Origin of the sequence: Flavobacterium faecale (assembly GCF_048320115.1) — a bacterium.
GTDB lineage: Bacteria > Bacteroidota > Bacteroidia > Flavobacteriales > Flavobacteriaceae > Flavobacterium > Flavobacterium faecale_A.
Window position 1 is genome coordinate 634,385 of record NZ_CP182943.1, and the last position, 115,343, is coordinate 749,727.

The 115,343-nt window shown below is 34.4% G+C and carries 117 protein-coding genes, 3 tRNA genes, 3 rRNA genes and 1 pseudogene (2 of these 124 running past the window's edge); 13 read left to right on the forward strand and 111 right to left on the reverse strand.

Features of this window, described 5'->3' with window-relative positions; all coding sequences use genetic code 11:
• From ACNH59_RS02560 to rpsL, 69 genes are all read right to left on the reverse strand, one after another.
• Positions 1-554, reverse strand: the 5' portion of a protein-coding gene (locus ACNH59_RS02560) for a GumC family protein (protein ID WP_418263888.1). 1,828 nt of this gene lie to the left of the window's left edge; only the first 554 of its 2,382 coding nucleotides appear in the window; it begins with the start codon at positions 552-554; its stop codon lies beyond the left edge, outside the window.
• A gap of 5 nt (positions 555-559) precedes the next feature.
• Positions 560-1,351: a polysaccharide biosynthesis/export family protein gene (locus tag ACNH59_RS02565; protein WP_418263889.1), complete on the reverse strand. Its 792-nt coding sequence runs from the start codon at positions 1,349-1,351 to the stop codon at positions 560-562.
• Between the two features lie 79 nt (positions 1,352-1,430).
• Positions 1,431-1,607, reverse strand: coding sequence for a hypothetical protein (locus ACNH59_RS02570; protein ID WP_418263890.1), 177 nt, complete (start codon positions 1,605-1,607; stop codon positions 1,431-1,433).
• 41 nt (positions 1,608-1,648) lie between these two features.
• Positions 1,649-3,385 (reverse strand): polysaccharide biosynthesis protein, encoded by a 1,737-nt coding sequence (locus ACNH59_RS02575; protein WP_418263891.1) that lies wholly within the window; start codon positions 3,383-3,385, stop codon positions 1,649-1,651.
• A gap of 159 nt (positions 3,386-3,544) precedes the next feature.
• Entirely contained in the window at positions 3,545-4,411 is an 867-nt protein-coding gene (gene rfbA, locus ACNH59_RS02580; RefSeq protein ID WP_418263892.1) for a glucose-1-phosphate thymidylyltransferase RfbA, read from the reverse strand.
• Positions 4,412-4,450: 39 nt separating this feature from the next.
• The gene (gene rfbD, locus ACNH59_RS02585) at positions 4,451-5,314 is read right to left on the reverse strand and encodes a dTDP-4-dehydrorhamnose reductase (RefSeq protein ID WP_418263893.1); all 864 of its coding nucleotides are present in this window, start codon (positions 5,312-5,314) and stop codon (positions 4,451-4,453) included.
• Complete coding sequence (gene rfbC, locus ACNH59_RS02590; RefSeq protein ID WP_418263894.1) at positions 5,314-5,862, reverse strand: dTDP-4-dehydrorhamnose 3,5-epimerase; 549 nt, start codon at positions 5,860-5,862, stop codon at positions 5,314-5,316. Before rfbC ends, rfbD begins: the two co-directional genes overlap by 1 nt.
• Before the next feature lie 40 nt (positions 5,863-5,902).
• Complete coding sequence (locus ACNH59_RS02595) at positions 5,903-7,045, reverse strand: hypothetical protein (protein WP_418263895.1); 1,143 nt, start codon at positions 7,043-7,045, stop codon at positions 5,903-5,905.
• An 11-nt stretch (positions 7,046-7,056) separates the two neighbouring features.
• Positions 7,057-8,304, reverse strand: a complete 1,248-nt coding sequence (locus ACNH59_RS02600) for an oligosaccharide flippase family protein (protein WP_418263896.1) — start codon at positions 8,302-8,304, stop codon at positions 7,057-7,059.
• Between the two features lie 36 nt (positions 8,305-8,340).
• Positions 8,341-9,489, reverse strand: coding sequence for a DegT/DnrJ/EryC1/StrS family aminotransferase (locus ACNH59_RS02605; protein WP_418263897.1), 1,149 nt, complete (start codon positions 9,487-9,489; stop codon positions 8,341-8,343).
• Positions 9,482-10,102, reverse strand: coding sequence for an acetyltransferase (locus ACNH59_RS02610; protein WP_418263898.1), 621 nt, complete (start codon positions 10,100-10,102; stop codon positions 9,482-9,484). Before ACNH59_RS02610 ends, ACNH59_RS02605 begins: the two co-directional genes overlap by 8 nt.
• A 1-nt stretch (position 10,103) precedes the next feature.
• Entirely contained in the window at positions 10,104-10,706 is a 603-nt protein-coding gene (locus ACNH59_RS02615; RefSeq protein WP_418263899.1) for a sugar transferase, read from the reverse strand.
• Positions 10,699-11,850, reverse strand: coding sequence for a glycosyltransferase family 4 protein (locus ACNH59_RS02620; protein ID WP_418263900.1), 1,152 nt, complete (start codon positions 11,848-11,850; stop codon positions 10,699-10,701). Before ACNH59_RS02620 ends, ACNH59_RS02615 begins: the two co-directional genes overlap by 8 nt.
• A 1-nt stretch (position 11,851) precedes the next feature.
• Complete coding sequence (locus ACNH59_RS02625; protein WP_418263901.1) at positions 11,852-12,685, reverse strand: glycosyltransferase family 2 protein; 834 nt, start codon at positions 12,683-12,685, stop codon at positions 11,852-11,854.
• Between the two features lie 29 nt (positions 12,686-12,714).
• Positions 12,715-13,584, reverse strand: a complete 870-nt coding sequence (locus ACNH59_RS02630; protein WP_418263902.1) for an alpha-1,2-fucosyltransferase — start codon at positions 13,582-13,584, stop codon at positions 12,715-12,717.
• A 200-nt stretch (positions 13,585-13,784) separates the two neighbouring features.
• The gene (locus tag ACNH59_RS02635) at positions 13,785-14,633 is read right to left on the reverse strand and encodes a beta-1,6-N-acetylglucosaminyltransferase (protein WP_418263903.1); all 849 of its coding nucleotides are present in this window, start codon (positions 14,631-14,633) and stop codon (positions 13,785-13,787) included.
• 1 nt (position 14,634) lies between these two features.
• On the reverse strand, positions 14,635-15,552 hold the full coding sequence (locus ACNH59_RS02640) for a glycosyltransferase family 2 protein (RefSeq protein WP_418263904.1): 918 nt from the start codon (positions 15,550-15,552) through the stop codon (positions 14,635-14,637).
• Entirely contained in the window at positions 15,542-16,735 is a 1,194-nt protein-coding gene (locus ACNH59_RS02645; protein WP_418263905.1) for an O-antigen polymerase, read from the reverse strand. Before ACNH59_RS02645 ends, ACNH59_RS02640 begins: the two co-directional genes overlap by 11 nt.
• A gap of 2 nt (positions 16,736-16,737) precedes the next feature.
• Positions 16,738-18,141 carry an oligosaccharide flippase family protein gene (locus ACNH59_RS02650; protein WP_418263906.1) on the reverse strand — a complete coding sequence of 468 codons (1,404 nt, stop codon included), beginning with the start codon at positions 18,139-18,141 and terminating at the stop codon, positions 16,738-16,740.
• A gap of 3 nt (positions 18,142-18,144) precedes the next feature.
• A complete protein-coding gene (gene gmd, locus ACNH59_RS02655) occupies positions 18,145-19,233 on the reverse strand; it encodes a GDP-mannose 4,6-dehydratase (protein ID WP_418263907.1) in 1,089 nt (362 codons plus the stop codon).
• Between the two features lie 275 nt (positions 19,234-19,508).
• Complete coding sequence (locus ACNH59_RS02660) at positions 19,509-19,850, reverse strand: four helix bundle protein (RefSeq protein WP_418263908.1); 342 nt, start codon at positions 19,848-19,850, stop codon at positions 19,509-19,511.
• A gap of 145 nt (positions 19,851-19,995) precedes the next feature.
• Positions 19,996-20,946, reverse strand: coding sequence for a GDP-L-fucose synthase family protein (locus tag ACNH59_RS02665; protein WP_418263909.1), 951 nt, complete (start codon positions 20,944-20,946; stop codon positions 19,996-19,998).
• A 286-nt stretch (positions 20,947-21,232) separates the two neighbouring features.
• On the reverse strand, positions 21,233-22,240 hold the full coding sequence (locus tag ACNH59_RS02670; RefSeq protein WP_418263910.1) for a mannose-1-phosphate guanylyltransferase: 1,008 nt from the start codon (positions 22,238-22,240) through the stop codon (positions 21,233-21,235).
• Positions 22,241-22,972: 732 nt separating this feature from the next.
• The gene (locus ACNH59_RS02675) at positions 22,973-24,277 is read right to left on the reverse strand and encodes a nucleotide sugar dehydrogenase (protein WP_418263911.1); all 1,305 of its coding nucleotides are present in this window, start codon (positions 24,275-24,277) and stop codon (positions 22,973-22,975) included.
• A 431-nt stretch (positions 24,278-24,708) separates the two neighbouring features.
• Complete coding sequence (gene rfbB / locus ACNH59_RS02680) at positions 24,709-25,767, reverse strand: dTDP-glucose 4,6-dehydratase (RefSeq protein ID WP_418263912.1); 1,059 nt, start codon at positions 25,765-25,767, stop codon at positions 24,709-24,711.
• Between the two features lie 36 nt (positions 25,768-25,803).
• A complete protein-coding gene (locus ACNH59_RS02685) occupies positions 25,804-26,274 on the reverse strand; it encodes a UpxY family transcription antiterminator (RefSeq protein ID WP_418263913.1) in 471 nt (156 codons plus the stop codon).
• Positions 26,275-26,927: 653 nt separating this feature from the next.
• Entirely contained in the window at positions 26,928-28,319 is a 1,392-nt protein-coding gene (locus ACNH59_RS02690; protein ID WP_418263914.1) for a UDP-glucose 6-dehydrogenase, read from the reverse strand.
• Between the two features lie 59 nt (positions 28,320-28,378).
• Positions 28,379-29,368, reverse strand: a complete 990-nt coding sequence (locus ACNH59_RS02695; RefSeq protein WP_418263915.1) for an SDR family oxidoreductase — start codon at positions 29,366-29,368, stop codon at positions 28,379-28,381.
• A gap of 3 nt (positions 29,369-29,371) precedes the next feature.
• Positions 29,372-31,846 (reverse strand): polysaccharide biosynthesis tyrosine autokinase, encoded by a 2,475-nt coding sequence (locus ACNH59_RS02700; protein WP_418263916.1) that lies wholly within the window; start codon positions 31,844-31,846, stop codon positions 29,372-29,374.
• Positions 31,847-31,861: 15 nt separating this feature from the next.
• Positions 31,862-32,647, reverse strand: a complete 786-nt coding sequence (locus ACNH59_RS02705; RefSeq protein ID WP_418263917.1) for a polysaccharide biosynthesis/export family protein — start codon at positions 32,645-32,647, stop codon at positions 31,862-31,864.
• A gap of 71 nt (positions 32,648-32,718) precedes the next feature.
• A complete protein-coding gene (gene recR / locus ACNH59_RS02710; RefSeq protein ID WP_418263918.1) occupies positions 32,719-33,339 on the reverse strand; it encodes a recombination mediator RecR in 621 nt (206 codons plus the stop codon).
• 61 nt (positions 33,340-33,400) lie between these two features.
• A complete protein-coding gene (locus ACNH59_RS02715; protein ID WP_418263919.1) occupies positions 33,401-33,766 on the reverse strand; it encodes a CoA-binding protein in 366 nt (121 codons plus the stop codon).
• Between the two features lie 85 nt (positions 33,767-33,851).
• A complete protein-coding gene (gene ctlX, locus ACNH59_RS02720) occupies positions 33,852-34,787 on the reverse strand; it encodes a citrulline utilization hydrolase CtlX (RefSeq protein WP_418263920.1) in 936 nt (311 codons plus the stop codon).
• Positions 34,788-34,797: 10 nt separating this feature from the next.
• On the reverse strand, positions 34,798-35,712 hold the full coding sequence (locus tag ACNH59_RS02725) for a dimethylarginine dimethylaminohydrolase family protein (protein ID WP_418263921.1): 915 nt from the start codon (positions 35,710-35,712) through the stop codon (positions 34,798-34,800).
• Positions 35,713-35,791: 79 nt separating this feature from the next.
• The gene (locus ACNH59_RS02730; protein ID WP_418263922.1) at positions 35,792-37,060 is read right to left on the reverse strand and encodes a citrate synthase; all 1,269 of its coding nucleotides are present in this window, start codon (positions 37,058-37,060) and stop codon (positions 35,792-35,794) included.
• 151 nt (positions 37,061-37,211) lie between these two features.
• The gene (gene eno / locus ACNH59_RS02735; RefSeq protein WP_418263923.1) at positions 37,212-38,504 is read right to left on the reverse strand and encodes a phosphopyruvate hydratase; all 1,293 of its coding nucleotides are present in this window, start codon (positions 38,502-38,504) and stop codon (positions 37,212-37,214) included.
• A 220-nt stretch (positions 38,505-38,724) separates the two neighbouring features.
• On the reverse strand, positions 38,725-39,825 hold the full coding sequence (carA, locus tag ACNH59_RS02740; RefSeq protein ID WP_418263924.1) for a glutamine-hydrolyzing carbamoyl-phosphate synthase small subunit: 1,101 nt from the start codon (positions 39,823-39,825) through the stop codon (positions 38,725-38,727).
• Between the two features lie 238 nt (positions 39,826-40,063).
• Complete coding sequence (gene rplQ, locus ACNH59_RS02745; protein ID WP_418263925.1) at positions 40,064-40,558, reverse strand: 50S ribosomal protein L17; 495 nt, start codon at positions 40,556-40,558, stop codon at positions 40,064-40,066.
• Positions 40,559-40,620: 62 nt separating this feature from the next.
• Positions 40,621-41,613 carry a DNA-directed RNA polymerase subunit alpha gene (locus ACNH59_RS02750; RefSeq protein ID WP_035659211.1) on the reverse strand — a complete coding sequence of 331 codons (993 nt, stop codon included), beginning with the start codon at positions 41,611-41,613 and terminating at the stop codon, positions 40,621-40,623.
• 21 nt (positions 41,614-41,634) lie between these two features.
• Complete coding sequence (gene rpsD, locus ACNH59_RS02755; protein WP_418263926.1) at positions 41,635-42,240, reverse strand: 30S ribosomal protein S4; 606 nt, start codon at positions 42,238-42,240, stop codon at positions 41,635-41,637.
• 90 nt (positions 42,241-42,330) lie between these two features.
• Complete coding sequence (gene rpsK / locus ACNH59_RS02760; protein WP_007803677.1) at positions 42,331-42,714, reverse strand: 30S ribosomal protein S11; 384 nt, start codon at positions 42,712-42,714, stop codon at positions 42,331-42,333.
• Between the two features lie 8 nt (positions 42,715-42,722).
• Complete coding sequence (gene rpsM / locus ACNH59_RS02765; protein ID WP_035659214.1) at positions 42,723-43,097, reverse strand: 30S ribosomal protein S13; 375 nt, start codon at positions 43,095-43,097, stop codon at positions 42,723-42,725.
• Between the two features lie 2 nt (positions 43,098-43,099).
• A complete protein-coding gene (gene ykgO / locus ACNH59_RS02770) occupies positions 43,100-43,216 on the reverse strand; it encodes a type B 50S ribosomal protein L36 (RefSeq protein ID WP_002987490.1) in 117 nt (38 codons plus the stop codon).
• 11 nt (positions 43,217-43,227) lie between these two features.
• Positions 43,228-43,443, reverse strand: coding sequence for a translation initiation factor IF-1 (infA, locus tag ACNH59_RS02775; protein ID WP_026714631.1), 216 nt, complete (start codon positions 43,441-43,443; stop codon positions 43,228-43,230).
• A gap of 4 nt (positions 43,444-43,447) precedes the next feature.
• Positions 43,448-44,794: a preprotein translocase subunit SecY gene (gene secY, locus ACNH59_RS02780; RefSeq protein WP_418263927.1), complete on the reverse strand. Its 1,347-nt coding sequence runs from the start codon at positions 44,792-44,794 to the stop codon at positions 43,448-43,450.
• A gap of 14 nt (positions 44,795-44,808) precedes the next feature.
• On the reverse strand, positions 44,809-45,261 hold the full coding sequence (rplO, locus tag ACNH59_RS02785; protein ID WP_418263928.1) for a 50S ribosomal protein L15: 453 nt from the start codon (positions 45,259-45,261) through the stop codon (positions 44,809-44,811).
• A gap of 11 nt (positions 45,262-45,272) precedes the next feature.
• Entirely contained in the window at positions 45,273-45,455 is a 183-nt protein-coding gene (gene rpmD / locus ACNH59_RS02790; protein WP_026706255.1) for a 50S ribosomal protein L30, read from the reverse strand.
• Positions 45,456-45,467: 12 nt separating this feature from the next.
• Positions 45,468-45,992, reverse strand: a complete 525-nt coding sequence (gene rpsE / locus ACNH59_RS02795; RefSeq protein ID WP_418263929.1) for a 30S ribosomal protein S5 — start codon at positions 45,990-45,992, stop codon at positions 45,468-45,470.
• A gap of 5 nt (positions 45,993-45,997) precedes the next feature.
• Positions 45,998-46,348 carry a 50S ribosomal protein L18 gene (rplR, locus tag ACNH59_RS02800; protein WP_418263930.1) on the reverse strand — a complete coding sequence of 117 codons (351 nt, stop codon included), beginning with the start codon at positions 46,346-46,348 and terminating at the stop codon, positions 45,998-46,000.
• Between the two features lie 11 nt (positions 46,349-46,359).
• Positions 46,360-46,902, reverse strand: a complete 543-nt coding sequence (gene rplF, locus ACNH59_RS02805) for a 50S ribosomal protein L6 (protein WP_418263931.1) — start codon at positions 46,900-46,902, stop codon at positions 46,360-46,362.
• A gap of 18 nt (positions 46,903-46,920) precedes the next feature.
• A complete protein-coding gene (rpsH, locus tag ACNH59_RS02810) occupies positions 46,921-47,319 on the reverse strand; it encodes a 30S ribosomal protein S8 (protein WP_264617545.1) in 399 nt (132 codons plus the stop codon).
• Between the two features lie 71 nt (positions 47,320-47,390).
• Complete coding sequence (rpsN, locus tag ACNH59_RS02815; RefSeq protein WP_024981518.1) at positions 47,391-47,660, reverse strand: 30S ribosomal protein S14; 270 nt, start codon at positions 47,658-47,660, stop codon at positions 47,391-47,393.
• Between the two features lie 3 nt (positions 47,661-47,663).
• Positions 47,664-48,215: a 50S ribosomal protein L5 gene (rplE, locus tag ACNH59_RS02820; RefSeq protein WP_418263932.1), complete on the reverse strand. Its 552-nt coding sequence runs from the start codon at positions 48,213-48,215 to the stop codon at positions 47,664-47,666.
• 2 nt (positions 48,216-48,217) lie between these two features.
• On the reverse strand, positions 48,218-48,532 hold the full coding sequence (rplX, locus tag ACNH59_RS02825) for a 50S ribosomal protein L24 (protein ID WP_418263933.1): 315 nt from the start codon (positions 48,530-48,532) through the stop codon (positions 48,218-48,220).
• Positions 48,533-48,543: 11 nt separating this feature from the next.
• Complete coding sequence (gene rplN / locus ACNH59_RS02830) at positions 48,544-48,912, reverse strand: 50S ribosomal protein L14 (protein ID WP_239868219.1); 369 nt, start codon at positions 48,910-48,912, stop codon at positions 48,544-48,546.
• Positions 48,913-48,914: 2 nt separating this feature from the next.
• On the reverse strand, positions 48,915-49,175 hold the full coding sequence (rpsQ, locus tag ACNH59_RS02835; RefSeq protein WP_026706247.1) for a 30S ribosomal protein S17: 261 nt from the start codon (positions 49,173-49,175) through the stop codon (positions 48,915-48,917).
• A 17-nt stretch (positions 49,176-49,192) separates the two neighbouring features.
• Complete coding sequence (gene rpmC, locus ACNH59_RS02840) at positions 49,193-49,384, reverse strand: 50S ribosomal protein L29 (RefSeq protein WP_418263934.1); 192 nt, start codon at positions 49,382-49,384, stop codon at positions 49,193-49,195.
• An 11-nt stretch (positions 49,385-49,395) separates the two neighbouring features.
• Positions 49,396-49,821 (reverse strand): 50S ribosomal protein L16, encoded by a 426-nt coding sequence (gene rplP / locus ACNH59_RS02845; RefSeq protein WP_007803637.1) that lies wholly within the window; start codon positions 49,819-49,821, stop codon positions 49,396-49,398.
• A gap of 18 nt (positions 49,822-49,839) precedes the next feature.
• Positions 49,840-50,589 (reverse strand): 30S ribosomal protein S3, encoded by a 750-nt coding sequence (gene rpsC / locus ACNH59_RS02850; RefSeq protein WP_418263935.1) that lies wholly within the window; start codon positions 50,587-50,589, stop codon positions 49,840-49,842.
• Positions 50,590-50,595: 6 nt separating this feature from the next.
• Positions 50,596-51,006: a 50S ribosomal protein L22 gene (gene rplV / locus ACNH59_RS02855; RefSeq protein ID WP_418263936.1), complete on the reverse strand. Its 411-nt coding sequence runs from the start codon at positions 51,004-51,006 to the stop codon at positions 50,596-50,598.
• 6 nt (positions 51,007-51,012) lie between these two features.
• The gene (gene rpsS / locus ACNH59_RS02860) at positions 51,013-51,291 is read right to left on the reverse strand and encodes a 30S ribosomal protein S19 (RefSeq protein ID WP_007136562.1); all 279 of its coding nucleotides are present in this window, start codon (positions 51,289-51,291) and stop codon (positions 51,013-51,015) included.
• Positions 51,292-51,297: 6 nt separating this feature from the next.
• The gene (gene rplB / locus ACNH59_RS02865) at positions 51,298-52,122 is read right to left on the reverse strand and encodes a 50S ribosomal protein L2 (protein ID WP_418263937.1); all 825 of its coding nucleotides are present in this window, start codon (positions 52,120-52,122) and stop codon (positions 51,298-51,300) included.
• Between the two features lie 9 nt (positions 52,123-52,131).
• Complete coding sequence (gene rplW / locus ACNH59_RS02870; RefSeq protein ID WP_418263938.1) at positions 52,132-52,422, reverse strand: 50S ribosomal protein L23; 291 nt, start codon at positions 52,420-52,422, stop codon at positions 52,132-52,134.
• A gap of 6 nt (positions 52,423-52,428) precedes the next feature.
• Positions 52,429-53,058: a 50S ribosomal protein L4 gene (gene rplD / locus ACNH59_RS02875; RefSeq protein ID WP_418263939.1), complete on the reverse strand. Its 630-nt coding sequence runs from the start codon at positions 53,056-53,058 to the stop codon at positions 52,429-52,431.
• A complete protein-coding gene (gene rplC / locus ACNH59_RS02880; protein ID WP_418263940.1) occupies positions 53,058-53,675 on the reverse strand; it encodes a 50S ribosomal protein L3 in 618 nt (205 codons plus the stop codon). The genes rplD and rplC overlap by 1 nt, the downstream gene beginning before the upstream one ends.
• A gap of 155 nt (positions 53,676-53,830) precedes the next feature.
• On the reverse strand, positions 53,831-54,136 hold the full coding sequence (gene rpsJ / locus ACNH59_RS02885) for a 30S ribosomal protein S10 (RefSeq protein WP_007803605.1): 306 nt from the start codon (positions 54,134-54,136) through the stop codon (positions 53,831-53,833).
• A gap of 10 nt (positions 54,137-54,146) precedes the next feature.
• Complete coding sequence (gene fusA, locus ACNH59_RS02890; protein WP_418263941.1) at positions 54,147-56,303, reverse strand: elongation factor G; 2,157 nt, start codon at positions 56,301-56,303, stop codon at positions 54,147-54,149.
• 11 nt (positions 56,304-56,314) lie between these two features.
• The gene (gene rpsG, locus ACNH59_RS02895) at positions 56,315-56,791 is read right to left on the reverse strand and encodes a 30S ribosomal protein S7 (RefSeq protein ID WP_366184918.1); all 477 of its coding nucleotides are present in this window, start codon (positions 56,789-56,791) and stop codon (positions 56,315-56,317) included.
• 96 nt (positions 56,792-56,887) lie between these two features.
• The gene (gene rpsL, locus ACNH59_RS02900; RefSeq protein WP_007136570.1) at positions 56,888-57,271 is read right to left on the reverse strand and encodes a 30S ribosomal protein S12; all 384 of its coding nucleotides are present in this window, start codon (positions 57,269-57,271) and stop codon (positions 56,888-56,890) included.
• A 176-nt stretch (positions 57,272-57,447) separates the two neighbouring features.
• Between rpsL and ACNH59_RS02905 the strand changes: the two genes are divergently transcribed.
• The 5 genes from ACNH59_RS02905 (at position 57,448) to rlmB (ending at position 65,818) form a co-directional block, all read left to right on the forward strand.
• On the forward strand, positions 57,448-59,154 hold the full coding sequence (locus ACNH59_RS02905; RefSeq protein WP_418263942.1) for a hypothetical protein: 1,707 nt from the start codon (positions 57,448-57,450) through the stop codon (positions 59,152-59,154).
• 80 nt (positions 59,155-59,234) lie between these two features.
• On the forward strand, positions 59,235-62,390 hold the full coding sequence (locus ACNH59_RS02910) for a SusC/RagA family TonB-linked outer membrane protein (RefSeq protein ID WP_418263943.1): 3,156 nt from the start codon (positions 59,235-59,237) through the stop codon (positions 62,388-62,390).
• 13 nt (positions 62,391-62,403) lie between these two features.
• Positions 62,404-64,110: a SusD/RagB family nutrient-binding outer membrane lipoprotein gene (locus ACNH59_RS02915; RefSeq protein WP_418263944.1), complete on the forward strand. Its 1,707-nt coding sequence runs from the start codon at positions 62,404-62,406 to the stop codon at positions 64,108-64,110.
• 11 nt (positions 64,111-64,121) lie between these two features.
• Positions 64,122-65,018: a hypothetical protein gene (locus ACNH59_RS02920; protein ID WP_418263945.1), complete on the forward strand. Its 897-nt coding sequence runs from the start codon at positions 64,122-64,124 to the stop codon at positions 65,016-65,018.
• A 65-nt stretch (positions 65,019-65,083) separates the two neighbouring features.
• A complete protein-coding gene (gene rlmB / locus ACNH59_RS02925; protein WP_418263946.1) occupies positions 65,084-65,818 on the forward strand; it encodes a 23S rRNA (guanosine(2251)-2'-O)-methyltransferase RlmB in 735 nt (244 codons plus the stop codon).
• Between the two features lie 66 nt (positions 65,819-65,884).
• On the opposite strand, the gene ACNH59_RS02930 is transcribed toward rlmB, so the two are convergent.
• A complete protein-coding gene (locus ACNH59_RS02930) occupies positions 65,885-66,646 on the reverse strand; it encodes a rhomboid family intramembrane serine protease (protein WP_418263947.1) in 762 nt (253 codons plus the stop codon).
• 352 nt (positions 66,647-66,998) lie between these two features.
• Between ACNH59_RS02930 and ACNH59_RS02935 the strand changes: the two genes are divergently transcribed.
• The gene (locus ACNH59_RS02935; protein WP_418263948.1) at positions 66,999-68,276 is read left to right on the forward strand and encodes a replication-associated recombination protein A; all 1,278 of its coding nucleotides are present in this window, start codon (positions 66,999-67,001) and stop codon (positions 68,274-68,276) included.
• A 126-nt stretch (positions 68,277-68,402) separates the two neighbouring features.
• Here the strand turns inward: ACNH59_RS02935 and ACNH59_RS02940 are convergent, their stop codons facing one another.
• The 18 genes from ACNH59_RS02940 to mraZ form a co-directional block, all read right to left on the reverse strand.
• Complete coding sequence (locus ACNH59_RS02940) at positions 68,403-68,741, reverse strand: zinc-dependent peptidase (protein WP_418263949.1); 339 nt, start codon at positions 68,739-68,741, stop codon at positions 68,403-68,405.
• Complete coding sequence (locus ACNH59_RS02945) at positions 68,663-69,226, reverse strand: zinc-dependent peptidase (RefSeq protein WP_418263950.1); 564 nt, start codon at positions 69,224-69,226, stop codon at positions 68,663-68,665. The genes ACNH59_RS02940 and ACNH59_RS02945 overlap by 79 nt, the downstream gene beginning before the upstream one ends.
• 122 nt (positions 69,227-69,348) lie before the next feature.
• Positions 69,349-69,777 carry a CBS domain-containing protein gene (locus ACNH59_RS02950; protein WP_418264869.1) on the reverse strand — a complete coding sequence of 143 codons (429 nt, stop codon included), beginning with the start codon at positions 69,775-69,777 and terminating at the stop codon, positions 69,349-69,351.
• 127 nt (positions 69,778-69,904) lie between these two features.
• Positions 69,905-69,978 (reverse strand) — tRNA-Arg (locus ACNH59_RS02955).
• Between the two features lie 89 nt (positions 69,979-70,067).
• Complete coding sequence (locus ACNH59_RS02960) at positions 70,068-70,517, reverse strand: GatB/YqeY domain-containing protein (protein WP_418263951.1); 450 nt, start codon at positions 70,515-70,517, stop codon at positions 70,068-70,070.
• 297 nt (positions 70,518-70,814) lie between these two features.
• The gene (gene ftsZ, locus ACNH59_RS02965; protein ID WP_418263952.1) at positions 70,815-72,800 is read right to left on the reverse strand and encodes a cell division protein FtsZ; all 1,986 of its coding nucleotides are present in this window, start codon (positions 72,798-72,800) and stop codon (positions 70,815-70,817) included.
• A gap of 53 nt (positions 72,801-72,853) precedes the next feature.
• Positions 72,854-74,242 (reverse strand): cell division protein FtsA, encoded by a 1,389-nt coding sequence (gene ftsA / locus ACNH59_RS02970; protein WP_418263953.1) that lies wholly within the window; start codon positions 74,240-74,242, stop codon positions 72,854-72,856.
• A gap of 7 nt (positions 74,243-74,249) precedes the next feature.
• Entirely contained in the window at positions 74,250-74,975 is a 726-nt protein-coding gene (locus ACNH59_RS02975; protein WP_418263954.1) for a cell division protein FtsQ/DivIB, read from the reverse strand.
• Positions 74,959-76,311, reverse strand: coding sequence for a UDP-N-acetylmuramate--L-alanine ligase (gene murC, locus ACNH59_RS02980; RefSeq protein WP_418263955.1), 1,353 nt, complete (start codon positions 76,309-76,311; stop codon positions 74,959-74,961). Before murC ends, ACNH59_RS02975 begins: the two co-directional genes overlap by 17 nt.
• A gap of 96 nt (positions 76,312-76,407) precedes the next feature.
• A complete protein-coding gene (gene murG, locus ACNH59_RS02985; RefSeq protein ID WP_418263956.1) occupies positions 76,408-77,496 on the reverse strand; it encodes an undecaprenyldiphospho-muramoylpentapeptide beta-N-acetylglucosaminyltransferase in 1,089 nt (362 codons plus the stop codon).
• Positions 77,497-77,513: 17 nt separating this feature from the next.
• Positions 77,514-78,812 (reverse strand): FtsW/RodA/SpoVE family cell cycle protein, encoded by a 1,299-nt coding sequence (locus ACNH59_RS02990; protein ID WP_418263957.1) that lies wholly within the window; start codon positions 78,810-78,812, stop codon positions 77,514-77,516.
• A 73-nt stretch (positions 78,813-78,885) separates the two neighbouring features.
• Positions 78,886-80,217, reverse strand: coding sequence for a UDP-N-acetylmuramoyl-L-alanine--D-glutamate ligase (murD, locus tag ACNH59_RS02995; RefSeq protein WP_418263958.1), 1,332 nt, complete (start codon positions 80,215-80,217; stop codon positions 78,886-78,888).
• Position 80,218: 1 nt separating this feature from the next.
• Positions 80,219-81,448 carry a phospho-N-acetylmuramoyl-pentapeptide-transferase gene (gene mraY / locus ACNH59_RS03000; RefSeq protein WP_418263959.1) on the reverse strand — a complete coding sequence of 410 codons (1,230 nt, stop codon included), beginning with the start codon at positions 81,446-81,448 and terminating at the stop codon, positions 80,219-80,221.
• Between the two features lie 51 nt (positions 81,449-81,499).
• Positions 81,500-82,966 (reverse strand): UDP-N-acetylmuramoyl-L-alanyl-D-glutamate--2,6-diaminopimelate ligase, encoded by a 1,467-nt coding sequence (locus ACNH59_RS03005; protein WP_418263960.1) that lies wholly within the window; start codon positions 82,964-82,966, stop codon positions 81,500-81,502.
• A gap of 40 nt (positions 82,967-83,006) precedes the next feature.
• Positions 83,007-85,010: a penicillin-binding protein gene (locus tag ACNH59_RS03010; protein ID WP_418263961.1), complete on the reverse strand. Its 2,004-nt coding sequence runs from the start codon at positions 85,008-85,010 to the stop codon at positions 83,007-83,009.
• A complete protein-coding gene (locus ACNH59_RS03015) occupies positions 85,001-85,348 on the reverse strand; it encodes an FtsL-like putative cell division protein (RefSeq protein WP_418263962.1) in 348 nt (115 codons plus the stop codon). Before ACNH59_RS03015 ends, ACNH59_RS03010 begins: the two co-directional genes overlap by 10 nt.
• Before the next feature lie 12 nt (positions 85,349-85,360).
• The gene (rsmH, locus tag ACNH59_RS03020; RefSeq protein ID WP_418263963.1) at positions 85,361-86,269 is read right to left on the reverse strand and encodes a 16S rRNA (cytosine(1402)-N(4))-methyltransferase RsmH; all 909 of its coding nucleotides are present in this window, start codon (positions 86,267-86,269) and stop codon (positions 85,361-85,363) included.
• Positions 86,244-86,717 (reverse strand): division/cell wall cluster transcriptional repressor MraZ, encoded by a 474-nt coding sequence (mraZ, locus tag ACNH59_RS03025; protein ID WP_418263964.1) that lies wholly within the window; start codon positions 86,715-86,717, stop codon positions 86,244-86,246. The genes rsmH and mraZ overlap by 26 nt, the downstream gene beginning before the upstream one ends.
• A gap of 378 nt (positions 86,718-87,095) precedes the next feature.
• Between mraZ and ACNH59_RS03030 the strand changes: the two genes are divergently transcribed.
• Positions 87,096-87,860: an alpha/beta fold hydrolase gene (locus ACNH59_RS03030; protein ID WP_418263965.1), complete on the forward strand. Its 765-nt coding sequence runs from the start codon at positions 87,096-87,098 to the stop codon at positions 87,858-87,860.
• Between the two features lie 147 nt (positions 87,861-88,007).
• A complete protein-coding gene (gene yihA, locus ACNH59_RS03035) occupies positions 88,008-88,631 on the forward strand; it encodes a ribosome biogenesis GTP-binding protein YihA/YsxC (RefSeq protein WP_418263966.1) in 624 nt (207 codons plus the stop codon).
• 145 nt (positions 88,632-88,776) lie between these two features.
• Here the strand turns inward: yihA and ACNH59_RS03040 are convergent, their stop codons facing one another.
• The 3 genes from ACNH59_RS03040 to gldB form a co-directional block, all read right to left on the reverse strand.
• Positions 88,777-89,145 carry a hypothetical protein gene (locus ACNH59_RS03040; RefSeq protein WP_418263967.1) on the reverse strand — a complete coding sequence of 123 codons (369 nt, stop codon included), beginning with the start codon at positions 89,143-89,145 and terminating at the stop codon, positions 88,777-88,779.
• 203 nt (positions 89,146-89,348) lie between these two features.
• Positions 89,349-89,690: a gliding motility protein GldC gene (gene gldC / locus ACNH59_RS03045; RefSeq protein WP_418263968.1), complete on the reverse strand. Its 342-nt coding sequence runs from the start codon at positions 89,688-89,690 to the stop codon at positions 89,349-89,351.
• Entirely contained in the window at positions 89,690-90,646 is a 957-nt protein-coding gene (gene gldB, locus ACNH59_RS03050) for a gliding motility lipoprotein GldB (RefSeq protein WP_418263969.1), read from the reverse strand. The genes gldC and gldB overlap by 1 nt, the downstream gene beginning before the upstream one ends.
• Before the next feature lie 102 nt (positions 90,647-90,748).
• On the opposite strand from gldB, the gene nadE reads away from it, so the two are divergent.
• Positions 90,749-91,549, forward strand: coding sequence for an NAD(+) synthase (gene nadE / locus ACNH59_RS03055; RefSeq protein ID WP_418263970.1), 801 nt, complete (start codon positions 90,749-90,751; stop codon positions 91,547-91,549).
• Positions 91,550-91,674: 125 nt separating this feature from the next.
• Positions 91,675-92,304 carry a LuxR C-terminal-related transcriptional regulator gene (locus tag ACNH59_RS03060; RefSeq protein ID WP_418263971.1) on the forward strand — a complete coding sequence of 210 codons (630 nt, stop codon included), beginning with the start codon at positions 91,675-91,677 and terminating at the stop codon, positions 92,302-92,304.
• On the opposite strand, the gene dnaG is transcribed toward ACNH59_RS03060, so the two are convergent.
• Positions 92,301-94,271, reverse strand: a complete 1,971-nt coding sequence (gene dnaG / locus ACNH59_RS03065) for a DNA primase (RefSeq protein WP_418263972.1) — start codon at positions 94,269-94,271, stop codon at positions 92,301-92,303. The genes ACNH59_RS03060 and dnaG overlap by 4 nt on opposite strands.
• 82 nt (positions 94,272-94,353) lie before the next feature.
• The gene (locus ACNH59_RS03070; RefSeq protein WP_418263973.1) at positions 94,354-95,331 is read right to left on the reverse strand and encodes a polyprenyl synthetase family protein; all 978 of its coding nucleotides are present in this window, start codon (positions 95,329-95,331) and stop codon (positions 94,354-94,356) included.
• Positions 95,332-95,545: 214 nt separating this feature from the next.
• Here ACNH59_RS03070 and ACNH59_RS03075 point away from each other — a divergent pair, with 214 nt between their 5' ends.
• On the forward strand, positions 95,546-96,397 hold the full coding sequence (locus tag ACNH59_RS03075) for a hypothetical protein (RefSeq protein WP_418263974.1): 852 nt from the start codon (positions 95,546-95,548) through the stop codon (positions 96,395-96,397).
• A gap of 62 nt (positions 96,398-96,459) precedes the next feature.
• Here the strand turns inward: ACNH59_RS03075 and rlmN are convergent, their stop codons facing one another.
• Positions 96,460-97,503, reverse strand: coding sequence for a 23S rRNA (adenine(2503)-C(2))-methyltransferase RlmN (gene rlmN / locus ACNH59_RS03080; protein ID WP_418263975.1), 1,044 nt, complete (start codon positions 97,501-97,503; stop codon positions 96,460-96,462).
• Between the two features lie 83 nt (positions 97,504-97,586).
• On the opposite strand from rlmN, the gene ACNH59_RS03085 reads away from it, so the two are divergent.
• Entirely contained in the window at positions 97,587-98,228 is a 642-nt protein-coding gene (locus ACNH59_RS03085) for an O-methyltransferase (protein WP_418263976.1), read from the forward strand.
• Positions 98,229-98,402: 174 nt separating this feature from the next.
• On the opposite strand, the gene ACNH59_RS03090 is transcribed toward ACNH59_RS03085, so the two are convergent.
• From ACNH59_RS03090 to ACNH59_RS03135, 10 genes are all read right to left on the reverse strand, one after another.
• On the reverse strand, positions 98,403-98,969 hold the full coding sequence (locus ACNH59_RS03090) for a phosphatase PAP2 family protein (RefSeq protein ID WP_418263977.1): 567 nt from the start codon (positions 98,967-98,969) through the stop codon (positions 98,403-98,405).
• Positions 98,969-99,295 (reverse strand): Sec-independent protein translocase subunit TatA/TatB, encoded by a 327-nt coding sequence (locus tag ACNH59_RS03095; RefSeq protein WP_418263978.1) that lies wholly within the window; start codon positions 99,293-99,295, stop codon positions 98,969-98,971. The genes ACNH59_RS03090 and ACNH59_RS03095 overlap by 1 nt, the downstream gene beginning before the upstream one ends.
• Before the next feature lie 86 nt (positions 99,296-99,381).
• A complete protein-coding gene (locus tag ACNH59_RS03100; protein ID WP_418263979.1) occupies positions 99,382-100,131 on the reverse strand; it encodes a hypothetical protein in 750 nt (249 codons plus the stop codon).
• A gap of 394 nt (positions 100,132-100,525) precedes the next feature.
• A 5S ribosomal RNA gene (gene rrf, locus ACNH59_RS03105) occupies positions 100,526-100,635 on the reverse strand.
• A gap of 129 nt (positions 100,636-100,764) precedes the next feature.
• Positions 100,765-103,647: ribosomal RNA gene (locus ACNH59_RS03110) — 23S ribosomal RNA — on the reverse strand.
• A 193-nt stretch (positions 103,648-103,840) separates the two neighbouring features.
• Positions 103,841-103,914: transfer RNA gene (locus ACNH59_RS03115), tRNA-Ala, on the reverse strand.
• A 101-nt stretch (positions 103,915-104,015) separates the two neighbouring features.
• A tRNA-Ile gene (locus ACNH59_RS03120) sits at positions 104,016-104,089 on the reverse strand.
• Positions 104,090-104,219: 130 nt separating this feature from the next.
• Positions 104,220-105,733 (reverse strand): 16S ribosomal RNA (locus ACNH59_RS03125).
• Together the 16S, 23S and 5S rRNA genes with 2 tRNA genes alongside form the textbook arrangement of a ribosomal RNA operon.
• 851 nt (positions 105,734-106,584) lie before the next feature.
• Complete coding sequence (locus tag ACNH59_RS03130; protein ID WP_418263980.1) at positions 106,585-107,820, reverse strand: ABC transporter permease; 1,236 nt, start codon at positions 107,818-107,820, stop codon at positions 106,585-106,587.
• A gap of 61 nt (positions 107,821-107,881) precedes the next feature.
• On the reverse strand, positions 107,882-108,376 hold the full coding sequence (locus ACNH59_RS03135) for a YkgJ family cysteine cluster protein (RefSeq protein WP_418263981.1): 495 nt from the start codon (positions 108,374-108,376) through the stop codon (positions 107,882-107,884).
• A 74-nt stretch (positions 108,377-108,450) separates the two neighbouring features.
• Here ACNH59_RS03135 and ACNH59_RS03140 point away from each other — a divergent pair, with 74 nt between their 5' ends.
• Positions 108,451-109,155: a class I SAM-dependent methyltransferase gene (locus ACNH59_RS03140; protein ID WP_418263982.1), complete on the forward strand. Its 705-nt coding sequence runs from the start codon at positions 108,451-108,453 to the stop codon at positions 109,153-109,155.
• Positions 109,156-109,221: 66 nt separating this feature from the next.
• Here ACNH59_RS03140 and ACNH59_RS03145 read toward each other — a convergent pair.
• The 7 genes and pseudogenes from ACNH59_RS03145 to ACNH59_RS03175 all read right to left on the reverse strand — a co-directional run.
• Positions 109,222-109,852: pseudogene (locus tag ACNH59_RS03145) on the reverse strand (7-carboxy-7-deazaguanine synthase QueE).
• Between the two features lie 133 nt (positions 109,853-109,985).
• A complete protein-coding gene (locus tag ACNH59_RS03150; protein WP_418263983.1) occupies positions 109,986-111,650 on the reverse strand; it encodes a tetratricopeptide repeat protein in 1,665 nt (554 codons plus the stop codon).
• Positions 111,651-111,676: 26 nt separating this feature from the next.
• Positions 111,677-112,582 carry a PstS family phosphate ABC transporter substrate-binding protein gene (locus tag ACNH59_RS03155; RefSeq protein ID WP_418263984.1) on the reverse strand — a complete coding sequence of 302 codons (906 nt, stop codon included), beginning with the start codon at positions 112,580-112,582 and terminating at the stop codon, positions 111,677-111,679.
• A 231-nt stretch (positions 112,583-112,813) separates the two neighbouring features.
• Positions 112,814-113,617, reverse strand: coding sequence for an energy transducer TonB (locus ACNH59_RS03160; protein WP_418263985.1), 804 nt, complete (start codon positions 113,615-113,617; stop codon positions 112,814-112,816).
• A gap of 34 nt (positions 113,618-113,651) precedes the next feature.
• Positions 113,652-114,212: an ExbD/TolR family protein gene (locus ACNH59_RS03165; RefSeq protein WP_418263986.1), complete on the reverse strand. Its 561-nt coding sequence runs from the start codon at positions 114,210-114,212 to the stop codon at positions 113,652-113,654.
• Positions 114,213-114,231: 19 nt separating this feature from the next.
• Entirely contained in the window at positions 114,232-114,843 is a 612-nt protein-coding gene (locus ACNH59_RS03170; protein ID WP_418263987.1) for an ExbD/TolR family protein, read from the reverse strand.
• Positions 114,844-114,888: 45 nt separating this feature from the next.
• A protein-coding gene (locus tag ACNH59_RS03175) for a MotA/TolQ/ExbB proton channel family protein (RefSeq protein ID WP_418263988.1) crosses the window boundary here: on the reverse strand, positions 114,889-115,343 show its 3' portion. The gene runs 373 nt beyond the window's last position; only the last 455 of its 828 coding nucleotides appear in the window; its start codon lies beyond the right edge, outside the window; its stop codon occupies positions 114,889-114,891.

A 115,343-nucleotide genomic window follows, 5' to 3' on the forward strand; every position in this document is an offset into this window, starting at 1 on the left:
ATGGTTTCACCAAATTGGTATTCATTTTTAGCGTTTTCTATTATCAAAGGACGCTCTTCAACTATTTTCTCTGTCAATGAAAAGCTATTACTTCCTTTATTTAATAGGATTAGCTCTGACTCAGACTCAAAATAACTAGGTTTTCTGTTAATGAAACTAACTTCTATCGGAGCTTTTGAATAAAGTTCTCTTGTAGTAAATTTATTTTTTACAAAAAGAGAAACGTTCAAATTCAATTGCTTAACTGTGCTTTCAACAAGAGTTCTGGAATGTAATATCTCAAGCTCATTATCGATATCATTTTTGATACCACCACCAAATCCCATATCGGAAAAAGCAGAAAGCTCAGAAAGCATGCTGTTTTTATCTTCCTTTACCAGAATAGTCATACTCGACTGGTATTGAGGTGTAGCTAATTTCAAATAAACAAACGCTATCGAAAGACAAAGGAATACACTTAATAAAAACCATTTCCAATGTGAAGCATATTGATCAATGAGGGCTCTTAATTGAAAATCATTTTCGTTATCCTCGTTTAATAAATTATTTTGCATGAAGATTATTTTGTAATAGAAATAATTAATGTGATCAAGGTCACAAAGATAGAAGCTGCTGATATAATAACACCGGTGTTGGCTCCAACTTTAGAACCATCAATTTTTGTCTTGTTAGGCTCGACGTATACGACATCATTTTGAGACAAATAATAAAAAGGGGAGTTAATAAAATCGACTTTAGTGATATCAACTCTATTAACCGACTTCTTACCATCGACTTCTCTAATAATAAGGATATTATCTCTTTTTCCGTAAATAGTTAAATCTTTAGCCATACTCAAAGCTTCAATCAACGTTAAACGTTCAGAGTTCACTGTGAATGTACCAGGACTAGTCACTTCTCCTTGAACTGAAACCTTAAAGTTCATCAAACGAAGATTTACAATAGGGTTTTTAATGTATGTAGCTACTTTTTGACTCAACATGGAAACTACCTCAGTTCTAGTTTTACCTATGACTTTCAACTTACCCAAAATAGGAAAATCAATCATCCCTTTAGAATCTACTAAATACAATTGTAATGATTGTTGCCCAATTAAATCTTGTCCAGTAGGACTTACAACACTAGTAGTTTTCAAATTAAATGGAGCTGCAATTTCAGGATCTTCAGCAGAAACAATGATCATCAACAAATCATCTGGTTGAATCTTTATTTCATAGGAATTGGCTGTATCAACATTTCCTAGACTATCACTGTTTTGATAATAAACGATATCTTGCTTAGAACCACAAGAAAAAAACAAACAAATAAAAAACAAGATTAGTTTGTTTTTTATTAGATATAAATATTTCATTTAATGTATTTTTAACGACTGCGAATATAAAAAAAAACAGAGAGAAAAGAAGATAAAACAAGCTTTTATGTACAAAAAATCAACAGCTTATTTTGTCCAATTGTGCATAACTGGAATTCATGCTTTTAAACTCAGGCACTATTTGCTTCATTTTAAACACTATTTCCTCTTTTGCAAAAGATTTTGAAATCTTAATTAATTCATTTACCTCCGCATGCAACACACAATACTCTTCCTGAATCTCTTCAGCAATCATTATTTTTTCATGGTGAGTGGGCAATGTCTTGGAAGTATCGTTTAGCAACTCTTCATACAATTTTTCTCCTGACGCAAACCGATTTCTTTAATCTCAATATCTTTTTCAGGAATAAAACCAGCTAATTTGATCATCTTATTGGCCAAATCAAATATTTTAACAGGCTTCCCCATATCAAAAATATAAATCTCACCTCCATTTCCCATGGCTCCTGCTTCTAACACCAACTGACAAGCTTCTGGAATGGTCATAAAATAACGAATGATATCTCTATGGGTAATAGTAATAGGACCTCCCTCCGAAATTTGTTTGGTAAACAAAGGCACTACTGAACCATTAGACCCCAATACATTCCCAAAACGAGTGGTAATAAATTTAGTGGTTTCAATACCTAATTGTTTGTTTTTTAAATACAAAGATTGAACATATTTTTCAGCAATCCTTTTACTAGCACCCATTACGTTACTAGGATTAACCGCTTTATCTGTCGAAATCATAACAAACTTACCTACTTGAAACTCACAAGAAAGATCCGCTAAATTTTTAGTTCCTTCTACATTGGTTTGTATCGCCTGAGATGGATTCTTCTCCATCAAAGGTACATGCTTGTACGCAGCAGCATGAAAAACTACTTCCGGCCTGTATTTCTCAAATACCTGTCTTAAAGAACTTTCGCATCGAATATCTGCAATGATAGTTTTTAACTTCGATTTCGATTTTATACATTCTATTTCTAAATTCAAATGATGCAAAGGCGTTTCAGCTTGATCTAATAAAACTAACTTCTTAGGATCAAACCCCAACACTTGGCGCGCAATTTCACTCCCTATAGAACCTGCAGCCCCAGTAATTAATACTCTTTTATCCTTTAATTGACTTGAAATTAATTTAGTATCTAAAACAATTGGATTTCTATTGAGTAAATCCTCGATTTGAATCTTTTTAACTTTTTGAGATATTTCTTTTTTATTTTCCCAATCAGAAATAACAGGAACCGTATAGACTTTGTAATTGTACTCTAAACATTGATCTACAATAATCAATTGCTCTTGTTTGGACAAACTTTTATCGGCTATAATCAAGCCTTGTGCTCCTTGACTACGCATGAGAGTCGGAATCTGTTTTTTCTGCGTCAATATCGGTAAATCAAGTATTCTCTTTGTTCCGTTTTGTTTGTTTTTATCTATAAAACCAACAATTTTAAATCGAGAAGGGGATTCTAATTTTAAGGCTTTGGCAACTGAAATAGCATTGGCATCAGCACCAAAAATCAACACCTTAATCAAGCCACTTTTATCCTGCTGAGAAAAATACAATTCAAATGTTTGCTTGACAACTACGCGATACAAAAACAAGCCCACATATGACAATAAAATATTAATAAACAAAGCCGTATTTAAGAATGCTTTAACTCCATAAATAAATTCATGTGTATAATTAAAACATACGAAAACAATCATTAAGGACAGTTGAGAAAACAAAAGCTTTAAAGCATCAATATAAGAAGAGTGCCTTATGATTCCCGAATAGGTTCGAAACAACCAAAAGAAAAACAAATTAACAACCATAAATGTCGCTACAAAAGTAATTTCAGACTCCATTATTATATAATTAAGTCCCATTCCTTTAAACAACAAATAGCTTATTAAAAACGCAGCTACCAGAACAGCAAAGTCAATAATTACAATAATCCACCTAGGCAAATAGCTGATATTATTAAAGCGCAGGCGCTGACTAAGTTTAGAAAAATGTTGATCCAAACTCGATTTCTTTTTCATCTTCATCTATTATTTATTTCTTTCTGAGTTTATGGCCATTAAAGTAACAAAAATACAAATTAAGTTGAGATTTCATTTACGAGACGAATTTAATTCGACCAACAGCAGTCTTTATATTAATTTGTGTTAAAAAATTGTCATTCTAAGGTTATATTTTTTTTAAAGCATCTTTAACAAACTTAAAAGATACTCCCCATAACCTGATTTTTTTAATGGCTCTGCCAAGAGTTTCAATTCCTTATCACTAATAAATCCTTGTCGCCAAGCAATTTCTTCAATACACCCCACTTTAAGTCCCTGACGTTCTTCAATAACCTGTACAAATTGCCCGGCTTGCATCAAGCTGTTAAAGGTTCCAGTATCCAACCAAGCAGTACCCCTACTTAATATCCCTACTTTTAACTTTCCTTGCTCTAGGTACGCTTTATTGACATCGGTAATTTCATATTCCCCACGAGCGGAAGGCTGAATGCTTTTAGCAATAGCCACCACCGAATTGTCGTAAAAATAAAGTCCCGGCACAGCAAAGTTGGACTTCGGTTTCACCGGTTTTTCTTCAATAGAAACAGCAGTTAAATCTTTATCAAACTCCACTACACCATAACGTTCTGGATCCGAAACATGATACGCAAAAACCACTCCTCCATCTGGATTCCTATTAGATTGTAACAATTCGTCCATATTTGATCCAAAGAAAATATTATCCCCTAATACCAAAGCCACACTATCGTCCCCTATAAAATCTTCTCCAATCACAAAAGCTTGTGCTAATCCATTGGGAATAGGCTGTTCAGCGTAACTAAATTGACAGCCTATAGCCGACCCATCTCCTAATAACTTTTTGAAATTAGGCAAATCGTGTGGAGTCGAAATAATCAATATCTCATTAATTCCCGCCGACATTAGCGTTGACAAAGGATAATAAATCATCGGTTTGTCATAAACCGGCATCATTTGTTTACTCATGGCCAATGTCAAAGGATGCAATCTTGTACCTGATCCTCCTGCTAATATAATTCCTTTCATATTTTTTTGTTTTTAAACTAAAATTAAAACGATTTTTATTTATGGAACAGTCCTTAACAGTTGCATGCATTTTTTCAAACTCTCTTTGTATTCTGGAACCATGACATCAAAAGTCCTTTTTATCTTAGTTTTATCTAACAAAGAGTAATTAGGTCTTCGCGCTGGTGTTGGATACTCCGAGGAGGATATACCATTAATTTCACAATCAAATCTTCCTATTTCTTGTATTGCCACTGCAAATTCATACCAACTGATCGCTCCTTCATTTGAAAAATTAAAGATTCCAGCTTGCCATTTATCTCCTACAATAATCGTCATAATCGCTTGTGCCAAATCGGCCGCATACGTTGGACTTCCTACTTGATCTTTCACAACGTTTAATTGCTCTCTTTCTTGCATTAATCGAGACATGGTTTTGACAAAATTATTCCCAAAACTAGAATACACCCATGAAGTTCTAATAATAATGGCGTCTGGATTATTTTTCAAACAGGCCTTTTCTCCCGCCAATTTAGTAACTCCATACACATTGATTGGATTAGTCACAGCTTCTTCATTCAATGGAATGGAGGAGTTTCCGTCAAACACATAGTCGGTAGACACATGAATTAGTTTGCAATGATGTTCAAAACTCCATTTTGCCATAATAGCAACTGCTTGATGATTCAATACATCTGACAATTCCATTTCTGACTCTGCTTTATCAACAGCGGTATGAGCGGCACAGTTGATAATTATTTGAGGGTTAATACTGCTTATGTGAGATTCAAGATTTTCCAAATCACACAAATCCAATTCTTGCCAGTCCGTAAAAACCCATTCAAATTGCGAATAAGTTTCAGACATCACTTTCAACTCCGACCCTAATTGCCCGTTTGCTCCTGTTATTAAAATCTTTTCCATTAAAATTGGCTGTTACAGTTTGTAAAATTAGGCAAAATTAAGTCTTTTTCAGACACTATCGCCTCCTTTAAATCCATTCCCCAATCGATATTCAACTCAGGATCATCATAACGAATACCTCCTTCACTCTCTTTATTATAAAACTGATCGCATTTATACAAGACCACAGCCGTTTCACTAATAACCGAAAAACCATGAGCAAATCCTTGTGGAACGAGCAATTGTTTTTTATTTTCAGCAGTTAATTTGATCCCAAAATGCTTTCCATAAGTAGGCGAATCTTTTCGCAAATCAACCGCTACATCGATAATTTCGCCTTCCAACACCCTTACCAATTTGGTTTGTGCATAAGGAGGGTTTTGGTAATGCAAGCCTCTTAAAGTTCCCTTTTTAGAAAAAGACTGATTGTCTTGAACAAAATCAATAGCAATTCCTAATTCTTTTAATTTTCTATCATTAAAAGACTCCATAAAATACCCCCGCTCATCTTCAAAAACAGTGGGAGTCAATACGACTAAATCTTTTATAAAAGTGGTTTCTATTTTCATTTCTAATTACTATATTAAATCTTTCTTTAAAATCAAACTATTATACTTTCGCATCTTCTTTAAAAACAACAGTAGATACAAAAAAGTAAAATATATAAGGTAAAAAAACAGCCCTCATTCTATTGCCTAAACCTAAATTATATAAATAAGAACCAAATAAAACAACCATTAACAAACCAGCCATTAAAGCATATTTAACTTCGGATTTTATCTTATAAAATTGTATTCTATTTTTAATAGAATAAAAAACCAAATAGAAAAATCCAGAGAGGAAAAGTACATTCTCAAAAGATGCAGCTAATTGAAATTTATTTTTGATAGGGTAAAAATAAGGTAAAGGCATAAAAAGCAGATACAGAATTCTTTCAAACACATTGGTATCAATTAAATCAATTCTACTTTGCCCATTTGTTTGTGTATAATATAAGAATCTATTAATATAATCATTAATACTTTTTACATCAAACTCTTCGACATTTAAAAAGAACATCAGGGCAAGTGGTAACAAAACTAACATACTACCAAAACTATATAAAAACGCTCTTAATTTTTTTATTCTCGAAATCTCATCATCTATTAAAATAAAAAATAAAAAAGCCAATCCTAACACAAAACAAAGATGTGGTCTAATTAAAAATATAAATCCATAGATGACCAAAAGATAAAAATCAAATGAACTTTGCTTCACTTTCACAAGCAATAGTGACATTAAATACATTAACAATGCCTCTTTCCCTAATAATCCTGTCCAATAATGTAAAGAAGGCATTAAAAAGCATATTAAAACCCAGCTATCTCTAGCTTTAATAGTATCTAATTTCAGTAAATCAAATAAAATTAAAAAACCTTTAAAACTAACCGTAGCAAAAAGAAAAAAAAGCACTTCAAAACTAACATTCAATTTGACAAAAGGATAAACTAGGAAAGAAATAAAATCACTTCCAAGATTAAACAAATACATCCAATCATCTGATTGCAATGCATTATGATGAAACCTTACAGCATCAATTGTTAGATCGTTTTTATTTAAAAAATAACACGAAGCAAAAGAAACTCCAAAATGAAGACATGTAAAAAGTACATAAAAAATGACCTTAATCCTTGAATTTGCTCTTTTTTTTAAAGCTATAAATAATTCATAGATAATATAAATCAACAAAGAAAGAATAACTATTATATTCATTTCACCTCTATTTAGTTAATTTTATGTAACCTTTCATTAGTAACGTAAAAAGCCATAAATAATAGGATTGCATAAAGTAACCTACCAAATAAAAATGCAATTCCTCCTCCAAAAAAGTGATACTTAGGCACTAAATAAGCGGCAAAACCAACCATTAATAAAGTTGTCGAAACTGTTATTTTACTATACAATTTATCTTTAAAATAAACTAAAATCCCATTGACACCGTAACTCGAAATCACTCCCATTAAAAAAGGGATTGGGCTTAATATCTTAATTAATTGAATAGTATATTTTAAATCCGTGGAACTTTCTAATTTTAACCAATTTACAATTAAAAAATGACTTCCGAAAAACATACAAATACTTAGTACAAAACCTAAGCATAATAAAACCAATCGAGTTGGTCGCATATTTTTTTTATCTCTATTTACCATCGGATAAAAAACGGTAGACATGATTGTATTGACAGTTGAAAAAGCACTAGTAAATTTCATGCCAATTTGAATAATCGTAACATCATAAGGAACCCCAAAAACTCCAACTAAAAAAATTGTTGTTAACCCATATGTAGAGGGTAAAAGAAGGTTTATAAAACTGCTGAAATTTGCTTTCAAATAAATTGTTATTTTCGAAAAAGGTAATAATTTAAATTTGATTTCATATTTATTTAAAACCCATAAAAAAGAGATAAAGGATACTAAAAACATCCCTATCGCCTCAGCTATTGGTATGTATATAAAATCACTTTGAAATTTAATAAGAAACAGCACAACTAAAACATAAATAATAGTTGATACAGTACTCATAATTGAAATAAATTTCATCTTTTCTAGGCCTAAAAAAAACCATCTAACGGAAAACAAATCACCCACCAATAGTAACGACGAGAAAACATACATAATCCTATTCTCAAAAAATATAGGCACCAATAATATTAACCCAATAATAATTACATAAATAATAATGATTAAACAAAATTTAACCGAAATAACCATATTAACTATTTCAGCAACTTTAGAAGGATCATCTTTGTGTATCGCTAATTCCCTAACTGCAGATAAATCAAAACCGTAATTTAAAACATTTACAAAAAACAACATTAACGACATCGCAAAGGCATAAATACCATAATTATGAATTCCTACCTTTACAATTAAAAAAGGAATCAAAAACAATGTGAGTACTAAATCGATTCCTTTAACAGCGAAAAGAGAGATTATATTTTGAGAAAGCCGGTATATGGTCCTTTTATTCAAGAAGTTTTTAAATGATGATTTAAAAAAAATTGTGATTTACTTTCCACTTAAAAAATATCTTTCAACTACAGTTGCTATTCGTAGACGTTCTTCCTCTTTTAAATTAGATCCAGAAGGTAAACACAATCCTTTTTGGAACAAATTTTCAGCAACTGAAGATCCATAATAAGGATATTGTTCAAAAACAGGTTGTAAATGCATTGGTTTCCACAAAGGACGAGATTCAATATTTTCTTCCTCGAAAGCTAGACGTAATCCTTCGGCACTTATCCCTTTGGACTCATCAGACTCAATAAGAATAGCACTTAACCAATAATTTGCATAATACTCTGAATTAGGAACTTCAAAGACGGTTACGGAAGGGATTTCCGCAAATAAACCTGCATAAAATTCATGCATTTTTCTACGTAGTGTTACATGAGCATCCAATACCTCCATCTGTCCACGTCCTATGCCAGCACATATATTAGACATTCTATAATTATACCCAATTTCGCTATGTTGGTAATGCGGTGCATTGTCACGAGACTGTGTGGCATAAAAAACAGCTTTTTCTTTTAGCTCTTTTGTTCTTGTAATAATAGCCCCTCCACCCGAAGTTGTAATGATTTTATTACCATTAAACGAAAGAACTCCTATATCTCCAAAAGTACCACAAGCTTGTCCTTTATAGCTACTTCCTAAAGCCTCTGCACTATCTTCCAAAATGGGTATTTCAAATTGATCAGCAATACTTCTTATAGCTTCTATTTGATAGGGTATTCCGTATAAATGAACAGCAATAATTGCCTTAGGTTTTTTTCCTTTTGCGATACGATCAACAATCGCTTTTTCCAAGGCAATAGGACATAAATTCCATGTCATTTCTTCACTATCTACAAAAACGGGAATAGCACCTTGGTATAAAATAGGATTTGCCGAAGCCGAAAAAGTCATACTTTGACAAATAACCTCATCACCTGCTTTGACTCCTAATAAAATCAATCCTAAATGTATGGCTGCAGTTCCTGAACTAAGTGCTCCTACATGCACTTCGTTTCCTAAATACGTCTCTAAATCTTGTTCAAGACCAGTAACATTTGGCCCCAAAGGTGCCACCCAATTGGACTCAAATGCCTCTTGCACAAATCGTTGCTCGTTACCTCCCATATGTGGAGAGGAAAGCCATATTTTTTGATTATTCATTTTCTATATTATATTTTATAACTTTAGCCGGATTCCCTACTACTACAGCATAATCAGGAACATCTCTTATAACAACTGCTCCCGCCCCGACGGTTGACCATTTACCTATTTTAATACCTTGAATAACCGAAGCACCAATTCCTATATGGGCTCCCTCTCTTACTGTAACTCCTCCTGCCAAGACTGCATTTGGAGAAACATGAACATAATCTTCCAAAAAACACTCATGTTCTATGATTGCTCCTGTATTAATAATAGCATGTTTACCTATAATGGCAGAAGTATTTACTATCGCTCCTGCCATTATAACTGTACCTTCATTTAAGATTACATCTTCAGCAATCACGGCTTTAGGATGAATTAAAATAAGAAACTTACTATCATATCTTATATATCTTAGTGCTATTTTTTTTCGTATCTGATTATTACCAATTGCAATAATTAAAGATTTATCAGTAAAAAAACTAACACTAGGTGTTTTAATAACAGGTATATTTAAAATTGAATCAGTTTTAGGTTCATCATCCAAAATTCCTTCAACTATAAACTGATTTGATTTTCTTAGTATATCAATAATAACCCTACAATGTCCGCTTCCTCCAAAAACATACATACTAATTCCCTTTAAATGCTTCTGTAGTAACCTGCCCCTCCATATTAACTCCTTCTCTAAGGAAAACTTTTTTTATAGTTAGGAAAAATATTTTTACATCTAACAAAAAGCTACAATGATTGACATACCAAACATCGTATTCAAATTTCTGATTCCAAGATATTGCATTACGTCCATTGACTTGCGCCCAACCTGTTATTCCTGGCCTTAAATTATGTCTTTGTTTTTGGCTTTCATTGTATAACGGTAAATATTCAGGCAAAAGTGGTCGAGGGCCTATCAAACTCATATCCCCTTTTAAAACATTTAATAACTGAGGAATTTCATCCAATGAAGTTTTACGAACAAAAGCCCCAATTTTAGTGAGTCTTTTTGAATCTGGCAATAAATTGCCTTGAAAATCCTTTTTATCATTCATAGTTTTGAACTTGATAATTTTAAAAAGCTTTCCATCTTTGCCCGGACGAACTTGAAAGAAAAAAGGTTTACCTCCATTGGAAAAAAACAAACTAATAATTGCAAATATTATAATAGGACTTAATAATACTAAGCCTAGGAAAGCAAAAATAAAATCAAATATTGGTTTTAATATTTTTTTATACATCGTTTTCCGCTTTAGAGTATTCATTTAAAATACCTTTCCATACTATATCCTGACTAAATCGGTTACTTATCATTTCTCTACTTTTTGAAATTAATTGCATTTTAAAATCTGGTTCCGAAATTATTTTTATCATCCCATTATAAAGTGATACTATATCTTTAGAAGGGATAATTATCCCATTAACTCCTTCTTTTATGATTTCATTACATCCATTAATATCTGTAACAATACATGGCAAACCCATTGCTCCTGCTTGCATTACTACATTAGGAAAACCCTCTCTATAACTTGGAAAAACAAAACAATGACTTATACAAAGATAGGGACGTATATCTTTCTGAAAACCAACTGAAATTATGTTTTCATTGGTAGTAATATCTTGGAGCGTTTCTGATTTTAATGGATCTAAAACCGATTCAAAAGGACCAACCAATAATAATTTAACATTTTTATTCTCTGAGCTTAATTGTTCAAAAGCTGAAATCAATTCATTAATACCTTTATCACCGACTAAACGTCCAACAAATATAAATACAAAATCGGTAGCTTTAATTCCTAATATTTGTTTAAGACTATCTCTTTCATTTTCTGAAATTAGTCTAGGATCAAAATATGATAAATCTATTCCATTGACATTACCATTAGCAATAACTTTTAATTTCTTTTTTGTTATGTGATATTTTTCCAAATCATTTTTCACTCCTTCTCCCTCAGGATAAATATGGGTAGCACAATAACAAAGAGTTTTATCCATAACTATTAAAAGATGCTTCATTATTCCTGTCCTAGAGGGAAATATCAAACCCGTAAAAGTATGCATTCGTATGGGTACACCAGCAAGTTTTGCTGCAACCATACTCAACAACCCAGCCTTAGGAGTTATTGAATGAACTATTGCTGGTTTTTCTTTTTTGAAAACAAGATACAATTTCCATAATGAAATCAAATCTTTGACGACACTAATACTTCTATGCATTTCAACAGGTAAAGTTTTAACACCTTCCCTAGCATGAACTTCTTGCAAATGACAATCATCACCAGAAATAGCTATAACATCATAATATCTATTCAAAAAAGACAATTGTCCTTTAAGCAAAAAATCTAATGATAGAGCAATAGTAGCTGTTCTGATTATTTTTTTCATTTTATATATCGTCTAAAATATTCTGAATAGGTAAATTCATAATTTTTACTTGATTCCTTCTTTGAATCAAAAAATTTTCAATTTTTAACTTGCTAAAGATATAATATACCATTCCTGTTAAGAAATATTTTGCTGAAGTTAACGATAAAGCGGGATTATAATTATATTTCTTCAACACATAAATCATCGCTTTAAAACCGTTAAAATACTTTCTATAATAATCTTCGCCAAATTCTCTGTAAAACAATAATGGCTCAACTAGGATTTGAAAATTATACTTCATTCGAGTTCGATACCATAATTCTGTATCCTCGATTCGTATTGCATTAGCATCGTATGGATTAGCTAAAAACCATGATGTTTTTGCCATAACAGTGGGATGAATAAAACCCTGTACTTTTCTAAGTCTTTCACAATTTGAATATTGCAACCTTATACCCGTTACTAAATTATTTTCATTAATCGAATACGCATTTGTCCCTAAAACATCGATCTCCGGAAAAAACTCCAATATTTTTACTTGCCTTACTATTCTTTCAGGATGCATAATGTCATCCGCATCCATTCTAGCATAATAAACTCCCCTAGCAATATTACTTAATTGATTCAAACGATAAACTAAACCTTTATTAGTACCATCACTAATAATTCTAATCCGAGAATCTTCAAAGGCATTAGCAATTACTAAGGAATCATCTGTACTACCATCATCTACCAAAATCAATTCCCAATTAGTATAAGATTGATTGATTACAGACTGTATAGTATCATGCAAATATTTTTCAGCATTATAAATGGGAATACCAATTGATACTAATATATTATCATTATTCATAAAAATCAACCATTATTATATTAAATTTATCAAATTCGTATCCAATCAGGTGGTATTAAATCCACAGTAGCCTCATTTCTTTTACCTATATACCATTTCTTGGGAGCAATTACTATTTTTTCCTTGAAAGGGTTTAACCAAGCACCCCACCAACTAAAAGTACTGTTAGCAATTATATTGTGTTTACAATGTGACATTAATAAAATATCGTCTATCGCAGAATTCCCTTTTATAAAATGAAATTTATCTCCTATAAAATTATCCTTTACCCATTGTTCGTCTTGTGAAAAAATAAAAAAATGCGGATTTTCTAAATTTTTAGATATAACAGTAATCGCCTCGTTGTAATAATCTAAATCACAAACTTCAAATAACAAAGCATTAACTTTAATATTGATATAATCATCCCTTCGGACGTGTATGGCAACAGAATTAGAATTTTGCATTTGACTCAAAAGATTTTGTTGCTTTTTATAAAAACTTTCAGGCGCTTTAATTTCTTGAAGTATCAAATCCCGAACCTCGTCAACATATTGATAACATTGCCAATAACCGTCATAGTAAGCATTATCTTTTATGGGAATATCTAATGAATGAGCGTTCTTTTGAACAAGATATTTGCTATTTAATCTCTGAAGAATTTGATTAAATTTTCTTTCGATCCGCCATAAAATGCCAGTTCTAAATTTTAAAAAAAAACTTACATCCCGATCACAAGCGATAGGTAAGATTACTTTAAATTTTTCAATATCGAGATTTCTTTTTGTAAAATTGGTAGCTTCCAGAATGGTTTGCATATCGTATTTCACATTGATATTTAATGATTTCTCAATGTATTTAGCAAACGCATATTGAAATAATTGATTTCCTAAACCACCCGTAACTTTAATTATAATCATATTTATTTAATAACTACTTATATTTCTCTACTATAATTAAAACTAATTTTATTACTGGTAAAACCCCTCAAGTTTTGTATCAATAATTAATATCAAGACTATAAGATTGAAATACAAAAATATATTTTAAGGTTAAATAAAAAATATTTAATTCTTACTATTAATTAATCTCCCTTGCTGAAATAATCCTAAGAGTTTGACTATTTTTTTATAAAATTGTTCAAAATCTTATTCTGTAAAGATAAATTAGTGCTACTTACTTTTCTCGCAAAAAATGCTTCAGAACATGTTAATAAATCATAATCTTTTAAATCTAAAGTTCTTGGGAAGTCTGGCCCAGAAACCCAGTCAGTATATCTAAGATCATTATTTATTACTTCTAAATGTTGTGACGTCTTTAAAATTGTTTGAATCCAAATCTCATCCATCTGAAAAGTATATTTTGTACTTTCCATAAAAGATGGATTAGTTTGTAGGTAATCTAATATATAAGCAACAGCCTCATGTGATAAATTACTCCAATTTGAACCTCCATAGTATTCGATAGGCAAAGATTTACGTTTGAAATTTATAGTTTTTTGAACAAACAATGTTATTTTACCTAATATACAGGTGATTTTCCTATTATTAAATTTTGTTAGCCAAAATTTTTCAAATCTGTCTTTTCCTCCTCCTACACTAGACCACTGCACTTTAGGTAAAGGAGAAATATCCAAGTAACTATTTTTATTATCTTTAAAAAAATCTAATATAAACTGATTTGACTTGATTGGGAAATCGGCTCCAGAAATAAATAAATAATGAGAATAATTAGTATTAAAACTTGACTCCAATAAGTTGTACATTGCTCTTATTTGACTAGAATCTGACCAATAAACCTTTATTCTATTTTTTATGAAAAAGACATTTTTCGGGAAATCTTTTTCATCTATTTCTCCATATTTAGAATCCATATGAACATAAATATCAAAATCTTTAGACAAATTACCCAACATCAATTTTAGATTTGGAGATAATTCATGGGCAATACATAGTATAGCAATTCTCATACTATTTAAATTTATTTATTAGTACTTTTATAAAAATTGTAATTTCACTCAAAAAACTATATAAAAAACAACTGATGGTATTCATATTTTCGTATTTCTTTAAATAGTATAAAGAACTTTTATATTTTAATCGTTCCATTTTTACACTTATATTGTTAGTCGAACTCTTTGTAGAAATACCCTGTAAATGATCGACAAATGTAAAACCATTGAGTAGACAAGTATTACCCGCATTTTTAATTTGCTTTCCCAAGATAATTTCCTCATAATAAAGAAATGTACCATCATCTAAATAATTATTACTTTTAATAAATTCTGATTCTATAATAAATGCGGCTCCATTTATACTATCACATTTCATGTATTTATTTAAAAATGGCATGTTCTTCTTATATAAAAACTTAGATTCTATATTTTTAGTAAAAAGTTTAAATAAAGGTATGTTAATTAAAAAAGTACTCCTTAAGGACAAAACTCTTCTAACTTGAATTTGATCTTCTAATGGAATCTTCGTTGATACTGTATTTACTATAGGTGATGAGGCCACGACATTGTCTCTTTCATAAGCAATCATGCCTTTAATAAGCTCCTCAATAAACTTTTCATCTTCAATAATTAAATCATTATTTAAAACCAAAAAATAATCGATTTCATTTATTCCAGAATATTTTAATCCCAAATTGTTTCCTTTTGCATATCCTAAGTTTTCTTCAGAAAATATAGCGAATACATCCGAAGGTAAATTTTCCTTCAAAAGTACAACTTGATCTTCACGACTACAATTATCTACTACTACAATTTCCCAATTCAGAAAGGTTTGATTCCTTAATTGATCAATTAAGGAGATTGTATATTTAGATTCATTGTAATTTAAAATAACAATCCTGATAAAGCATTCATTAAAATTCTTATTTTTCATATTTAATTTTAACCAAAAAGTTGTAAAAAATTAATGAGACAGCAGTTAACAATACTGGAAAACGAATAAATTCGTTATTGGCGAAGACAAAGCAATTAAAATAACATATATAACCGTAAAAAACTAATGCAAAAATATTTCTTCTACTATTATAAATACGATAGCTATAGTCTGAAAACAATCCCATAACAAAAGCACCAATAAGGGCACCAACTATTCCTAAATCATAAGTAAATGCATCAAGAAAAGTATAAATATTTGTAATGACAATAGGATTATTTGTATATTCTCGAACATAAGAAGGATAAGTATCAATAAAACCAACTTTCTTAAGAATATAATTAACAAAATCTAATGAGTAATTATTTATATCATACCTCATGTTATCAATATAACTACCATCAAAAAAATCTTGATAAGCAACCTGACCACCAAATAGATATAAATTAATATCATCTACTAGATTATATCCACTAGAATCCTTTGTTAAGATAAGCATGGAACCGCCAAATATTAAAAAAATGATCAAAACAGAAACCATTATTGAAAATAGTGGGAGTTTTTTTTTGTAAATATAAACGTAAGAAACTAAAAGAACTATGAATAAATTTAAAATGGGAGCCCTAGTAAATTTTAAAATAGAAAATATAAAACCTGAAAATATGAGAACTGATAAAAATATTTTAGAAATCTTTTGATTTTTAAATAAAAATATTCCTAGTGGAATAAAAACCAAGTAAACTCTTTGAAATAAAGTAAAGAAAATATTTGAATCTAAATCCTCAAAACCATTTTCCTTTCTTAGTGCTGCCCAAGCCAGTAAATTACCAATATTTAAAATTAGTGAAAGTAACTCCCAATTGGATATTATACAAAATAAGAATAAAAAAATTATTAAAATTTTTATTCTCGAGTATGTAGTGCTAGAAATTTCGATAACCTTAGAGAAGTTATGCTTAAACAAAGATGAGCCAAAGATGTAAGCAAACCAACAGATATAATAGAAAATTACTACCTCAATAGCAACTTGTTTTGGATAAGCCAATTGTGTTCCAACTGTTATAAAAGGCCAAACAAATCCAAAAATAGTAAAATGATTAACAAGCGATGAATATACTTTTTGCCTTCTAGTTATAAAAAAAAAACCAATTGATAAAAAAAGTAAGTTTATAAAAATTTCCATTGTTAAAAAAATAGTTTTACTTCTTTTCTAATTTGTTTGATACTATTCATGTTTGAAATCAAATAAAGACCGTATATAGCTAAATAAGAAAACCAAGCAACTTTACTTTCAAAAAAATTAAAAAATAAACCAAACAAAACCGTCATCGAAAAAACAACAATTAAAGATTCTGTGTTAGGCGCACCCATTTTTAAATTCAGAAAATACTCTAAAATAGAACCTCTTACTATGGAAGAAAATGTCATCGCAATAATAATAAAAACAATTGAGCTAAAGTAATATCCAACCCCACAAAGTAAAAAAGAAAAAAGCATAGAAACCACATTAATATACATCAATTCTTTCTCTTTTCGTTGTACTTTCATATAGGTAACAAGAATTATTTGTGTTTTACCTTCATAAATAACCAAAGGCAAAATAAATATAAAATAATTCAAACTATCCGAATATTTCGGCAACCACCCCAAGATAATAAAATTAATTAATGGTAGTAATAGCAAACAACCAAGAAGAATTATATTGAGAATATTAATACTTAAAGAAAAATATTTCTTCTGTAATTCAATATTTACTTTCTTTAGTAACGGAAAAATAACTAATCCAATTTGCCTTATAAAAAAAAGCAACAGGGTTGTTATTGTAAAACATAAAGAGATTACACCAAAAGTAACAACACCCCATTTTTTTTCAATTGCAAATCTTCCAACTCCTAAAATAAGTATACTTGAAATAGTTGAAATCATCAAAAAAAATCCAACCACAGTATTTAGTTTGCACTCAGATAAAAATGTTTTTCTATAACTCCAGTCTATTTTACTTAATAAAATATTTTTTGATTTATATAAAACATAAATTAGACCAAGAAAATAAGAAATAGTATAACTTAATGTTATGTAAAGTAAATTAAATTTATTAAAAAGAAATAATAAACCGATAAAAAGCAAGAATGTTGAACTCGTTATTATAGTTAAAATAGAAAAAAAATTCAACTTGTTGACCGCTTGAAAAACACTGGTCATAAAAGAAGTTAAATTACTAATAATCATAAATATAACTACAAAAACAATTATTTGATTTAAATCCTCCCGACCATAGAAATATTGATAAATAAAGAAACTAATTGCCAAAATAATTTGTAGAAAAAACAGAAATAAAAACTGTGCTTTTAAGAGACCACCATTTAAATGTTCTAAATTTTTACCTCCGTACCGAAGATAAATTCCATCATTAAGTCCGAAATGAAAAAAACCTACAAAAGAAGTGTAAAATAAAAATAATTGCCAATAGCCAAAAGTTTCCACATTCAGTAACTTCGGAATAACTATGCTCATTAATATATTTATCACTAAACTAATAGATTGTGAAAGAAACAAATATAAATATGATTTGAAAACTAAATTTTTCAATTTTTAAATTTTAATTCTCAAATCACTAGCCACCATTTCCTTCACCAATCCTGCCAAATCGTATTGGGGTTTCCAACCCAATTGCGTTTTAGACTTAGTAGGGTCTCCTATTAGCAAATCTACTTCGGTTGGGCGGTAATATTGTGGATCTACACGTACCACTACAGTACCTAATGCTAACTGATATTCTGGATTATTGCAAGCTACAACCTTAGCAATTTCATTTTCGTTTTCACCTTCAAAAGCCAATTCCATTCCTACCTCAGCAAAAGACAAACGCACAAAATCACGGATATAAGTCGTTACTCCAGTAGCAATTACATAATCTTCGGCCTTGTCTTGTTGTAAGATTCTCCACATGGCCTCTACATAGTCTTTGGCATGTCCCCAGTCTCTTTGTGAGTTTAAGTTCCCTAAGTACAAACAATCTTGTTTTCCTAATGCAATAGCAGCCGTTGCCATCGTGATTTTACGGGTCACAAAAGTCTCTCCTCTTCTTGGTGATTCGTGGTTGAATAAGATTCCATTACAAGCATACATATCATAAGCTTCACGGTAGTTTTTAGTAATCCAAAAACCATAAATTTTAGCCACACCATAAGGCGAACGAGGATAAAAGGGTGAGTTCTCATCATAGAAACCTGCAGCATTTTTATTTTCAGCCAATCCCCCATACAATTCAGAAGTAGAAGCTTGATAGATTCTGGTTTTCTTTTCAAGACCCAAAATACGAACTGCTTCTAATATCCTTAAGGTTCCCATTCCGTCCACATTAGCAACATATTCAGGAGAATCAAAAGAAACTTTCACATGAGACATCGCCCCCAGATTGTAAATTTCATCCGGTTGTACCTCTTGAATGATTCTAATAATATTAGTTGAATCCGTCAAATCACCATAATGCAATTTAAAATTCACATGATTCTCATGTTGATCCACATACAAATGGTCAATTCTCTGCGTATTGAAAGAGGAAGCACGGCGTTTCACACCATGAACCATATATCCTTTTTCTAATAATAATTCGGCTAAATACGATCCATCTTGACCTGTGATTCCTGTAACTAATGCTGTTTTTTGCTTGGTATTCATATTCGTTGTTCGATATTCGTTATTCGTTGTTCGATATTCGTTATTCGTTGTTCGATATTCGTTATTCGTTGTTCGATATTCGTTATTCGTTATTCGTTATTCGTTATTCGTTATTCGTTATTCGTTGTTCGTTATTCGTTGTTCGTTATTCGTTGTTCGTTATTCGCTATTCGTTGGACGATGAACGATGAACGACAGACTATAGACGTTGTTCGCTGTTCGTTATTCGCTGTTCGATGGACGAGCAACGATAGACGGTCAACGATTAACTTATCCTACAAGGATTTTATTAATTTATAAAGCATCATTTTTATTCTTGTACATAAATCCAAAAGAACGACATACTCACTTTCCGCTATATACCCCAAATCTTTAGACAAATACAAATGATAATTAGTTTCCTCTAAAGACCCTTTTGCAATATATAAGAATTGAATAAATTCTTTTTTATACTGTCTAGCCTGACCTTCAATTATATTTGTTGGTACACTACTAGCACTTCTTCTTACTTGACTAGTAAGCCCAAATTGTTCATTTTTAGGAAACGATTCAGTAGTACGATAAACCGCAATAGTTAATTGATGCGCTAATTTCCAAACTTCTAAATTCGATTCCATAAATATTACATTATCGTTGTTCGATTTCCGTTGTTCGATGTTCGATTTCCGTTGTTCGTTATTCGTTGTTCGTTAGACGTTGCTCGATGGACGTTGCTCGAAGGACGAAAGACGAAAGACGATGGACGAAAGACGGTAAACGATTTTACATCTTCACTTCTTTAAATTTATCCTGATTTTCTAAAAACCAAGTATACGTTTTCCTAATTCCTTCTTCCAATTCCACTTGATGCTTCCATCCTAAACTATGCATTTTGGAAATATCCATTAATTTTCTCGGTGTTCCATCTGGCTTAGTACTATCCCAGTCGATGGATCCTTCATGACCAATTACTCTTTGAATAGTTTCTGCTAGTTCTTTAATCGTTAAATCCTCTCCTGTACCTACATTATATAAGTGCTCTGGCAATCTATTTTCTAAAGCAAAAACCACCGCTTGAGCCATATCATCTACAAATAGAAATTCACGCATAGGAGTTCCGCTTCCCCAAAGACTAACAGGGGCATGATTATTTTCCTTGGCTTCATGAAATTTACGAACCATCGCTGGCAACACATGCGAACTGGTTAAATCAAAATTATCGTGAATACCATATAAATTAGTAGGCATCAAACTCACATAATCTTTATTGAATTGTTTGCGTATCGCTTCACAGGCTTTTACTCCTGAAATTTTAGCGATAGCATACCATTCATTGGTTGGTTCTAAAGAATCAGTCAATAAATAATCTTCCTTTAAGGGTTGAGGAGCTAATTTGGGATATATACAAGAACTTCCTAAGAAAATAAACTTCTCAATACCCGCTTGTAAAGCCGAATCAATTAAATTATTTTGGATTAACATATTTTCCATCAAAAATTGATACGGATAATTATTGTTGGCCAAAATACCTCCCACTTTGGCTGCGGCATCAATTACAACCTCAGGTTTTTCGGTAGCAATAAAGTCTTTGACCGCTTGCTGGTTTCTTAAATCCAATTCTTTACTAGAGGCTCCTATCAAATTTTGATATCCTTTGGCTGATAATGCTCTCCAAATTGCACTACCCACCATGCCTTTATGCCCAGCAATATAAATTTTAGTTTCTTTATTCATTGTTTTCTTACTCTTTTAATTATAAAAAAAAGCGCTGTTAAACCTCAAACATCTTGTGTAATCCCACGGCTTCGCCGTTCACACTCCCATTTTTAAGAGCTGAAACGGATATTTTTTTTGCGGCAAATATAGTTAGTTTATCTCGGTTAATCCCAAAAAAAACCAAACTCGTTTGAACAACTTGGTGATTTTCAAATCACCACCACCTTCATCTTGCTTTGAATCAAGACAAAGCAAAAAAAATATCACTAAACAAAGTGATATCTTAACGTTAAGTTTACATGAATTAATTCAATAGTACCGATTGCTCTTTTTCTAAAGCATTGTAAACATATTTTACATCTTGTGATGATTTCTTTTTCAAAATTAAATTGGCATCATCGGTAAAAACGAAAATAGTATCCTTGGTTCCAACAAAAGCAGTAAACTTATTGGTCCCAATAGCCATATTCCCATTTTCATCAACAGGATGTCCTTTTGATTTTAAATAATCATAAACAGATTCAAAAGAACCTAAATCAGACCAAATAAAAGAAGAAGCTACTACTTTAATCTTTTTACTGCGTTCCATTACCGCATAATCTACACTAATGGAGGGAATATTTAATGAAAGTTCTAAATCCAACGCACCTTCTTTATTATTTTCCCATGCTATTTTGGATTTTTCATATACTTCCGGCTGAAAAGCTTTTAGCTCATCCAAAAACACACTGGCTTTAAAACAGAACATGCCACTGTTCCATAAAAAATTACCTTTGGCGATAAAATTCATCGCTGTAATTTGGTTTGGTTTTTCTCTAAAAGAAATTACGGCATCTCCTTTGCGTTCAATATATCCATAACCCGTTTCAGGCTTAGTTGGACTAATTCCAAAAGTTACGATAAATCCATTGTCAGCTTTTTCAATAGCCTCTTGTATGGCTTCTTCATATTTATCCATTGCGTCGATAATATGATCCGAAGGAGTAACAATCAAAATATCATCGGGTTGCGAAGCAAAAGCGGCAAAGGCAATCGCTGCAGCCGTATTCCTTGGCGTTGATTCCACAATATTAACGTATGGAATAGCTGCTTTTTCCATCACTTTTTTACTCAAATGACAGTTATCAACATTCCCTACCACCATCACCTGGTCAGCGATCGTTCGATTGCGCTCTACGGTCAATTCAAACAAAGACTTCCCTTCAAACAAGGACAAATACTGTTTGGGTTGACTTTTACGGGATAAGGGCCACAATCGACTCCCTATTCCTCCTGTAAGGATTACATGCGTTACGGATTTTTTGTTTTCCATATTCTAATTTATATAATTTTAAATATCTTATTTTACTAAGATCTTACTTTTCTTAATTCATCTCGACTTGCTCATGATGTGCCTAACGTTGACAATTAATATTACACGCTTTGTCAGGTCGAGTAGTTTATACTGAGCGGAGCCGAAGTACAGTCGAGACCCATTCTCCTTAAAAGAATTTCAAATCCACTCGATTTGATAAACTTTCATCACAAACCTTACACGCTTTGTCAGGCTAAGCTAAGCCTGCCCTGAGCTTATCGAAGGGTCGAGACCCCCGTCAGTTCGAGTGAATTTTAAAATAGCGCTTCTCGATACATTTTGATTTATTGAACATCAACTTATTATTCAAAATCTCCCAAATCAAAACACTCGAAGTGACGAATATGTCGTATTATTTAGCACCGTCAGTTCGAGTGAATTTTCAGAAAATGCGAATAGCTTTTTCTGAAAATTTGTATCGAGAACCGAGAACCACCGTCAGTTCGAGTGATTTTTAATAGTATGCGACAGCTTTACTATTAAAAATTGTATCGAGAACCACCGTCAGTTCGAGTGAATTTTCAGAAAATGCGAATAGCTTTTTCTGAAAATTTGTATCGAGAACCGAGAACCTCGTTAACTCCAACCAGTACTTCTCGACAGTTTTAGTACATACGTAATAACGATAACATTGTCACCCTGAGCCTGTCGAAGGGCTACACAGTATAAAACATTATCAGTAGCACCAAATCACAACCTCCCGTCAACCCCTTCTTTCAATACGCCTTTCACATCATAAAGAATACTCATTTTATTTCTGAATTGCGATAATTCCATATTCAAAAATTCAGTATGCGCTACACCTAAAACAACAGCATCAAATTTTTGAGTTGGTGCTATAGCAATTGTTTCAATTTTATATTCTTTCATTACTCCTTCGGGATTAGCCAATGGATCAAAAACCGTTACTTTAACACCATAGTCTTTTAGCGCTAAAATCAAATCTACTATTTTAGTATTGCGAACATCAGGACAGTTTTCCTTGAAAGTAATCCCTAATAACAATAGACTAGCTTCATTGACGGTGATTCCTTTTTTAATCATCAATTTGACAATTTGCGAAGCAACATATTCCCCCATGCTATCATTCAAACGCCTTCCTCCTAAAATTATTTCAGGATGATAACCTATTTCTTGCGCTTTTTGTGCCAAATAATACGGGTCAACACCGATACAATGCCCACCAACTAATCCTGGTTTGAAAGGCAAAAAATTCCATTTGGTTCCGGCAGCAGCCAAAACTTCATGCGTATCAATATGCATCAAATTGAATATTTTAGCCAATTCATTGACAAAGGCAATATTAATATCGCGTTGCGAATTTTCAATCACCTTAGCGGCTTCGGCCACTTTGATACTTGGTGCCAAATAAGTTCCTGCGGTGATAACTGACAAGTACAATTCATTTACTTTTTGTCCTACTTCAGGAGTTGAACCTGAGGTCACTTTTAATATTTTATCTACCGTATGTTCTTTATCGCCTGGATTAATTCGCTCTGGTGAATAACCCGCAAAAAAATCAATATTGAATTTCAAACCTGATACTTTTTCTAAAACAGGAACACATTCTTCCTCAGTAACTCCCGGATAAACCGTAGATTCATAAATCACAACATCTCCTTTTTTCAACACCTTACCCACCGTTTCAGAAGATTTATACAAAGGAGTCAAATCAGGGCTATTATTCTTATCCACAGGGGTAGGAACAGTAACGATATAATAATTACAATCTTTAATGTCTGCTATATCCGAAGAACAATACAAACCTTTACTTTGAGAATCATTCTTTTTGGAAGAAGGATTCTCTTTCACTAGCACAGACTGCAATATTTCATTGCTAATTTCAAGTGTACTATCGAAACCAGAGTGCAATTCATCTATTCTATTTTGATTAATATCAAAACCAACCACAGCATATTTTGTAGCAAAAAGTCTCGCCAAAGGCAAACCTACATATCCTAAACCAATAACTGCAATCTTATTATCTGAATTCATCCTGTTTTTTATGGTCTTTAAATCAAATCTTTTATAAAAAAAGCGAAAATACTACTTTAACCCGTTAGGTGAAATTAATTTAATAGTTAATTTTTATACCTGTTGTCAAATTGTCCCGAAGTTTCGGGAGTCGAAATCTATCCTTTATGGGGTCTTAAACCCTTCGAAAAGCTCAGATCAGAATCAGCTCAGACTGACATTTTGGTTCTAAATAATTTTAAATTTATAGTAGAACTGTCTTTTTTTTTAGGTGAATCTGATTAATTTCACCCAACTGGTTACTTTATAATAATTACTATAAAATGATTGCTGATTTTTGATTAATGAATTTTTGATTTCAGATGTACTTAACCTTGTGAAATCAGCAGATTTACATCTAATAACACCCAATGTAAAACCAAAAATCCCTTCCAACTTCTAACGTCCCTCATCTAACCTCTAACCTCCTTATACTGTTTCTCATAATAAGAGGCATAAGCTCCTGAAGTTACATTTTTCAACCAAGCCGTATTAGCCAAATACCAATTGACCGTTTGTTCTAATCCTTCCTCAAAAGTAACCGAAGGAGACCAACCCAATTCGCTGTTTATTTTGGAAGCATCAATAGCATAACGCAAATCATGCCCAGGCCTGTCTTTTACATAAGTAATCAATTGCGCCGATTCCCCTGCCTCACGTCCTAATTTAGTATCCATAATACCACACAACAATCGAACTAGGTCAATGTTTTTCCATTCATTAAAACCACCAATATTGTATGTCTCATGATTCTTTCCCGAATGAAAAACCAAATCAATGGCTCTAGCATGATCCACTACAAACAACCAATCGCGTGTATAATTGCCATCGCCATATACCGGTAACGGCTTATTTTCTATAATATTATTGATAAACAAAGGGATTAATTTTTCCGGAAAATGATTCGGCCCGTAATTATTGGAACAATTAGTCAAGACATAGGGCAGACCATAGGTTTCTCCGTATGCTCGTACAAAATGGTCGGAACTAGCTTTAGATGCTGAATAAGGGGAATTGGGGTCGTAAGCCGTGGTTTCAGTAAACAAGCCTTCGGCTCCCAAACTTCCATACACCTCATCAGTACTGATGTGATAAAATCTTTTTCCCTCGTATTGATCTTCCCATATTTTTCTAGAAGCATTCAGTAAATTAACGGTTCCAATGACATTGGTTTTCACAAATGCCATAGGATCTACAATAGAACGATCCACATGAGACTCGGCTGCTAGATGAATCACTCCATCAAATTGATGCAATTGAAACAATTCTGAAACAAATTTTTCGTCAGCAATATCACCTTTAACGAATGTATAATTGGAAGCGTTTTCAATATCAGCTAAGTTTTCTAAATTCCCAGCATAAGTCAAGGCATCTAAATTATAGATATGATAATCGACGTATTTGGTAACAAACAAGCGTACAACATGTGAACCAATAAATCCTGCACCACCTGTAATAAGTATTTTCTTCATCTTTATTTAATTTACTTTAGTATTCAATTAAGCACTTTAATCTTTATTAATTTCCATTTTCAAAACACAGCCCAACGATTCCAAAATTAAAACACAATGGGTTTTATTGACTTCTTGAATGGTTGCTTCCTGATCCAAAAACGGCCCTGATTCTAATTTTATTTTATCTCCTACTTGATAAGGCAAAACACAAATATCCGTTGCATTGGGTTTTTCCAACCAATGCCTAATGGTATTGATCTCCTCCTCTCTCACAATGGCAGGTTTCCCCAACCAAAACAAATAACGTACTGCCCCCGCAGATTGAAAAACCAAATTCCTATCGGCTTCTTTTAACCGTACAAAAACATAGGAATTAAACAGCGGCACCTCAATCTTTTTCTTTCGATCAGACCATTGTCTTTCTTTAATCACTAATGGACAATAACACTCTATATTCAATTTCACTAATTGTTCCGCTACCTTCTTCTCCCATTTCGGTTTTGTATACACTACATACCAGTTCATCCTCTTTTTTGTTTTGAAAAATCAATCTATTACTAATTTTTGTTTTTATGTTGTTGTTGATACCTGTAAAAATCATTAATTCGACGCTTTACTTTTTTCACAAAACAACATATTAATAATCACTTATGATACCATCCTTAGACAATATTTATTCTAAAAAAAGCAACACATAACGGGGTTATATGCTTAGGTTATATTACAAATCAACTGTAATTACTTACTACAACCAACTGTCCTTAGCTTTCGCAGTCGAGTGTCAAATGTTTGAAAAATACGTAAAAGAAAAGCTGTTTAAACACAACGACTGCTGCCTCTTTTAGACTCGAGCCGAAGGCGAATAGAGCGAAGCTAATTCCAAAACTAATTTGACCGACGAGGAAGCACAAGGCTTGAAATCAAAGATTCACGGAATCAAAAATTTAAATATTAACCTGAGTATTTTTTTGTTTCTTTTTTGATCAAGCAAAAAAAATCAGTAAGTCTCTCTTCAATTTTAATAAAAACGGCTATGATAGTCTTTTTTAATGCAGTCACTATACCCGAACTTTGGGAGGACACCAAACCAAAAAAAGCCTATCTCCCGACAGGCAGGTATCGAGAACCGTTTTCAATAATTGCAACCAACAGTTTTAAATTACCTCACTTTTTACTATTTAAGAACCAACAGATTGATAAACAAATCCTATTTTCTCCATCTCAATACGATTCAACACATTGCGACCATCAAAAACAAAAGCCGGTTTTTGCATCGAAGCATATATCTTATTCCAATCGTAAGTAATAAACTCATCCCACTCAGTCAATACTGCAATAGCATGTGCATCAGCACAAGCGTCATACGGATTAACAACGACAGTTAACTTCTTTTTATTATCATCAGAACTTCTAGTTTCTAAATAATCCAAATCAGATTGTATTTTTGCAGCCTCGACTTTAGGGTCAAAAACAGCAATATTAGCCTGTTCGTTTATCAAATCATCAGCCACATAAATAGCCGCAGATTCTCTCGTATCATTAGTATCTTTCTTGAATGCCCAACCTAAAAAGGCAATTTTTTTATCGGCAACTGTATTATATAATGTTTGAACAATTTTACTAGAAAACCGCCTTTTTTGATGATCATTCATGATAATCACTTGCTCCCAATAATCGGCTACTTCTTTCAAACCATACGACTTGGCAATATAAACTAAATTCAAAATGTCTTTTTGAAAGCAAGAACCTCCAAAACCTACTGATGATTTCAAAAATTTAGGTCCAATTCGGCTATCCATTCCAATGGCCCTGGCTACTTCATTCACGTCAGCACCTGTTTTTTCACACAATTCAGACATGGCGTTGATTGACGAAATTCGCTGTGCTAAAAAGGCATTGGCAGTTAATTTTGACAATTCTGAAGACCAAACATTTGTCGTTAAAATTTTATCTTCCGCTACCCAATTTGCATACACATCTACCAAAGCTTGAATAGCGTCTTGTCCTTCTGCTGAACTATCGCCTCCAATCAGGATTCGGTCAGGAGCTAATAAATCGGTTACAGCTGTACCTTCAGCCAAAAATTCAGGATTAGACAAAATCTGAAATTGGACTCCATTTCCTGTATGATCCAAAATACTCTTTATAGCCTCAGCAGTTCGCACAGGCAAAGTTGATTTTTCTACTACAATTTTATTGTCTTTGGCTACCCTAGCAATTTGCCTAGCACACAACTCAATATACTTTAAATCAGCAGCCATTCCTTTTCCTTTTCCAAAGGTCTTAGTAGGCGTATTCACTGAAATAAAAATTAACTGTGCCTCATCTATGGCCTGATCTACATCAGTAGAAAAAAATAAATTTCTCCCCCTAGCCTCTCCGACAATTTCAGCAAGACCTGGTTCATATATCGGAATATTATTAACATCCTCATCATTCCAAGCCGCAATTCTGCTTTCATTCAAATCAACAACTGTTACTTGTATGTGTGGACATTTTTGAGCAATTATCGCCATCGTGGGCCCTCCAACATATCCTGCACCAATACAACAAATTTTAGTAACCTTCATTTTCTATCTTCTGTATTTATTATCTTTTTTTTATATAAAATGCTACTACCTAGAACTCGCTAACGCAAATTTTCCCAGTACCAAGCCACCGCTTCTTCCAGTCCTTCTTGTAAGGAATATTGAGGATGATACCCTAACAACTCTTTCGCCTTATCAATACTAGCCAACGAATGCGGAATATCACCCGCTCGGTTAGGACCGTACTCAATTGCAACATTGGCTATTTCAGGACGATACTTAGACAAAGATCCTTTTAAATAATTCACCAAGTCGTTTAACGTATTCCGATCCCCATAAGCGGTATTAAAAACCGTATTTATCGCCAATGGATTCTCTGTTAACATAGCCAACTCATTCATTTGAATCACATTATCGATATAGGTAAAATCGCGAGAGTAATTACCATCTCCATTTATCACCGGACTTTGCATTTGCATCAATTGCATCACAAATTTTGGAATAACCGCAGCATAAGCGCCATTAGGATCTTGCTTCCGACCAAAAACATTAAAATAGCGCAATCCAATGGTTTCCATACCATAACTTTTACTGAAAATTTCAGCATAAAGTTCGTTTACGTACTTAGTAATGGCATAGGGAGAAAGCGGTTTCCCTATAACTTCTTCCACTTTTGGCAAACCCTGAGAATCTCCATAGGTAGAAGAGCTGGCTGCATATATAAATCGTTTCACCTTAGCATCTCGTGCGGCTACCAGCATATTGATAAAACCCGTCACATTTACGTCATTAGTCGTAACAGGGTCCTTTATAGAACGAGGCACTGAGCCTAGCGCCGCTTGATGCAACACATAATCGACATCTAAAACAGCTGCTTCACAATCCTTGTGGTTTCTAATATCCCCTTCAATCAACCTGAAATTGGCATTATTCTCAAATGCTTTCAAATTACACCGATGACCAGTGGCAAAATTATCCAAACAAACTACTTGATACCCTTTTCCTAAAAAGTACTCGCATAAATTAGAGCCAATAAAACCAGCCCCTCCTGTAATCAATATCGTTGTATTATTCGTTTCTTGCTTACTCATTTTCTAACTTTTTTTGGACTTCCGAAATTGATTTGTGATGCGATTTATCCAACTTTTCGGTTTATCCCCCTCATGATATCCATTGGCATAAGAACCGTATCCATAGCCATAACCGTATCCATAACCATACCCATACGCAGAACCATACTTCGCTTTGTTTTCGAAACCATTAAAAATGATACTGGTATTCGATAATTCTTTCCTTTTTACCCTATTATTCAATAAGGTAATCATTTCTTTTTTAGTAAAATTTTGCCGCACAATATACAAAGTTACATCCACAAATTCGGATAACTCTAAAGCATCCGAAACCAAACCTACAGGTGGTGTGTCTAGGATAATATAATCATATTTTTCTTTTAGTTCATTCATCAAATCTCCCATTCGATCGCTCAAAATAAGCTCCGAAGGATTCGGCGGAATAGGTCCTGACAAAATAACATCTAAATACGGAATGTGCGTTGGAGTTACAATTTCATCAACACCCAATTGATGGATTAAATAATTCACAACTCCTACTTCATTTACTAAACGAAACTCTTCAGATAATTTAGGCTTGCGTAAATCTAACCCTAAAATAACGGTTTTCTTTTCGCTCAAGGCAAAAACTGTTGCGATATTAACGGAACAAAAAGTCTTTCCTTCACCACTAATTGAAGAGGTAATCATTAAAGTCTTAGCTCCATCAACGTTTTGTTGTTTGTACAAAAATTGCAATGAAGAGCGAATCGCTCTAAATGATTCTGACAATGCCGATTTCGGCTTATCAAAAACGGCTAAATCAGTACCTGCCTTATTGAGTCCAACAACACCTATCAGAGGAATTTGAGTCAGACTATTGATGTCATCCGTATTTTGAATCGAATTATTAATAAAGAAAATAGTGAAAACAAAAATCAACGGAAACAAAATACCCAGAAACAGTGCCAACACATAATTGACTGAGGTTTTCGGCCCTAAAAGCCCACCACCTATATCTTTAGCAGGATCGATAAAATGAATATCCGATAAGTTCGCCGCTTTGACAATATCTGCCTCACTTCTTTTTTGCAAAAAAGTATTGTAAATATTATCACTTAAATCATACTTTCTCTTAATTTTGATCAACTCTTGCTGATCTTCAGGAAGTTTTTTGATGGTATTCTCTGCTTGACTTATTTTATTATTTATAAGCGACAAGTCGTACTGTAAAGATGCTTTTGCAGTTGTGATATTCTCTAAAATCACATTTTTAATTGCATCCATTTGCATATCAAAATCTTTGAAAATCTTTTCACTTTTTACCGCGTAAGCCATCTCTGAACGTTGGGTAGAAAGTGCTATTAATTTTGATATATTGGTCGTAATATTAGGGTCATCAATTCCAGCTACAGAAGGTGCTGGAAGTTTAGAATAGTCAACACTGTTTTTTAGATAGTTTTTTAGGGAATTGTAATAGGCTAATTTACGAGCGATTTCGTCTTTTTGGACATCAAAATCAAATATTTTATCCGAAAATTTCTCGCCCCCCGCTTCAATATCATAAATATTTTTACTTTTTCTAAAAGACTTTAATTCGTCTCCGGTTTCTCTCAATTGAGATTCCATGGCAACAAGGGTACTATCGATAAAGCTGATTGTATTGGTTGCAAATTGATTTTTGTCATCTAATTGCCTTTTGATTAAGACATTTACAGTGGAATTCAAATACTCCACCATTCGTGCCTTATTTGTCCCTTGCATACCAAGAGTAATGATGGATCCTGCTCGATCATCAACCCGAACATTAACACCTTTGTACCTAGAAACTGTAGCGTCAAAATCGTTGAATTTCACAAAATATTCGTTGCCTATATAAAAACCCGGGTTGTCTTTTATTTGTAATTTCCAATTTAAGAAAGGCAATGTTACAGCCGACCCTACTTTATATCTTTTGACAAACTCCGTAGGAACTACAGCAGTATTGGAATATGAATTATCCACATAAGAAACTAGGTTAACATTATTTGTAGCAAAAGGAATGCGAATTTCGTATTCGTTCTCAGTCACAAATTTAATTCCAATCAGAGTGTTTACAAGCTGTCCTTTTGTCTTATCAATATTGACGTAAAAAGGTACGGCGCCATAGGCATCTACTAGCTTGTACTTTCCTTGAACTAAATAATCAATATAAAATTGTAATTTTTCAACTACTAACTCATTATGTGATCTCGATTGAAATATGGTTGAAATGGTACTTACTTGATCTGAGATTCCACCCCAGTTAAAAACCAAACTGGTATTGGAAGTAAAAAGTGGATTACTTTTTTCTTTAACAGAAATAAGCGTTTCCATACCGTAAATTTTTTCTTTTCGAATGTTGACTTGGTAAGCCACAGTGAAAGTAATAATCAAACTGATTAAAAACCACTTCCAATAGCTTCCTATTTTAATTAGAAAACCTTTAAAGTCGAAACTTGCTTGGTTTTCAAAAATTGAAAAATCTTTAATATCTAACATTCTTCTATCACGCTTTTAATTGGTTAGCAGAAAAAACATGGTAGTAGCTAATGAAAACAGGGATACAAAGGTACTTATTGACTCCAGTCCTGTTTTTCCAGTTCCCCAAGTTTTCTGTTTTAGTGGCTTTATAAAAATAAAGTCGTTTGGCTGCAAATAATAATATGGTGATTTCATCACATTAATATCTGTAAGATCCAGGTCATGCATCTCAACACCTGTTGGTGATTGCCTCATAACAGTAACGGCTTTCCTATTACCTGTAAGTGTAATATCACCTGAATTAGCAATCGCCTCCATAATAGTTACACGGTCTTGAAACAAGGTTTTACTACCTGTACTTCCTATTTCCCCTGTAATTGTATATTTAAAACCTGCCAATTTCACAGTTACAAAAAGGTTTGCTTCTTTTGTAAAATACTCGGCTAGTAATTGCTTCTCTATTTTCAATCGTATTTCGTCGACAGTATAACCAAGGACATTCATCTCTCCCAATACTGGAATTCTAATATTCCCATGATCGTCCACTGTAAATCCATCAAAATATAAAGCTGAAGCTGATTTCCCGGCCTCTCCTTCAACTGTACTGAAGATTGAAACCAATTTAGGATCAATTGCCTTTATACTCAAGCTCAACACATCATTAATTTGAACTCTATAAGGCTTAGATGGAACTGCTGATATATTTGAACCTGTATCCACTCCTCCTTTTTGTTGCAAATAAACCAAATCACGAGTTGAAATACATGAGGTAAATAACTGCGCTATGCATAAGAATAAGAAGAAAACGTATTTGTTCATTTTTTCATTTTAGACAACAAATATAGCTTTTTCATTTACTATATTAAAAGTTTGATTTTCTTAATCCCCAATTAATTGCTCTTAAAAGATTTTTCAAAAGGAATTCTATGCAATATGCTACGACCCAGGGTCACTTCATCAGCATATTCTAATTCATCACCCACGGCTATCCCCCTAGCAATAGTAGACATTTCAACTCCTGAATCTGCAATTTGCTTGTAAATATAAAAGTTTGTTGTATCTCCCTCCATTGTAGAGCTCAACGCAAATATAATTTCAGTCACATTGCCTGATTTTACTTTCTCAACCAATGAAGGAATCTTCAATTGACTCGGCCCAACTCCTTCAATTGGTGATATTTTACCACCCAGAACGTGATACACTCCTTTAAATTGCCCTGTTCCTTCGATAGCCATGACATCCCGAATATCTTCAACAACACAAATCAACTGTTTATTTCTATTGGGATTGGCGCATATTTCACAAACTTCACTATCCGAAATATTATGACAACTTTGACAATACTTTATATCGGTACGCATGTTTACCAATGCTTGCGACAAAAAATCCGTTTGCTCTTTGGGCTGTTTCAACAAATGAAGTACTAACCGCAAAGCTGAACGTTTGCCTATTCCTGGCAATTGTGCAATCTCATTAACTGCTTTTTCAATTAATTTTGAAGAAAACTCCATGGGAATAATGATAATTTATTTAAAAAGCACCAAATAAATGAAGCTCTTTCGAAATTATTAATTAGTATTGATCTGTCGCCAATAATACCAGCGTACAAGCGGATTCTGCTTTAATATTATTTAGCTCTAAGAGTTGCGAAAGCTCTGGGTTTTCACTACCTGGATTAAAAATTACACGCTTTGGGCTTGCCTCTACGATATAATTATAATAATCTCTTTGACGTGAAGCTTTCAAGTACAAACTTATTGTATCAATATTTTTTAACGGAATTGCCTTGGTTTGAATTTTTACCCCTGCCACTTCTCCTGCATTTTGACCAATCGCCAAAACAGAATACCCTCTGCTCACTAGATTATTAATTGCTTTATAAGACGCTCTTTCAGCTTTGGTAGAAGCTCCCAGAATTAATGTTTTTTTATTTTTCATTATATTTTTTGTGTTTTACAAAAGTAACGCTTTTCAGGCTTGAATAATTCAAACTTCTAATCTTTGATTAACAACTTCTCAGCAACTATTTCTTTTCTAAAAAAATTTCTGCCAACATGCATCGTGCACTTCCTCCTCCACATGCTTCAATAGTATCTAAATTAGAATGCAAAATAGCCGCATGCTTTTCCAATTGCTCTTTTTGTTTGACCGTCAAGGATTCAAAAGCAGCAGTACTCATCACCAAATATTTTTTATCATCAGCTCCTAAAACTTCCAGCATATTACCGGCAAAACTGCTCAATTGTTTTTCTGAGATCAAAATAATTTCTTTACCGTCTTTTTTAAGGTTTTCTAAAACCATTTTTCGTTCTTGCTTATCATCAATCGCATCTGCACATACCACTGCAAAAGTATCCCCTACACACATCATCACATTAGTATGATAAATGGACTTACGTTCTCCTTCAACTGTTTGAAAGGCTTCAAAAATTACAGGCGCATAATCAAAATCTTCGCAAAACTCAATAAACAATTCTTCATCAGCTCTTGGCGAAAGCGCACAATATGCCTTTTCATTGGCTCGATCTAAAACTATACTCCCTGTTCCTTCCAAGAATAATTCGTCTTCTTCAGCGGAAGAATAGTCGACAATATTATCAATCACAAATCCTTCCTCTTCTAATAAATCCAAAATATCTTCTCTTCGCTCCAAACGTCGATTCTCAGCAAACATAGGATAAAAAGCAACGTCTCCATTCTGATGAAAAGAAATCCAATTGTTTGGAAAAATACTGTCAGGTGTACTCGGATTTTCTGTATCATTAACCACAACAACATTTACTCCCACCTCTGTCAGTTTCCCTACCAAAGCATCAAATTCTTGTTGGGCCTTAACATTTACAGTAGCAGGTAGCAATCCATCAATAACTTTTTGATAATAATTATTGACGGCAGTTTGCTCATTCATTCGAAACGCCACAGGACGAATCATCAATACAGAATTGGTAATTTGTTTCATTATATTTTTTTTAATCTCTTATTAAAGGCAAAGTAGAACAACGCAATAAGCCTTCTTGCTTGGCTATTTCAGCATAAGGAACCTCCTCTACTACAAATCCATTTTCCCGTAACCAATTGTTAAGTCTTTTAAACTTTTTCTCAGAAACAACTACATTCGTATCAATCGAAAAAATATTAGAATTCATATTATACATCTCATTGCGTTTACAATGAAATAAATTATCCTTCCCAAAAAGATTCACTAAATACATATAATCAGCTTCTTCACGAAACCCTCTTTTATAAATAATTCCTTTGTCTTTACCCACAGGCTGAAAACAACAATCTAAATGTAATGCGTTATCTCTAGCTTCCAACTTAGATTTAATCAAGTCAAACTCCTTCACAATCTTATTAGGAAACAGGGATTGGATATAAGCAACTCCTTCCATATTAGTTCGAGCGGTGATATAGTTTTTGTAATCACTTCCTTTGTAAGTTCCTACAAAAATATGATTACCCCACAACATCACATCTCCTCCCTCAATATGCACTTCTTTTGGAGGCCGCACTACTTTCGACCGATTAATCTGATCAATGATATACTGAATGGCGTCCAACTCATTCTCTCTTTCCGGTAATATATTGGACTTTATAAAAACATCCTCTATTACAAACCCAATATCTCTGGTGAAAATTTGATTGTAATTTTTGATCAAATCAGGACGGTACACTTTTACATCATACTTGCGTAAAATTGCTTCGAAAGCATTCATTTCATAAACCATATCTTCTTCTACTGGATAGGTTCCAGCCAAGATATGTTCTAATGATTTTGGATCGTACGCTTCCTCTACTGTCGGGGTAGGACCATTGCTTTGCGCGGTACCTAAAACCACAGCTCTCAAGCGCGAAGTTTCGTTATGGATATTTAACTGTATCATGAAATTCAAATACTTTAAACAAAGGTAAAAAAAAAGCTCCACCTTTCAGTGAAGCTTTATAGGAATAGAATTTTGTATATTATTTAAACTCTCTTAATGGAGATCCTGTATAAATTTGTCTTGGTCTTCCAATAGGCTCTTTGTTTTCACGCATTTCTTTCCATTGCGCAATCCAACCTGGTAATCTACCAATTGCAAACATTACAGTAAACATATCTGTTGGAATTCCTAAAGCTCTGTAGATAATTCCAGAATAGAAATCTACATTAGGATATAAGTTTCTCGCTTTGAAATACTCATCTTCTAATGCTGCTGCTTCTAACTTTCTAGCAATATCTAAGATAGGATCTTCAACACCTAAAGTAGCTAATACTTCATTAGCTGCTTTTTTTATGATTTTAGCACGTGGATCAAAGTTTTTGTAAACTCTATGTCCAAAGCCCATCAATCTGAAAGGATCTGCTTTATCTTTAGCTTTAGCCAAATATTTTTCAGTATCACCACCGTTATTATGAATCTCTTCTAACATTTCAAGTACCGCTTGGTTAGCACCACCATGTAATGGTCCCCAAAGTGCAGATACACCTGCAGAAATAGAAGCAAACAAACCAGCATGAGAAGAACCTACCATTCTTACTGTTGAAGTAGAACAGTTTTGCTCGTGATCAGCATGAAGGATAAATAATTTATCTAATGCATCAATTACTGTTTGACTTACCTTATATGGCTCTGTTGGAATTTCAAACATCAATCGCATGAAATTTTCCACATATCCTTTTGTATTATCGTAATAATTCATTGGATACCCCATATTTTTCCTAAAAGTCCAAGTAGCTATCACTAAGAATTTACCCATAGTTTTACATACCGCACAATACAAATCTTTTTCATTCTCTACATCTACCGACTTAGGATTAAAAGAAGTTAATGCACTTGTCAAGGCTGCTAAAATCCCCATTGGGTGAGCTGATTTTGGAAAGCCATCCAAAATACTCTTCATTTCCTCGTTCACTAGAGTATATTTGCGAATATCATTCTCAAATTTCTCTAATTCTGCAGCCGTTGGTTTTTTACCAAAAATCAACAAATAAGAAACCTCTAAGAAATTAGCATTTTCTGCCAAATCTTCGATTGCATACCCTCTGTAACGTAAAATACCTAGTTCCCCATCCAAGAACGTAATTTCACTTGTACAAGAACCTGAATTTTTATACCCTGGATCAAGAGTAACCAATCCAGTTAAATCTCTTAATTTCTTAATATCAATAGCTTCTTCGTTTTCGCTTCCTTTAAAAATTGGAAACTCATACTTTTTGCCATCGATTTCTAATATAGCTGTTTTTGACATAATACTTTGGAAATAAATCTTATTTTTAATAAAGCCCAAATCTAAGGAATTTCGATTTAATTAAAAAATGAATAATCTAACGAAATTGTTAAAACTCAAAAAAAAAGCCATTTACTTTTGGTAAATGGCTTTAAAATAATTTCAAAAATAATTATTTCTGTTTGAATGCATTCTTTCCAGGGAAATATGCAGTATCTCCTAACTCTTCTTCAATTCTAATTAACTGATTGTATTTAGCCATACGATCAGAACGTGAAGCAGAACCTGTTTTAATTTGACCACAATTTAAAGCTACTGCTAAATCAGCAATAGTATTATCCTCAGTCTCTCCTGAACGGTGAGACATTACAGAAGTATACCCAGCATTTTTAGCCATATTTACAGCTGCAATCGTTTCAGTCAAAGTACCAATTTGGTTCACTTTTACAAGGATTGAGTTCGCAATACCTTTTTCGATACCAGTTGACAAACGTGTGACATTAGTAACAAACAAATCATCACCTACTAATTGAACTTTATCTCCAATTTTTTCAGTTAATAATTTCCAACCGTCCCAGTCATTCTCATCCATACCGTCTTCGATAGAGATAATAGGGTATTTAGTAGTTAATTCCGCTAAATACTCAGCTTGTTCAGCAGAAGTTCTTACTTTTCCAGTTGGCCCTTCAAATTTAGAGTAATCGTATTTACCGTTTACATAAAACTCAGCAGAAGCACAATCTAAAGCAATCATGATTTCGTCACCAAAAGTATATCCTGCATTTTCAACAGCCAATTTGATTGTATCTAAAGCATCTTCAGTACCACCAGCTAAATTTGGAGCAAAACCACCTTCGTCACCTACAGCAGTACTCAAATCTCTATCGTGCAATACTTTTTTCAAAGAATGAAAAATTTCAGAACCCATTTGCATTGCATGCGTAAACGATGTTGCCTTAACAGGGAAAATCATGAACTCTTGAAAAGCAATCGGTGCATCAGAATGCGAACCACCATTGATAATATTCATCATTGGAACTGGTAAAGTGTTTGCAGAAACACCACCAACATATCTATATAATGGCAAACCTAACTCATTAGCTGCTGCTTTTGCAACCGCAAGAGAAACACCTAAAATAGCATTTGCTCCTAATTTAGATTTATTTGGAGTACCATCTAAATCAATCATCATTTGATCGATTACATTTTGTTCAAAAACAGATGTTCCTACTAATTCTTCAGCAATAAGTGTATTTACATTTTTCACTGCATTCAAAACACCTTTTCCTAAATAGGCTTTTCCACCATCACGTAATTCTACTGCTTCGTGCTCTCCAGTAGAAGCTCCAGAAGGAACTGCTGCTCTTCCTAAAACACCACTATCAGTGATTACATCTACTTCAATAGTAGGATTCCCTCTAGAATCGAAAATTTGTCTTGCGTGAATTTTAATAATTATGCTCATACTTCTTTATTTTTTTAATTTTAAATACAAATATATTCTATCTCTTTTAATGATTATGCAAAAATTTTTGAATGTTATCAACGAAAACGATGTATTCTATTTTTTTAAACAAAACAACCTTAGTATTTTATAAAAATAAACCACCAAATACCCTAACATTCTAATTTGCAACTACGGAACAAAATCAAAACTAAACACTGTAGCTTTAATTGGTTCCATATTATCCTTTTAGATTGGCAACAAATTGATCAAATAAATAAGATGAATCGTGAGGCCCCGGACTAGCTTCTGGATGGTATTGTACTGAGAAACAGTTTTTATTTTTCAAACGCATACCTGCCACAGTTCCATCATTCAAATGTAAATGTGTAATTTCTAAATCTGGATTCGCTTCTAACTCTTCTTTATTCACGGCAAAACCATGGTTTTGAGAAGTTATCTCTCCTTTACCTGTAATCACATTTTTTACAGGATGATTAATCCCTCTATGTCCGTTGAACATTTTATAAGTTGAAACTCCGTTAGCCAAACCAATTACTTGATGACCTAAACAAATACCAAATAAAGGCTTGTTGTTTTCCAAAATTTCTTTAGCTACTCCTATCGCACTAGCTAATGGTTCTGGATCTCCAGGTCCGTTTGACAAGAAATAACCATCAGGATTAAAGGCGGCTAAATCAGCATAAGTGGCATCATAAGGAAACACTTTGATGTAACAATCTCTTTTAGCAAGATTACGAAGGATATTGGTTTTAATCCCTAAATCCAAAGCAGACACTTTATAAGTTGCATTTTCATCACCAAAAAAGTACGGCTCTTTCGTTGATACTTTAGAAGCCAATTCCAAACCTTTCATATCTGGAACCTTTGCCAAAGCAATTTTTAACTCTTCAACAGGAGTACCATCAGTACAAATAACAGCATTCATAGCTCCGTTTTCTCTGATATAACTCACCAATGCTCTGGTATCTACATCTGAAATACAGATTAAATTTTGTTTCACAAAATAATCTTCTAAACTTCCAGAAGCATCTTCACGAGAATAATTAAAACTGAAATTTTTACAAACCAAACCAGCAATCTTAATCCCCGCAGATTCAACTTCATTATCATTCACCCCGTAATTACCAATATGAGGATTCGTAGCTACCATGATTTGCCCAAAATAAGAAGGGTCAGTAAAAATTTCTTGGTAACCTGTCATACCTGTATTAAAACAAACTTCACCAAAGGTTGTTCCGCTAATACCAATAGATTTTCCGTGAAAAATTGTACCATCACTTAATAAAAGTATGGCGCTCTGTCTTGTTGTATATTTCATTCTTTGATTTATATTTTAATAGCTTAGTGAAATTCGCACAGCTACAGTAATTTGTAGATAAATATTGTGCAAATTTAATCCATAAATACAATGGAAACAAATTTTTAAAAGGGATTGTAAAAAATAACCATTCTAATTGTCGTTAGTATACTTTATAAAACTAACATCATTAGCCAAAAAAAAAGGATAAACTATAAATAGCTTATCCTTAATTATTATTGAATGATTATTTTCATAATTACTCAGTAGCTTCTGTTGTAGTTTCAGAATCATTTTCAGCAACTGGAGCTTCAGTAGCTTCATCTGCTTTTTTAGATTTTCCACCACGACGGCTTTTTGCTTTTTTAACTTCTTTTTTACCTCCGTTGTAAAGCTCATTGAAATCTACTAATTCGATCATTGCCATATCAGCATTATCTCCTAAACGATTTCCAACTTTAATGATACGAGTGTATCCACCTGGACGGTCACCAACTTTAGCAGCTACGTCTCTGAATAAATCAGTTACCGCATATTTACTACGTAAGTAAGCAAAAACAATACGACGATTGTGAGTAGTATCGTTTTTAGATTTTGTTATTAAAGGCTCAACAAATTGTTTAAGCGCTTTTGCTTTAGCAACAGTAGTATTAATACGTTTGTGCTCGATAAGAGAACAAGCCATATTAGCCAACATAGATTTTCTATGCGCAGTCTGTCTGCTTAAGTGATTGAATTTTTTTCCGTGTCTCATGACGTGTTTTTTTAAACCCTCATCTTGCTACTATCCTCTATGGAGAGCAAAATATGAGCAATTTATTCTTTATCTAGTTTGTATTTAGCCAAATCCATTCCGAAAGTTAAATTCTTCACAGCAACAAGTTCATCAAGTTCTGTTAAAGATTTTTTACCAAAATTACGGAATTTCATTAGGTCATTTTTATTGAACGATACTAAATCACCAAGTGTATCAACTTCAGCCGCTTTCAAGCAATTTAATGCTCTAACAGATAAATCCATATCAACAAGCTTAGTTTTAAGCAGTTGTCTCATATGCAATGACTCTTCATCATAAGATTCTGTTTGTGCGATTTCATCAGCCTCGAGTGTAATTCTTTCGTCAGAGAATAACATGAAATGGTGAATTAAAACTTTTGCAGCTTCAGTAAGAGCATCTTTAGGATTGATAGAACCATCAGTTTTAATTTCGAAAACTAATTTTTCATAATCTGTTTTTTGCTCCACACGGAAGTTTTCAATAGCGTATTTTACATTTTTTACAGGAGTAAAAATAGAATCCGTAAAAATAGTACCTATTGCAGCGTTTTGTTTTTTGTTCTCCTCAGCAGGAACGTATCCTCTACCTTTTTCGATTGTTAAATCTAGGTTTAATTTGATTTTACTATCTAAATTACAGATAACCAATTCTGGATTCAAAACTTGGAAACCTGAAATAAATTTTTGAAAATCACCAGCTGTTAATTGATCTTTACCAGTAACAGAAATACTAACTGATTCATTATCTATATCTTCAATCTGACGTTTAAAACGTACTTGTTTAAGATTAAGAATGATTTCGGTAACATCTTCAACAACTCCTGAGATAGTAGAAAACTCATGATCTACACCCTCTATGCGAACAGATGTAATTGCATATCCTTCCAATGCTGAAAGCAAAACTCTTCTAAGTGCATTACCAACAGTCAATCCGTAACCAGGTTCTAAAGGTCTAAATTCAAATTTACCTTCAAAATCGGTTGAATCGATCATGATAACTTTATCGGGCTTCTGAAAATTAAATATTGCCATAAATTTCGACTAAGTCAATTATTATTTGTTGTACAACTCTACGATTAATTGTTCTTTAATGTTTTCTGGAATTTGAAGTCTTGCAGGTACAGAAACAAAGGTACCTTCTTTAACATCATTGTTCCAAGTAATCCATTCATAAACATGACTTGAATTAGACAAAGAACGTTCGATAGCCTCTAAAGATTTAGATTTTTCACGAACTGCAACTTTATCACCAGGCTTTAAGTGGTAAGATGGAATATTTACAACCTCACCATTTACAGTGATATGTCTGTGAGAAACTAATTGTCTAGCACCTCTTCTAGATGGAGCAACGCCCATTCTGAAAACAACGTTATCCAATCTCGCCTCACATAATTGTAAAAGAACCTCACCTGTTACTCCTTTAGTAGCAGATGCTTTTTTAAATAAACCTCTGAATTGTTTTTCTAAAATTCCGTAAGAATATTTAGCTTTTTGCTTTTCCATCAATTGGACAGCATATTCAGATTTTTTACCTCTTTTTTTAGCCATCCCGTGTTGCCCAGGAGGGTAATTTCTTTTTTCGAAAGCCTTATCATCTCCGAAAATTGCCTCGCCAAATTTACGAGCAATTCTAGTTTTTGGACCAGTATATCTTGCCATTTCTATGAATTATTAAGGTAGAGATTATGAATTCAGGTCATATCCTTCGATAATCGTTAATTCTACCTAGTTATACTTAATTAAAATTTATTAAACTCTACGTCTTTTAGGAGGACGACATCCGTTGTGAGGCATTGGAGTAACATCAATAATTTCAGTTACTTCGATTCCACCGTTATGAATAGAACGGATAGCAGACTCACGTCCGTTTCCTGGTCCTTTTACATAAACTTTCACTTTTTTAAGTCCAGCCTCAAGAGCTACTTTACTACAATCTTCTGCTGCCATTTGGGCTGCGTATGGAGTATTCTTTTTAGAACCTCTAAAACCCATTTTACCAGCTGAAGACCAAGAAATAACTTCACCTTTTTTATTAGTCAAAGAAATGATGATGTTATTGAAGGTAGCAGAAATATGAGCTTCTCCCGTTGATTCAACGATAACTTTACGTTTTTTTGCAGTTGCTTTAGCCATATTACTTATTATTTAGTTGCTTTTTTCTTGTTAGCAACAGTTTTTCTTTTACCTTTTCTAGTTCTAGAGTTATTCTTAGTTCTTTGTCCTCTTAATGGAAGACCAGTTCTATGACGAATTCCTCTATAACAACCAATATCCATTAAACGTTTGATGTTTAAAGAAACTTCAGAACGTAATTCTCCTTCAATTTTGAATGCTCCAACAGCTTCACGAATTGCTCCGATCTCGTCGTCATTCCAATCTTGAACTTTTTTATCTTGGCTTACTTGAGCTTTTTCTAAAATCTCAATAGCTCTACTTTTTCCTAATCCGAAGATATAGGTAAGTGCTATAACACCTCTCTTGTTTTTTGGGATATCTACCCCTGCTATTCTTGCCATAATTATCCTTGTCTTTGTTTAAATCTAGGATTCTTTTTGTTTATTACGTATAATCTTCCTTTTCTACGTACGATAATGCACTCGGCACTTCTCTTTTTTACTGATGCTCTTACTTTCATTGTGAATTCTTTTAATATCTATAAGTAATTCTTGCTTTAGACAAATCGTAAGGACTCATTTCTAGTTTCACCTTATCACCTGGTAATAATTTGATATAATGCATACGCATCTTTCCTGAAATATGAGCAATTACAACATGTCCATTCTCTAATTCTACACGGAACATCGCATTTGATAATGCTTCGATGATGCTACCGTCTTGTTCGATTGCTGATTGTTTTGCCATAAAATTAAGCTACTGCTTTTCTGTTTTTACCAGTTTTCATTAAACCATCATAATGTTTATTTAACAAATATGAATTGATCTGCTGGATTGTATCAATCGCAACACCAACCATAATTATCAATGAGGTACCCCCAAAAAACATTGCCCAAGATTGTTGAACATCCATAAGACTTACAACAATGGCTGGGAACACAGCTATTAGAGCAAGAAATAAAGATCCTGGAAAAGTAATTAAAGACATCACTTTATCTAAAAACTCAGAAGTTTCAACTCCCGGTCTAACACCTGGAATAAAACCACCACTTCTCTTCAAATCATCAGACATCTTATTAGTAGGTACTGTAATGGCAGTGTAGAAGAAAGTAAAAACAACAATTAAAGTTGCAAAAACTAAATTATACCAAAAACCAAACATATTACTAAAAGCGCCAACAATTGACTGCGAAGTATCTGACTTAGACAATCCAGCAACAGCCGCAGGGACAAACATGATTGCTTGAGCAAAGATGATAGGCATTACTCCTGAAGCATTAAGCTTCAAAGGAATCCATTGTCTATTACCACCCAACATATCTTGTTCAAAATCACCTGAAGCAGTACGACGAGCGTACTGAACTGGTATTTTACGTATTGCCATAGTTAACAAAACACAAGCAATGATCACTAATAACCATATAATAATTTCGATAACCAATAACATTGGCCCACCGTTGTTATTAGTAACTCTGGTTGTAAATTCTTGAATAAATGCCTGAGGAAATCTCGCTAGAATACCCACCATAATTAATAGTGAAATACCATTTCCAATTCCTTTATCAGTTATTTTTTCTCCTAACCACATGGCAAAAATTGTACCTGTAACTAAAATAACAACTGAAGAAAATAAGAATTCAAAAGAATTAAACCCTAATAAAAATGCACTACTAGGTAAAGTTCTATAAAGATTATAGATGTAGGTTGGCCCTTGAACTAAAGTAATAACAATAGTTAACCAACGTGTAATCTGATTGATCTTTTTTCTACCACTCTCACCATCACTTTGTAGTTTTTGCAAATAAGGAATCGCAATTCCCATAAGTTGAACAACAATAGATGCTGAAATGTAAGGCATAATTCCTAAAGCAAAAACTGATGCTTGTGAAAATGCACCTCCAGTAAACATGTCAAGAATTGAACCAATCCCTTCCTTAGTTTGACCCGCTAAATTAGCTAATTGAGTCGCATCTATTCCAGGAAGTGTTACTTGAGCTCCAAAACGATAAACTAAAAGTAAACCTAATGTAATTAAGATTCTGTTCTTTAGTTCTTCGATTTTCCAAACATTACTAATTGATTCAATAAATTTCTTCATACTTAATTGAAAAATTATATTGTTACAGCTTCTCCACCAGCAGCTTCAATAGCAGCTTTTGCAGTAGCAGTAAATTTGTGAGCAGTTACTTTTAATTTTGCTTTCAATTCTCCTCTTCCTAAAATCTTAACGATTTCATTCTTAGTAGCCAAACGGTTTGCTACATAAGTTGTCATATCGACACTGTCTGTAATTGCACCATTATCTACTAATAATTGAAGAGTATCCAAATTAACACCTTCGTATTCTTTACGGTTGATGTTTGTGAAACCAAACTTAGGCACACGTCTTTGAAGTGGCATTTGCCCTCCTTCAAAACCAATCTTTTTAGAATATCCAGAACGAGATTTTGCTCCTTTGTGACCTCTTGCAGAAGTACCACCTTTTCCAGAACCTTCTCCTCTACCTAATCTTTTATTTTGATTGTGTGTTGACCCTTCAGCTGGTTGTAAGTTACTTAAATTCATAACAGTATTTGTTATTTAGCTTCTTCAACAGAAACTAAGTGTTTAACTTTGTTTATCATCCCAAGGATTGCAGGGTTTGAATCATGTTCTACAACCTGACCCATTTTACGTAGACCTAAAGCTTCTAATCCTCTTTTTTGAGTAAGTGGACAGTTGATTTTACTTCTAACTTGTTTTACTAATAATTTAGCCATAATTTCCTTGAATTAACCTTTAAAAACTTTTTCTAAAGAAACACCTCTCTGTTTTGCAACAGTATAAGCACTTCTCATTTGTAATAAAGCATCAAAAGTTGCTTTTACTACGTTATGAGGATTTGATGATCCTTGAGATTTAGACAATACGTCATGAATCCCAACTGATTCAAGAACTGAACGAACAGCTCCACCAGCAATAACTCCTGTACCATGAGAGGCAGGAATTAAAAACACACGTGCACCACCAAATTTTCCTTTTTGTTCGTGAGGTACTGATTGACCATTCAAAGGAATTTTTACTAAATTTTTCTTAGCATCTTCTACCGCTTTCGCGATTGCTTCAGAAACATCTTTAGACTTCCCTAATCCATGTCCTACAACACCGTTTTCATCACCTACAACTACAATAGCAGAAAAACCAAATGCTCTACCACCTTTTGTAACTTTAGTAACACGATTTACACTCACCAAACGATCTTTTAATTCAAGACCTCCTGGTTTTACTATCTCTATACTTTTGTATTTATTAGACATACTTATTAGAATTTAAGCCCAGCTGCTCTCGCACCTTCAGCTAATGATTTAATACGACCGTGATATAAATAACCTCCTCTATCGAAAGTAACATTTTCTATTCCAGCTTTTAACGCTTTTTCTGCAACTAGTTTTCCAACAGCAGCTGCAACTTCAACGTTCGTACCTTTTCCTATTTCTTTTTCTCTTGATGAAGCAGCTAATAAAGTAACACCATTTACGTCATCAATAAGTTGCGCGTAAATTTCTTTGTTACTTCTAAAAACAGATAGTCTCGGTTTAGTAGCAATACCACTAATCGTCTTTCTAATTCTGAATCTAATTCTCTGTCTTCTTTCAGGTTTTGTTAATGACATAATCTTATTTTTTAAGCTGATTTACCTGCTTTTCTTCTTAATACTTCACCTACAAATTTAACACCTTTTCCTTTGTATGGTTCAGGTTTACGGAAACCTCTAATTTTTGCCGCAACTTGACCTAAAAGTTGTTTATCTAATGATGTTAATTTCACAATTGGGTTTTTACCTTTTTCAGATATTGTTTCTAAAGAAACTTCAGGAGCAACTTCTAAAATAATATTGTGAGAAAATCCAAGAGCTAAATCTAATTTTTGTCCTTGATTAGAAGCTCTATAACCTACTCCTACCAACTCTAAAGATTTAGTAAAACCTTCTGTTACTCCAATAATCATATTATTGATTAATGATCTATACAAACCGTGTTTTGCTCTTTGGTCTTTATGATCAGATGATCTTTCAACTTGAACTTGATCACCTTCAACTGTTACAGTTACGTCCGAAAACTCCTGTGTAAGTTGACCGTTTTTTCCTTTTACTGTAATAATACCATCAGCAACTGAAACAGTTACTCCAGCAGGGATTACAATTGGACTTTTACCTATTCTTGACATCTTCTTATCGTCTTTTTATTAGTATACGTAACAAATTACTTCTCCACCAACGTTAAGTTGTTTTGCTTTTTTTCCAGTCATCAAACCTTTGGATGTAGAAACGATAGCAATTCCTAATCCGTTAAGGATTCTTGGAATAGAAGCTGAACTTGAATATTTACGTAAACCTGGTTTACTAATTCTTTGGATATCTTTAATCACAGGCTCTTTAGTATCTTTATCATACTTTAAAGCAATTTTGATTGAACCCTGAACAGAGTTGTCTTCAAATTTGTAACTTAAGATATAACCTTGATCAAATAAGATCTTAGTAATTTCTTTTTTTAGATTAGATGCAGGAATTTCGACAACTTTGTGGTTTGCAGCCACAGCGTTTCTAACCCTTGTTAAATAATCTGCAATAGGATCTGTATACATATGTATAAATTTGCGGTTATGGTTTTCTCCGGACTCTCCTTCGAACCTTTAACCAATTAAAATTCAATTTTTTACCAAGAAGCTTTTTTAACCCCTGGTATCAACCCATTGTTAGCCATTTCACGGAAAGTTACACGTGAAATACCGAATTGACGCATATACCCTCTTGGTCTACCTGTTAATTTACATCTATTGTGCAAACGAACAGGCGAAGCATTTTTCGGTAATTTTTGCAAACCTACGAAATCTCCAGCTTCTATCAAAGCTTTTCTTTTCTCAGCATATTTCGCTACCGTTTTTTCTCTCTTAACCTCACGGGCTTTCATTGATTCTTTAGCCATATCTTAATTCTTTTTAAAAGGTAATCCTAATTCAGCCAATAATGACTTTGCTTCCTTGTCTGTTTGAGCAGTTGTAACAAACGTAATATCCATACCAGATATTTTGTTTACTTTGTCAATATCAATTTCTGGGAAAATGATTTGCTCTAAAATTCCAAGGTTGTAGTTTCCTCTTCCGTCGAAACCAGTAGCTTTAATTCCACCGAAATCTCTAACACGTGGCAAAGCAGAAGTAATAAGTCTATCTAAAAACTCATACATTCTTTCTCCACGCAAAGTAACTTTAGCTCCAATTGGCATTCCTTTTCTCAATTTAAAAGACGCAACGTCTTTCTTAGAGATAGTAGCTACCGCTTTTTGTCCAGTTATCTTTGTCAACTCATCCACTGCATAGTCAATAAGTTTTTTGTCAGAAACAGCTGCTCCAACACCACGGCTTAAAACGATTTTTTCAAGTTTAGGAACTTGCATTACGTTTACATATCCGTACTCTTCTTTAAGAGCAGAGATAACTCTACTCTTATATTCTTCTTTTAGTCTAGGTATATATGCCATTACTATAGTACTTGATTAGATTTTTTTGAAAATCTTACTTTCTTATCTCCTTCAACTCTAATACCTACTCTTGTTGCTTCCTTAGATTTAGGATCAATTAGAGAGATGTTAGAAATTTGAATTGAAGCTTCTTTTTTTACAATTCCACCTTGAGGGTTTTTTGCACTTGGTTTCGTGTGTTTTGAAACCATGTTCACACCTTCTACGATAGCTTTGTTTTTCTCACGGTCCACACGTAATACTTTACCTTCTTCACCTTTATGGTCTCCAGCAATTACTCTTACGATGTCACCTGTTTTTATTTTTAGCTTTATCATCTTAAAACGAATTAAAGCACTTCTGGTGCTAATGATACAATTTTCATGAATTGTTTTTCACGAAGTTCTCTTGCTACCGGTCCAAAAACACGAGTTCCTCTCATTTCCCCTGCAGCGTTCAAAAGAACACATGCATTGTCATCGAAACGGATATAAGAACCATCGGCTCTTCTCACTTCTTTTCTGGTACGCACTACAACTGCAGTTGAAACAGCTCCTTTTTTCACGTTCCCGTTTGGAGTTGCATCTTTGATAGAAACTACAATCTTATCACCAACTGAAGCATACCTTCTTTTGGTACCTCCTAAAACACGGATAGTTAAAACTTCTTTAGCTCCTGTGTTATCTGCTACTTTTAGTCTTGATTCTTGTTGTACCATAATTATTTAGCTCTTTCTAGGATTTCAACTAATCTCCAACATTTTGATTTACTTAAAGGACGCGTTTCGCTAATTCTTACAGTATCTCCAATGTTACAGTCGTTTGTTTCGTCATGTGCTACAAATTTCTTTGTTTTCAACACGAACTTACCGTATAATGGGTGTTTTACTTTAGTAACTTGTGCAACAACAATAGATTTATCCATTTTGTTTGAAGTTACAACACCAATTCTTTCTTTTCTTAAATTTCTTTTTTCTTCCATCTTTCAGCAGATTACAATTATTGCAATTCTCTTTTAGTTAACTCAGTAGCTAATCTTGCAACTGTTTTTCTCATACTTCTAATTTGAAGCGGATTTTCAATTGGAGAGATTGCGTGAGCCATTTTTAGGTCAGCATATGTTTTCTTAGCCTGGCTAAGGTTTTCTTGCAACTGTGCTGCAGAAAGATCTTTTATTTCTGATTGTTTCATAATAATATAGATTATGCTTCGAAATCTCTAGCAACAACGAATTTAGTTTTTACTGGAAGTTTTTGAGCTGCAAGACGTAATGCCTCTTTTGCAACTGACAATGGAACTCCACCAACTTCAAACATAATTCTTCCGGGTTTAACAACGGCAGCCCAATACTCAACTGCACCTTTACCTTTACCCATACGTACCTCAAGAGGTTTCTTAGTAATTGGTTTGTCTGGAAATATTTTGATCCATAATTGTCCCTCTCTCTTCATAAAACGAGTTGCAGCGATACGTGCAGCTTCGATTTGACGAGAAGTTAAGAACATTCCATCTTCATGTACAGATTTAATACCAAACATTCCATTAGAAAGTTCATGCCCTCTTTGAGAGTTCCCTTTCATTTTACCTTTTTGTACCTTACGGTATTTTGTTCTTTTAGGCTGTAACATTTTTCTTTAATTTAAAAATTACTTTCTTTTACGAGCGTCTGGTTTTCCACCTTTATTGAAGTTAGATTTCCCACGAGGAGAATCTCCACCTTTGCCGCCAGCTTGTTTTTTATCCATTCCAGCAAGTGGAGAAAGATCTCTCTTTCCGTAAACCTCACCTTTCATGATCCACACTTTGATTCCCATTCTACCGTAAGTAGTATGCGCCTCAGCTAATGCATAATCAATATCGGCTCTGAAAGTTGATAGAGGAATTCTTCCTTCTTTGAAACCCTCTGAACGAGCCATCTCAGCACCATTCAAACGACCAGAAATCAAAACTTTGATACCTTCAGCGTTCATACGCATAGAAGCAGCAATAGCCATTTTGATTGCACGTCTGTAAGAAATACGGCTTTCGATTTGACGACAGATGCTTGTAGCAACTAGATACGCGTCAAGTTCAGGTCTTTTAATTTCAAAGATGTTGATTTGAACCTCTTTGTCAGTAATTTTCTTAAGTTCCTCTTTCAACTTGTCTACCTCTTGACCACCTTTTCCGATAATAATACCAGGTCTAGCAGTAGTGATAGTAACGGTTACAAGTTTTAAAGTTCTTTCGATAATTACTTTAGATACACTAGCTTTTGATAAACGAGCATGGATATACTTTCTGATTTTGTGATCTTCAGCGATTTTATCACCATAATCATTTCCACCATACCAGTTTGAGTCCCATCCTCTGATGATACCAAGTCTATTTCCAATTGGATTTGTCTTTTGTCCCATCTTGTATTAATTTGCTTGTGTGTTATTAATAGATCCAAGCACGATTGTTACGTGATTAGAACGTTTTCTAATTCTGTGTGCGCGACCTTGAGGAGCTGGACGAAGTCTTTTCAACATCATTCCACCATCTACTCTAATCTCCTTAACAAATAATCCTGCTTCTTCAATACTAGCTTCAGCGTTTTTTTGCTCCCAATTGTTGATTGCAGATAAAACTAACTTCTCTAATTTTCTTGAAGCTTCTTTAGAACTAAATCTTAAAATGTTAAGTGCTCTTTCTACCTTCTGACCTCTTACCAAGTCCGCTACTAAGCGCATTTTTCTAGGTGAAGTAGGGCAGTTATTCAATTTCGCGAAAGCAATAGACTTATTAGCCTCTTTTCTCGCATCTGCTGTTTCTCTTTTACGAACTCCCATTGCTTCTTATTTTTTACCTTTATTTTTTGCTCCAGCATGACCTCTAAAAGATCTAGTTGGTGAAAATTCTCCTAATTTGTGACCTACCATGTTCTCTGTTACGTAAACTGGTACAAATTGACGACCGTTATGAACTGCGATAGTCTGTCCAACGAAGTCAGGAGTAATCATAGAAGCTCTAGACCAAGTCTTTACTACCCCTTTATTTCCACCTGCTATGTTTTCTTGAACTTTCTTGTCTAACTTATAATGAACGAAAGGTCCTTTTTTTAATGAACGTGCCATATCTTATTATTTCTTTCTACGTTCTACGATATACTTGTTACTCGGGTTTTTCTTAGAACGTGTTCTATAACCTTTTGCTGGTAATCCATTTCTTGAACGTGGATGTCCACCAGAAGAACGTCCTTCTCCACCACCCATTGGGTGATCAACAGGGTTCATCGCTACAGGTCTTGTTCTAGGTCTTCTACCTAACCATCTAGTTCTACCTGCTTTACCAGATACTACTAATTGGTGGTCAGAATTAGAAACTGCTCCAATTGTTGCTGAACAAGTCAACAAGATTAATCTTGTTTCTCCTGAAGGCATTTTAATTGTAGCAAACTTTCCATCTCTTGCCATTAATTGAGCAAAAGTTCCAGCTGAACGAGCAATTACAGCTCCTTGACCTGGTCTTAACTCGATACAAGAGATTACAGTTCCTAATGGAATTCTGCTTAAAGGCAAAGTATTTCCAATTTCTGGTTGAGATTCAGGACCAGAAACTAATTTCTGACCAACTTTCAAACCATTTTGAGCAATTACATAAGTTTTCTCTCCATCAGCATACGCTAATAAAGCAATAAATGCAGTACGATTTGGATCGTATTCGATTGATTTCACTGTAGCCGGAATTCCGTCTTTAGTTCTTTTGAAATCAATAATACGATATCTCTGCTTGTGACCACCACCAACGTAGCGCATGGTCATCTTTCCTTGACTATTTCTACCTCCAGAGTTTTTTATCGGCGCTATCAAAGAGCGTTCCGGCTTATCAGTTGTAATGGCGTCATAACCATTCACAACTCTAAATCGCTGACCTGCGGTAATAGGTTTTAATTTTCTTACTGACATTGTTATATCTTAGATATTGTTGTAAAAATCAATTGTTTCTCCTTCTTGTACTTGTACAATTGCTTTTTTGATAGCATTTGTCTTTCCACTGATTAAACCACTTTTAGTGTATTTAGTAGTCCTATCCGGTCTAACATTCATTGTATTAACACTTAACACAGTTACACCATAAGCAGCCTCAACAGCTTTCTTAATTTCAACTTTGTTTGCTTTTTTGTTAACAACGAACCCAAAACGATTTAAAACTTCACTTTCTTTGGTTACTTTTTCCGTTACTATAGGTTTAATTATGATACTCATATCCTATTATTTACTTAAATTTTCTTCAATTACTTCCAAAGAACTCTCCAAAAGCACTAAATTATTAGCATTTAAAATAGCGTAAGTACTTAATTCTGAACTACTTACAACATTAGACGCTTTTAAATTGCGTGACGACAAATATACATTTTTATTCGACTCACCCAACACAAATAGTGATTTTTTATTTTCTAACTCTAAAGCTTTCAAAACGTTAATGAAATTTTTAGTGTTTGGCTTTTCAAAATTAAAGTCTTCAAGAACAATAATATTTGATTCTTTTGCTTTAATTGAGAAAGCAGATTTTCTAGCCAATCTCTTCAAGTTTTTATTCAATTTGAATGAATAACTTCTTGGTCTTGGACCGAAAACAGTTCCTCCTCCTTTAAACAATGGATTCTTAGCACTACCCGCACGAGCTGTACCAGTTCCTTTTTGTTTTTTAATCTTACGTGTACTTCCCGCAACTTCAGCTCTTTCTTTAGCTTTGTGCGTTCCTTGTCTTTGATTAGCTAAATATTGCTTAACATCAAGATATACAGCGTGATTATTTGGTTCAATTGCGAATACTGAATCAGAAAGTTGCACTTTTCTTCCAGTATCTTTTCCGTTGAAATCTAATACTTTTACTTCCATTACTTCTCGATGATTACATAAGAGTTATTATGCCCAGGAACACATCCTTTAACAACAAGTAGATTCTTTTCAGCAACTACTTTTAACACTCTAAGGTTTTGAACTTTAACATTGTCACTTCCCATTCTTCCAGCCATACGCATTCCTTTGAATACTCTAGATGGATAAGATGACGCTCCTACAGAACCTGGCGCTCTTAAACGGTTGTGTTGACCGTGAGTTGCTTGACCAACACCACCAAAACCGTGACGTTTTACAACCCCTTGAAAACCTTTACCTTTAGAGACACCTTGTACATCTACAAATTCTCCTTCTTCAAAAATAGAAACATCAATAAGATCTCCTAATTTTTGCTCAGTTGCAAACTCCTTGAATTCAACGACTTTTTTCTTAGCAACAGTTCCCGCTTTTTTAAAGTGACCTAAAGCCGCTTTTGTGGAATGCTTCTCGTTTTTGTCATCGAAACCAAGTTGCAACGCTTCATACCCGTCAACACCTTTGGTTCTGACTTGGGTAACAACACATGGTCCAGCCTCAATTACAGTACAAGGAATATTTTTCCCGTTCTCATCAAAAAGACTAGTCATGCCGATTTTTCTACCAATTAACCCAGACATAAATATTAATTATTAATTATTAAATATAAAAATAGAACACATCATTTAAGTGAACCCTTATTTTTAAAGTGGTGCAAAAGTATAACTTATTTACACACAATCCAAAAAAAGTTTTCACTTAAACAAAGTGCCCTTAATTTCCCTTAGTAAGAAACCTAAACTTTGATTTCTACTTCAACTCCACTAGGCAATTCTAATTTCATCAAAGCATCAATTGTTTTAGATGAAGAAGAGTAAATATCAATTAATCTCTTGTATGACATTACCTCGAATTGCTCTCTTGCTTTTTTATTAACGTGCGGAGAACGTAGAACAGTGAAAAGTTTTTTGTGAGTTGGCAATGGAATTGGACCTGTAACAACTGCACCTGTAGTTTTAACCGTTTTTACAATCTTTTCAGCAGACTTGTCTACCAACATGTGATCGTAAGATTTTAGTTTTATTCTGATTTTTTGACTCATTTTCTTAAAATTAAGCGTTTCCTTTTGCTTTTTTGATTACTGCCTCTGAAATATTAGCAGGCGTTTCAGTGTAGTGTGAAAATTCCATTGTAGAAGTTGCACGACCAGAAGACAATGTTCTTAATGTAGTTACATATCCAAACATTTCTGATAATGGCACATCAGCTTTGATAGTTTTAGCTCCATTTCTGTCACCCATATCATTCACTTGACCTCTACGACGGTTGATATCACCTACAATATCTCCCATGTTTTCTTCAGGAGTAATCACTTCCATTTTCATAATTGGCTCTAAAATAACTGCACCTGCAGCTTTAGCAACCTCTTTATAACCCATTCTTGCCGCTAATTCAAAAGAAAGAGCATCAGAATCCACAGGGTGGAAAGATCCGTCTAACAAAGTAACCTTCAAACTATCCACTTGGTATCCTGCAAGAGGACCAGCTTTCATAGCTTCACGGAAACCTTTCTCTACAGAAGGAATATATTCTTTAGGAACGTTACCTCCTTTTACTTCGTTCACAAATTGCAATCCTACAGGAACTTTACCATCAACTTCGTCAGCTGGCTCAACACGGAAAACGATATCTCCAAATTTACCACGACCTCCAGATTGTTTCTTGTAAGTTTCTCTGTGTTGTGCCGTTTTTGTAAAAGCTTCTTTGTACTCAACTTGAGGCTCACCTTGGTTCACTTCAACCTTGAATTCACGCTTCATACGATCTACAAGGATATCTAAGTGAAGCTCACCCATACCCGAGATAATAGTTTGCCCTGAAGCCTCATCAGTTCTAACAGTAAACGTTGGATCCTCTTCAGCCAATTTAGCCAAAGCCATACCCATTTTATCTACGTCAGCCTTAGTTTTAGGCTCAATAGCAATACCAATTACCGGAGCAGGGAATTTCATTGACTCAAGAATAATTGGGTGTTTTTCATCACACAAAGTATCTCCAGTTTTGATATCTTTAAATCCAACAGCAGCTCCAATATCCCCAGCCTCAATATATTCGATTGGGTTTTGCTTGTTAGCATGCATTTGGTAGATACGAGAAATTCTTTCTTTGTTCCCAGAACGAGTGTTTAAAACATAAGAACCTGCATCTAAACGTCCTGAATAAGCACGGAAGAAAGCCAAACGCCCTACGAATGGGTCAGTCGCAATTTTAAATGCCAAAGCCGCGAAAGGTTCTTTTACATCTGGACGACGTAAGATTTTAGTCTGATCCTCTTCTAACAATTCAGCATCGTCAGGGTGAATCCCTTGAATACCTTCTTTATCCAAAGGAGATGGCAAGTATTTACACACTGCATCTAACATAAATTGAACTCCTTTGTTTTTAAAAGAAGAACCAGCAATCATTGGGATGATTGCCATATCCATAGTTGCAGCTCTAAGCGCTACATTGATCTCCTCCTCAGTAATAGAGTCTGGATCTTCCATGTATTTATCAAGCAAGTTCTCATCGTAATCTGCAACAGCTTCAATAAGAATATCTCTATATTCTTTTACTTCATCAACCATATCCGCAGGGATATCAATAATATCAAAAGTAGCACCTTGAGTCGCATCATGCCATACAATAGCCTGATTTTTAACCAAATCAACAACACCTCTAAAGTCATTTTCTTCACCAATTGGCAAAGTAATGGCAACAGCGTTTGATTTCAACATATCTCTAACTTGTTGACATACGTTCAAAAAGTTAGACCCTTGACGGTCCATTTTATTAACGAATCCCATACGAGGAACTCTATATTGATCAGCAAGTCTCCAGTTAGTTTCTGATTGAGGCTCAACACCATCAACAGCACTAAACAAGAAAACCAACCCATCCAATACACGCAAAGAACGGTTTACCTCTACAGTAAAGTCAACGTGTCCAGGAGTATCAATAATATTAAAGTGGTATGGTAATGTTTCTGGCAAAGGTCTACCTTGCTCAGTTGGGAAATTCCACTCACAAGTGGTTGCAGCAGAAGTAATTGTAATACCTCTTTCTTGCTCTTGTGCCATCCAGTCCATTGTTGCAGCACCATCGTGCACTTCACCAATTTTATGTGATTTTCCAGTATAAAAAAGAATACGCTCCGTTGTTGTTGTTTTACCAGCATCAATATGAGCCGCAATTCCAATATTTCTTGTATATTTTAAGTCTCTAGCCATTTCTTTTTGAATTAAAATCTAAAGTGAGAGAAAGCTTTATTAGCTTCTGCCATTTTGTGAGTATCCATTCTTTTCTTAACAGCAGCCCCTTCTTCTTTAGCAGCAGCTAAACATTCTGAAGCTAATCTTTGAGCCATTGACTTTTCATTTCTTCTTCTTGCATAAAGAATCAACCATTTCATAGCCATAGAAATCTTTCTATCTGGTCTAATTTGCATTGGAATTTGGAATGTAGCTCCACCAACTCTACGGCTACGTACTTCTACGTGAGGCATAACATTAGTCAAAGCATCTTTCCATATTTCTAATGATGGTTTCTCTGCATCTTGCTTTTTAGCTTCGATGATGTCAATTGCATCATAAAACACTTTAAAAGCTGTTGATTTCTTACCGTCCCACATTAAGTTGTTTACAAAACGCGTTACCAATTGGTCATTAAACCTTGGATCTGGTAAAAGTGGTCTTTTCTTTGCCGCTCTTTTTCTCATTTCTTTGTTTTTAAAAAAAGTTTCAATTTAAAACAATAAAACACTCACCTATTTACACAGGCAATGCTTCAGAATCTTAAATCCCTAACTAATTAATTACTTTTTTGCTTCTTTTGGGCGTTTAGCACCGTACTTAGATCTTCTTTGCGTTCTACCTGCTACTCCTGACGTATCTAGAGCACCACGAACGATGTGATATCTAACACCTGGTAAATCTTTTACCCTTCCACCTCTAACTAATACTATCGAGTGCTCTTGTAAATTGTGTCCTTCTCCAGGGATGTAAGCATTTACCTCATTACCATTTGTCAAACGTACACGCGCTACTTTACGCATTGCAGAGTTTGGTTTTTTTGGTGTAGTAGTGTAAACACGCGTACAAACCCCTCTTCTTTGAGGACAAGAATCTAAAGCAACCGATTTACTCTTCTTAGTTATCTGAGTTCTTCCTGTTCTTACTAATTGTTGAATTGTTGGCATAATTAATACTAAAAATTATTATGATATTAAATTCCCGCTTTTTACGGGGTTGCAAATGTATAAATTATTTTTAACTCTACAAATGTTAATTCATTAATTTTCAACAAGATTATTTATACTTTTGATTTTATTGCCAATCCGATGATATTTGCATTAATTTTATAAAAATATTTTTTTTGAAGCGATTCCTACTCATCTTTTCTCTATCCCTTTTTGGTTTGACTTCGTCTGCCCAAAATTTCCATTTAATTATCAACGGAAATACTAATAGTCAAACTAAAATAATTGACTCGATTGGATACAATAACAAACACAAGGATGCAAAATCCGCCTATAACGAAGCCCTATCCATAACCAACAAGCTGTCGCAAATAGGCTACATAGAAAACAAACTTCTTAATTTTGACAAAAAAAACGACTCCACCTATATAAGTCTAGTCAATATTGGCGAACAAATAAAATTCGTACACCTATACATAGGGGCATATTCAAACTTAAAAAGCATCCTTGCCACCAATCAAAGTCAAGACAGCTTATTTATCCCTTTCATCGAAATTCAAGACTTCTTGAATCAAACCCTTCAAAAAGCAGAACAAAAAGGTTTTGCCTTAACCGAATTGAAACTAGAAAAACTCAAAAAAAAGGGACATACACTATTTGCTGAAATTTATTTCAACCTAGGAATCACAAGAACAATTGACGAAATTGTAACAAACTACTACAACCCAAACAACACAAAAGAAAAACTACCAAAGGGACATATTAAACAATTGAACAAAAAATACAATAAGCAAATCTTTAACAAAAATAGTGTTGAAAAAATTTACCGTGATTTTGAGAAATTTAGATTCGTTAGTCAAACTAAATATCCCGAAACACTACTATTAAATGACACTACCAAAGTTTATGTATATTTAGAAAAAAGAAAGTCTAATAATTTTGATGGCTATATTGGATTTAACACAGACGACAACAGCAAACTTACACTAAACGGTTACCTTGATTTAACATTAGAAAACACCATAAAAGCAGGAGAACAATTTTCTATCTACTGGAAAAGTGACGGAAACAACCAAAAGACTTTTAGGTCATTCCTAGAACTGCCTTATATCTTCAACAGTAACTTCGGTTTAAAAGCACTGATAAACATATTTAAACAGGATAGCATATTTCAAAATACCAAAACAGCGCTAGACTTAGGCTACCTAATCAGCTACGACAGCCGTATTTATTTAGGATATCAATCTACTGAATCCAGTAATATCCAAAACTCGAGCAGCAGTGCAGTTCCAGATTTCAACAGTGCTTTTTTTACCACTAATTTCGAATACAACAACATCGATTACGACCTTTCACTTTTTCCAGAAAAGACAAAATTTTCCATTACAACTGGCATCGGAAAAAGAACGAATAACAATCTTTCCGAAGAAACAGAAACAACCCAACAATACTATATTGACCTCAAAGCCTCCCATACCTTTGCCTTCAACAAAAAAAATTATCTAAATATCAACAGTCAAAATTTCTACTTAAAAAGCAGTAATTACCTTATCAATGAGCTCTACCGATTTGGTGGTATAAATTCCATCAGAGGATTTTCAGAAAACAGCTTTCAAGCTCAATCGTTTATTAGTATTTTAACCGAATACCGATATATAGTCTCTACCAATTTATACCTGCACTCCATTTTGGACTACTGTATCTACAAGGACCCTTTTTTAACTGAAAATAAACTTGACACATTAACTGGAGTTGGTTTTGGAATTGGACTACAAACAAAAAATGGATTATTAAAAATAACATTTGCAAATGGCATAGAAAAAAATCAAAAAACAGATTTTTACAACACTATTATCAGCTTAAATTACAATATTCGCTTCTAAACTGTAAAAAAAACAATTCTTAATTAGGATGCTTAACATTTTTTTAAGAATTTTGAACTACTAATTCAAATTTTTTTAAAATGAAACTAAAATTCAATGGAATCTTGGTTCTTTTTCTAATGTTTTTTACCCAAATCACATTTGCACAAGAAAGAATCGTAACTGGAATAGTTTTAGACGATGCTGGCATGCCTTTACCAGGTGCCAGTATACTTGTCAAAGAAACAAAATCCGGCACACAAACTGATTTTGACGGAAAGTTCGCTGTCAAGGCCTCCGCAAAACAAACGCTTATCATTACCTATATTGGCATGGAGACCATCGAAGTCAAAGCCTCCTCCTCCAATCTAAATGTAAAGCTAAAATCTACATCAACCGAACTTGAAGGCGTAGTGGTAACTGCCTTTGGAATTAAAAGAAACCCTAAAAACCTTGGATACTCTGTAAGTTCCATCAAATCAGATGAGATTACTGAAAATTCAGAACCCGATTTAGTACGTTCCCTTTCAGGTAAGGTGGCAGGTGTTAACGTAAATTTTTCGAACGGTACTGCAGGAGCGGCCAATCAGATTACCATTAGAGGTATCTCCACTTTTACAGGAAACACACAACCCTTAATCATTGTAGACGGAATCGCATATGACAACACTCAAATCAATACTTCATCAAAAGTAACTGGTGGCGGTGGTGGCGCATACGAATCTGCCTTATCAAGTTTAGACCCAAATAACATTGCTTCTGTCAATGTATTAAAAAGTACCACTGCATCAGCATTATACGGATCTAGAGCCGTAAATGGTGTTATCGTTATTACAACCAAATCAGGATCAACAAGTAGTAAAAGATCTGAAAAATTCAAAATCAATGTTGGAACTTCTACTTATTTTGAAAACATAGCCAACCTACCAGACTACCAAAATACTTATGGAGCAGGAACTCGATTTTCATATCAAAACTCAAACGGATCTTGGGGCCCTCGATTCGATTCTCTTGAAACAATCCCAACTTGGCCAACTCTATTAGAAGCATTTCCAGAAATAGGACCAACAGTTCCCTATGTTGCCAAACCTAATAACGTAAAAGATTTATTCCGAACAGGTAAGGTTATCGAAAATACCGTTGGCTTTAACTATACTGGAAACGAAGGGAATTTTTCTACTACTATTTCGGACTTAAGACAAGATGGTTATATTCCTTATAATAGTTTTGACAGAACATCTATTTCGATGGGTGGAAATTTCAAACTCTCCAAAAAACTAACCTTTGGAGGAAACATGAGCTATTCAACAACAGACCAAATAGGAGGTTTTACAGGAAATCAACAATTTGACGGTAACTCTTCTTCGTTTGCACGTTCTTTAATTTTAGCACGTAACTGGGACTTGAACCTACCTTTTGAAAACCCTACAACAGGAGTATCAATCACACCGAATGGTACTGTTTTTGATCACCCATTTTGGTCACTCAAGCACGACCAAATTATCACAAACACCAATAGAACGGTTTCAGGAATCAACATCAATTACGAATTCAATAAAAACATTTCTGCCTCCTATAGAGCTGGTATTAACAGATACAATTTAAAAAGAACAGAAATACGTGATTTAAATTCAAAAGCTGATAGCGGACTTGGTTCTTTAAAAACAGATGAATTCAATAATGAAGACATCGAAAGCACCCTTTTAATCAATTTAGATTATCAATTAACTGAAGATATCGGTTTAAAAACTATACTAGGACACAATATTTTACAGAACAAAAATTCAAGATTATCCAATTCAGGAAAACAATTTAAAGTTCCGGATGTCTTTAATCTCAGTAATGTACTGACGATTGCAAATCTAATTGATGATAATTATGAGAAAAGAAACATTGGTGTTTTTGCAGATGTAACCTTTTCCTTTAAAGACTATTTATTCATCAATGCAACAGGCAGAAATGACTGGAGTTCTACTTTACCAAAGGACAATAATTCCTACTTCTACCCTTCCATTAGCGCCTCATTTATTCTTACAGATGCTTTAAAAATAGAAAGTAATGTACTTACTTTTGCAAAAATTAGAGGTGGATACGCAAAAACTGCTAGAGACGCAGCCTCAGAATTTTTGAATACATCGTTCTTGTTAGATGACTCCTATAATTCCATTCCCACTATAGGAAATTCGGCATCACTTTCAGACCAAAACATTAAACCTGAATTTACGAATGAATTTGAAGTAGGTGCTGATTTAGAATTCTACAATAGAAGAATCGCTTTGGATGTCAGTTTATACAAAAAAACTACAACTAACTTAATTACTCCAATTACTGTTCCTGAATCAAGTGGGTACCAAAAATTCAATACCAATTTAGGCGAAATGCAAAATAAAGGAATTGAGATTGGACTGACCCTTGTCCCTATTCAAACTAATGAATTCAAATGGTCATTGTTTAGTACTTTTACTAAAAACAAAAACGAAGTAACACAATTAATCGAAGGCTTAGACCGTTTTGCACTTGACATTGATGAAGTTTCCTATGTAATTCCTGGACAGTCGTTTGGAGTTTTCTACGGTACTAAATTTGCTCGTGATAACGAAGGAAATTTTTTGATTAACAAACCTACAGGAGGAATTGTTCAAGCACAAGAAAATGGAATTATAGGGGACCCAAATGCTGATTTCAAAATGAGCTTCATCAACACCCTCACCTATAAAGGCTTTACTTTAAGATCACAATTTGACTGGAAACAAGGAGGAGATATCAAATCTACTACCATTACTGATTTATTAGGACGTGGGGTAACCAAAGACACCGAGGACAGAGAAGGCACCTTTATCATTCCTGGGTTTTATGGTGATAATCAAGGAAACCTAATCTTAGACAGTTCCAATAACAAAATCCCAAATACGACACAACTAAGCATGAATGAGCTTTACTTTTCTCCATCAGGATCCAATACATTCGGAATCAATAGTGTGGACGAAGCTTCAATTTATGATGGAACGGTATTTAGATTAAGAGAACTAAGCCTAACTTACGACATTCCAGCAAAATACCTAAAGAAAAGTCCATTTGGACAAATTTCATTAAGTGCGATAGGCAGTAACTTATGGTATTTTGCACCTAATGTACCAAAGTACACCAATTTTGATCCAGAAATCACAAGTTATGGTTCTTCAAATTTACAAGGTATCGAAGTAGCTTCTGCTCCAACAGCAAAAAGATACGGCTTTAAACTTAACCTAACTTTCTAATACACATAACATCATGAAACTTTTAATAAACAAAAAGAATCTATTTTATAAAATGATCGTGTTTTTAGGAACATTATTATTTACTGTAGGTTGCAGCGATTACTTAGATGTAAATACTGATACCGACAACCCTAAAACAGCTCCACTTGATCTTTTACTGACTAAAACCCAAGTCAACCTAAGTAAAGTAGGCGATTTTGATATTTACTCAGGAAGCGTCTTAGAAGTATATACCCATCAAATGACCACTAGGGAAGATCACGATCAGTACAACAACAAACCCGATAATATCTTCTTATCAAATGACTGGGGAACTGTTTACCTGACGTTAACTGATATTGAAACCCTGATTCAACAATCAGAGGCATCTGGAAATTTAGCATACCTAGGAATTGCACAAATGCAAAAAGCTTATTTAATCGCTTGTGCTGTTGATTTATGGGGAGATGTTCCTTACTCAGAAGCTACACAATTAAAAAACAATATCATTAGTCCAAAATTTGACAATCAAAAAGAAATTTATAAATCGGTTTTCAATTTAATAGAAACAGCCAAAACAAACCTTGGAAGTGCCCAAACAGCTAAAAAACCAGGTAAAGATGATTTATTCTACGGAGGTGACACTGCCAAATGGATTAGGTTTGCCAATACTTTTAAACTTAAATTATACAATCAAACTCGATTGACTAATGATTTTGATCAGCTAGGTTTTGATGCTCTTGTTTTAGAAAATAACTTTTTTACTTCTAATGCTGATGACTTCCAATTTACTCATACTGCAAATGTAGCCCCTAGTGACGAAAGAAACAGGTATTTTTATCAATCCTACAACAGTACTCAATTTGAAGCTTATCAAAGTCCATGGTTTTACGAAATATTAATGGGAATGAATCCTAACATTCATAATGGAAATCCTGACCCAAGAATTCCTTACTATTTTTTCAACCAATTAAAATCAGGCGTATTACCTCCTGATCAAGGTGACAAAGACACCAACAATCCAAAAGCAGATTATTGGGATAGCAAAACAGGCTTTTTCAGTATCCGTTTTGGAAGTGTAGGCCCATACAAAGACAGTAGTGCCGAAAACTCATATACTTACCCTGGAATCTTTCCTGCAGGGGGAAGATATGATGATGGCCAAGGCGGCATAATGAGTTCTACCACGGCCACAGGAATCGCTCCTCATCGCATACTAACCTACGATGAATTTCTATACATAGAAGCTGAATTGATGCATGCAACAAAACTTTCAGGAAATCCCGGTGCAAAATTAAAAGAAGCGATAGAAGCCAGTTTTGCTAAAGTTGATCAAGTTGTCAAAAACAACAAATCTACTCAAGTAATCCCTGTGCTTGTGGGTTCATCAGCCGTAAACACCTATATTGATAATATCATGACGGAATACAATTCGGCATCAGCATCCAAAAAACTGGAGATTATTATGACTCAAAAGTGGATAGCTACCTATGGAGACCCATTGGATCAATACAATGATTACAGAAGAACAGGATACCCAATTTTGGCTAATCCAAATTCAACAACTAGAGAATACCAACTAGACAATGGTGACGGTTTCCCATTAATTGACTCGCAAACAGTTCTGAACAGTCCGTACCAAGTATCCTTCTTTTGGCCACAAAGTGAGCTAAACGTTAATAGAAATTCACCTCAACAAAAGAATCCAGCAACCTACAAAATCTTTTGGGACGTTGACTAAAAAATAAAAACATGAAAAATATTATATATACATTCAAAATTATTATGTTCTCCATGCTATTGATAGCTTGCGAGAATGATGGTGGAGACTCAAAAATAGCTATTGATAGAGCAGCTATTCCTAATATCCAAAAAACAGCAACCTCTGACAGTTTTATCAATTTAGTAGATTTAAATAACAATCAACCTATAAATTTAGAACTAAGCGTTGCGGTTGCTTATGGAGACATTAGTTCTATGGATATCGTTGGTTTTTACACACAAGGAAATACTACTTATAAGAGTATTTTAAAAGCAAATCAGACTACGTTTCCTCTAACTTTGAGTTTTACCGCACAAGATATTATCAGTGCGTTCTCCGTACTCAATACAAAAGAAGATTTTAAAATTGGTGACAAGCTTATTATTTCTGCAAATGTCACATTGAAAAACGGAAAGGTTTACAAAATTTACGATGACAATGGTGAACCTAATTTTGGTTCAGACGTCTCGAACTCTGTACAATATAGTGTAGGTCAAACATTTTTGGTGTCTTGTCCTTCCTTTTTAGCAGGAACTTACTCCTATAGTACTACAAATATTGGAGATGGAGTCTTTTTCACAACCGACAATTATACTGGATCAGTTACTTTTACAGATAAATCTGGAGGTATCTATGAAATCTCAGATGGAACTTTTGGAGGATATGATTACTTGTATGGTGAAACAGCAACAGGAGTACAACTACAAGACATCTGTAACAAGATTTCTTTTAAAGGTACAAACCAATATGGTGACAGTTTTACTATGACGAATTTAGTAGTTAACGGAAACAAACTTTCTTTTCATTGGGAAACCTCCTATGGAGAATTTGGCGACACCACCTTAACAAGAACAGACAATACAAACTGGCCTGATTTAACTTTATAAAAACGAGCTATTTTTAAAAAAGTCCATCCTCCCAAAAAGGATGGATTTTTTTATATATTTGCGCCATGGAAAAAGAACATCAAATATTTGGGATTAGAGCAATCATCGAAGCGATTCAATCAGGAGCAACAGTAGATAAAGTATATATTCAGAAAGAAGCTTCAGGCGAATTGATGAAAGACTTGATGAAGGTGATGAAACGTGGAAACATTAATTTCTCCTACGTGCCAGTTGAAAAATTGAATCGATTAACCCCAAACAACCACCAAGGTGCTGTAGCGAGCATCTCTCCTATTTCTTTTTTTGATTTAGAAAATTTAATTGACACCGTTATTGAAAACGGAAAAACACCACTATTTTTAGTATTGGATCAAGTATCCGACGCTAGAAATTTTGGAGCAATTATCCGTACCGCTGAATGTACAGGTGTCAATGGAATTATCATTCAAAAATCAGGTTCTGCACCTGTTAATGGAGACACAGTAAAAACATCAGCTGGTGCTGTATTTAACATTCCGATTTGTAAAGTAGAACATATTAAAGATGCTATATTCTTACTACAGGCTAGCGGCATCAAAACGGTAGCTGCAACGGAGAAAACAGACCAAAATATATTTGATATTTCATTAAAAGAAGGAACCGCTATCATCATGGGTTCTGAAGATCGTGGAGTAAACCCTTCGGTACTTAAAATTGTAGATGAAAAAGCAAAGTTACCTATGTTTGGAACCATCGGCTCCTTGAACGTATCTGTAGCTTGTGGTGCTTTTTTATATGAAGCGGTGAGACAAAGACAATAAAAAATTGGGGATTTACGACTGAGGATTTAGGATTTAAAATTCTAGGTCTAAAAAATATAAAACGAATTAAGACTCCGGTTCTGATTCGTTTTTTTTGTTTTCGGTAATTTCATAGTTCACATTCCAATCTGAATAAAAATAATCTTCCGTTTCTGGTTCAGGAATTGGGAGGTTGACAAAATTTCCGTTTTCATCAAAACGTTGCATAAATTTATCTTCTGATGGATTGTAATCTGGATGCTCCCAATCATACTTAATAGGTTTTTGGTATTCGGATGATTTTTTAGAAAATGCCAATACTAAACCTGTAATGAAGCCAGCTAAATGACCTTCCCAAGACACAACTTCATCTACTTTTGGAAAAACATACCATACCATTCCACCATAAATTAAAATAACGGTTAGCGACAAAGCTACCAAACGATAATATTTGGTACGAATTCCTTTGAAAAAAATAAAACTAAACAACACATATATTAATCCGCTGGCTCCTATATGATAACTAGAGCGACCAATCATCCACGTTCCTAATCCTGAGAACAAGATTCCAAAAACTATAACTGAAAAGGATTCTTTGGCATAAAAAAATTGCAAAGCAGCTAATAACACTAACAATGGAAGTGAATTATTGTACAAATGACTCAAGTCTGAATGGACAAAAGGACTAAAAACCACACCTTGTAAACCCGAAAAGGTCCTTGGGTAAATTCCGTTTTCTATGAAGTCGAAATCAAAACGAATTTGGAGCCAATACACTACCCAAAGTGAAAGCACAAAAAAAAGTGGCAAGCCCCAGACCCTATTTGTATATTTAAAATGATTGTCCATATATGTGATTTTACAACACCAGACTCAATAATGTATCCAAAAGCAATTTAATGCAATTTTGTCATATCCTCTCAAGGAACAAATTATATTTTTCAATTGATTTATAATTGATATCACGATCTTCTTTTTAGCTCAGTTAATCCAAAAGCATCGGAAGCGTTCTTTTTCTTGTTTTATTATGGAGAAGATATAGCGCAGCGTTTCATATGAGGGCAACCGAACTGATAAAGGAAATAGCTCCTAATTAAAAATAGATTGATTATTTTTGTCGAAATGATTTCAGATTTTTGATTGCTTCACCAGTTCGAATGGAGCACTCAGGTACCGAATTCTGATTTTAGATTTAAAAACAATGGAAGCACCCTTAGCAGAACGCATACGTCCACAGTCACTAGAAGAGTACATCAGTCAAGCACACCTTGTGGGTCCGAATGGCTCTTTGACACAACAAATAGCGAGAGGAATTATCCCCTCATTACTTTTATGGGGACCTCCTGGTACAGGGAAAACAACTTTGGCCCAAATTATTGCTCAAGAATCTAAGCGTCCCTTTTATGTTTTAAGCGCCATTAATTCTGGCGTAAAAGATATTCGAGAGGTCATTGACAAAGCCAAGCAAAGTGGTGGTTTGTTCACAACCAAAAACCCGATTTTATTTATTGATGAAATTCACCGTTTTAGCAAATCACAGCAAGATTCCTTACTAGCGGCGGTAGAAAAAGGCTGGATTACATTGATAGGAGCAACTACTGAAAACCCTAGTTTTGAAGTCATTCCTGCTTTACTTTCACGTTGTCAGGTGTATATATTAAATCCGTTTACCAAGGAAGACTTAGAGTCCTTATTAGTGAGAGCGCTAAAAACTGATACTTATTTACAGACTAAAAAAATAGAATTAGCTGAAACAGAGGCCTTGATGCGACTTTCAGGCGGTGATGGACGCAAACTACTAAATATTTTTGAACTAGTCGTAAATGCCTCTGCTGGAGACCAAATTACAATCACAAACGACCGTGTTTTAGAATTAGTACAACAAAATACGGTTTTGTATGACAAAAGTGGCGAACAACACTATGACATTGTTTCTGCCTTTATTAAATCAATTCGCGGAAGCGATCCTAACGGAGCGGTTTATTGGTTGGCACGTATGATTGAAGGTGGTGAAGATGTAAAATTTATTGCTAGACGCATGCTCATTGCTGCTAGTGAAGATATAGGTAATGCTAACCCTACTGCACTGATTATGGCCAATAATACTTTTCAAGCTGTAACAACTATTGGTTACCCTGAAAGCCGCATTATATTAAGCCAATGCGCCGTTTATTTAGCAACTTCTCCTAAAAGTAACGCCAGTTATATGGCTATAAATCATGCACAGCAACTGGTAAAACAAACGGGGGATTTATCGGTTCCTATTCATTTGCGTAATGCACCTACCAAATTAATGAAAGAATTAGGCTATGGTGACGACTATAAATACTCACATGATTATGCCAATAATTTTGAACCGCAAGAATATTTACCAACTGAATTATCAGAAACCGTTTTATATAATCCTGGTCATAATTCTCGAGAAAATACAACTAGAGAATTTTTGAAAAACCGCTGGAAAGATAAGTATGGGTATTAGGCTTTTGTTTCAATTTCAAGTTTTGGAACGTATCTTTTTATTCATATTATCCTTTTATCTTCTAATCGTTATCCACTTCCTTTTAACCTCTAATTTTCGAAAAACTACAACATTAATCACACTCAATTAGCAACTCAAATCAATTGCTTCAAAGTTTAGCATCACAAGAACGCTATGATATAATTCAGGATGGGCTTTTTTAAATTTATCAGGTGTTTCAAAAAAATGTTCTAAAATCACAGCTAAAAACTCAAATTGATTTTGATATGCATACAAGCGAAAATATCCTTTTTGAACCAATTTAGCATTGAGTTGCTCTTCTTTAAAATATTTCATCACTTCTACAAATCCATCTTGAAAAGCAGCTGCACTTATTTCATCACTTCTTAAACAATGAAAATGTAAGACATGAGCAAATTCATGTAGACCCAGATTGATATTATCATTTTGAATACTATGTCCCAAAATAAAATCTTCCAGGAAAAAACAACTGATTTCATTTTAGGATTAAACTCCCCTTTATGATAACTACTATTCACTGAAGAATAATATGCTGAAGGATAAATGATAATTCTAGAAAACAGCCCCGTGAAGTATTTACGTAACCCAAAGGTCAACATGACATAAGTAGCTCCAATTAGGATTCTCATTTCATCGGTTATCTGGATATCTTTTCCTATAAATAGATATCTGTTTAAAAAGCCTTTCAACCTATGTTCAAAATATTTTTTCTTTTTTAAAGAAAGTCTATCATAAAACGGAAAATTATTTTCCAAAATCAATCGCTGTTTATTGGATATACTTTTAGGAAATGGATACCAATAGAGATACAGTGGTTTATTAAAAACAAACATATAAAATGGCTCTATTACTCTAAATAAAAGTGCTATCAAAAAAGGAGTGACACAGATTGCCAGTATAATAATTTGTAAAAGTTCGTTACTACCCATCCTTAGCTTTGCGTCAAATTACTTTAAAAAACACCTCAAATAGAATACTTTACTACCAAAAGCCAAGATAAAAAAATAGACGCTTCTTTAGCGCCCATTTATTCTAAATTTCATATTATTTTTCATTCTATTTCATATTGATCTAACAAGTACTTTATTACATCAGTAGTAGTAAGAATCCCTACTAAATTTTCTCCATCACAAACTGGTAATGCATGAAAATCATTTTGCACTAATATTGTAGCAGCATCTTTAATAGTGGTGTAATGTTTAATAGTCACTACATTTTTAGTCATTGCTTGTTTAATCGAAAACATATTATAAACCACTGATTCTAAATCCAAATCGGCTTCATCATCTGCTTCAGTACAAGAAACCCGCAACAAATCATTCAAACTTAACATTCCAACAATTTTGCAATTATTGACAACAGGAATATGTCTAATCTTATTACTTTTAAACAAGGTTTCAGCCTTAGACAAATCATCGGTTAGATTTAACTTTACAATATTTTTGGTCATTATAGAAGATACTGGAACTTGCTTTTTCATCATTTTTATTTTATTCTTAAAAAACTAATTACCAATTAGTTAAATATAAATTTACAAAACAAATTCCACAAAAAAAGGATAACAAAAAACTTTTAACTCTTTTTTGTTATCCTTACCTTATTTTTTGTGACTGCGGAGGGGTTCGAACCCCCAACCCTCAGAGCCGAAATCTGATATTCTATCCAGTTGAACTACGCAGCCAATAGATTGCTGATTACCGATTGGAAATTATTGATTTTTGATTTAAAAACCTTTGAACTCACAATCTAAATCACCAGCACTTTGTATCTTTAAACTAAAAGTTTCTTAACTATAGTAGAAATAGTTTTTCCTTCAGCAGTTCCTCCTAATTGTGCTGAAGCTAACCCCATTACTTTACCCATGGAAGCAATTCCTGAAGCACCTGAATCAGCTATGATTTTAGCAATGATTTCTTCAATTTCAGCCTCACTTAGTTGTGCTGGTAAAAATTTTTCAATTACGGCAACCTGTGCTAATTCTGGCTCTGCTAGGTCAGCGCGATTTTGCTCTGTATAAATTCTAGCACTTTCTTTTCTAGTTTTCACTAGACGTTGTAGTAATTTAATTTCCTCATCAGCTGAAATTTCTTCTTTGGAACCTGAAGCGGTTTGCGCTAATAATAACTCTGATTTGATTGCTCTTAATGCTTCTAAAGCAACGGTATCTTTGGCTCTCATGGCAGTTTTAATTTCGTCCATGATTTTGACTGCTAAACTCATATCTATTGATGTTTTTAAATGATGTATAAATGTTCTATTTTACCAAAAAGTTATGAGTGCCCCAGATGGAAGTGAAAAGCATTTTGAGAGCAAATGGATTTTTTTCTAGGATTTAAAAAGCGACCGAAGGAAGCTCTTTTAAAGACTAAGAAAAAACCATTTTGCGATAAAATCTTGTAACGAACAGCTGGATAAGGCCCTAAAATATTCTTCAGAAAAACAGTGGTGCGAAGATAAAAAAAATAACCCGAAAATTAAATTGAATTTTCGGGTTAGCTTTTATTTAGTATATGAAAGTTAATCTACGTTATCGTGTAAAAAAGAATTATTAGAACGCAATTGAACATCGTTATTACTATCCATGCCAACCGACATTCTTGAAGTAGCGTTGTTCGTTTGTTGATTAGAAATATCTATCCCTAGTCTTTTATACGCTGGTTCTTTCTCGTATTCTTCTACTTTGGAAACATTATTATGAAACTTATAGTTGAATTCTTTTAATTTTTTTCTTCTTTCATCAGCTCTCATTCTAAGCGTTTCCTCGATAGTCATTTCCATTGGAGAAATATCTTCGAATTTTGGCTCTTCTTTCTGAGAGAAATCCACTTGTTTCATAGTGATATTCAACTCTTCTGGAATTACTTCTTCTACTACTTTTGCAGCAGGCTTAGAATTTAACAATTCGTTTTCGGCCTCCATATATTCTTCTAGAGAATACTTAATAATTCCGTTCTCTGACAATTCTGTCACAGGCACGAACTGTACTGGCTGATTTACTTTAATATCACGAGTTTCATTAGTCAATTCAAAAACCGTGTTCTCTTCCACTTTTGCAACAGGTTCTACTTTTTTCTCTAATGGCAAATCAAAAGTAAAACTAGTTTGCTCTTGTTTTTCGATTGCTTTAGGCTCTTGAAAAGTTCTAGCTTGTTCAGCCTTAGTGGTAGAAAAATTATACTCAATATCTTTCATTGGCGAAACGATTTCAAAAGTCACATCTAAATTTTTAATAAATTCAGACATTACCACTAAGTCATCATTTTCTGCCGATGGAGTCACAACTGGAGCAGCAACAGGTTCAGCTACTGGCTCTAAAACCGCAATAGGCTTTGGAGTCACTTCGTCTTCAATTAATTCAAAGACAACTCTTTTTTCTTCTTCTTTATTTGCTACAGGAACATCTGTAGTTAAATCAAAACTAGCTACTGTATTTTGAGATAAATTGTACACACTTTTTTGTTCGTCTTCAAGTGTATGGATAATCTTTTTTGGTTCTGTATTTACAATTCCGTTTTGTTGTTCAATATCAAATCCCGTTGCGATAATAGTAACAGCAATGGCATCACCAAGTGTTTCATCTTCACCAACTCCCATAATAATATTAGCATTAAAACCAGCTTCAGTTTGGATATGGTCATTAATTTCACCAATTTCATCTAAAGTGATTTCATTAGAGCCAGAAACGATGAGCAACAATACGTTTTTGGCACCTGTAATTTTATTATCATTTAATAATGGAGAATCTAGAGCAGAAACAATCGCTTCCTTAGCTCTGTTTTGCCCTTCAGCAATAGCAGATCCCATGATAGCTGTTCCGCTATTTGACAATACCGTTTTAGCATCGCGTAAATCGATATTTTGAGTATAGTGATGCGTAATTACTTCGGCAATTCCTCTAGAAGCAGTAGCTAAGACTTCATCAGCCTTAGAGAATCCAGCTTTGAAACCAAGATTACCGTACACTTCTCTTAATTTGTTATTATTGATAACAATCAAAGAATCTACTTGCTTACGTAATTTCTCAATACCTATTAAAGCTTGTTCTTGACGCACTTTCCCTTCAAAAGAAAAAGGAAGTGTTACAATTCCAACAGTTAAAATTTCTCTTTCTTTGGCTAATTGAGCAATAACCGGCGCAGCACCTGTACCTGTACCTCCTCCCATACCAGCGGTGATAAAAACCATCTTAGTATTACGGTCTAACATTTTTTCGATATCAGCAATACTTTCAATTGCGGATTGCTGACCTACATCAGGATTTGCACCAGCACCAAGTCCTTCAGTCAGGTTTACACCTAATTGAATCTTGTTAGGAACTCCACTGTTTTGCAATGCCTGTGAATCAGTATTACAAACAATGAAATCTACACCTTTGATTCCTTGTTTAAACATGTGATTAATGGCATTACTACCACCTCCACCTACACCTATAACTTTTATCACATTTGATTGATTTTTTGGTAAATCAAATGAAATACTTCCAAATTCTGAGTTGCTCATCATTTTATTTGGTTTTTGATATTAATACTATTTCGTTATTTTTTTTAGACAAAAAATTATTCTGCATTATCTAAAAAATCTTTAATCTTGTCTACATATCGATCAAAAAACGTTCTCTTGATCTTGTCACCTGTAGACTCTTCTTTCTTTGGACTGGCAATCACACGCTCCTCCACTTCATTCTCTACAGCTACTTTCTCATACTGATCTTTAACAGGAGCCGGTTCCCGATGAAATACTGTTTTTGGCGCTACCAACTCTTCAACTCGAACTGCACTTTGCGTTTTATTCTCAATACTATTCATCACCAATCCAACTGCTGTTGCATATAAAGGACTAGAAAATTCTTGGTCAGAATCACCAGCTAAATGTTCATTAGGGTAACCTATCCTAGTATCCATTCCGGTGATGTATTCCACCAATTGTTTGATGTGTTTCAATTGTGCTCCACCACCTGTAAGTACAATTCCCGCAATTAATTTTTTGCGAGGATCTTCATGACCATAGGCTTTGATTTCAGTAAACACTTGCTCAATAATTTCCACTACTCTCGCGTGAATAATTTTTGACAAATTCTTCAGCGAAATTTCTTTAGGCTCCCTACCTCTTAATCCAGGAATCGAAACAATCTCGTTGTCTTTATTCTCACCTGGCCAAGCGGAACCAAATTTCACTTTTAATAACTCGGCTTGTTTTTCAATAATTGAACAACCTTCTTTGATATCATCAGAAATCACATTTCCACCAAACGGTATAACCGCTGTGTGGCGAATAATCCCATCCTTGAAAATAGCTAAATCTGTTGTTCCTCCACCGATATCAATTAAAGCTACTCCTGCTTCTTTTTCCTCTTGACTCAATACTGCATCTGAAGATGCTAGAGGTTCTAGAGTCAAACCAGATAATTCTATACCAGAACTTTGAATACAACGGCCTACATTACGAATAGAAGAAGCTTGTCCTACTACCACGTGAAAACTAGATTCTAGTCTTCCACCGTACATTCCTATAGGTTCTTTGATTTCAGATTGCCCATCAATCTTAAATTCTTGTGGCAATACGTGAATAATCTCTTCTCCTGGCAACATTGCCAATTTATTCACCTGATCAATCAACATTTGGATATCGGCACCGCCAATTACCTCTTCAGGATTGTTTCTACTGATATAATCAGTATGTTGAATACTACGGATGTGTTGTCCTGCAATACCCACAACTACATCTTTAATCTTGTACCCTGAACTATCTTCAGCGTCTTGTACTGCTTGTTGTATAGACTGTATGGTTTGTGTAATGTTATTCACCACACCGCGCGCTACACCTAAACTTTTAGATTTTCCTACTCCTAAAATTTCGAGTTTTCCATACTCGTTCTTTTTACCTATCATGGCAACAATCTTGGTCGTCCCAATATCTAGACCTACTGCAATGTTCTCTTTTTCCATTAATCTATTATTTAGTGCAAACTACTTGTTGTGTAAATCGAAGATCTATCCTCTTGTAATGATACAAAGAACTATCTAAAATGGCTTTTTGATAAAAAGCCTTATAATTCCTAAATTTATCTTCAACTTTTATGATACTACCAAAATCTATTTGATAATTAAAATCTCTATTGTGCATTTTTAAGCTTCCGTTCGGCATTATTTGAATCGCAGTGATGTTTTTTTTCAAAAAATCATCATCATAAATAATGCGACATAAGTCGGTTAATTTCTCCCTATTTCTTTCGTTGAATGAACCAGAAACAAGTGGAACTCTAGCTGTAAAATTATCCGACAGAGGCATTTTACTTCCCTCATACCCAATATAAAAAGAACTATCCCCCACGAAAACCCTTGCAATTGGGGTCTTTTGTTTGACCACTGCTTTTAACACACCATCGATGCTCACAAACACATCTGACTTTTCAATCATCTCATTTGAATCTAGGGTGTTTTCTAGCTTATTCAAATCTAATTTATCTTTTTCAATGCTTGAAGCATTAGTCTTATTTTCTATTAACAATTTATTAACCGTTTCTCTTTTCACAAAAAGAGAGTTATCTCCCATAAAAACAACCACAGATTTCTTTAATTTTCGATTACTATTTCGATTAGAAGTAAAAGAAAAAAGAGAAATAAGGATTACAAAAATCAGAATCAATCTAATATTTGCCCAGTTAATTATTTTTTTCATTTAATACTTGTTTTATCGTTCCTACTAATTCTCCAATATCACCTGCACCAATAGTTACAATAATAGGCGCATCACTTTCTAAAATAGAATCAATCAAATTTTCTTTTGAAACCAGTTTTTTATTTTTGGATTCCATTTTACTCATCAACCAAGTTGAAGTTACACCCTGCATCGGCAGTTCTCGTGCTGGATAAATTTCCATTAAAATAGTTTCATCAAAAGCAGACAAACTTTTAGCAAAATCATCTACAAAATCATTTGTTCTGCTAAACAAATGAGGTTGAAAAATAGCCAATACTTTCTTCCCAGGATACAATTCCCTTACCGCTTGATGCACCGCATTAATTTCTGTAGGATGATGTGCATAATCATCAATATACACCAAATCATCAGTTTTAATTTGGTATGAAAATCTCCTTCTGATTCCTTTAAATGATGCCAAGGCCATTGCAATTGCGTCGGTTGGGGTGCCATATATATCCGCCATAGCAACAGCCATTAAAGCATTCATTAAATTATGCCTTCCAGGTAATCCAAAACGAAAATTACTCATCACTCCTTTTGGACTTTGGATATCAAATACGTAACTACTATTTTCAATTCGTACATTAATTGCACTGTATACTGCCTCTTCGTCTACTGCAACCGTTACCCCCTCTAAAGGCAATTCCTTCGTAACAATCAAACGACTTTTATCTTCAATTTTATCTGCAAACTCAACAAACGACTTTTCTATTTCATCACTTGTTCCATAAATATCCAAATGATCTGCATCCATTGAAGTTACACAAGCAATATTAGGATGCAAATGCAAGAAGGAACGATCAAACTCATCTGCTTCAACAACAGTTACCGTTTTTCCACTTCCTATTAAGTTAGAATTATAATTCTCTACAATCCCACCTATAAAAGCCGTAACATCAGCACCACTATCATGTAAAATATGACCTAAAATACTTGAAGTTGTAGTCTTACCATGTGTTCCTGCAACTGCAAAACAAAAGGTATCTTTAGTAATAATACCTAAAACTTCTGCTCTTTTTCTAACATGATATTTTCGTTCCAAGAAATAATTCCATTGTGAATGTGCTTTTGGCACTGCTGGAGTAATGATTACCAAGGTGTTTTCCACAAAATAATCCTCGGGGATTAAATCAATTCGGTCTTCAAAATGAATTTCAATTCCATTTTCAATCAACTCCGAAGTTAATTGAGTAGGTGTCTTATCATAACCCGAAACATTCTTACCGATATACTTAAAATAACGAGCCAAAGCACTCATCCCGATGCCGCCAATACCAATAAAAAAGACGTTATGTATTTGATTTAAATTCATATCCTGTTTCAATTTCAAAACTCAATTACAAAATTCAAATTTCAATTGCCTTTCATTTTTGACTTTTGAAATTGATTTTTGACTTTTGATTTTTTGTTACTTTATTAATGTTTCTATTTTATCTACAATCATTTTCGTAGCATTTGGCATTGCCAATTCTTTTATATTTTCACTTAGTTGTGCTCTTTTACCTTCATCTTTTAATAGAGATTCAAAAACAACTGCAAAAAGTTCGTCTAATTCATACTCTTTCAACATCAAAGCACCTTTTTTATCCACTATTGCTTTGGCATTTTTAGTTTGATGGTCCTCTGCAACATTAGGAGACGGAATAAAAATTACTGGTTTGCCCACAATACATAATTCAGATACCGATGATGCACCAGCTCTAGAAATAATAACATCTGCTGCTGCATAAACCAAATCCATCCTCTCAATAAACGCCACTACTTGTACAAGTTTAGAGTTGTACTTTTTATAATCTTCAAAATATAATTTTCCACATTGCCAGATGACCTGAACATTTTGAGATACAATTGCCTCTAGTTCTTTTTCAATTAACTGATTTACTCTTCTAGCTCCTAAACTACCGCCAAGAATTAGTAATGTTTTTTTATTGGGGTCTAATTGAAAATACTGAACAGCCTCTTCTCTCTTGTTGTCAATAGCAATCAAATCTTGTCGAACAGGGTTCCCTGTTAATAGCATTTTTTCTTTTGGAAAAAATCGCTCTAAATTTTCATATGCTACACAAATGACATCTGCCTTTTTACTTAAAATTTTATTTGTAATCCCCGGAAAAGAATTTTGTTCTTGTATTACTGTTGGAATCCCCAACATGTTTGCCATTTGTAATAACGGCCCGCTAGCAAAGCCACCTGTCCCAATCACCACATCTGGTTTAAACTTTTTAATTATTTTTCTAGATTTAAGTAAACTATCTACCAACTTAAACGGAAACATCAAATTTTGTAAAGTCAATTTTCTTTGTAAACCAGCAATCCACAAACCTTCAATAGCGTAGCCCGCTTGCGGAACTTTTTGCATCTCCATTTTGTCTTGAGCACCTACAAATAGAAACTCTGCATCAGGAAATCGAGACTTCAATTCATTAGCAATAGCAATCGCTGGATAGATATGTCCTCCAGTTCCACCCCCACTTAGTATGAATTTTTTTGGCTTCATTTTATTAAAATTTGATCTTATTTATTTAAAACAGCATGCATCGGATTTGAAACTTTATCCTCTATTGAATAACCACCACTAGCTGCATCAAACTTTTCGTCAGCTAACAATTGTTCATCAATTAACTTTTGCAAAGCTTCCTCTCTTCTAGCAGCTTCTTTTTGTTCTTGCTCAATTTCTTCTTCTTTTTTAGTCACTCCAATTATAATACCCAAGGCAATACAAGTCATCCATATAGAAGTACCCCCGCTACTTATTAATGGTAAAGTTTGCCCCGTTACAGGTAATAACTCTACCGCTACAGCCATATTGATCATTGCTTGAAAAATCATTGGAAACCCTAATCCTATCACTACTAATTTTCCAAAAGTTGTATTGGCTTTATGAGAAGCTACTATAAATCTAAAAAGCAACAAGAGATATAAAATAAGCACTCCAAAACCTCCAACTAGTCCATACTCTTCAACAATAATGGCATAAATAAAATCAGAGGAAGATTGCGGCAAAAAGTTCTTTTGCACACTTTTCCCAGGACCTAAACCATAAATTTTTCCAGATGCAATGGCTATTTTGGCTTTCTCTATTTGATAATCATCTTCATCAGGTTTATCTGTAGCAAAACTTTCAATTCTACTCTCCCAAGTATTCACACGGCTAAAGAACTTTGAATCAGGAAATGCTTTTGACAAAGTCCAAAAGAATGCCAAAGAAACAATACCCATCCCGATGATATAACTCAAATATTTCAAAGGATATTTCCCCACGAAAACTAACATAACTATCATGGAAAAAATCAATGCAGTTGTAGAGAAATTAGATGGTAAAATAAACATTAAGGTTATAAATACTGGCAACCATAGTTCCTTAAACGACTCTACAAAAACAATTGGATTTTCTCTAGTTTTTGACAAATAACGTGCTACATAAATATACAACACCAATGCAGCTAAAGCGGAAGGCTGGAATGAAATACCGATAAAAGGGATTTGCAACCATCTACTAGCATTGGCACCGCCAATAACAGTTCCTTTAATCATAGTAATTGCCAAAACTACCCAAATAACAGGAAGTAACAATCTAGAAAATGACCTGAAATATTGATAAGGTATTCTATGAATAGCATAAATAATCCAAAACCCACATATTACATGCCCCAAATGCTTCAATAAATAACTCAAAGTATTTCCAGTACCATGACCTAGATAAGCCAAGTTGCTACTAGCGCTAAAAACTGGCATAAATGAAAACAAAGCCAATAAAGCCACAAAGGACCAAATTCCTTTATCTCCCTTTAATTTACTTATCAGTTGTTTCATTTTTAATTTATGATTTTGGATTTTGGATCTAGGATTCTTGCGTTAAAACCTAATTCCTTAATCCTGATTTTTTTTACAAATTCTGAACAGCTTGCTTGAACTGATTTCCTCGGTCTTCATAACTTTCGAACAAATCAAAACTTGCACAAGCAGGTGATAATAATACAGTATCTCCTTTTTCACTCAAACGTTGCGCCATAATAACGGCTTCTCTCATAGAAGTAACTTCTACCATCATATCCACCACATTTCCAAATGCATCAATAATTTTTTTATTATCAACACCCAAACAGATGATTGCTTTTACTTTTTCACGCACTAAAGACATCAACTCATTATAGTCATTCCCTTTGTCAACACCTCCTACAATCCAAACCGTTGGAGTATTCATACTGTCCAAAGCAAAAAAAGCTGCATTTACATTTGTCGCTTTCGAGTCATTAATGTACTGTACATTTTGAATCTTCAACACTTTTTCTAAACGGTGTTCAACCCCTTGAAAATTTGACAAACTCTCACGAATTGTAGCTTTTCTTACTTGCATCAATTTAGCTACAGAAGTCGCTGCCATTACATTCTTCATGTTATGTTTACCTTCTAAAGCAATAGTTTCAGTTTCCATTTTAAATTCGTCTTGGTTGATTGTTATTTCCATAATGTTGTTTTGTATAAAGGCTCCTTCTTCAAATGTTTGTGACAACGAGAAAGGAATTAGTTTTGCTTTTGTTTTATTGTTTTGTAACCAGTTTGCTATTGCTTCATCATCTGCATCATAAATCAAATAATCCTCTTCGGTTTGATTCATCGTAATTCTAAACTTAGCAGCTATATAATTTTCATATTTATAATCATACCGATCTAAATGATCTGGACTGATGTTGGTTATAATTGCGATATGTGGCTTATAATTAATAATTCCATCCAATTGAAAACTACTTAACTCCAAGACGTAGGAATCATAGTTTTCGTCAGCCACTTGCCATGCAAAACTCTTTCCAATATTCCCACCTAATCCTACGTTCAGACCAGCTGATTTTAGCAAATGATAGGTTAACATCGTAGTTGTGGTCTTCCCATTACTACCCGTAATCCCAATTGTAACGGCATCTGTAAATTGGTCTGTAAACTCTATTTCTGAAATTACCGAAATCCCTTTGGCAATCATTTTCTTAACAATGGGTGCTTTATCTGGAATCCCAGGACTCTTCATCACCACATCAGCATTGAGTACTAAATCCTCCGTATGCTTTTCATCTTCCCATTCAATTTCATTATCATTAAGAACTTGCTTATACTTTTCTTTTATTTTTCCAAAATCAGAAACAAAAACATCGTATCCTTTTTTCTTTCCTAAAATAGCGGTTCCTACACCACTTTCTCCTCCTCCTAAAACTACTAACCTCATCTTATCTCAGTTTTAATGTAACAATAGAAAGAATCGCTAATAAGATGGCAACAACCCAAAAACGAGTGACAATTTTACTCTCGTGGTAACCTTTCTTTTGATAATGATGATGCAAAGGCGACATCAAAAATATTCTTCGGCCTTCGCCAAATCGCTTCTTAGTATACTTAAAGTAACTCACTTGTAAAACCACTGATAAATTTTCAACTAAGAAAATCCCACACAATAAAGGAATTAGCATTTCTTTACGAACAGCAATTGCCAAAACAGCAATAATTCCACCTATAGTTAAACTACCAGTATCTCCCATAAATACCGAAGCTGGATAAGAGTTGTACCAAAGAAATCCAATTAAAGCACCCACAAATGCTGAAATAAAAACCGTCATTTCCCCCGAGTTAGGGATGTACATAATGTTCAAATAATTAGAAAAAATAATATTTCCTGAAAGAAAAGTAAATATCCCTAAAGCGAGAACTGAAATGGCAGATGTTCCCGCGGCAAGACCATCAATTCCATCGGTTAAATTGGCTCCATTAGAAACGGCAGTAATGATAAAAATGACCACTGGAATAAAAACCAACCAGGCCCATTTTTCATAACCTTCTCCTGTCCAAGCCAAAACTTCAGCATAGTCAAATTCATTATTTTTAAAAAAAGGAATTGTGGTTGCTGTTGATTTTTCCTCCACTCCAGCTGGATAAATTGTAGCTTCAGTAGTTAATTTAAATACATCGCGTTTACTAGTATCCGTACGTACAGTGACATCGGGACTAAAATATAAAACATAACCTACTATTAGTCCTAAACCAACTTGTCCAAAAACTTTGAAAATACCTTTTAAACCTTCTTTATCTTTTTTGAAAATTTTGATATAATCGTCAATAAAACCAATTGTCCCCATCCATAACGTAGTTACTATTAATAGAATAACATAGATATTATGAAGTTTCGCAAACAACAATACAGGCAGCAAGGTTGCAAAAATGATAATCAGACCTCCCATAGTAGGAGTCCCTGCTTTTTCATTTTGTCCGGCCAATCCTAGCTCACGTACGGTTTCACCTACTTGTTGCCTTTGTAAAAAAAGTATAATTCTTTTACCATAAATTGTAGACAACAAAAGCGATACTATGAACGCGAGTGCTGATCGAAAACTGATGTACTGAAAAACTCCAGTTCCAGAAACATCTTGTATCTTGTTTAAATAATCAAATAAATAGTATAGCATAGTCTAGATCGTTGAATGGTTCATTATAATTTCAAAACTCCTTTTTGAATATTATTTACCTAATTGTTCTAATATTTCTTTTACTGTTTTCATATCATCAAAATCATGACGGACACCATTAATCTCTTGATACGTTTCATGCCCCTTTCCTGCAATCAATATAATATCATTCGCAACTGCTAATTGACAGGCTGTTTTAATCGCTTGTTTTCTATCGGTAATCGCTAAAACCTTTTTATAATTTTGAGCCGCGACTCCTTTTTCCATTTCATGGATGATTGTTTCGGGATCCTCATTTCTTGGATTATCTGAAGTCAAAACAACTTTATCACACATCTCAGTAGCGATACCAGCCATAATAGGACGTTTTGCTTTATCACGATTTCCACCACAACCTACAACGGTAATCAATTGTTCATTTTTCGTTCTTATGTCATTGATGGTTTTCAATACATTTTCTAAAGCATCAGGTGTATGAGCATAGTCGACTATCGCTGTAATATTCCCTTTAGAAACAATAAATTGAAAACGCCCCGAAACACTTTCTAAATCAGATAATAGTCGCAATGCCTCCAAGCTATCCATTCCTAATTCAATGGCGGTTCCATAAATTGCTAATAAATTATATGCATTGAAAGTCCCAATTAGTTTTACCCAAACCTCATTGTCGTTTATTTTCAATAATAAACCTGACAACTGATTTTCTAGAATTTGTGCTCTATAATCTGCATAGGATTTCAAAGCATAAGTACATTTTTTGGAAGCCGTATTTTGTAACATTACTGCTCCATTCTTATCATCAATATTGGTAATCGAAAAGGCCGTAGCAGGCAAATGATCAAAAAACGCTTTTTTAACATCTCTATATTCTGCAAAAGTTGCGTGATAATCCAAATGATCGTGAGAAAGATTTGTAAATACACCTCCAGTAAAATGCAATGCTTCGGTTCTTTTCTGATGAATTCCATGAGAACTTACCTCCATAAAACAATATTGAACTCCCACCGTTCTCATTTCTTCTAAATAATGATTGATTGTGATAGAATCTGGAGTTGTGTGCGTTGCTTTATATTCTACTTCATCTACTACAATTTTAACAGTAGAAATCAATCCCACTTTAAAACCTGCTTTTTGAAACAACTGAAACAACAAAGAGGCAATTGTAGTTTTTCCATTTGTTCCGGTAATCCCAACCAACTTCAAATCTCTAGAAGGGTTATCGAAATAATTAGCAGCCATAAATGCCAAGGCTTTATTGGTATCCTCTACTTGTATATAGGTAATCCCAGACTTTACATTCTCTGGTAAGGTATCGCAAACAATAGCGATAGCACCTAAATCAATTGCTTTCTGAATAAAATCATGACCATCAGCTATAGTTCCTCGAATAGCAACAAAAACATCGTTAGGTTCTAATTTTCTGGAATCAAATTCTAACTTATTGACAGTAATATCCGTAGAACCTTTTATAGATTCAATGGCTACCTTATATAATATGTCTTTTAAAAGTTTACTCATTTTAGTTTCATTTATTCCAAAACCTTGGAAGGTCTACAATCTACATTAATTCTAGGGTGATGGCTGTATTTTTAATTATATCTTGTCCTGCTTGCAGCGACTGGGTTTTGACCTTTCCTAAACCTTTAGCCTTAACTTTAAGTCCTAAATTCTCTAACAATGCAATAGCATCCATACCTGGCATTCCTTTTACATTTGGAATTCTAACTTGTTGTTTTTGAAGCATTGCAAAATATTTATTATAACTATTCTCCTGTTTTTCGATTTTCTTATTGATGTTTTTAATTTCATTTGTGGAAGGCACATCAGTAAAAATTTTCTGTGCTATTCTCTTAAAAACAGGACCTGCAACATCAGCACCGTAATAATTATTATTCACTGTACTAGGTTTATGCACTACTACTATACAAGAATACTTGGGCTGATCCACAGGAAAGAAACCCACAAATGAGGAAGCATAATACTTTCCTGCTCCGCCATCTTTACTATAATTTACTTGAGCAGTTCCTGTTTTTCCGGCCATCGAAAACTCTTTGGTGTACAACTTAGAACCTGTTCCTTTTTTGACCACATTTTTCAAAACTTCTTTTAGTTTTAAAATTGTTTCCTGTGAACATATCTTCGGATTAATGACTTCAGTCTCCACTTTTTTAATGGTTTTATTCCACTCTTTGATTTCTGAAACGAAATGTGGCTTGACCATCACTCCATTATTTGCAACCGCATTATAATAAGCCAAAGTTTGCATTGGTGTCACCGAAACTCCATAACCAAAAGCCATCCAAGGCAAAGAAATATTAGACCATCGTTTACTTGAAGGCTGTGGAATGTATGGCCTTCCTTCCCCTTTAAAATCCATATTCAATTTCTTATTCAATCCATAAGAATTCACATGATTTACAAAACGTGATGGATTGTCTTTATAACCTTCATAAACAGCCTGCACCATTACTGTATTTGAGGAAAGCTCAAATCCTCTAGCTAATGAAATCTTACCATACCCTCCTTTGTGTGAATCTCTTACCGCTTTACCAGAATACCTGATTTCACCACCTTTACTATCATATACAGAACTTGTATCGGCAATCTTATCTTCTAGCAAAGCCATCAAATCAACCAATTTAAACGTCGATCCAGGCTCATGAGATTCAGCCACAGCATAATTAGTTGTTTCATAATAAGTACCATCCGTTGCTCGCCCTAGATTAGAAATGGCTCGTACAGCACCTGTTTTGGTTTCCATCACAACAACACAACCATGATCTGCTTCATATTCTTGGAGTTGTTTCAACAAAGCATGATGTGCAATATCCTGAATGTAAACATCAATTGTTGAAATTACATCATAACCATCTTGTGGATCCACTTCATTGACATCGCGAATGGGTTTCCACTGTCCTTTTGCTATTTTTTGCTTTAAGATCTTCCCGTCTTTCCCATTTAGATAATCTCTATAAGCCCATTCAATCCCTTTACCGTCATAAGTTCCCTCACCTATTTTTCTTTCATAACCAATGGTGCGTTCGGCTATTTTCCCAATAGGATGCTCTCTAACAGTTTTTTGCTCCACAATGATCCCGCCTTTATAAGCACCCAACTTAAATAGTGGGAAATTCTTAATTTGAATATATTGTGTATAACTCAAATCACGTGAAATCAAATAATACCTGTTATTTGTGGCTCTAGCTCTTCGAAGTTCATTTTGAAAATAACCACTTGGTTTCCCTAAAACGGAAGCTAACGAATCAGACAAGGCCGCTACATTCTTTTCAAAAACCTCTGCTTTTGGTGCCAATGCATCAAAACGAATTTCATAATTGGGAATAGAGGTCGCTAGTAAACTTCCATCAGATGAATAGATATTTCCTTTATTGGCTGGAATAACAAAATTTCGAACAGTTCTCTCTTTAGCCAAGCTTCGATAATATTCCCCCTCTACCCACTGAATATTGGTTAATTTCACAGCAATAGCAATCGCCATCAAAAAGATAACAAATGCCACTAGGTACATTCTATAGGATATGTATTTTTCCTCTATTGCCATATTCTTTTGAAAAAACTTTTTTCTTCTTCTTTTTTAACCTTAATTTTTACTGGAGGCACCGTTGAAGGATAAATAGCTCTATCCATCATTTTAGCAGAAACAGTTGACTCCATTCTTAGTTTCATCAATTGAGAACGTCTGTCTACAAACTCAGAACGTAATTCCTTAACTTCACTTGTAAGAGCAGCAATTCTGAATACTTTTTGCTCATAACGCTGCGTGTTTGCAATCATTATAATACCCAACACAATCAAAAAAACGATAAAACGCCAATTTTTTATCGCATCATCATCGATAAGAAATTTAGCCTTTAATAAACTGTAGATTCCGTTTTTCATCTTTAGACGAGATTACTTTTTTTCAGCGATTCTTAATTTAGCAGAGCGCGCTCTATTGTTTTCTTTTATCTCAGCGGCATCGGGAATAATTAATTTCCCAACTGACTTGAACGGAACCGAGAAATTGCCAAAGAAATCACGTTCAGGCTCCCCTTCAAACAATCCATTTTTCATAAAACGTTTTACCAATCGATCTTCTAAGGAATGATACGAAATCACACTCAACCTTCCACCTGGCTTCAACACTTCTAATGATTGCTCTAAAAACTCTTTTAAAACATCCATTTCTTGATTTACCTCAATACGTATAGCTTGATAAATTTGAGCCAAAACTTTATTTCGAACCTTTTCAGGTAAATATTTAGCCAAAACTTCTTTTAACTCATCAGTAGTTTTTATAGGGCGATTTGTTCTTGCTTCTATAATAGTTCTAGACAAAGCAGGAGCATTTTTTAATTCGCCATAATCATAAAAAACTCTTCTCAAATTAGCGTCATCGTATTCATTGACCACCTTATAAGCACTCAAATCATTTTTTTGACTCATTCTCATATCCAAATCCGCATCAAAACGTGTAGAAAAACCTCTTTCTGCTACATCAAATTGATGAGAAGAAACACCTAGGTCTCCTAAAATGCCATCAACAGACTTTGCTCCATAAAAACGCAAAAACCGTTTTATAAAACGGAAATTTTCATTAATCAAAACAAAACGACTGTCGTCTATTGCATTTGCCAATGCATCTTCATCTTGATCGAACGCAAACAATTTTCCGTTTGGTCCTAACCTTCTCAGAATCTCTCTTGAATGTCCACCACCACCAAAAGTCACATCTACATAAACCCCGTCAGGTTTTATATCTAGGCCGTCCACTGATTCGTGCAATAAAACTGGATTATGATATTCCATTGTCGTCGTCATTTAAATTTCCCATTACATCTTCTGCTAAATCTGCAAAATCAATATCTTCCCCATTGATTGATTGCTCATACAAATCCTTGTCCCAAATCTCCACAATATTCACTGCTGATGAAAAAACAACATCTTTAGAAATATTAGCAAAAACAACCAAATCTTTTGGAACTAATAATCGTCCAAGTGAATCTACCTCGACCATCTTAACACCTGCTGTAAAACGTCTGATAAAGTCATTATTCTTCTTTACAAAACGATTCAGCTTATTGATTTTTGCCATCATCAAATTCCATTCTTCCATTGGATACAACTCCAAACAAGATTGAAACACAGAGCGCTTCAAAACAAAACCGTCTTGAAGAGAGCTAGTTAGCTGCTTTTTCAAAGGAGCTGGCATCATTACCCGCCCTTTAGCATCAACTTTACACTCATATGTCCCTACAATTGTATTCAAGTCTTTTTATTTAATGAAATGATTTAAGCAAAAATATAAAAAATTTTACCACAATTTACCACATAATACCACTTTGTTGATAAGTTTAACCACTTTCAACTACAAGAGCTTAATTTTTGGAGGGTCAACTCATTAGCCTATCATTTATGAGGTAGTAAGAATATTCATCAGCCTCAAAAAAAGGTTTAAACAATTTGTAAAATTTTAACTATTACACTTCATTTTCATCAATAACACACAAAACTAAATCCGCTTCAAAAAGTTTATTTTAGCAAATAAAATCCTTCAATAAATATTACACCCAAAAAAGAGTACCAAAAATTCATATTTACTTATTAAATCCTATATTTGTCAAAATTGAAATCTGGAATAAATAACATGGAAAAGCACTACAAGAAAGAAGGTAGATATAGCTATTATGAAGCTGGGGAGGGCACTCCTATTGTAATTTTACACGGTCTTATGGGAGGACTAAGTAACTTTGACGCAGTCGCTAGCCACTTCTCAGAAAAAGGATATAAAATTGTCATTCCAGACTTGCCTATTTACACACAAAGCATACTTAAAACAAACGTAAAAAGTTTTGCGAAATACGTCAAAGACTTTATCACATTTAAAGGATTTGACCGCGTTATATTACTAGGAAATTCTCTTGGAGGACACATTGCTTTGTACCATACCAAAATGTATCCTGAAAAAGTTGCAGGACTTGTGATTACAGGTAGCTCAGGGCTTTACGAAAGCGCTATGGGAGATAGCTACCCTAAAAGAGGTGATTACGAATACATCAAAAAGAAAGCTGAAGATGTATTTTACGACCCTAAAGTAGCAACACCTGAATTGATAGACGAAGTATACGCCTCTGTCAATGACCGCATCAAACTCATCAAAACATTAACAATTGCCAAAAGTGCGATTCGTCACAATATGGCAAAAGATTTACCAAAAATGCATGTACAAACCTGTATTATTTGGGGAAAAAATGACAAGGTTACCCCTCCTGATGTTGCGTTAGAATTCAACAGCTTACTCCCTAATTCAAGCTTGTACTGGATAGACAAATGCGGACATGCCGCAATGATGGAACAACCAGAAGAATTCAACCAATTACTGGAAGAATGGCTTACTAAAACCAACTTATAGCCTCTTTTTTTTAAACAAAAGAAACAAATCAACATTTTAACCATTAGGATTTTTTAGCCCTTGAACCTTTTAAAGCTAAAATTCTTAATGGTTATTTTTTGGACTAAATTTAAAAATCGTTTCTTTGCTCTTTAATATGATCATAGTATGAAAATCAATACCGCCGAATTTATAGTCAGCAATTCTGACGCTTCAAAATGTCCAAAAGATTTTTTACCAGAATACGCTTTTATTGGTAGGTCAAACGTAGGAAAGTCTTCTTTAATCAATATGTTAACCAATCAAAAAAAACTGGCCAAAACATCTGGAAGACCTGGAAAGACTCAGTTAATCAATCACTTTTTAATAAACAAAAACTGGTTTTTAGTTGATTTACCAGGTTATGGTTATGCTAAAGTTTCTAAGAAAACAAAATCCGTTTTTCAACAGTTCATCACGGATTATTTTGAAAACAGACAACAATTGGTATGTGCTTTTGTGCTTATTGATATTCGCCATGAGGCACAAGCTATAGACATTGAATTCATGTCCTATATGGGAGAAAGCGAAATTCCGTTTTGCATTATATTTACCAAAGCCGATAAAATCAGTAAAACCAAAATCGATTCCCATATCGCCGCCTATAAGAAAAATATGTTTGCAAATAACTGGGCCGAAATGCCTCAATATTTTGTAACCTCTTCCACAGAAAACACTGGAAAGGAAGAATTATTACAATTTATAGATGATGTCAATCAAGACGTATTTAAGAATAACAATAGTCCATTTTAGATATACAAAAATAAAGAAACCCCAAAAGCAAATGATTTGTTTTTGGGGTTTCTTTATTAATGCGATGTAGATCAAACAATCATTGCTTACGATAATACAATCTCGCTTGTGTACACAAAAAAACTCAAAGCAAGTACTCTGAAGTTTAATTTTTCAAAAGCGTAATTTTAAATTCCTCATCCTCTAAAATCATTTTATCGCTTTCAATTATACTTTCGTAGGTAAAAGGAGTCCCTGTTTCATCCTTAATTGTCAAACTTCTGCCTTTTTTGGTCAATATATATAGCCCATCAACAAAATCTCTTTCTAGATGACCACTTACATAACCATCATCTGTAAAAGTTAATACTCCTCTTGCTAAAATATCATCTTTAATAGAATCTGAAACTGGTACTTTGGCTACAACTTCTGTTACTTTCCACGAATCAACCAGTTTTTTTCTTTTTTTATTACATGAAACCATTAATACGGTTAACAGTACAACACCGAATAAAAATAATATAGATTTTTTCATAATTTAAGATTATTAGATTAAACACTAACAAGTTACGATAAAAAATTAAATTTAAAAACACTATTCGTAATTTAATTCCTTACCATCAGTCAATTTCTAATAAAGTATTATGATGTAAAAACCTACTAATCTAAAAAATGTCCAAGTACAACACAACTAAAAAAAAATTCCCACACACAAAGAAGTGTACTACTTCCCGAACATTACTTCTCCCCTGTTAATTCTAATTTTTCTGCAAAATACTCACAGAAATCTTTCATTGTAGCCGACATTTTTTCATCTCCAGTTGCACGATGAAAAGTATCCGTCATTGCAACTAAGGTTTGATGAAAGAAAACCTTCATTTCATCCACAGGCATGTCTTTTGTCCATAAGTCAATACGCATGCTTTCTTTAGCTTTACTATCCCAGATCGACAGCATTATCGCTTTAGCTTCCTCTAGTTCAACTCCACCGTCTTTAGCAGACCACATTAGCTTTTCGGGAATGCGGTTTTCGTCTAATTCAACTAGAAAATTTATTTCAGATCTATTTTTATTTGCCATTATTTCTTTGGTTTATATTTTGATTTTTCAAATAATTCTTTTGCATCTACAGCAAAAAGCTGCTCTAAAGTCACTTCGTTATTTTCCATATAGGAACGCACCATTTGCCACCCTAACCACGCTCCTACTTGACCTGGACTTTCATTATCAATTTCCAAATAGAATTTAGAAAACGGAGCCGGATTTACAAATCTTGATGCCAATTTAGCATCATCACTATATAACAATTGTTTTTCAATAAAATATTGCCACATATATTGTTCGTTTTCTTGGCACCACATCAACTGCTCTGGAGTATACCCTATTTTATCTGCATCACTCACATCAGACAATAGCATATCTTTTAAATATAATTCTTTACCTGCATAAATCATTTTAGAAAGCAAGCTTTTTTCTAAATTTGGCTTCACCTTATACCTAAAATAACTAGAAACTACATCAGGCATCATTTGTTTTTTTTCAAAATTTTGTTTTATATATTTCGGAAATTCATAGAAACGATGTTCTTTACCTAAATACATTTCAAGAGCCACAATCACCAAACTATCTGCATATATAACCTTATTATTATAATCCATTTCAGCAATTACAGTAACTACTTTAGGTGTTTTAGTTTCAGGAAAATAATATTTTATGTATTTGAACAAAGATTCAAAATTAGAAGTTTCAGCATCAAAATCAGGAAATTTCTTTTGCACTTCTTGATACAATTCTCTCCACAATGGATTTTGCATTTTTTCTATCCAAACTGCATCATCATTTCCTTGTGGAAAAAACAAAGGATATTCCTTTTTTATTTTATCTAAATTTTGAGGTTCTGTTTCAAAAAAGGCCTGATCAAATCGTTCTACCTTAATTTCTAATGGGATTTCATCAACTTGCGCTTCAATTTTTGTTTTTTTATCACAAGAAATCAAAAAGAGCCCTAGAAGAAACGGAATAAAACATATTTTCATTTTATTTTCTTTAAATTTGTCGCGAATAAACTACTATTTACAATCTAAATAAGCAATAGGTTGCAAATATACATATTCCTGCTTTTTAAAACTGAAACAAATATGACTAAAAAAAGTACTATACTAGTTGAAAAAGTAAACACACACATTGTCAACTGGTTAAAAAAATATGCTGAAATTGCAAAAGTAAATGGATTTGTTGTTGGAATTTCAGGAGGAGTTGACTCCGCCTTAACCTCGACTTTATGTGCACAGACAGGTCTAAAGGTATTATGCGTCGAAATGCCAATTCACCAACACAAAGACCATGTCAGTCGAGGACAAGAACATATAGAACAACTGAAAGCAAGATACCCAAATGTTTCCAGCATCGCTACCGATTTGACACCTGTTTTTGAAACCTTCAAAAATCAAGTACCAAATGATTTTGAAGACAAACAATTACAATTAACATTAGCAAATACAAGAGCAAGGCTAAGAATGACCACTTTGTATTATCATGCAGGTGTTCATGGCTTACTTGTTGCTGGAACCGGAAATAAAGTGGAAGATTTTGGAGTAGGATTCTATACAAAATATGGAGATGGCGGAGTTGATATTAGTCCAATAGCAGATTTAATGAAATCGGATGTGTTTGCACTAGCTGCTCATTTACAAGTTCCAGATTCTATTTTAAGAGCCAAACCTTCGGATGGACTATTTGGAGATGAAAAAACAGATGAAGAACAACTAGGAGCTAGTTACGATGAATTGGAATGGGCAATGCTAGCAGACGAACATAAACTAGCAGACACAAACTTCTCTGAAAGAGAAAAAATTGTTTTTGCTATCTATCAGCGCTTAAACAAAGCCAACCAACACAAAATGAACCCAATACCAGTATGCAAAATCAACAATATTTGATTTTTTGTCCGAAAAATTTGTAATGTTGTATTTTTTTAACTAACTTTATTTAATCATTCAACAACCTCATTACGAAACAGATAACTATAAATTATAAATTAAATACCACAAATAAATTAAATACCATGATAAAAGTTTGTTTAGCTGATAGCTTACCCGTAGTACATTTTGGAGTAAAATCATACTTCAAAGATCATTCAGATATATCAATTGTTGCCAATGTAGGTAGCTTTTTAATGATTCGAGACATTCTGCTTACTAAAGAAATTGATGTTCTTATTTTAGATCTTGAGTTAGAAGGACTTGCGAGTATATTTGAAATAAAATCAATTTTGAAGAATTTCCCAAAAACAAAAATCATCATTTTTAGTGGACTTTCAGAACAGATTTATGCACCAAACGCAATAAAAGCAGGGGTTTCTGGATATGTTCATAAGAAAGAAAAACTAGAAACCTTAGGTCAATCGATTGTAAAAGTACACCAGGGAAAAATCATTATGAACGAAACCGTTAAGAAAAACTTAGCTTTGATTGCTAAGCAAAGTAAAAGCGAACGTTTATACAGAAAACTTTCAAACCGTGAGGTGGAAGTGTTGCGTTATTTGAGTGGAGGTAAAAAGAACCACGAAATTGCTGAAATTCTTGGATTAAACGAAAAAACAATTAGTACTTACAAATTAAGATTACTAACCAAGTTAAACGTAACCAACTTAGTTGACTTAGTTGAAAAAGCTAAAAAACTAGAAATTGTCTAACTAAAACGAGACATAACCCTTCCTAATTTTTTAGAAAAAGCGTTAATAAGGGTATTATAATCCATAATCATTGAAATAGACTCCGTATTATCTGCATCAGATGATATGGAGTTTTTTAATTCTTCAATAATACTTCCTACTAAATACCATCGCATAGTTAAAATAGTTTCGTTTACATTTTGAGCTATTGTTTCATTCTTTAATTTAGGAAAGATGTTTTGCCCTTCCCAGTTGTGCATCACTAATTTCTCATCCTCCATTAAGATATCTGTTACTTCTTGAGCAAACTCTGGTGGCAAATGCATTAAATACTGTTCTAGACTAAAACTCTCATTTTGCAAATAATGATTAATTAAGTCATTAAAAATCCCCCTAAACAAAGGATTAGCCAACTCTACTTCATCTTCCTGAAGACTGAGATAAATCCGCTGAAAAACTTTTAACTCTTTCTTTTCAGTCACGTTAACCACCTCACCTTCTTCATTAGCTTTCATAAAAGTATCCTCAAACTCTTCCACTTTATCGCCGTAGAGCAATAAAATTTCTATAATTTTGCGTTCGAGACGATACAAGACATCTACTTTCTCTAATGCCTGAAGGTTTTCATTTTTAACTACTTCAAAAGATTTTTGCTCCTTTTTTCCTTTCTTTTCAATCTCAGCAACATCTTTTTGAGTTAACTGTGCCAAAGTACTCACCAAGACTTGTTCCGAAATATCCATAATACGGGAACACTCCTGAATGTAAATTTCACGTTGAATACGGTCTGGAATTTTAGAGATACTATGGACCATATCTCGAATTAGGTCGGCTTTTTTTATCGGGTCATCCTTAGCCTCATCCATCAACAATGATGCTTTGAATTGAATAAAATCCTTAGCATTGTGTTCCAAATAGGCAACCAAATCATCATAAGAAGATTTTCGTGCAAAGCTATCTGGATCATCACCATCTGGAAAAGTACAGACTTTCACATTCATTCCTTCTTCAAGAATCAAATCGATTCCCCGAATGGAAGCACGCAATCCTGCAGCGTCACCATCAAAAAGCACAGTGATGTTTTTTGTTAATCTATTAATCAGTCGGATTTGATCAGGAGTCAAAGCGGTACCTGAAGAAGCCACCACATTTTCGATTCCCGATTGATTGAACTGAATTACATCTGTATATCCCTCCACCAAAAAACAATTATTCAGCTTAGCAATTGATTGTTTAGCCTGAAAAATTCCATATAAAACTTTACTCTTATGGTAGATATCACTCTCAGGTGAATTCAGGTATTTTGCTGCCTTTTTATCGTTAGTTAAAATTCGTCCACCAAAACCAAGCGTTCTTCCTGACATACTTTGAATAGGGAACATCACACGACCTTTAAAACGGTCAAAAGGACGATCTTCTTTAGGAATAGTTAAACCCGTACTTTCAAGAAATTCCAATTTGTAACCCTTACCTAAGGCTTCTTTGGTAAAAGCGTCCCAAGTTTCAGGTGAATATCCTAAGCTGAATTTCTCAATCGTTTCGTTGGTAAAACCTCTTTCTTTAAAATAAGACAACCCAATTGCTTTTCCCTCTTCCGTTTTTAACAATGTCGAATGAAAATAATTTTTAGCAAATTCAGAAACCAAATACATACTCTCACGAGCATCCATATTGGCTTTTTCCTCATTGGACTGTTCCGTTTCTTCTATTTCAATATTGTATTTTTTAGCTAAATACCGAATGGCTTCTGGATAAGTAAAATGTTCATGTTCCATCACAAATGCAATAGCATTTCCCCCTTTTCCAGAACTAAAATCTTTCCAAATTCCCTTAGCTGGCGAAACCATAAAAGACGGAGAGCGTTCGTCAGAAAAAGGACTTAATCCCTTAAAATTACTTCCCGCACGTTTTAATTGTACAAAATCGCCAATTACCTCCTCAACACGAGCAGTTTCAAATACAGTATCTATAGTAGCTTTTGAAATCAAAATAAATTAGGCTAAAAGTTGCAAGAAGCAAAGTTACGATATGAATCGCAATTGCAAAATCAAAAATGAATTGTAACCGTTATTATTTTTTCCTTTCAATAACGTAGTTCACCATTAAAATCAAGGAATTTTTATAATCAGTTTCTGGGTAGTTTTCTATTAAAGACAGTGCTTCTTGTTGAAATGCAATCATTTTATTTTCAGCATAAACCAAACCGTTATTGGCTTTTACAAAGGCAATAACTTCTTTAACTCTTTTCTTGTCTTTATTATGATTTTTAATCGAATTGATAAGCCATGATTTCTCTTTTTTTGAACATGTATTCAAAACATGAATTAGCGGGAGAGTCATTTTTTGTTCCTTTATATCAATTCCCGTAGGTTTTCCAATTGCTTCCTCGGAATAGTCAAACAAATCGTCTTTAATTTGAAATGCCATCCCAATGAGCTCTCCAAATTTTCGAATATTCTCAACCGCTACAACATCATCAATTACTGATTTAGCTCCTAATGCACAGCAAGCGGCAATAAGTGTTGCTGTTTTTTTTCGAATTATTTCATAATAAATTTCCTCTGTAATATCAAGTCGGCGTGCTTTTTCAATTTGAAGTAATTCCCCTTCACTCATTTCGCGCACGGCAACAGAAATAATTTGCAGTAAATCAAAATCACCATTATCAATTGAAAGTAACAATCCTTTTGAAAGTAAATAATCACCCACTAAAACGGCAATTTTATTTTTCCAAAGCGCGTTAATGGAGAAAAATCCACGACGGCGATTACTGTCATCCACTACATCATCATGAACCAAGGTAGCAGTATGAATCAATTCTATGACACTAGCACCCCTATAGGTACGTTCGTTTACAATTCCTCCAGAAACCATTTTGGCACATAAGAAAACAAACATTGGACGCATTTGTTTCCCCTTGCGATTAACAATATAATAGGTAATCCTATTGAGCAATGCCACTTGTGAAGTCATCGAATCGTGAAACTTTTTTTCAAAAAGTTCCATTTCATCAAAGATCGGTTGTTTTATTTGGGAGGTAACATTCATTTCGATTTCAAATATACTGTTTTTAATAAAAAAATAACTAATTAATTTACTCAGTCTAACAATAGCTAATAACTTGAGAATAAGAATCCTTTTATGACCATAATTATTTCATTACTATTTTTTGTATATTGTAGAATTATTTGCGCCCCTTAATTAAACCATTTATTGTTCTTATAATCAAATCTATATCATTAACCTAAAACCTCCAATTATCATGAAAACAAGAAAATTAATACTGGCTAGCTCCCTAGCCCTAGGACTTTGCATCAGTTGTGACTCTAACGACAAAGCAGTTGACAATTCGCCACTAACCATAGAAGATGCACAAACCGAATCTAAAATTGATGCAGCCATTGAAGATGTATCCAATATTGTGGAAGATCAATATGCTACTCAACAAGCATCTACTGCAAAACCAAGCGTAGCAAACCCTAGAAACTTACCTGAATGCGCAGTTGTAAGTTTTGAATTAATTAACAACACCTACACCAGAACTGTTGATTTCGGAACTACAGGTTGTACTCTTGCAAACGGAAATACAATCAAAGGAAAAATAATTATTAGTTTTTCTAAAGATTTAAGCGCTCCTTCAAAAACACTTTCCTATACTTTAGAAAATTTCTATCACAACGGAAGGCTTATTCAAGGAAACAGAACTATAGAATTGACAAAGAAAGCGACCACCCATCTAAACGAAGTCCATCCAGTATCAACTTTAAATATTGATATGACTGTTACTTTTGAAAATGGAAAAATCTACACTCGTAAAGGGACTAGAACTAGAGAAATAATCGAGGGATACAACACACCGCAATTGACTGACAATGTACTTATCGTTACTGGCAACCACACAACCAGTTATCCAAACGGTACAACGATTACGAGCACAATTGACCCAAGATTACGTTTTCTAGGGAATTGCGTCTATCATTTTCCTGTTAGTGGAAAAATAACTATTGTTAAAAACAATAATCAAGGAGTTATCGACTTTGGTGATGGAACTTGTGACAATAAAGCCACGATAACAATTCAAGGAATAACAGTTGAATATACGTTGACTAAATAAAAGATACAAACACAAACAAGAATCCCTTTTATGACACTGTCGTAAAAGGGATTTTATATATATTATACTTCTTTGTTAGCGAGTTGACCACAAGCTGCATCAATATCTTTTCCTCGGCTTCGGCGTACTTTTACAACGACTCCTATATTTTGCAACCCTTTAATGTAAGCATTGATTGCTTCTTCTGAAGCTTGTTGAAATTCTCCATCGTCAATAGGATTGTATTCAATTAAATTTACTTTACAGGGTACGTACTTACAAAATTTCACCAAGGCATCTACTGATTCTTTATTATCATTGATTCCTTTCCAAACTACATATTCATAAGAGATTTTACTTTTTGTTTTTCGGTACCAATATTCCAAGGATTCTCTTAATTCCGCCAAAGAGAAATTAGTACTAAAAGGCATAATCCGGGCTCTTATTTCGTCAATTGCTGAATGTAGTGAAACAGCTAACTTAAATTTCACTTCGTCATCTGCTAGTTTTTTAATCATTTTAGGAATTCCCGAAGTCGAAACCATAATTCGCTTAGGAGACATCCCAAGTCCTTCCTCCGAAGTAATCATTTCAATTGCCTTCAATACATTATTGTAATTCATCAAAGGCTCTCCCATTCCCATAAAAACGATATTGGAAAGTGGATGATTGTAATACAATTTACTTTCTCTATCGATAGCTACTACTTGATCATAAATTTCTGCAGGTTCTAGGTTACGCATTCTTTTTAATCGGGCCGTAGCACAAAAATTACAATCCAAACTACAACCTACTTGACTAGAAACACAAGCTGTAGTCCTTGTTTGAGTTGGAATCAAAACCGATTCTACAACTAATCCATCATGTAAGCGAACGGCGTTTTTGACCGTGCCGTCCTCAGAACGCTGCATGGTATCAACCTTAATGTGATTGATTACAAAATTAGCTTCAAGCATAGCTCTAGTTCCTTTAGAAACATTTGTCATATCCTCAAAACTATGAGCTCCTTTACTCCACAACCATTCATATACTTGATTACCACGGAATGATTTATCACCATTGGCTACAAAAAAATCACGTAATTGATCTTTGCTTAAAGCTCGTATGTCTTTTTTCTCTATTTGCATATTGCAAATTTAATGACTATTTATCGAATTCTTGTTTTGATAATTTAATAACTTTGGAGCAAATTGACATAAAATAACTCTACATGCATTTTCTCTCCCAAGATTTAGAAGACTATATCGAACAACATTCCGAAAAAGAGCCGCCTTTGTTAGCTGCCTTAAACAAGGAAACATACCAAAAAATTTTGCTTCCCAGAATGCTCAGCGGACATTTTCAAGGACGCGTTTTAAGTATGCTTTCTAAACTGGTACGTCCTGTAAATATTCTGGAAATAGGCACTTATACAGGCTACTCAGCCTTATGTTTGTGTGAAGGAATGCAAGAAAATGGTGTTTTGCACACAATTGATATTAAGGAAGAACTTATTGATTTTCAACGGAAGCATTTTGACAAGTCTCCGTGGGGACCTCAAATAATACAGCACCTTGGAGAGGCAATAGAAATCATTCCGACGCTAGAGATAAAATTTGATTTGGTTTTTATAGACGCTGACAAGGAAAATTACATCAATTATTTTGAGATGATAGTTCCTAAAATGAATAAAGGAGGCATTATCTTGTCTGATAACGTATTGTGGAGCGGAAAAGTTTTAGAAGAAATACACCCAAATGATTTAAGCACACAGATACTAGTCACATACAACAACTTACTGAGGGACGACCCTAGAGTGGAAACTGTTTTATTGCCAATCCGTGACGGACTGACTGTTAGTAGAGTTTTATAATTTTTTACGTTTGCACCAATAGCCCAGATTGAAATGAAAATCCTTGCACTCAAAAATGGACTTTTTTCTTGACGGAAAAGAGCGACCGAAGGAAGCTCCTTTTTCGGCTTAGAAAAAACCGTTTTTTTGAGTGCAAGATTGTAATGGAAAGCTGGAAATAGCTCCTCCTCAAATTTACTTTATGGGGAAATATTTTGATTGCGCTATTACATAAACCTTATAAAATCCGCATCCAGATAAAAGTCCAAATAAAAAGCCACATAAAATATCTATTGGATAATGTAAGCCTAGATAAATTCTGCTATAAGCAAAGATGAAGGACCATAAAAAAATCAAATAGGCATGCTGGTAATGTTTTCTTAATATTTGAAAAAGAAACATCATTGTTGCCATACTATTAGCAGCGTGTCCCGAAAAAAAACTAAATGATTGACTGGATTTCACAACACGTATAGTTGTATTAATTTCTGGATTACTGCAGGGACGCAACCTTTCAAAACTGTACTTGAATAGATTCGTTATTTGGTCTGTCCAAGTGATTAAAAGCGTAACAAATAACAGCACGTACAAGAGCTGTTTTGTTCCTATCTTTTTATAAAGAAGGTATAAAAAGAACAAAAACAAAGGCGTCCAATGCGTTTGTTTGGTAATAAACAGCCAGAACCCATCATAGTTTTCAGATCCTAAACCATTCAAAAAAATCAACAATTGAGTATCTAGCGCTAATAATTTATCAATCATTACATTTGGCGTTTAATAGGACCGACAGCCTCTTCAATATCTTCTTTGATTTTGTTGGTATTTGTAACTGTATCACCTAAAATATCTTCGGTTGCTTTGTTAATCTTAGTATTGATACTCCCTGTCATTTCAGACAATGACTTAGCATCTATCCCTTGATTTTCGGCTCCTTTCTGAATTTCACTTTTGATATCATTAGTTGCATTTTTTACTTGTGCAATTGTTTTCCCAAGAGTACGTGCAATTTCTGGGACCTTATCAGCACCAAAAAGCATTAACACTATGAACATGATAAAAATTAGTTCTCCTCCGCCTATGCCAAACATAATTATTCTTTTTTTATTTGACAAAGATATCATTTTTTGATTCCTTCTCTTTTAATTTTTTCATAAAAAAAAGAATGCAAAACGCTTTAATTCGCCGTAATTCGCTTAAATTCTTTATTTTTATTAGTTAAAAAATCCAACAATTGAAACTCTAAATCAGGTTTCATTAATGCTCTAGATTTAGAATCATTCTCACAAAATACTAGAAACAATTTTATTTCATCATCTCGTAATTGCAAGGTATTAGCAAAAAAAGAATAATTTACATGAGCAATCACATAATCAGAAAAAGTAGTATCTTTATAAAAATCAAGCTTACCCGGATTGTCTTTTCGCAATGTTTTTAAAACATCTTTATAAATCCTAACAAAATCCATTCCCTTATCTATAGTGCCATCAGGAGGCATAGCCGTGTTTTTAGGTGAAGATTTTGCATCGTCAAAGAATTGTAAATCGACAATTTTTTGCGTACTACCTGATATTGGATTCACCTCCTTTTTAGACAATATAATCACCTCTGCCAATTCATTTGTAAAAACCTCTAACGGAACAACAACTTGTCTTGTGATAAAATCTTTTTCATTTAAAACGATTCTTTTAGACTTAAAAACCAAACTAGAAAACACTAATGTATCATTAACACTAGCCATAATTTCAAAAGAGCCATAAGCATTTACAGCAGTACCTGAATTATCTTTGGTATTAAACACAATTACATCTTCAACGGGAATCAAGTTGTTTCTTACCTGCCCCTTGATGAGTTTTGCATTACCATTTTGCCCCATACTAACCTGCGAAAAAAAAGCAATTATTAAAATTATGATTTTTGTTTTCATCTGTAAATTTTATATTTTAATAGATTTCAGAACATCCCTAAAGCAAAAAAATTATTCTCAATAATGAATTTCTATAAAGTTACGCGTTTTATTAGTCATATAAAACAAAAAAACCTGTCTTTTCAGACAGGTTTTTAAAAGATTCTAAAATAAATTCAGAATAAAGAAATGTGACGGATCGAGCGTAGCGACACCTCGCACCTACAAAAAAAGCCTGTCTTAAAAAAGACAGGCTTCAGCTAAAAAAAAGGCGACGAAATACTCTCCCACATAACTGCAGTACTCCCGATGTTTCCTATCGTGTGGACACAAATATATTTATAGCTTTGTATCGATATGTTAGCACGAGAATATAAAACAAAAAACCCTGTTTCGTTAGAAACAGGGTTTTAAAGAAAGGCGACGACATACTCTCCCACATAACTGCAGTACCATCTGCGCAGGCGGGCTTAACTACTCTGTTCGGGATGGGAAGAGGTGAGCCCCGCCGCAATAACCACCTTAAGGTCGTTTTGCAATGGGTCCCGATTACTATCGGGAACAATTACACAATATCTTAACATACTGAGATAAAGAAAATAATAATTCATTACTAGAAAGTTTCCCCAGTCCGCCGTGGCGGACTGGAAAGGTGTACATAAGCTTACAGGTTATTAGTACTACTCGACTATGACATTACTGCCTTTACATCTATAGCCTATCAACGTGGTCATCTCCCACGACCTTTAAAAGAAATCTCATCTTGTGGTGGGTTTCGCGCTTATATGCTTTCAGCGCTTATCCCTTCCAAACGTAGCTACTCTGCAGTGCCACTGGCGTGACAACAGATACACTAGAGGTTTGTCCAATTCGGTCCTCTCGTACTAGAATCAGATCCACTCAAATTTCTTGCGCCCACAGTAGATAGAGACCGAACTGTCTCACGACGTTCTGAACCCAGCTCGCGTGCCACTTTAATGGGCGAACAGCCCAACCCTTGGGACCTTCTCCAGCCCCAGGATGTGACGAGCCGACATCGAGGTGCCAAACCCCCCCGTCGATATGAGCTCTTGGGGGAGATCAGCCTGTTATCCCCGGCGTACCTTTTATCCTTTGAGCGATGGCCCTTCCATGCGGAACCACCGGATCACTATGCTCTACTTTCGTACCTGATCGACCTGTATGTCTCTCAGTCAAGCTCCCTTATGCCATTGCACTCTTCGCACGGTTACCAAGCGTACTGAGGGAACCTTTAGAAGCCTCCGTTACTCTTTTGGAGGCGACCACCCCAGTCAAACTACCCACCAAGCAATGTCCTCCGCAACGCGGAGTTAGGCCTCAGATAAACAAAGGGTTGTATTTCAACAATGACTCCACAACGCCTAGCGACGCCACTTCACAGTCTCCAACCTATCCTACACATCATTTATCCAAGGTCAATACTAAGCTATAGTAAAGGTGCACAGGGTCTTTTCGTCCCACTGCGGGTAAACGGCATCTTCACCGTTACTACAATTTCACCGAGCTCATGGCTGAGACAGTGTCCAGATCGTTACACCATTCGTGCAGGTCGGAACTTACCCGACAAGGAATTTCGCTACCTTAGGACCGTTATAGTTACGGCCGCCGTTTACTGGGGCTTCAATTCAATGCTTCTCCGAAGATAACATCTCCTCTTAACCTTCCAGCACCGGGCAGGTGTCAGGCCCTATACTTCATCTTACGATTTTGCAGAGCCCTGTGTTTTTGATAAACAGTCGCCTGGACCTCTTCACTGCGGCCAGCATTGCTGCTGGCGACCCTTCTCCCGAAGTTACGGGTCTATTTTGCCTAATTCCTTAGCCATGAATCTCTCGAGCACCTTAGAATTCTCATCTCGACTACCTGTGTCGGTTTGCGGTACGGGTACTAATTACCTGAAGTTTAGAGGTTTTTCTTGGAAGCCCTTAGGCGCACTATCTCTTTGTCCGAAGACTCCGAGTACTATCGTATTTCCCCAAAAACCGTGGATTTGCCTGCGGTTCTTATAGGTAGGTACTTCAACGAACTATTCCGTCAGTTCGCGGCGCTTTCATCACTCCGTCACCCCATCACAGTAATTAGTAGTACGGGAATATTAACCCGTGGTCCATCGACTGTCCCTTTCGGGTTCGCCTTAGGTCCCGACTAACCCACAGCTGATTAGCATAGCTGTGGAAACCTTAGTCTTTCGGTGTGCGGGTTTCTCGCCCGCATTATCGTTACTTATGCCTACATTTTCTTTTCTAACCAGTCCAGCTCTCCTTACGAAAAACCTTCAACCCTGTTAGAATGCTCCCCTACCACTTTGTATTGCTACAAAATCCATAGCTTCGGTAATATACTTATGCCCGATTATTATCCATGCTCGTCCGCTCGACTAGTGAGCTGTTACGCACTCTTTAAATGAATGGCTGCTTCCAAGCCAACATCCTAGCTGTCTGGGCAGACAAACCGCGTTCTTTCAACTTAGTATATATTTGGGGACCTTAGCTGATGGTCTGGGTTCTTTCCCTCTCGGACTTGGACCTTAGCACCCAAGCCCTCACTGCTGGTAAACATTATATAGCATTCGGAGTTTGTCAGGAATTGGTAGGCGGTGAAGCCCCCGCATCCAATCAGTAGCTCTACCTCTATATAACTTATAACCAGCGCTGCACCTAAATGCATTTCGGGGAGTACGAGCTATTTCCGAGTTTGATTGGCCTTTCACCCCTACCCACAGATCATCCCAAGACTTTTCAACGTCAACGGGTTCGGTCCTCCACTTTGGGTTAACAAAGCTTCAACCTGTCCATGGGTAGATCACACGGTTTCGCGTCTAACACTACTGACTAAAGCGCCCTATTCAGACTCGCTTTCGCTACGGATCCGTGGCTTAACCACTTATCCTTGCCAGCAACGTTAACTCGTAGGCTCATTATGCAAAAGGCACGCCGTCACCCCACCAAAGGGCTCCGACCGCTTGTAAGCGTATGGTTTCAGGATCTATTTCACTCCGTTATTCACGGTTCTTTTCACCTTTCCCTCACGGTACTGGTTCACTATCGGTCTCTCAGGAGTATTTAGCCTTAGCGGATGGTCCCGCCAAATTCAGACAGGGTTTCACGTGCCCCGCCCTACTCAGGATACCACTATTTATTATACTCGTTACCCATACGGGGCTATCACCCTCTATGGCGTCACTTTCCAGTAACTTCCGGTTCCTTGTACATAAAATCTCGTGGTCCTACAACCCCAACATTGCCTTAACAACATTGGTTTGGGCTAATCCGCGTTCGCTCGCCACTACTTACGGAATCACTTTTGTTTTCTTCTCCTCCGCCTACTTAGATGTTTCAGTTCAGCGGGTTTGCCCACCTATCGGTGTACTATGTCTTCAACATAGTGGGTTGCCCCATTCGGATACCTACGGATCAATTTGTGTGTGCCAATCCCCGTAGCTTTTCGCAGCTTATCACGTCCTTCTTCGCCTCTGAGAGCCTAGGCATCCCCCATACGCCCTTATTTTGCTTATTGTACCAATCATAAAATTAATTATGACCGTTATTTTTTGTCTTTTACTATCACTAGCAAAAAACTCTTTCTACTTATTTTTTACTTTTCTTATCTCAATATGTCAATGAACTTTAAGCCCCCTCCAGCTCCCCCGAAGGGGGAGAGCCGATTGCTCTGTATTCCTCCCTTTTGGGGAGGTTAGGAGGGGCCTTTGTGGAGAATAACGGAGTCGAACCGTTGACCTCCTGCGTGCAAGGCAGGCGCTCTAGCCAGCTGAGCTAATCCCCCGTATCTAGTTGTCAGTTAACAGTATTCAGTTAACAGTTTTTTGAAACGGTTCACTTTTCGTGTAACTCAACCTCTAAAATTTCCTCTTAAGTATAAAATAGTAGTCCCGGGCAGACTCGAACTGCCGACCCCTACATTATCAGTGTAGTACTCTAACCAGCTGAGCTACGAGACTCTGTTTTTACTTAATTCTTTTTTCAATTTCTTTAAATTAACAGCAAGAGTAATAAATTCTCAATATTCTAAATCCGAAAGATTCTTCGTCTTTTTCCCTAGCGTGCTAAAAGCTAACACTAAGGCTCTAGAAAGGAGGTGTTCCAGCCGCACCTTCCGGTACGGCTACCTTGTTACGACTTAGCCCTAGTTACCAGTTTTACCCTAGGCAGCTCCTTGCGGTCACCGACTTCAGGCACCCCCAGCTTCCATGGCTTGACGGGCGGTGTGTACAAGGCCCGGGAACGTATTCACCGGATCATGGCTGATATCCGATTACTAGCGATTCCAGCTTCACGGAGTCGAGTTGCAGACTCCGATCCGAACTGAGAACGGTTTTGTAGATTCGCACCTGGTCGCCCAGTGGCTGCTCTCTGTACCGTCCATTGTAGCACGTGTGTAGCCCAAGGCGTAAGGGCCGTGATGATTTGACGTCATCCCCACCTTCCTCACAGTTTACACTGGCAGTCTTGTTAGAGTTCCCGACTTGACTCGCTGGCAACTAACAACAGGGGTTGCGCTCGTTATAGGACTTAACCTGACACCTCACGGCACGAGCTGACGACAACCATGCAGCACCTTGTAATTTGTCTTGCGAAAGATCTGTTTCCAAATCGGTCAAACTACATTTAAGCCTTGGTAAGGTTCCTCGCGTATCATCGAATTAAACCACATGCTCCACCGCTTGTGCGGGCCCCCGTCAATTCCTTTGAGTTTCAAACTTGCGTTCGTACTCCCCAGGTGGGATACTTATCACTTTCGCTTAGCCACTGAGATTGCTCCCAACAGCTAGTATCCATCGTTTACGGCGTGGACTACCAGGGTATCTAATCCTGTTCGCTACCCACGCTTTCGTCCATCAGCGTCAATCAATTAGTAGTAACCTGCCTTCGCAATTGGTATTCCATGTAATCTCTAAGCATTTCACCGCTACACTACATATTCTAGTTACTTCCTAATAATTCAAGTTTAGCAGTATCAATGGCCGTTCCACCGTTGAGCGATGGGCTTTCACCACTGACTTACTAAACCGCCTACGGACCCTTTAAACCCAATGATTCCGGATAACGCTTGGATCCTCCGTATTACCGCGGCTGCTGGCACGGAGTTAGCCGATCCTTATTCTTACGATACCGTCAAGCTCCTACACGTAGGAGTGTTTCTTCTCGTACAAAAGCAGTTTACAATCCATAGGACCGTCATCCTGCACGCGGCATGGCTGGTTCAGACTTGCGTCCATTGACCAATATTCCTCACTGCTGCCTCCCGTAGGAGTCTGGTCCGTGTCTCAGTACCAGTGTGGGGGATCTCCCTCTCAGGACCCCTACCCATCGTAGCCTTGGTAAGCCGTTACCTTACCAACTAGCTAATGGGACGCATGCTCATCTTTCACCGTTGTGACTTTAATAGTGGTTTCATGCGAAACTGCTATACTATGAGGTATTAATCCAAATTTCTCTGGGCTATCCCTCTGTGAAAGGTAGATTGCATACGCGTTACGCACCCGTGCGCCGGTCTCTAGGTCCGAAAACCTATACCCCTCGACTTGCATGTGTTAAGCCTGCCGCTAGCGTTCATCCTGAGCCAGGATCAAACTCTTCATCGTATATTGTGCGTCCGCCGTGGCGGACTATTAATTGTCGACTCAGTATCTATCGGTTTTTATTCGAATCTATCGATTCTATTACTCTTATTCTTTTGTTCTAACATCTCTGTTAAAACGGCTGTCAATTCAATATGTCTAGGAACGTATTCTTCTTTTTTTCATCCTCGTTAACCACATTTTAATGTGTTTCTCGAAGCGGGTGCAAAAGTAAAAAACTCTTTTGTTTCTGGCAAGAAAAAATTAAAGTTTTTTTTTAGAATTTTATTTCTATTTCTTTAACCTCTCTTATCAATAACTCAATGAACTTCTCTATTCTTGCGGGGTGCAAATGTAAAACGTAAATCCTAATCTCACAAGCTTTTTTTGATATTTTTTCTAGAAGAATTTCTCCCTCTTTATTTCTCTTAAAACCTGTCAGTATTTCGATGAACGCATTCGCTGTTGCGGGTGCAAAAGTAGTGAGTCTTCCCAATTAAACAATACCCCACAACAACCTTTTTTTAATCTTTTTTACAATATGCTGAAAATGCATTGTTTATATTTTTACATTTGTAGGAATTTGGAGTTTTTATTAAGATATTTAAACACAACTCAACAAGCCATAATAGCAAAATTATTACTATTCACCGTATCTACAGCCAAACAATAACCCAAATTAATAGTAACTCACTAACTAAATCGAGACACTAATCACACTTAAAACTCATCCTAGCCCCGATTGTAGTGAAAATCCTTGACTGAAAACGCCGCTTTTTTCTTGTTCTAAAAGAGCGACCAGCGGAAGCTCCTTTTTGAACCTAGAAAAAAACGGCGTTTGAAGGAAAGATTGCAACGGAAAGCGGGATTAGCTTCTAATCAAATCGAATCGCTTTCACAGGAGATATTTTAGTGATAATATAAGACGGAATAAGTAAAACAACAAAACACACACCCACAGTCAGAATATTTAATATCAATATATACCCTATATTAATATAAACAGGAGCTTCATTTACATAATAATTTTCAGGATTGAGCTTGACAACTCCAAAATATTGCTGAATGAGCAGCATTGTAACACCAATTAAATTCCCCCAAAACAATCCTCTAAATATTAAATAGGTTGCATTGTATAGAAAAACTTTTCTAACACTCCAGTTACTCGCCCCAATAGCTTTTAAGATTCCTATCATTTGTGTACGTTCCAAAATAAGGACTAACAAGGCCACAACCATATTAATGGTCGCCACTACAATCATAACGACTAATATCACTAAAATATTAAAATCAAATAATTGCAACCATTCAAAAATATAACTGTATTTTTCTATTATGGTTTTAGAATTCAATGTAGAGCCAATATGCTGATAAACTTCCTCTCCTACAGAGTCAATTTCATCAAAGTCATTTACAAAAACTTCAAAAGCTCCAACTTGATTTGGAGTCCATTTATTTATTCGTTGTATATGTCGAATATCACCTATAATATAAGTAGCGTCAAATTCTTGAAAACCGGAATTGAATATACCCACTATTTTAAAACGACGACTATTTGGCATTTTATTCTGACCTTCCTTCATAAAGAAGGTATTAAAAGCATCACCTACTTTGAAATGCAGTCGATTTGCTAAAAACTGAGAAATAACAACTTCCTCATTTAATTTGTTTGAATAATCGGGAAGATTACCTGCTACTAAGTACTCCTTAATATAATGCCAATTATAATCTTTCCCTACCCCTTTGTACACGATTCCTTCGAAAGCAGATTCCGTTCTAATAATTCCTGCCTTACTAGCTACCGCTTGAACATGACTTACACCTTCTACAAATTTAAAATCAGGATAAAAGTCTTGTTGGATTGAGATAGGAGTTAAATTAGAATTAGACTCGTTACTATCAAAATTAGAAATCAAAATATGACCATTAAAGGCCGATACTTTTTCTCTTATTTTTTGTTGCAAACCAACACCTGTGGCAACAGAAACTATCATCATAATCATTCCTATAGCGATGGCAGCTATAGCGATACGGATTATCGGAGCTGATATACTGCTTTTATTATCTTTAGCAGTGACTAATCTCTTGGCTATGAAATATTCTAAATTCAAATTTTGAGTTTTATTTTATTATAAAGCGAATATACGCAAGAAATACTCTTTAACATTTTAATTAGAGTGGCAACTTCTTTTTCATTTCTTCCACTATATTATATGTAGCAGGACAGATTGGAATATTTTTTAAAGTAAGATTTGCAATTTGTTGAAACTTTTTCCTATCCGTATGAGGGAACTCTCTACATGCTTTAGGTCTGACATCATAAATCATACAAGCATTCTCATGGTCCAAAAATGTACATGGAACAGATTGCAACACATAATCTTGCTCCTCATCAATTCGCAAATATTGCTCTATAAACTGTTGCGGTTTTTGCTTCAGATATTTTGCGATTCGTTCAATATCGGCAGAGGTAAACAAAGGCCCAGTAGTTTTACAACAGTTAGCACAGTCCAAACAATTTGTTTTCTTGAACTCAGCATCATGCAAATCCTGCATTACATAATCTAAATTCTTTGGAACTTTCTTTTTAAGCTTATCAAAATACTTTTTGTTTTCTTTATGCTTATCTTTGGCTAACTTTTCGAGTTCGTTTAATGTTGGTTTCAAAAGTAATTTTTAAAAAGTTACTTTGCAAAGTTAAACACTTTTAGAGCGTGTATTTCAACTTTAAACCAAAAATAATGAAAGACCTTTTTGGCCAAGCCATATTTGATTTCCAAACCAATAACCATCCCGAAGATTTAATAACAACAACTTCAATATCAGAAGAAGACGAAATGAGCGTTGCCTATCTTTTCAGATCTCATGATGAAATGCCCAAAATAGAACAAAAAGCACTACAACTTGCCATGGGAAAAGTTCTTGATATCGGTTGTGGAGCCGGAAGTCATAGCTTGTATTTGCAAAAAGAACGTGACCTTAATGTTACTTCTATCGATATCTCAAAGAAAGCAATTGAAACTTGCAAACTTCGAGGGCTTAAAAAAGCATACGTTCAAGATTTTATGTTATTAGGCAATGAAAAGTTTGACACGATATTATTATTGATGAATGGAACAGGAATTTGTGGCAAATTGAAAAACCTTCCTAATTTTCTCAACAAACTAAAATCATTGCTATTGCCTGGTGGACAAATTTTAATTGACAGTTCTGATCTTATATATATGTTTGACAAAGATGAAGATGGCGCATATGAAGTTCCAGCAAATGGATATTATGGAGAACTTACTTTTGAAATTTCGTATAAAGGAGACAAAGAAACACCACTAAATTGGTTATATTTGGATTACAATACGTTGCAAAATGCCGCTTTTGCTAATGGATTAGAATGTGAATTAATATTAGAAGGAGAGCATTATGATTACCTAGCCAAACTTTCTGTTTAATTTGGTTTAATAGTCAAAAATAGTTGATAAAAATGCCAAACAAAAATTCATGTTTGGCATTTTACATTAGGGTATATTTAAATATTTGTGCGTTTGCAAAGAGACTCTCCATTTTGGATTACTCATTACATAATCTACAATCAAGGGAGTCATCTCTTCTTTTCGACTCCATTCTGGCTGCAAAAATAAAATCGCATTATTATTTACTAATTCTGCTTGCTCTTCAGCAAAAATAAAATCATGTTTGTTATGAATAATTACTTTTAACTCATGAGCTGCTGCATAAACCGTTTCTGTAGGCAACTTATTTTTTTTAGGAGATAGGCAAATCCAATCCCATTGACCAGACAACGGGTACGCACCTGAAGTTTCAATATGTGTTTTACGATTGTTAGCTTTTAACTTTTGAGTCAATAAACCCATGTCCCAAGTTAAAGGCTCCCCCCGTAACAACGACAGTTTCCGAATATTTGCTTGCATTTTCTACAATAACATCTACAGCTGTAGGCGGATGCAGTTCAGCATTCCAACTTTCTTTTACATCACACCAATGGCATCCAACATCGCAACCACCAATCCTTATAAAATAAGCGGCAGTACCTGTATGATATCCTTCCCCTTGAATAGTATAAAACTCTTCCATTAAAGGAAGCATCGCTCCTTTGTTAACCTCTAATTGAATTTCTTTTGATAACATTTTACTATTTTGAACGGCAAAGATAGTTATAAAAAAGAAAGAACTTGTTTTACTGCAGCTCTAAAACCGTAAACTCACTGAAACAAAAAAAACCGGTAAACAAATTACCGGCTTTCTTTTATAATAAAATATCTTATTTTAAAGATTTAATTGATTGCGTTGCATAAGCATTTGCAGGATCAATGGCGAGCGTTTTATTAAAATACTCTATCGCTTTGGCTTTATCAGTGTTAGCATAACCAGCAGCCATTGTATTATAAGCTTCAATCAACTTAGACTTAACTGTAGATTTAGCTAATTCTTCTGGACCTTTTTGGGTAACAAGGTCTATGTATTGTTGATAATATTTAATCATCAATTCATCATTATCTAGTAAAGACTGCGTTCTAGCACGATAAACATACACATCTTGTGTTGCAGGTGAAGCTTCGATTACGTTACCAAACGCGATATCAGCCTTCTTCAAAGCAATTGTATCTTTAACAGCTCCGCTTCTTGTATTATCAAAATAGATCGAATTTCCTAAATAGAAGTTGTCTAATAAATAATTTTTAGATTCTTTGTTTGAAGTAGCAATTTCAAAAATAGCAGAAGCTTCTTTAAACATTTTTTGCTCATATAGTTTTTTTCCTATATCACCAATTTCAGTTGTAAGAGTAGGTTCCATATCAACAGCCTTTTTAATATAACCAACTGCTTCATTAAACACCTCTAAATCTAGTGAATCATCAGCTTTAGATGCTTTTTTCATCTTAGCCAAGCCTAAATACATATAATCCATTGCAATAATCTTATTATCTGCATTGTTGATAAAGGCATTCAGTGATTGAATAGCAGAATCAATATTTCCATTTTCATAAGCAGAATATCCTAAATATCTTAAGATTCTTGGATTTACTTTATCCAACTGCTTCATCTTATTAGCTTCAATTTCTAAAGCTTTGTAATCTTTAGCTAGAATAAGAAAATCAGCATGACGCATACGAGAAGCCAAAGAATAATCTGTTAAACTCATATATTTCTCATAGTATCCAAGCGCTTTTTTAATATATTCATCATACTTTGAAGGTTGATTATTTCCCCATAAATAGTATGTTTCAGCAAGCTCACGATAAACTGGACCGTAATTAGGACTTGTAGCGATAACATCATCATAAGCAGCTACAGCTTCTGTATAAGCTTTAGCACCTTTTAGCAATACCCCTAATTGCATTTTAGCACGAATCAACGAATTATCAGCTTGGAAAGCATCACGATAACAACGGTATGCATCATTTTGGTTTTTATCACCATAATAAGCATCACCTAAAGCTAGTAAAACTTGAGGTTCTTGACCATTTTTTTCTTTAGCTAGCTCTAAAACAGCCAATGCACTTTTATAGTTAGGATTAGCTGAATTCATATAAGCACGAGCAATATACACATATTCCTGAAAATCCTTTCTTCGCATTTCCTTTTTTGCTAATTCAAATTTAGCGTTTGCTTCTGCCAAATTTCCATTATCCAAACTTATTTGCCCTAAACCAATATGATTAAAGTGTGGATTGTCTTTTGCATTTAAACCTTTATTATAAGAAATCTTAGCGGAATCAGCAATATTTTGAAACAAATATACATTACCCAAAAGGAAAAAAGCCTCACCTTCAGATGGGTTAGCATTAACTATCGACTTTAAAGTAACTTTAGCATTTTCAAATTGTTCAGCGTCAATAGCTTTTTTAGCTTGACTAATATCTTGAGCTTGAATTATTGACACAGAAGTCAAAAAAGCTAGACTTAAAAATTTAATTTTTTTCATTTTAACATTTATTAATTTATCCATTATCATTTTTTCTCATTTTTCATTATCAAAATTTTTCTTCCTGGAACCCTTACAGGAAGTAGACCTGATTTAAGAATAATCCTTTGTCCACGTTCACCAGCTACAAAAGATGCAAAACCCATACCTAATCCTGAATAACCTTGACAATTTATTATAAACAAATCACGTGCCAAAGGATAAGTACCTTCGGCCATATTGTTTTGTGTTGGCGCATAAAATTGATTTTGTCCTATACCTTTAACACTTACAACATTAATTTTTTTTAAGTGCTTTTTAATACTATCATTGGGTTGGTATAACCAATTAAGTCCGACAACACCAATCATACCATTGTTTTCAGAAACAAATTTCACAACATCTTCATTTCGTTTAAATGAGTATATCCCTTTATCAGGCATTGAAGACAAGCCACTTAATTCACTCATAAAACGAACAGTACTTGAATTAGGATTATCAAACACTAATCCTTTAATAGCTGTAGAAGATCCTTTTAAAAACCCTACTACATCTTCTAGAGAAATTAGAGTATCATTACTTTTTTTATTGGTAATAAATGCAATAGCATCAGTCCCAATTTTAGTAGTTTTAGGGGATATATTAAGACTTTTAAAGTACTTCTTTTCGTCTTCATCCAATTCTCTAGACATAACAATTATTCGGGAAGTATCTTTTACAAAAGCCAGTGCTGCTTCCTTTTCAGATCTTGCATCCAATACTATACTAGCTTTGTAATCACTTTCAAAAACAGCAATTTGGTCTTCGATAATTGGCTTCAAAGTTTCATCTACCAAAATAGTAGTACCACCCTTCAATATTGTTTCTTTGTCGTTACTATTATTCTTGCAACAAATAAACAATCCAACAACGATAACCCCTAGTAAGAATGAAAATCTTAACGTAAATTTCATATTAATCATTATTATCTTTAACAATCCGCATAAAACGAATTAAAGCATAAACCATTAGCAAAATACCAGAGGCCACCCTTAAAGTCATACTCATATTAATTGGAAAATTCTTCATAAATATAATAAATAATCCCAATACAAAGTACATCAAAAAAAACAAAATCCCTATAAAAAGAAGAAATCGCTCTTTGAGCGATTTCTTCTGAAAATTTCTATAAATTTTATTCAACATCACTCCGCTGTTTGAATAGTAATAGGTAAGGAATAAAGCACCCTTACAGGTTTACCATTTTGAACTCCTGGATTCCATTTTGGACATTTGCTTAATACCCTGATAGCCTCTTTTCCAGTTCCAAAACCAATATCTCTTAATACCTTAATATCAGTTAAAGAACCATCTTTCTCAACTACGAAAGTAACATAAACTTTCCCTTTAAGACCTTCCTCTTCTGGAGCTCTATAGTTTTTCCCAACATAAGAATAAAACTTCTCCATACCACCTGGAAACTCAGGCTTAACTTCAATACCAGCAGTATTATAAATTTGATTATCCTCTTCAACGACTTGGCTAACTTTAGGACCCGTCCCTACTGGTGCTACTGTTAAAACAGCATCTGGATCACCCTTAATAGTCTCGCTTCCGATTTTCTTCTCCTTGATTTCCACAATTTTAGGTGGTTCTTCAGTCACCTCTTCTGCCTTAGCCACAACAGGCTTAACAAACTTCACTTGATCCACTTTAGGTGGTGGTGGTGGTGGTGGTGGAGTAAATTTCTTTATTTCATCTTTTGGCTTAGGAGGTAGCTTTACCGCGGTAATTTTAATATCTCTATCCAGATCTTCTTCAACCTTGTCTGGTAAAAGACTTAATAGAAGCGGTGTACTCACTCCTAAGGAAAATATTATCGAACCTATAACCAGTGCTCTTACAGTAGTTTTAGAATTTTCTTTTCTTAAAACATAAGCACCGTAAGCTTTATTACGTCCTTCAAATACAATTTCCAGCCAGTGGTTTTTTAATATATCTAATTTCATTTTTCTTAATTATTAGGTTATTAAGAAAACAAGATTATTCTTGCTTTCCTTCTAACAATTTTGTTTCCTCAGGCGAAAAATCATTAACGATTGTATAGGTAGGAATGCTAGAAATAGCCATTTCATCTAAAATATCAATTACATTTTTGTAATTAGATTTTTTACTTGGTTTAATAATAACAATCATTCCCTGATCTGGTTTTCCCTTTGCAGTTGAATATGCCAATACTTCCTTTTTTCTTTTCAGCAATTCTTTTCGAATTCCATCTTTTCCATAAGCGACATCAGTTGGTCCACCAATTGGGTTATTCAATAACCCCATATAAAAAACCAATTTATCATCACCACCTAACAATACAGTCATTGTACGATTCTCATCAACTTTCATATCGACATTATCGTCTTTTGGATCTTTATCTGGCAACCCCAAACTCATCGATTGAGGTTTTGACAAGGTTGTAGTCAACATAAAGAATGTGATTAGCAAGAAAGCTAAATCCACCATAGCAGTTAAATCTACTTTTGAGTTTTGCTTTTTACTTCTTACCTTACCACCTTTACCGCCACCACCGTCGCCGGTATTTAATTCAGCCATTTTAGTGTATTTTTTTTAATTAAAAATCTTTACCTCTCAAACCAGTAACTAAACTAAAGCTATTGATTTTTTGATCTTGCAACAAGTCCATTACTTTTCTAATAATTGGATATTGTTCTTTCGCATCTCCTTTAATTGCAACTTGCAATTCTTTATCATTCACCTCAATATTCGCTATACGAGCATTGTAAACCCACTCTTTTAATTGATTATCCAAAGAATCTAAAGGAATACCAGGTTGACCTGCTTTATTCCTATCAGATGCCTTCATATGAATAATTTGTTTTAAGTTTAGAATTGGAACTCCAAAACCATCCATTAAAGCAAATTTAGATTTTTCATCATCAGAAAACTCTACATCATACTTTTCACCCATTAATTCTAAAGTTCTCATTCGAACTTCTCTTCCTTTCAAATCAAAAAATACTTTTTTATTTCCACCTATTGTCAAAGTAGCCAAATCAGTTTCAGGTAATTTTGTTTGAACAGTTGAACTTGGAGTATCTACAGGCAACGCTTCTGGCACTTTTGCCGTAGCAGTCAAAATAAAGAATGTAAGCAAAAGGAATGCAACATCACACATGGCAGTCATGTCGATTGATGTTGATTTTTTTGACATTTTTTTAGCCATAATTTCTTTTAGTTTGTTTTAATGTATTGCTACATTAAAGAATTATTATTGTTTTAAGCTTCCTCTGAAGTGTCTGTAGGTATTTACAATTGTAGTACCCGCCTCATCAATAGAGTAAGTTAAATCATCAATTTTAGAAGTAAAGAAATTATAAGAAATAATCGCCAATACAGAAGTAGAAATACCTGTCGCAGTATTAATAAGAGCTTCAGAGATACCATTTGCAAGAGCAGCTTGATCAGGAGTACCAGCAGAAGCCAATGCACCAAACGCTTTAATCATACCTGTTACCGTTCCTAAAAGACCTGCTAAGGTACCCAAAGATACTAATGAAGAGATAATTGTCATGTTTTTCTCTAACATTGGCATCTCAAGAGATGTAGCCTCTTCGATTTCTTTATGAATTGTTTCAGAAGCTTCTTCACTATTGAATCCTTCTTTTTTAACATCTTGATATTTAACCAACGCAGATTTAATAGCATTTGCCACAGAACCTTGTT

Excerpts from the sequence above, each read along its gene's own strand:
- ACNH59_RS03015 (WP_418263962.1), bottom strand. The coding sequence starts at position 85,348 with ATGAAAAACGGAATCTACAGTTTATTAAAGGCTAAATTTCTTATCGAT.
- rplQ (WP_418263925.1), bottom strand. The coding sequence starts at position 40,558 with ATGAGACACGGAAAAAAATTCAATCACTTAAGCAGACAGACTGCGCAT.
- secY (WP_418263927.1), bottom strand. The coding sequence starts at position 44,794 with ATGAAGAAATTTATTGAATCAATTAGTAATGTTTGGAAAATCGAAGAA.
- ACNH59_RS03060 (WP_418263971.1), top strand. The coding sequence starts at position 91,675 with ATGATAAAAGTTTGTTTAGCTGATAGCTTACCCGTAGTACATTTTGGA.
- rpsM (WP_035659214.1), bottom strand. The coding sequence starts at position 43,097 with ATGGCAAGAATAGCAGGGGTAGATATCCCAAAAAACAAGAGAGGTGTT.
- recR (WP_418263918.1), bottom strand. The coding sequence starts at position 33,339 with ATGGAGTTTTCTTCAAAATTAATTGAAAAAGCAGTTAATGAGATTGCA.
- ACNH59_RS02670 (WP_418263910.1), bottom strand. The coding sequence starts at position 22,240 with ATGGAAAACAAAAAATCCGTAACGCATGTAATCCTTACAGGAGGAATA.
- fusA (WP_418263941.1), bottom strand. The coding sequence starts at position 56,303 with ATGGCTAGAGACTTAAAATATACAAGAAATATTGGAATTGCGGCTCAT.
- rpsE (WP_418263929.1), bottom strand. The coding sequence starts at position 45,992 with ATGTCTAATAAATACAAAAGTATAGAGATAGTAAAACCAGGAGGTCTT.
- murD (WP_418263958.1), bottom strand. The coding sequence starts at position 80,217 with ATGAGGTTAGTAGTTTTAGGAGGAGGAGAAAGTGGTGTAGGAACCGCT.
- rplD (WP_418263939.1), bottom strand. The coding sequence starts at position 53,058 with ATGGAAGTAAAAGTATTAGATTTCAACGGAAAAGATACTGGAAGAAAA.
- rplV (WP_418263936.1), bottom strand. The coding sequence starts at position 51,006 with ATGGGAGTTCGTAAAAGAGAAACAGCAGATGCGAGAAAAGAGGCTAAT.
- rplW (WP_418263938.1), bottom strand. The coding sequence starts at position 52,422 with ATGAGTATCATAATTAAACCTATAGTAACGGAAAAAGTAACCAAAGAA.
- ACNH59_RS02920 (WP_418263945.1), top strand. The coding sequence starts at position 64,122 with ATGAAAAATATTATATATACATTCAAAATTATTATGTTCTCCATGCTA.
- ACNH59_RS02695 (WP_418263915.1), bottom strand. The coding sequence starts at position 29,368 with ATGAGTAAGCAAGAAACGAATAATACAACGATATTGATTACAGGAGGG.
- rpsD (WP_418263926.1), bottom strand. The coding sequence starts at position 42,240 with ATGGCAAGATATACTGGTCCAAAAACTAGAATTGCTCGTAAATTTGGC.
- ACNH59_RS02930 (WP_418263947.1), bottom strand. The coding sequence starts at position 66,646 with ATGGACAATCATTTTAAATATACAAATAGGGTCTGGGGCTTGCCACTT.
- rpsG (WP_366184918.1), bottom strand. The coding sequence starts at position 56,791 with ATGAGAAAAAGAGCGGCAAAGAAAAGACCACTTTTACCAGATCCAAGG.
- ACNH59_RS02610 (WP_418263898.1), bottom strand. The coding sequence starts at position 10,102 with ATGTATGTTTTTGGAGGAAGCGGACATTGTAGGGTTATTATTGATATA.
- ftsZ (WP_418263952.1), bottom strand. The coding sequence starts at position 72,800 with ATGATGAGCAACTCAGAATTTGGAAGTATTTCATTTGATTTACCAAAA.
- ACNH59_RS02915 (WP_418263944.1), top strand. The coding sequence starts at position 62,404 with ATGAAACTTTTAATAAACAAAAAGAATCTATTTTATAAAATGATCGTG.
- ACNH59_RS02665 (WP_418263909.1), bottom strand. The coding sequence starts at position 20,946 with ATGAATAAAGAAACTAAAATTTATATTGCTGGGCATAAAGGCATGGTG.
- rfbD (WP_418263893.1), bottom strand. The coding sequence starts at position 5,314 with ATGGAAAAGATTTTAATAACAGGAGCAAACGGGCAATTAGGGTCGGAG.
- ACNH59_RS03005 (WP_418263960.1), bottom strand. The coding sequence starts at position 82,966 with ATGAGTAAACTTTTAAAAGACATATTATATAAGGTAGCCATTGAATCT.
- ACNH59_RS03040 (WP_418263967.1), bottom strand. The coding sequence starts at position 89,145 with ATGAAAAAATCTATATTATTTTTATTCGGTGTTGTACTGTTAACCGTA.
- mraY (WP_418263959.1), bottom strand. The coding sequence starts at position 81,448 with ATGCTATACTATTTATTTGATTATTTAAACAAGATACAAGATGTTTCT.
- rpsK (WP_007803677.1), bottom strand. The coding sequence starts at position 42,714 with ATGGCTAAAGCAACTGCAAAAAAACGTAAAGTTATCGTTGAATCAACG.
- rplC (WP_418263940.1), bottom strand. The coding sequence starts at position 53,675 with ATGTCTGGGTTAATTGGTAGAAAAATCGGCATGACTAGTCTTTTTGAT.
- ACNH59_RS02685 (WP_418263913.1), bottom strand. The coding sequence starts at position 26,274 with ATGAACTGGTATGTAGTGTATACAAAACCGAAATGGGAGAAGAAGGTA.
- rplB (WP_418263937.1), bottom strand. The coding sequence starts at position 52,122 with ATGTCAGTAAGAAAATTAAAACCTATTACCGCAGGTCAGCGATTTAGA.
- gmd (WP_418263907.1), bottom strand. The coding sequence starts at position 19,233 with ATGAATACCAAGCAAAAAACAGCATTAGTTACAGGAATCACAGGTCAA.
- ACNH59_RS03165 (WP_418263986.1), bottom strand. The coding sequence starts at position 114,212 with ATGGCTGAATTAAATACCGGCGACGGTGGTGGCGGTAAAGGTGGTAAG.
- ACNH59_RS03170 (WP_418263987.1), bottom strand. The coding sequence starts at position 114,843 with ATGGCTAAAAAAATGTCAAAAAAATCAACATCAATCGACATGACTGCC.
- infA (WP_026714631.1), bottom strand. The coding sequence starts at position 43,443 with ATGGCAAAACAATCAGCAATCGAACAAGACGGTAGCATCATCGAAGCA.
- ACNH59_RS03100 (WP_418263979.1), bottom strand. The coding sequence starts at position 100,131 with ATGAAAACAAAAATCATAATTTTAATAATTGCTTTTTTTTCGCAGGTT.
- carA (WP_418263924.1), bottom strand. The coding sequence starts at position 39,825 with ATGAAATATACAACAAGACAGAGCGCCATACTTTTATTAAGTGATGGT.
- ACNH59_RS03160 (WP_418263985.1), bottom strand. The coding sequence starts at position 113,617 with ATGAAATTAGATATATTAAAAAACCACTGGCTGGAAATTGTATTTGAA.
- rlmN (WP_418263975.1), bottom strand. The coding sequence starts at position 97,503 with ATGCAAATAGAGAAAAAAGACATACGAGCTTTAAGCAAAGATCAATTA.
- ACNH59_RS02575 (WP_418263891.1), bottom strand. The coding sequence starts at position 3,385 with ATGAAAAAGAAATCGAGTTTGGATCAACATTTTTCTAAACTTAGTCAG.
- eno (WP_418263923.1), bottom strand. The coding sequence starts at position 38,504 with ATGAGCATAATTATTAAAATTCACGCAAGACAAATTTTCGATTCTAGA.
- ACNH59_RS02705 (WP_418263917.1), bottom strand. The coding sequence starts at position 32,647 with ATGAACAAATACGTTTTCTTCTTATTCTTATGCATAGCGCAGTTATTT.
- rfbC (WP_418263894.1), bottom strand. The coding sequence starts at position 5,862 with ATGAAAATAGAAACCACTTTTATAAAAGATTTAGTCGTATTGACTCCC.
- ACNH59_RS02595 (WP_418263895.1), bottom strand. The coding sequence starts at position 7,045 with ATGAATATAATAGTTATTCTTTCTTTGTTGATTTATATTATCTATGAA.
- ACNH59_RS03085 (WP_418263976.1), top strand. The coding sequence starts at position 97,587 with ATGCATTTTCTCTCCCAAGATTTAGAAGACTATATCGAACAACATTCC.
- ACNH59_RS02725 (WP_418263921.1), bottom strand. The coding sequence starts at position 35,712 with ATGATACAGTTAAATATCCATAACGAAACTTCGCGCTTGAGAGCTGTG.
- ACNH59_RS02910 (WP_418263943.1), top strand. The coding sequence starts at position 59,235 with ATGAAACTAAAATTCAATGGAATCTTGGTTCTTTTTCTAATGTTTTTT.
- ACNH59_RS03150 (WP_418263983.1), bottom strand. The coding sequence starts at position 111,650 with ATGAAAAAAATTAAATTTTTAAGTCTAGCTTTTTTGACTTCTGTGTCA.
- ACNH59_RS02975 (WP_418263954.1), bottom strand. The coding sequence starts at position 74,975 with ATGAAAAAAATAATTAACTGGGCAAATATTAGATTGATTCTGATTTTT.
- ACNH59_RS02640 (WP_418263904.1), bottom strand. The coding sequence starts at position 15,552 with ATGAAAAATAAGAATTTTAATGAATGCTTTATCAGGATTGTTATTTTA.
- ACNH59_RS02565 (WP_418263889.1), bottom strand. The coding sequence starts at position 1,351 with ATGAAATATTTATATCTAATAAAAAACAAACTAATCTTGTTTTTTATT.
- rlmB (WP_418263946.1), top strand. The coding sequence starts at position 65,084 with ATGGAAAAAGAACATCAAATATTTGGGATTAGAGCAATCATCGAAGCG.
- rpsS (WP_007136562.1), bottom strand. The coding sequence starts at position 51,291 with ATGGCACGTTCATTAAAAAAAGGACCTTTCGTTCATTATAAGTTAGAC.
- rpsN (WP_024981518.1), bottom strand. The coding sequence starts at position 47,660 with ATGGCTAAAGAATCAATGAAAGCCCGTGAGGTTAAGAGAGAAAAAACG.
- ACNH59_RS02635 (WP_418263903.1), bottom strand. The coding sequence starts at position 14,633 with ATGAGAATTGCTATACTATGTATTGCCCATGAATTATCTCCAAATCTA.
- rplF (WP_418263931.1), bottom strand. The coding sequence starts at position 46,902 with ATGTCAAGAATAGGTAAAAGTCCAATTGTAATCCCTGCTGGAGTAACT.
- ACNH59_RS02570 (WP_418263890.1), bottom strand. The coding sequence starts at position 1,607 with ATGATTGCTGAAGAGATTCAGGAAGAGTATTGTGTGTTGCATGCGGAG.
- ACNH59_RS03090 (WP_418263977.1), bottom strand. The coding sequence starts at position 98,969 with ATGATTGATAAATTATTAGCGCTAGATACTCAATTGTTGATTTTTTTG.
- rsmH (WP_418263963.1), bottom strand. The coding sequence starts at position 86,269 with ATGACGACGACAATGGAATATCATAATCCAGTTTTATTGCACGAATCA.
- ykgO (WP_002987490.1), bottom strand. The coding sequence starts at position 43,216 with ATGAAAGTAAGAGCATCAGTAAAAAAGAGAAGTGCCGAGTGCATTATC.
- ACNH59_RS03010 (WP_418263961.1), bottom strand. The coding sequence starts at position 85,010 with ATGGCAATAGAGGAAAAATACATATCCTATAGAATGTACCTAGTGGCA.
- ACNH59_RS03155 (WP_418263984.1), bottom strand. The coding sequence starts at position 112,582 with ATGAAATTTACGTTAAGATTTTCATTCTTACTAGGGGTTATCGTTGTT.
- ACNH59_RS03070 (WP_418263973.1), bottom strand. The coding sequence starts at position 95,331 with ATGAATGTTACCTCCCAAATAAAACAACCGATCTTTGATGAAATGGAA.
- ACNH59_RS02990 (WP_418263957.1), bottom strand. The coding sequence starts at position 78,812 with ATGAAACAACTGATAAGTAAATTAAAGGGAGATAAAGGAATTTGGTCC.
- ftsA (WP_418263953.1), bottom strand. The coding sequence starts at position 74,242 with ATGGAAAAAGAGAACATTGCAGTAGGTCTAGATATTGGGACGACCAAG.
- ACNH59_RS02615 (WP_418263899.1), bottom strand. The coding sequence starts at position 10,706 with ATGTATAAAAAAATATTAAAACCAATATTTGATTTTATTTTTGCTTTC.
- ACNH59_RS02630 (WP_418263902.1), bottom strand. The coding sequence starts at position 13,584 with ATGATTATAATTAAAGTTACGGGTGGTTTAGGAAATCAATTATTTCAA.
- ACNH59_RS02950 (WP_418264869.1), bottom strand. The coding sequence starts at position 69,777 with ATGAAAAAGCAAGTTCCAGTATCTTCTATAATGACCAAAAATATTGTA.
- ACNH59_RS03140 (WP_418263982.1), top strand. The coding sequence starts at position 108,451 with ATGAAAGACCTTTTTGGCCAAGCCATATTTGATTTCCAAACCAATAAC.
- gldB (WP_418263969.1), bottom strand. The coding sequence starts at position 90,646 with ATGAAAATATGTTTTATTCCGTTTCTTCTAGGGCTCTTTTTGATTTCT.
- rplP (WP_007803637.1), bottom strand. The coding sequence starts at position 49,821 with ATGTTACAGCCTAAAAGAACAAAATACCGTAAGGTACAAAAAGGTAAA.
- murG (WP_418263956.1), bottom strand. The coding sequence starts at position 77,496 with ATGAAGCCAAAAAAATTCATACTAAGTGGGGGTGGAACTGGAGGACAT.
- ACNH59_RS02605 (WP_418263897.1), bottom strand. The coding sequence starts at position 9,489 with ATGAATAATCAAAAAATATGGCTTTCCTCTCCACATATGGGAGGTAAC.
- rpsH (WP_264617545.1), bottom strand. The coding sequence starts at position 47,319 with ATGTATACAGATCCTATTGCAGATTATTTAACAAGGGTTAGAAACGCT.
- ACNH59_RS03030 (WP_418263965.1), top strand. The coding sequence starts at position 87,096 with ATGGAAAAGCACTACAAGAAAGAAGGTAGATATAGCTATTATGAAGCT.
- rplN (WP_239868219.1), bottom strand. The coding sequence starts at position 48,912 with ATGGTACAACAAGAATCAAGACTAAAAGTAGCAGATAACACAGGAGCT.
- yihA (WP_418263966.1), top strand. The coding sequence starts at position 88,008 with ATGAAAATCAATACCGCCGAATTTATAGTCAGCAATTCTGACGCTTCA.
- gldC (WP_418263968.1), bottom strand. The coding sequence starts at position 89,690 with ATGGCAAATAAAAATAGATCTGAAATAAATTTTCTAGTTGAATTAGAC.
- ctlX (WP_418263920.1), bottom strand. The coding sequence starts at position 34,787 with ATGAAACAAATTACCAATTCTGTATTGATGATTCGTCCTGTGGCGTTT.
- ACNH59_RS02620 (WP_418263900.1), bottom strand. The coding sequence starts at position 11,850 with ATGAAAAAAATAATCAGAACAGCTACTATTGCTCTATCATTAGATTTT.
- murC (WP_418263955.1), bottom strand. The coding sequence starts at position 76,311 with ATGAATTTAAATCAAATACATAACGTCTTTTTTATTGGTATTGGCGGC.
- rfbB (WP_418263912.1), bottom strand. The coding sequence starts at position 25,767 with ATGAAGAAAATACTTATTACAGGTGGTGCAGGATTTATTGGTTCACAT.
- ACNH59_RS02715 (WP_418263919.1), bottom strand. The coding sequence starts at position 33,766 with ATGAAAAATAAAAAAACATTAATTCTGGGAGCTTCTACCAAAGCTGAA.
- rpmD (WP_026706255.1), bottom strand. The coding sequence starts at position 45,455 with ATGGCTAAATTATTAGTAAAACAAGTTAGAAGTAAAATCAACTGTCCA.
- ACNH59_RS02660 (WP_418263908.1), bottom strand. The coding sequence starts at position 19,850 with ATGGAATCGAATTTAGAAGTTTGGAAATTAGCGCATCAATTAACTATT.
- rplR (WP_418263930.1), bottom strand. The coding sequence starts at position 46,348 with ATGTCATTAACAAAACCTGAAAGAAGACAGAGAATTAGATTCAGAATT.
- ACNH59_RS02625 (WP_418263901.1), bottom strand. The coding sequence starts at position 12,685 with ATGAATAATGATAATATATTAGTATCAATTGGTATTCCCATTTATAAT.
- rplX (WP_418263933.1), bottom strand. The coding sequence starts at position 48,532 with ATGATAAAGCTAAAAATAAAAACAGGTGACATCGTAAGAGTAATTGCT.
- ACNH59_RS02700 (WP_418263916.1), bottom strand. The coding sequence starts at position 31,846 with ATGTTAGATATTAAAGATTTTTCAATTTTTGAAAACCAAGCAAGTTTC.
- rpsL (WP_007136570.1), bottom strand. The coding sequence starts at position 57,271 with ATGCCAACAATTCAACAATTAGTAAGAACAGGAAGAACTCAGATAACT.
- ACNH59_RS02945 (WP_418263950.1), bottom strand. The coding sequence starts at position 69,226 with ATGGGTAGTAACGAACTTTTACAAATTATTATACTGGCAATCTGTGTC.
- ACNH59_RS03095 (WP_418263978.1), bottom strand. The coding sequence starts at position 99,295 with ATGTTTGGCATAGGCGGAGGAGAACTAATTTTTATCATGTTCATAGTG.
- ACNH59_RS02690 (WP_418263914.1), bottom strand. The coding sequence starts at position 28,319 with ATGAAGGTTACTAAAATTTGTTGTATTGGTGCAGGATATGTTGGAGGG.
- rfbA (WP_418263892.1), bottom strand. The coding sequence starts at position 4,411 with ATGAAAGGAATTATATTAGCAGGAGGATCAGGTACAAGATTGCATCCT.
- rplE (WP_418263932.1), bottom strand. The coding sequence starts at position 48,215 with ATGGCATATATACCTAGACTAAAAGAAGAATATAAGAGTAGAGTTATC.
- ACNH59_RS02730 (WP_418263922.1), bottom strand. The coding sequence starts at position 37,060 with ATGTCAAAAACAGCTATATTAGAAATCGATGGCAAAAAGTATGAGTTT.
- nadE (WP_418263970.1), top strand. The coding sequence starts at position 90,749 with ATGACTAAAAAAAGTACTATACTAGTTGAAAAAGTAAACACACACATT.
- ACNH59_RS02935 (WP_418263948.1), top strand. The coding sequence starts at position 66,999 with ATGGAAGCACCCTTAGCAGAACGCATACGTCCACAGTCACTAGAAGAG.
- ACNH59_RS02750 (WP_035659211.1), bottom strand. The coding sequence starts at position 41,613 with ATGGCAATATTTAATTTTCAGAAGCCCGATAAAGTTATCATGATCGAT.
- rpsC (WP_418263935.1), bottom strand. The coding sequence starts at position 50,589 with ATGGGACAAAAGACAAATCCAATTGGAAATAGACTTGGTATCATCAGA.
- rpsQ (WP_026706247.1), bottom strand. The coding sequence starts at position 49,175 with ATGGAAGAAAAAAGAAATTTAAGAAAAGAAAGAATTGGTGTTGTAACT.
- ACNH59_RS02960 (WP_418263951.1), bottom strand. The coding sequence starts at position 70,517 with ATGAGTTTAGCAGTCAAAATCATGGACGAAATTAAAACTGCCATGAGA.
- ACNH59_RS03075 (WP_418263974.1), top strand. The coding sequence starts at position 95,546 with ATGAAAACAAGAAAATTAATACTGGCTAGCTCCCTAGCCCTAGGACTT.
- ACNH59_RS02645 (WP_418263905.1), bottom strand. The coding sequence starts at position 16,735 with ATGGAAATTTTTATAAACTTACTTTTTTTATCAATTGGTTTTTTTTTT.
- rpmC (WP_418263934.1), bottom strand. The coding sequence starts at position 49,384 with ATGAAACAATCAGAAATAAAAGATCTTTCTGCAGCACAGTTGCAAGAA.
- ACNH59_RS02675 (WP_418263911.1), bottom strand. The coding sequence starts at position 24,277 with ATGAATTCAGATAATAAGATTGCAGTTATTGGTTTAGGATATGTAGGT.
- rplO (WP_418263928.1), bottom strand. The coding sequence starts at position 45,261 with ATGAATTTAAGTAACTTACAACCAGCTGAAGGGTCAACACACAATCAA.
- rpsJ (WP_007803605.1), bottom strand. The coding sequence starts at position 54,136 with ATGAGTCAAAAAATCAGAATAAAACTAAAATCTTACGATCACATGTTG.